Genomic DNA, 111923 nt, shown 5'->3' with positions numbered 1-111923 from the left:
CGCGCCCCGCGACGAGCGCCGCGCCCACCTCCCGGCCGCGCTCGCGACCGAAGTCCCCGTGGACGAGCTCGACCCGCGCCTCCTGCAGCCCCACGGCACGCACGGCGTCGTCGAAGCCGGCGTGCCGGTCGGCGTCGTCGGGCGAGTCGGCGGGACCGCTCACGAACACCACGTGGCGCCCCTCCGGCAGGTCGGCGAGGACGTGCTCCGCGAGCGCCCGCATGCCGGCCCGGTTGTCGACGCTGACGTGGTCGAGCTGGTCGCCGGGCTGGGCGTCGGCGAGCACGACGACGGGGATCCGCCTCGCCACGTGCGCCAGCAGCTCGTCGGGCACGGTGCTGGCGAGCACGGCCAGCCCGTCGACGCGGCCCGCGATGTCGTTCACGAGCACCTCCCGGCTCGGCCCCCGACCGGCGGCGACCATGAGCGCGAAGCCCCGCCGCCACGCCTCGACCTCGGCGCCGCGCAGCACCTCGTCGAAGTAGGGCGAGACCGACGTGCGCGTCGGCCCGTCGCCCCCGCTCGGGCGTGCCCGCCCGGTCTCGTCGACGAGCTCGATGCGGCGGGCGTCGGTGAGGGCGGCCCAGTCGGGCTCGGGCTCCTCGATCGCGTCGTGCCCGGGGAGGAACAGGCCGAGCACGCCCGTGCGACGCCCGGCGAGCCCCCGAGCGGCCCCGCTCGGCACGTAACCCAGCTCGAGCACGGAGGCCCGCACCCGCGAGCGGGTCTCCGGGCGCACGTCGTCGGGGCGGCGCAGCACGCGGGACACCGTGGCGATGGACACGCCCGCGTGCGCGGCCACGTCGTAGACGGTGGGGGCCTTGGTCACGGGGTCCTTCCGGGGCACGGACGCTGCGCCGGAGCGGCCGCACAGGTCCCCACCATCTTAGGTCGCCCGCCGTCGCGCTCCCCCGGGCACGCTCGGAGCCCGACACGGTCGGACGGCCCGGACGCGCCGCCAGGGGCGGGGCGTCCGGGCCGTCCGGAGGTTGTCGTGCGACGCGCGTCAGACCGCGGGCAGCTGCAGGACCTGGCCGACGACGATCTGGTCGGGGTCCGGCACGGTGTCGAGGTTGGCGCCGGCGAGGGTCACCCAGCCGCCCTCGATGTCACGGTCCGTGGCGATGAGGTCGAGCGAGTCGCCCGCCTCGACCGTGTAGGTCTCGCCGCTCGTCGGCACGGCCTCGATGGCAGGAGCCACGGGTGCGGCGGGCGCGGCCGGTGCGGCGGACGACGCCGCGCCTCCTGCGCTCGACCCGGTGCCGGTCGAGGGCGCCGGGGCCTGCTGCTGGGGTGCCGCCGGGGCGGGGGCCGGGGCCGGCGCGGGGGCAGGAGCCGGTGCGGGTGCGGCGCTGCTCGAGCCGCTCAGGCCGAGCTTCGCGGAGCAGGAGGGCCAGGCGCCCCAGCCCTGCCCGGCGAGCACGCGCTCGGCGACGGCGATCTGCTCGCCACGGCTGGCGGCCGCGGGGCTGCCGCTGCCGCCGTAGGCGCTCCACGTGCTCGGGCTGAACTGGAGGCCACCCGAGTAGCCGTTCCCGGTGTCGATGCCCCAGTTCCCCCCGCTCTCGCACTGCGCGAGGGCGTCCCAGGTGGCGCCGTCGGCGGCGCTGGCGGGGGCGGCGGCGAGGCCGACGCCAGCCCCGGTGAGGGCGACGAGGGCGGCGCCACCGACGAGGCTGCGGATGCGGGTGCTACGGGTCATGTCACTGCTCCAGCGGGCACCCGGCACGGCGAGCGTGCCGCTGCCCACCCTGGACGAGTTCGGGGGTCGGCGGCGCTCGCGGGCAGCGGGGGTGTCGAGCGTGCCGTGCGGTCGCCGGCGGGGCCGGCGACCTGCGTCCCTCGCGGGACGACGGCCGACCGTACGCAGGTCACGGGGAGATCACGAACGCGAGGGATCTGTCTGCCCCGGCCCGCGCCTCCTGCGCGGCGATCTGTCCACAGGGCGATCGGCACGGCGGCAGGGGCGGGGCCCCGTTCCTCCGTCCTCGCTGGCAGGTGCCCCGGAACGACCTGACGGCGTGCCCGCTCCGTCGGGAGCACCCTCCGACCCGGAGCGGAGGGCCCCGCCCGTGTTACGTCTCGTTGCCGCTGCCCGCCGAGCGCGCGCGCCCGCTCCCTAGGCTCGGGCGGGTGGCCACGACCGACACGATCTCGAACCTGCTCGACGAGCGGCGGACGTTCCCCGCGCCTCCTGCCCTCGCCGCGACCGCGAACGTCACGGGCGAGGCGCACGCGCGCGCCGCGGCCGACCCGGTCGCGTTCTGGGAGGAGGCCGCCCGCCGCCTGGAGTGGGACGCCCCGTGGCACACCGCGCACACCTGGGAGCCCGTCCGCGAGGGCGCCGACGGCCAGCTGACCGTGCCGCGCACGACCTGGTTCGAGGGCGGCCGGCTCAACGTCGCGGTCAACTGCGTCGACCGGCACGTGGCGGCCGGGCTCGGCGAGAAGGTGGCCCTGCACGTCGAGGGCGAGCGCGGCGACCGGCGCGACGTCAGCTACGCGCAGCTGCGGCGCGAGGTCGTCCAGGCGGCGAACGCCCTGCGCGAGCTCGGCGTCGGGCCCGGCGACCGCGTCGTCGTCTACCTGCCCGTCATCGCCGAGACGATCGTCGTCACGCTCGCGATCGCCCGGCTCGGGGCCGTGCACTCGCTCGTGTTCGGCGGCTTCTCGGCCGAGGCGCTGCGGTTCCGCGTCGAGGACACCGGCGCGAAGCTGCTCGTCACCACCGACGGCCAGTTCAGGAGGGGCGTGGCCGTGCCCGTCAAGGCGGCCGCCGACGCCGCGGTGGCGGGCGTCGAGGCGATCGAGCACGTGCTCGTCGTGCGGCGCACGGGCGACGAGACCCCCGACCTGCCCTGGACGCCCGGCCGCGACGTCTGGTGGCACGACGTCGTCGACCGCCAGCCCGACGTCGACGAGCCCGAGGCGTTCGACAGCGAGCACCCGCTCTTCATCATGTACACGAGCGGCACCACGGGTCGCCCGAAGGGGCTCGTGCACACGAGCGGCGGCTACCTCGTGCAGGCGAGCTGGTCGCACTGGGCCGTGTTCGACGCGAAGGCCGACGACGTGCACTGGTGCACCGCCGACCTCGCCTGGGTGACGGCGCACACCTACGAGATCTACGGCCCGCTCTCGAACGGGCTGACGCAGGTGGTCTACGAGGGCACGCCCGACACCCCGCACCCCGCGCGGCACCTCGAGATCATCGAGCGCTACGGCGTCACGACCTACTACACCGCGCCGACGCTCGTGCGGACGCTCTCGTCGTGGTTCCCCGACGGGCTGCCCGACACGTACGACCTGTCGTCGCTGCGGCTGCTCGGCACCGTGGGCGAGGCCATCAACCCCGAGGCGTGGGTGTGGTTCCACGAGCAGGTCGGCGGCGGACGCTGCCCGATCGTCGACACCTGGTGGCAGTCCGAGACCGGGGCCGCCGTCATGGCGCCGCTGCCCGGCGTCGACACGCTGAAGCCCGGCTCGTCGCTGCGCGCCCTGCCCGGCCTGGCGACGGCCGTCGTCGACGCGGCCGGCGTCCCGGTGCCGCGCGGCAGCGGCGGCTACCTCGTCGTGCAGCGGCCCGGCCCGGCGCTCGCCCGCACCGTGTGGGGCGACCCCGAGCGCTACCGCGACGCGTACTGGACGCAGTTCCGCGAGCAGGGCTGGTTCGCCTCGGGCGACGGCGCCAAGGTCGACGACGACGGCGACACCTGGGTGCTCGGCCGCGTCGACGACGTCATCAACGTCTCGGGGCACCGCCTGTCGACCATCGAGATCGAGTCGTCGCTCGTGGCCCACCCCCTCGTCGCCGAGGCCGCCGTCGTCGGCGTCGCCGACGAGCGCACCGGCCAGGCGATCGCCGCGTTCGTCGTGCCCGCGCAGCGCCCGGCAGGAGGCGCGGTGCGCGACGCCGGGTCCGCCGACGAGCCCGCCGTGTGGTCGGCGCTCACGCCCGAGCTGTCGGCCGCGCTGCGGGCCCACGTCGCCGAGCAGATCGGCCCGATCGCCAGGCCCGCGACCGTGCTCGCCGTGCCCGACCTGCCGAAGACCCGCTCGGGCAAGATCATGCGCCGCCTGCTCGGCGACCTCTCGGAGGGGCGCCCGCTGGGCGACACCACCTCGCTGCAGGACGCGACCGTGCCCGCGCGGATCGCCGCGGTGCGCGCCGCCGCGCTCGGCTGACGCCGCGCCTCCCGCAATGCGGTGACCAGCACTACTTGCCAAGTCTGAGCAGCTACTTGCCAAGTCGGAGCAGCTACTTGCCAAGACCAGCAAGCAGCTTGCTGACTTAGCAGGTGACTTGCTAACCTCGCCACTCAGTAGACGCACCGATGCGCTGGGGGACCCATGGAGTCGAATGAACTACAAGACGTCATCGAGAGCATGCGTCGCATCGGGGGAGAATTCGATGACGTCGAGTTGAAGTCGGCCGCCGGCGGTTATCCGAAGAGTGTCGTCGAGACCATCGTCGCTTTTGCCAACACGCGCGGCGGCACACTGGTCCTCGGCGTCGATGAGGACGCAGGCTTCGACGTCGTCGGCCTGAGCAACGCCGCCGCGACGAGGACGACTCTCGTCGGACAGGCAGCTGATGCGGTCGTACCCGCCATCCCCGTCGAGACCGACTTCGTGGAGATCGAGGGCAAGGTCTGCCTGGTCGCCACCGTCAGTGAACTTCCTGCCCACCTCAAGCCGGCGTACGTCAAGACCAAAGGCCCGTGGGCCGGTGCGTACGTCCGCTCGGGGGACGGCGATCGCAAGATGACGACCGCAGAGGTCGAACTGCTCCATGCCAGCAGGAGCCAGCCCCTCGACGACCGCGAGCCCGTCCTGGACGCCTCGATGGACGACCTCCATCGAACGGCCCTGCTTCGAAGCCTTGAGCGGCTCCGTCGAGACGTGCCCTCTTTCGCCGAGGCGAGTGACGAGGATGTCCTCCGCCGCATCGGCGTCCTCGTCTTCACGCCCGACCGAGAGGCGCTCGTTCCGAGCCTCGCCGGTCTCCTCGCCTTCGGTTCCTTCCCGCAAGAGTTCTTTCCGCAGCTCTTCGTCTCCTTCACGGCGAGAGGAGCCGACATGGCTGACGGCGAGCGCTTCGTCGACAACGTGACCGTCCGAGGCTCCATCCCTGAGATGGTCGCCCAGACGATAGCGGCGGCGAGACGGAACATGTCCGCACGATCCCTGGTGTCGGCGGAAGGCCGCCAGGAGCGCTTCGAGTACTCCCTCGAGGCGGTCCGCGAGGCCGTGGTCAACGCCCTGCTGCATCGCGACTACAGCTCCCTCACCAGAGGCACGCAGGTGCAGATCGAGATCACCCCCGACAGCATCGTCGTCCGCAACCCCGGAGGACTGTACGGCCCTGTCAGCGAGGACGACCTCGGCGAGGAAGGCATCTCGTCGTCGAGGAACGCCACTCTTGCGCAGATCCTCTCGGACACCTACATGCCTGCTTCGGATCGCCTGGTCGCCGAGAATCGAGCTTCTGGCATACCCCGCATCATCAGTGAGGCCCGGGCGTACGGCCAAGGACGTCCTCAGTTCGCGAACAGCATCACACAGTTCCGCGTGACCATGAACGGCTCTGAGCTCCTCAGCGCCGACACCCTTCGGTGGCTCGCCGCCGTCGGGGCCGCGGACCTGGGCCCCAACCATCGACTCGCGCTTGCCATGATGCGTCAGGGACACGTCACGAACGAGGCCCTTCGTGAATGGGGGGCTGATCGCATCGAAGCTGGCGCGGTCCTCCGCGAACTGGTCGAAGCCGGGCTCGCCGTCAAAGAGGGAGGTCGTCGATACGCCCGCTACGTGCTGCCAGCCGACGTGCGGGCGACAGTCGAGGCAGCCCGGTCAAAGGCACAGGTACAGGTACAGGTACACGAGGGCACTCCTGGCGAGGTCCTGCTGGCGACCCTTCAAGGCGGCCAGCCGCTGACGGCTCGTGGTCTCAGCACACGAACGCAGCTGGCGCCGTCTACCGTTCGTTGGTGGCTGAGGAAGTTGATCGACGAAGGGAAGATCGAGGGACTGGGAGCCCTGACGAGCCCCCTGCGCGCCTATAGGACCATATCCAGCGATATCGGGGAGTGAAGGCGAACACGAGACGGTCAGACTGGTGACGCTGGCGCCCGGGGCGCACGTGCGGTTGGCTGGGGGCATGTCGATCTCCACGACGGCCGAGAAGGCCGAACTCCTCCGCTCGCTGCACGTGCCCGGTGACCCGCTGATCGTCACCAACGTCTGGGACTCCATCACGGCGCGCACCGTCGCGTCCGTGCCGGGCGTGAAGGCGCTCGCGACCGCGTCGCACTCGATCAGCGAGGCGCGCGGCGTCGAGGACGGCGAGGGCCTCGAGCTCGACGAGATGCTCGAGGCGGCGCGCATCGTCGTGCGCTCGGTCGACCTGCCCGTCTCGGTCGACTTCGAGAAGGCCTACGCCACCGACGCCTCGGGCGCGTTCGACAACGTCGTGCGGCTCATCGAGCAGGGCGCGGCCGGCCTCAACCTCGAGGACTCCCTCGGCCAGGCCAAGGCGCCCCTCTACGACATCGACACCGCCGTCGCCAAGGTCGCGGCGGCCCGCCGTGCCGGTGAGGCGACCGGCGTGCCGATCGTCATCAACGCCCGCGTCGACGCGCTGGCCGGCGACCCCGACAGCTTCGACGACGCCGTCACCCGGGCGAACGCGTACCTCGACGCCGGGGCCGACTGCGCCTTCGTGCTCGGCCTCGGCACCGAAGAGCTCGTCCAGCGGGCCCTCGAGGCGATCCACGGCAAGGTGAGCGTCATCGCGAACCCGTCGGCCGTGCCGCTCGCCCGCCTCGCCGAGCTGGGCGTCTCGCGCGTCAGCTTCGGCCCCGGCACGCTCGGCCTCACGCTCTCGCACCTGCGCGACGCGACCGAGCGCCTCACGGCCCGCGGCGACTACCCCGGCGAGCTCGGCTACGCGTTCTGACGGCAGGAGGCGCGGGCCGGCCCCGGCACGCGCCTCCTGCCCGCCACGCACGGACGAGGGACGGGACGAGCTGCGCCGCAGCTCGTCCCGTCCCTCTCGTCGTGCGGGGACCGCCGGGGTCAGCCCCGGTCGTGGCGCCGTTCGTCGTCGCGGCGCTGCTGGCTGCTGCCGTCGGAGTCGGCGGCCTCCTTCGCGTCACGGCCGCCCGCGGTCATGCGGTCGGACTGCTCGTGGTCCGACTCGTTCCGGCGGATCGCCGCAGCGGCCTCCTGCCGGAGCTTCATGCCCTGCAACTCGTCCTCGGCGCGCTTCTCGGCCTTCTTGTCGCTCTGCGCGGTGTCGCGGGGCGGCAGGAGGATGTCCCGCTCGGCCTCGAGGCCCGCCTGCAGCTCACGACCGCGCTCCACCTCGGCGTCGAACTCGGCACCGAAGAGCAGCGCGAGGTTGGTGATCCAGAGCCACAGCAGGAACACGATGACGGCACCGAGCGAGCCGTACGTCTTGTTGTAGTTCGAGAAGTTCGCGACGTAGAAGGCGAACCCGACGCTCGCGATCAGCCAGATGACGATGGCCAGCAGCGAGCCCATGCTCATCCAGCGGAACTTGGGCTGCTTGACGTTCGGCGTGAAGTAGAACAGCACCGCGACGATGACCACGACGATGATCGCGAGCACCGGCCACTTGGCGATGCTCCAGACGAAGACCGCGGTCGAGCCGAGGCCGATCACGTCGCCGACGGTCTCGGCCACGTCGCCGCTGAGCACGAGGATCAGCAGCGCGATGACGATCGCGACGACCGTGAACGCCGTGATGGCGAGCATCGCGGGGCGGAGCTTCCAGATCGGGCGCCCCTCGTCGATGCCGTACACGCGGTTGATCGCGCGGCTGAAGGCCGTGACGTAGCCCGAGGCGCTCCACAGCGCACCGAGCACACCGACGACGAGCGCGAAGCCGGCCGCCGGAGAGGTGGTCAACTGCTCGATCGGGCCCTGGAGCAGGTCGGCGACCTGCTCCGACCCGAGGTTGCGCACGATCTCGAGGATCGCGTCGGTCGTGCTGCCCGCCTGCCCGAAGACGCCGAGCAGCGACACGACCGCCAGGAGGCCCGGGAAGATCGCGAGGACCGCGTAGTAGGTGAGCGCCGCGGCCAGGTCGGTGCACTGGTCGCCGCCGAACTCGCGGAGCGTCTTCTTGAGGACGTAGCCCCAGGAGGGCTTGTGCAGGTCGTCCGGACTGTCGGGCTTGCGCTCGTCGTCCGGATCGATCGCCCGTGCCTCGCGCGTGCTGCTCTTCTCGGCCATGCTGATCCGTCTTCCCTGCTGCTGCTCGCGCTAGCGGCGCGTCTTGATGATGCCCGCGACGATCGCGGCGATGCCCGCGACCCCGGCGAGGGCGGGCGCGACGACCTTGGTGGGGTCGTCGGCGAGCCGGCGCTGCACGCCGGCCTTGAGCCGGCGCGCGTGCGCCGGGACGCTGAGCTTGTCCTCGATGGCGTCGAGGGTGCGGGCGAACTCCTCGCGGGTGCGCGCCACCTCGAGCTCGATCTCGGCGGCACTGGCGCCGGAGCGGAGCTCCGGGCGTCCCGTGCCCGGGCCGGTGGGCTCCGGCGCGGGGTGGCTGCCGTGCTGGTCGTCACGATCGGTCATGGACTCCCTGTCCCTTCAGCGCCTGGACGTCGGCCTTCACGTTCGCGACCGTGCGCTCGGGCGTCGGCGGGACGCCCTTCTTGAGCGCCTTGAGGCCCAGGAGGGCGAGCACGCCCGTGATCACGAGGAGCACGGCGGCCACGAGGAGCGCGGACAGCCACGGCGACAGGACCGTCGCGAGGCCGAGCACGCCGGCCGTGATGAGCACGGCGAGCAGGAAGAACCCGAACAGTGCGGCACCGACCAGGAGGCCGATGCCGACGCCCGACTGCTTGAGCTTGGCGGTCAGCTCGGTCTTCGCGAGGGCGATCTCGCCACGGATGAGCCGCGAGATGAGGTCGGGCATGCTGCCGAGCAGCGAGCCCAGCGAGCGCTTGGTGCTGCGCTCCGGGTCCTTCAGGTCACTCACCGGGGTTCACCCCGGGCAGCTTCTCGGTGGCCTTGCCCTTCTCGGCGGCGTCGACGGCCTGGTCGGTCTTCTCCGACACCTTGTCCGCGGCGCCCTTCTCGGCGTCGCTGGCCTTCGAGGCGGCGTCCTGGGCCTTCGAGCCGCCCTTCGACGAGACCTTCGAGGCGGTGTCCGAGACGGCGGCGGCACCGGTGGAGGCGGCCTCCTTGACCTTCTGGCCGACGACGGGCGCGTTCTCCTTGACGAACGACTCGGCCTGCGCGACGCCCTTCTGCACGCTGGGGTTCTCCCAGATGCCCTCGGCGCGGTCCTTGATCTTCACGTACGCACCGCGACCGGCACGGGCTCCGAGGACGTAGCCGACGGCCGCGCCTGCGACGAAGAGGAACTTGCCTTTCATGGGGGACTCCTTTGGTTGGTGCGTTCGGTTCCGGCCCTCCACGCTGGCACGATCCACCGACCGCCGCCCAGATCACCCGCCGAGGGGTGGACGCGCGGGCGCCCGACCCGCTAGGGGGAGGAGCGGAACGGTCCCGCTCAGGGACGCTCGTCGGCCCGCACCACGGGCACGGTCCGGCCGGGGGCCCGTCGCGCCCCGACGAGGCCGGCCAGCGTCCGCCCCTCGAGGCCCAGGGCGGGCAGCACGGCGTCGGCGACGCGCACGACGCTCCAGCCGAACAGCAGCACGACGAGCAGGTTGCGGGCCCCGAGCACGGCGACCGGCAGCACCTCGAGCTCGAGGAGCTGCCGGTAGAGCAGCGGGAACACGAGCGTCGTCAGCCCGGCGGCCCAGGCCGTGAGGACGGCGGGGGTGCGGTGCTCCTCGGGGCGGAGGAACAGCCCGACGGCCACGACGGGCGCGATCCAAAGCATGTACTGCGGGGAGCCCACCTTGTTGAGCACGACGAACGTGCAGGTCAGCGCGAGGGCCCCGCGCAGCACCAGGTCGGTCTCGTCGACCACGGGGCGCGGGCCCCCGGGCACGCCGAACCGCGCGATCGCGAGCAGCCCGACGATCGCGAGGAGCACGCCGAACATGAGCGTCGTGCTCCCGTTCGTCGCCCACCAGTCCCCCGGCCCCATGACCTCGCGCGTGGCCAGCGCGACGTTCTCGTAGATCGCCGCGCCGGGGATCCGCAGCATCGTCATCCAGACCCAGGGCGTCGCGAGCGGCGCCTCGAGCTGCAGGCGACGGTCGGCCTGCATCGTGATGAAGCTGTCGAGGTGGGTCGCACCACCCCCCGCGACGACCACCGCTGCGACGACGCCCGTGACCGCGACGCCCGCCCAGAGCACCGAGGTGCGGCGCGACGCGGCCACTCCGACGGCGGCCACGACGGCGGCCGGCCAGACCTTGATCCAGGTGGCCGCCGCGAGCAGCACGCCGGCGGTGCGCGGGTGCCGGGCGAGCAGCAGGAGCCCCGCGACGACGAGCGGTGCGCTGAAGCCCTCGAGCCGGAGGAACGCGACCGGCGAGAGCAGGAACAGCACGAGCAGCCACCACCACGCGGCCGTCGCGTCCACGGTGCGCCGACCGCGGTCGGTGAGCAGCCAGAGCGACAGGGCGTTCAGGCCGGTGAGCAGCAGCAGCCAGACCAGCTGGTAGAGCGACCCGCCGAGCACGTCCGCGAGGACGATCGGCGCGAGCGCCCCCGCCGGGTAGACCCAGGCGTGGTCGAGGACCGGCCAGGTGCCCTCGCCGAGGGCGGCGGACGCCCAGGTCCGGTAGAGCGGCAGGTCGCCGCTCACCCCGCCGGCGAGCATGAGCGGCGTGAGCGCCAGCAGCACGGCCCCGTGCAGGGCCGCGAAGGCCCACCAGATCGACCGGGGGTGGCGACGCACGCGCTGCCAGCGACGGCGCACGTCGTCGACGAGGCGCGGGGACCGAGGAGCCAGGGACGACACGGCATGCAACGTATCGGTCCGACCTGGCCTCCGGGTGAACGCCCGGCGGCGCTCCGGCGACGGCGTGCCTGCCGCCGCGGGGCGAGGACGGCAGGGCGGGCGCACGTGCCACCTGCCGCACCCTCGGACGAGCGCAGGAGGGTCGGGTCACCCCCGCAGCAGCGACCACCAGATGAGCAGCATGGTCGTCGCAGCGCCCACGACGAAGTTGAGCCAGAGGAAGCGCTTCCAACCCCGGTTGGCGGTCTCGCTGTCGGCGTCGGCGACGTCCCACCACGGGCGGCAGTTGAGCGCGTAGAGCACCGGCAGGACGGCGGCGAGCGGTCCCGGCCAGTCGGTGAAGGTCAGCAGCACGCCCGAGACGAGGTAGCCGACGACGGCGACCCGCACCGTCGCCCGGGCCCCGATGACGGTCGCGACCGAGCCGATGCCGGCCTCGCGGTCGGCGAGGACGTCCTGCACGGCTCCGAAGGCGTGGCTGGCCACGCCCCAGAGGAAGAAGGCGGCGAGCAGCGCCCAGAGCGGCAGGGTGGAGGTGGCCCCGGCCAGCGCGAGGCCGTAGACCGCCGGGCTGACGAAGTGCGTGCTCGACGTGAGCGAGTCGACGAAGGGGCGCTCCTTGAAGCGCAGGCGCGGGGCCGAGTAGGCGACGACCGCGAAGAGGCTCACGGCGAGCACGAGCCAGCTGAGCGGGTCGCCGACCGCGACGAGGAACACCAGGAACGGCACGTTCGTCACGACGACGGCGATCAGCGTCACGCGGTGGAAGGACCGGTCGAGCAGGGCCCCCTCGACGCCGCCTTTGCGCGGGTTGCGCAGGTCGCTCTCGTAGTCGAAGACGTCGTTGATGCCGTACATCGCGAGGTTGTACGGCACCAGGAAGTACAGGGTGCCGACGACGAGCACGAGCCAGTCGACGCCCCCGCCCCCGCCCAGCTGCGTGAGCAGGTACGCGGCCGCGAACGGGAACGCGGTGTTCACCCAGCTCAGCGGCCTCGACGACACGAACAGCGCCTGCAGCGTCCTCACCGGCGGGTCCCTTCCTCCACGGTCGAGCGGCCGCCGAGGAGCGTCCACACGCTGGGCAGCAGCACGAGCGCCGCGATCGAGTAGGCGAAGTCCTCGAGCGGCGCGATGCCCACGAACTGCCCGCTGATCTTCGCCTCGTCGTAGCCGACCAGGCCGATCGCGATCATGACGTTGTCGAAGACCGCGGTCATCAGCAGGAGGACCACGGTCGTGACGAGCGCGCCTCGCGCCACGACGCGCCTCCTGCCCGCGTCGCGCGCGGTGCCGCGGGAGCGCAGGCGCGCGACGAGCAGCGCGAGCAGCCCGACGACCGCCACGACGCCCAGGAACACCGCGTTCACGGCCCAGTAGGTCATCGGGCCTCCTGCCCCTCGTCGACGCGGGCCCCGCGCACCTCGGCGGCGGACGCCCGGCGGGCGAGCACGAGGCGGGCCCCGGCGTGCACGTTCATGGTCAGCCAGCAGAGCAGCACCAGGAAGAAGACCTCCTCGACGGGGAGCTCGGGGTAGAGCTGCCACCCGGTCATGAACGACGTCTCGCCCCGGAAGAAGATGCCCAGGTCGATGCCGACGAGGTCCCAGACCACGAAGAACACGACGCCCACCAGCAACGTCACCGCCCCGCGCGCCGGGTCGCGGAACACGAACAGCGTGAACCGCCGGTCGAGGGTCGCCATGCCGAAGATCGAGAAGAGCAGCGCCGCGAGGTAGACGAAGCCCAGGAGGCCGTGCTCCATCAGGCGGGCTCGGGCAGCGGCTCGGTCGAGGTGTCGCCGCGCAGGTTCTTCACCAGCACCTCGGCGCTGATCAGGCACATCGGCAGGCCGATGCCGGGCCGCACGGAGCCGCCCGCGAACAGCAGCCCCTCGACCGCGGACGACACGTTGCCGTCACGGAACATCGCGCTCTGCGAGAGCGTGTGCGCCGGGCCGAGCATGCTGCCGCTCCACGAGTTGTAGTCGTCGACGAAGTCGCGGGGGCCGCGCGTGCGGCGCACGACGACGCGCTCCGCCAGGTCGGGCACGCCCGCCCAGCTCGCGATCTGCTCGATCACCTGGTCGGCCAGGCGCTCGACGAGCGGGTCGCCCTCACCGTCGAGCCCACCGCGGCCGAGCGCCGGATCGGCCGGGAGCGGCACGAGCACGAAGAGGTTCGTGTGCCCGGCGGGCGCCGTCGACGGGTCGACCGTGCTCGGCTTGCAGACGTACAGCGACGGCGGGTCGGGGATCCGCTTGACGTCGCCGTAGATGCGCTCGAAGTTCTCGTGCCAGTCGTCGGCGAAGAGCAGCGTGTGGTGCTCGAGCTCGGGGACCTCGCCCTCGACGCCGAGGTAGAGCAGCAGCGCGCTGGGCCCCGGGTCGCGGTGCTCCCAGTGGCGCGCGTCGTGCGTGCGCAGCTCGGCGGGCAGGAGGCGCGTCTCGGTGTGGTGCAGGTCGGCCGCGCTCACGACGACGTCGGCCTCGAGCACGTGCTCGGTGCCGGCGGCGTCCGTCCAGCGCACGCCCGTCGCGCGGGCCGCGGGACCGCGGCCCTCGCCGCTCGTCGGCTCGGTCTCGATCGCGGTGACGCGGGCCTCCGTGACCAGCTCGACCCCGGCCTCCTGCGCGACCGCCGCGATGCGCTCGATGACCGTGGTCAGCCCGCCCTGCGGGTAGAGCACGCCGTCGTCGAGGTCGAGCGTCGACATGAGGTGGTACATGCTCGGGGTCGCGAACGGCGACGAGCCGAGGAACACCGCGGGGTAGCCGAGGATCTGCCGCAGGCGGGGCTCCGCCACGATGCGGCCCGCGAACGAGTCGAGCGGCTGCAGCAGCAGGCGCGCGAGCTTCGGCATGCGGACCACGACGTCGCCGCGCAGCAGCGGACCGTACGACTCGAAGCTGGTGTAGAGGAACCGCTCCTTCGCGATGTCGTAGGTGTCGCGCGCCGACCGCAGGTAGCGCCTGAGGCGGTCGCCGCTGCCGGGCTCGACCCGGTCGAACTCGGCGACGACGGCCTCGAGGCCGCGGGGCACGTCGATCGTCTCGCCGCGCTCGAAGACGACGCGGTAGCCCGGGTCGAGCTCGACGAGGTCGAGCTGCTCGTCGCTCGACGTGCCCATGAGCCGGAAGAAGTGGTCGAAGACCTCGGGCATGAGGTACCAGCTCGGGCCCAGGTCGAAGCGGAAGCCCTCGTGCTCCCACGAACCCGCGCGACCGCCCAGGTCGGGCAGCTGCTCGAGCACCGTCACCTCGTGCCCGTCACGGGCCAGCAGCGCCGCCGAGGCCAGGCCGCTGATGCCGCCGCCGATCACGACGACGCGACGGCCGTGGCGCTCGACGCTCGTCGTGCCCTCCGCCCGGGCGAGCCAGCGCGCGGTCACGGGCGGGCCTCCTGCACCGCGGGGGCCGGCACGGGCGCGACGCGACCGAGGGCCGCCGAGGCCGCGATGCGCAGCTTGACCGGGTCGGGCACCCGCACCCGGGCACGGACCAGGGAGGAGGCCGGCGTGGCCTCGAGCCGTCGGTTCAGCTCGGCGAACAGGCCGTGCGCGAGCGCCACCGCGCGTCGCGAGGAGGCCGGCAGCACCGGGATGATCTCGCCGGCCGCCCGCAGGTCGTCGTCGATGTCGGCCACGAGTCTCGCTTTCGTCCGTTCGTCGAACGTCGAGACGTCGACGCCCGGGAAGTAGCTGCGGCCGAGCGCCTCGAAGTCGGCGGCCAGGTCGCGCAGGAAGTTCACCTTCTGGAAGGCCGCGCCCAACGCGCAGGCCCCGTGCTCGAGCTCGGCGAGGGTCGACGCCGGGTAGTGCCGCTCGCGGACGAAGGCCCGCAGGCACATCAGCCCGACCACCTCGGCCGAGCCGTGGACGTAGCGGTCGAAGGACTCCTGGTCGTGCTCGGCGACGTCGAGGTCGCTGCGCATCGACGCGAAGAACGGTGCCGTCAGCTCGGCGCCGAAGCCGCAGGCGCGAGCGGTGCGCGCGAAGGCGTGCACGACGAGGTTCGCGCTGAACCCGTCGCGGACGGCACGCTCCGTCTCGGCCTCTAGGTCGTCGAGCAGCGCGCCCGCCGCGTCGCGGTCGAGCCCCGCCTCCGCCGCCGGCCCGTCGACGATCTCGTCGGCGACGCGCACGAGGGCGTAGACGTTCTCGACGTGCTGGCGCACGTCGGCCCCGAGGAGGCGCGACGCGAGGCCGAAGGAGGTCGAGTAGCGCCGGATCACGCCGGAGGCCGTGGCCTCGGCCGTCGCGTCGTAGAGCGACAGCCCCGTGGTCGCGGTGCTCACCGGACCCGCTCGAGCACGACGTCGACGACGGGGGTCAGGGACGATCGCAGGTCGCCCGGCAGCACGGGATCCGCGAGGAGGTCGAGGGCGCGGCCCGCGTGCTGCCGCACGAGGTCCTCCGCGAAGGCTCGGGCGCCCGAGAGCTCGAGGCGGCCCCGGACGTGCTCGGCCTCGGCCTCGGTGAGGTCGGGCTTGCCGATGAACGGCTTGATCGTGGGCCACTCGGGCGTCGTCGCGGCGTGCGCCACGAGGACCGTGCGCTTGCCCTCGCGCAGGTCGCCCAGCGTCGTCTTGCCCGTGTCGGACTCGGCGCCGAAGACGCCCAGGAGGTCGTCCACCACCTGGTAGGCGGTGCCCACCTCGCGCCCGAACTCGCCCAGCAGGGCCACGACCTCGTCGGAGGCGCCCGCCAGCACGGCACCGGCCTGCAGCGGCGCCTCGAACGAGTAGACGGCCGTCTTGGCCCGCTCCATGTCGAGGATCTCGTCGACGGTCGGCAGCTCGGGGCTCAGCGAGAACTCGACGTCGACCATCTCGCCGCCCGCGCTGGCGAACACGGCCTCGTCGAGGATGTCGAGCAGGCGCGTGCGCAGCCCGGACTCGCACTCGACGGCGAGCAGCATGCGGCTCGCACCGGTGAGCGCCAGGTCGCCCGCGATGACCGCCGCCGAGGTGCCGCGGTGCTCGGCCGCCGGGGTCGGCAGCCCCGCGGTCGTCGCCGTGTCGCGGTAGCTGCCCGACACGTTGGGGATGCCCCGGCGCGAGAAGTCGCGGTCGATGACGTCGTCGTGGACGATCAGCGCCGTGTGCAGCAGCTCGAAGGCCGCGCCCACGCGGGCCGCCGCCTCGCGGTCGGTGCCGCCCAGGGCCTCGTAGGCCGTGAGGACCATGCGCGGCCGGAACCGCTTGCCGCCCGCGCTGTTGCGCTCGAGCACCTGCCAGAGGTCGACGTAGTGCGAGCCGACCTGGGCCGCGCGCTCCTTCGCGAGCTGGAAGAACTCGTCGAGGACCGCCTCGACCCGGTCGTCCTCACGCGTCGTCGCGTGCACCCGGTCCGTCTCCACAGGGGGCAGACTACCGTGCATGACCGAGCAGACCTCCGCCGTTCCCCAGCCGATCGGGAGCCCCTCACCCGGCGACGGCGTCGAGCTCGTGGTACTGCTCGACGACGACGGCCGCCCCGTCGGCACCACGCCGAAGGCGACCGTCCACACCACCGCGACGCCCCTGCACCTGGCCTTCAGCTGCCACGTGCTCGACGACGACGGTCGCGTGCTCGTGACCCGGCGCGCCCTCTCCAAGGCGACCTGGCCCGGTGTGTGGACCAACTCGTTCTGCGGACATCCCGGCCCCGGGGAGTCCCCCGCCGAGGCCGTGCTGCGGCGCGCCGGGCAGGAGCTCGGCATGGCGGTGCGCGACGTGAGGCCCGTGCTGCCGGACTTCCGGTACGTGGCGACCGACGCCTCCGGCATCGTCGAGAACGAGATCTGCCCCGTCTTCACCGCGCGCGCCGTGGGCACCCCCGACCCCTCGCCCGACGAGGTCGCCGAATGGGCCTGGGTCGAGCCCGCCGCCCTGCGCGGGGCCGTCGCCGCCACGCCGTTCGCCTACAGCCCGTGGCTCGGCTGGCAGCTCGCCGCCTGGCCCGAGTCGCTGCCCGCGTAGGCCGGTCGCCGCGGCGGGGCCGCGGCGAGGGTCAGTCCTCGAAGTCCAGCGACACGCGCTCGGAGGCGGGGACGTCGCGGGGCTCGGCGACCGGGGCGGGCGCCAGGGCGACGCGGCGCGCCTCGATGTCGGCCACCAGCACGGGGTCGACGAGCGGGGGCAGGTCGGGGTCGCCCGGGGTCAGCACGAGCTGGCTCGCGGGCCCGATGAGCAGCTGGGACCGGCCGAACCCGCCCTCGTCGAGCAGGATCGGCACCTCGACGGTGTCGGCGGTGCCCGCTCGGGCGAGCGCCCGGGCGTAGCGCACGACGGCGGTGGCGAGCTCGTCGCCGGTCACGAACGAGCCGTCGGCGTAGTGGAGGCGCTGCATCGCCCCATCGTGCTCCGGTCGGGCTGCGCGTGCCCTCGCCCGCGTCCCCCCGGACGCGGCGACGGCCCCGCTCCGGGGAGCGGGGCCGTCGGGACGGGTCGGCAAGGGCGGGCCAGGAGGCCCCGCGCGTTCAGGAGGCGCTGGTCACGGCCGCATCGTGGCCGCGGCGGGGCAGTCGAACGGGTCGCGCGCGGCGAGGCCGACGCGGTTCAGGTACCGGACGACGATGGCGTACGACTGCAGGACGGTCGTCTCCGTGTAGGGGATCTGCTGGGCCTCGCAGTGGCGCTTCACCATGAGGCGTGCGGCGGCGAGGTGCGGGCGGGGCATGCTCGGGAACAGGTGGTGCTCGATCTGGAAGTTGAGGCCGCCCATGAACGGCGTGACCCAGCGGCCGCCGGTGACGTTGCGCGAGGTGAGGACCTGCTTGCGCAGGAAGTCGAGCTTCGAGCCCTCGGGCACGATCGCCATGCCCTTGTGGTTGGGGGCGAACGACGCGCCCATGTAGACGCCGAACACGCCGAGCTGCACGCCGACGAACGCGAAGGCCATGCCGAGCGGCAGGAACGCGAAGACGACGCCGAAGTAGAGGCCGAGCCGCACGACGACGAGCGTGATCTCGGTCCAGCGCCCCTCGACCTCCCCGCGGCGCAGCAACGAGCGGAACGAGGTGACGTGCAGGTTGACGCCCTCGGCGAGGAGCAGGGGGAAGAACAGCCAGCCCTGGCGCTGCGTGAACCAGCGCATGGCGCCGCGCTGCTTCGCGGCGTCCTCCTCGAGGAACGAGATGGTGTCGAAGGCGATGTCCGGGTCCTTGCCGACCGCGTTCGGGTTCGCGTGGTGCCGGCTGTGCTTCGACATCCACCAGTCGTAGCTCATGCCGACCACCCCGGCGGCGAGCACGCGGCCGGCGCGGTCGTTGGTGGCGTTCGAGGCGAAGACCTGGCGGTGCGCGGCCTCGTGGGCGAGGAACGCGTACTGCGTGAAGATGATGCCCAGGCCCGCGGCGATGAGCAGCTGGAACCAGCTGTCGCCGAGCAGGACGAAGCCCGTCCCGGCGGCGGCGAGCAGGACCGTGACGACGACGAACATCATCACGTAGAAGCCGGTGCGCCGCTGCAGGAGGCCCGCCTCGCGCACCTCCTTGAGCAGTGCCGAGTAGGTGCTGGTCGGCTTGGCCGTCGGGCCGGAGGTCGTGCGGCGGAAGCCGGCGGGCAGGGACGCGGGTGCGGTGGTGGTCATGGACCGTCCTCCGGGGTGCGTGCCCACTGTTCCGGAGGGCGACGGGGCGACCTCGGATGAGACTGCTCCCGCCACGCTAGGGCCTCGGGCTGTGAACCGTGGGTGAAGCGCCGACGTCCGTCCCCCTCCGACCACCTCGACGTCGAGCGACCCGTCAGGGGCGGGAGGGGGCCGCGCAGTACACTCCTCGGTGATCCCCACCCCTGGAAGAGGTCTCGTGCCGGCTGCCCCTGACGCCCCCGTGGCGGACGCCGTCGACCCCGCGAGCAGCGGCCGCTACTGGCCGGTCCCGCTCCTCCGCGCCGTGCCCCTCCTCGCGGTCGGGCTCGTGACGACCTTCACGCTCGACCACTCCCCGCGGGTCGGCCTGCTCGGCCTCGGTGCCGCCGCCCTGGGCTCGGGCCTCGTGCTCGCCCTCGGCTCGTGGCGCCGCCTCGACGACCCGTCGAGCCGTTCGCTGCAGGTCGCCCAGGGCGCCGTCGGCGTGGTCGTCGGCGCCGCCGCCCTGCTGCTCGCCGACGGCGGGCTGCCCCTCCTCGTCGGCCTCGTCGTCGCCTGGGCCCTGCTCACGGGCGTCCTCGAGCTCGTCACGGGCCTGCGCCGCCGTCGCCGCACGCCCCTCGCCCGCGACTGGTCCACGGTCGGCGTGCTCACGCTGCTGCTGGCCGTCGTCTTCCTCGTCGTGCCGCCGGACTACTCGCGGCAGCTCGGCGGCATCGAGCAGGTGAGCGGCGTGCTCACCTCGTCGACCGTGCTCGTGGGCGTCCTCGGCGCCTACGGCGTGCTCGTCGGGGTGTTCCTCGTCATCGCCGCCCTCTCGCTCAGATGGCAGCCCGCCCCCGTGGCGGCCGCCGGCACCACCTCGGACGGAGTCCCCACCTCATGACCACACCCAGCCGCCGCGATCGTCTCCGCCCCGCCGAGCTGCTCGGCCTGTCCGCCGGGTTCGGCGTCTTCACGGGCCTCGTCGTCCTCATGACCACGCGCGACCTCGACCTGGGCCTGATCTTCCTCTGCGTGGCCTTCATCGTCGGGCTGGTCGTGCTCGCGATGCTCTCGCTGGCGACCGCGCCGGACGCCGAGGAGCAGAGCGAGCTCGACGAGTCCGACCGGCCGAAGGGGCACTGAGCCCGCCCCGACGTGAGCGACGCCCGGTGCCGTGGGGCACCGGGCGTCGTCCGTCGGGGCAGCCGTCGCGCCGCCGCCCGCCCGGGCTCAGAGCCGGTCGACGAGCTCCGACGCCAGGCCGGTGTAGGTCGAGGGGGTGAGGGCCACGAGCCGGTCCTTCGCCTCGTCGCCGATGTCGAGCCCGCGCACGAAGGCGACGAGCTGGGCCTGGTCGACGCGCTTGCCGCGCGTGAGCTCCTTGAGCATCGCGTAGGGGTCGGCGATGGTCGAGCGGCCCGCGGTCACCTCGGCGCGGACGACCGTCTGGATCGCCTCGCCCAGCACCTCCCAGTTGCCGTCGAGGTCGGCCTCGAGGGCCGCGGCCGACACGGCGATCTCGCCCAGGCCCCGGCGCAGGTTGTCGAGCGCCAGGAGCGAGTGCCCGAAGGCGACCCCGATGTTGCGCTGCGACGACGAGTCGGTGAGGTCGCGCTGCTGGCGCGACGTCACGAGCGTGGCGGCCAGCGAGTCGAGGAGCGCGCTGGAGAGCTCGAGGTTCGCCTCGGCGTTCTCGAAGCGGATCGGGTTGATCTTGTGCGGCATGGTCGACGACCCGGTCGCGCCCGCCTGCGGGATCTGCGTGAACCAGCCCATCGAGATGTAGGTCCACACGTCGGTCGCGAGGTTGTGCAGCACGCGGTTGGCGTGCGACACCCGCGAGTACAGCTCGGCCTGCCAGTCGTGCGACTCGATCTGCGTGGTGAGGGGGTTCCAGCTGAGGCCGAGGGCGTCCTCGACGAACGCGCGCGACGCCTCCTGCCAGTCCAGGTCGGGGTCGGCGACCACGTGCGCCGAGAAGGTGCCCGTGGCTCCGCTGAACTTGCCGAGGAACTCGGTGCCGACGATCTGGGCCCGCAGGCGCTGCAGGCGGTGGGCGAAGACCGCGAACTCCTTGCCGACCGTGGTCGGGGTCGCGGGCTGGCCGTGGGTCCGGGCGAGCATGGGCTGGTCGCGCTGGTCGTGCGCCCACGTGCGCAGCGCGTCGACGACGGCGTCGAAGGCGGGCAGCCACACCTCGAGGAGGGCGGCGCGCACCGTGAGGGCGTACGAGAGGTTGTTGACGTCCTCGCTCGTGCAGGCGAAGTGGGTGAGCTCGGCGAGGCGGTCGAGCCCCAGGGCGGCGAGACGGTCGCGCACGAGGTACTCGACGGCCTTGACGTCGTGGCGGGTGGTGGCCTCGATGGCGGCGAGCTCGTCGATCTCGGCCTGGCCGAAGTCGGTGACGACCGCGCGCAGGGCCGCCTTCTCGGCGTCGGTGAGCGGGGTCGAGCCGAAGGCGCCGCGGTCGGTCTGCGCGATCAGCCACTCGATCTCGACGTGCACGCGGGCCCGGTTGAGGCCGGCCTCGCTGAGGTGGTCGCCGAGGCCGCCGACGGCGGCACGGTAGCGACCGTCGAGCGGGCTGAGGGGCTGGGGGGGCAGCGTCACGGGGGTCCTCCACGGAGAGCAGGTCGGATCTGGTGGTACAGGGCCGTCGTCGCCCGTTCGACCTGCGTGAGCACGGCGTCGAAGGCGGCGGCGTCGGAGTAGTACGGGTCGGCCACGTCGGGCCCGTCCGACGCGGGGTCGAACGACAGCAGCAGGCGGACGCTCGACCGCTCGGCCTCGTCGGCCGCCCACGCCCGGAGGACCCGCTCGTGACCGCGGTCGAACGCCACCACGAGGTCGTGGCGGGCGAAGTCGGCGGCCTCGAACTGCTTCGCCCGGTGCCGCCGCCCATCGTAGCCGCGGGCCCGCAGGGCCTCGGCCGTGCGGGGGTCGGCGGCCTCGCCGACGTGCCAGTCGCCGGTGCCGGCGCTCGTGACGACGAGGCGGTCGCCGAGCCCGTCGCGCTCGGCGAGCGCGCGCAGCACGACCTCGCCCATCGGCGACCGGCAGATGTTGCCCGTGCAGACGAAGCAGACGCTGAAGCCCCCCGCGTCGCTCACCGGCGTCGGTCGCTCGCGCCGACGACGGGGCGCACGACGATGCCGATCAGCCAGGCGACGACGGCCAGCACGAGCGCCCCGAGCACGCCCCACCAGAAGCCGTCGATCTCGAGGCCGAAGCCGGCGACGCTGCTGATCCAGGCGACGATGCCGAGCAGGAGGCCGTTGACGATCAGGGCGAGCAGGCCCAGCGTGAGCACGTAGAAGGGGAAGGCCACGACGCGGATGACGGTGCCGACGACCCCGTTGACGATGCCGAAGACGACGGCGACGAAGAGGTACGACAGGACGACCTCGAGGGTCCCGCCGTCGCCGAACGGGTCGACCCTGACGCCCGTGACGAGCGTGGTCGTGGCCCACAGGGCCAGGGCGTTCACGAGCGCGCGCAGCACGAAGCGGGTCATGCAGCCCATCATGCCGAGGCACGCGCCCCCGCGGAAGTCGGAGGACCCCCGCCTAGGCTGGAGGGGTGACCACCCCCGTGCGCCTGCGTCCCGAGATCGCCGCCCTCCCGCCGTACCGCCAGGGGGCCCAGGCGGCTCCTGACGCCTTCAAGCTCTCGAGCAACGAGAACCCCTTCGACCCGCTGCCGGCCGTGGTCGACGCCCTGCGCGACGCGGTGCAGGTGAACCGCTACCCCGACGCCACGGCCGCCGGGCTCCGGGCCGTGCTCGCCGAGCGCCACGGCGTGACCACCGACGAGGTGCACGTCGCCGCGGGATCGGTCTCGCTGCTGTCGCAGTTCCTCCTCGCCGCGGTGGCCCCCGGCGACGAGGTCGTCTACGCGTGGCGCTCCTTCGAGGCGTACCCGGGCCTGGTCACGGTCGCCGGCGGCACGAGCGTGCAGGTGCCGTTGCGCGAGGACGGCTCGCACGACCTCGTCGCGATGGCCGCCGCGGTCACCGACCGCACGCGCGTCGCGATCGTCTGCTCGCCGAACAACCCGACGGGCACGACCGTGTCGACCGCCGACTTCGAGGCCTTCATGGCCGCCGTGCCCGACGACCTGCTCGTGCTCCTCGACGAGGCGTACGCCGAGTTCGTCACCGACGAGCACGCCGTGCGGGGCGAGTCGCTGACCGAGCGCCACCCCAACCTCGTCGTGCTCCGCACCTTCTCGAAGGCCTACGGCCTGGCTGCCCTGCGGGTCGGCTTCGCGATCGGCGCCGCCCCGCTGCTCGACGCCGCGCGCTCGACGGCGATCGCCCTGTCGGTGACCGACCAGGCGCAGCGCGCGGCGCTCGCCTCGCTCGAGCACGAGCCCGAGCTGCTCGCCCGGGTCGACCGCGTCGTGGCCCTCCGCGACCAGGTCCGGCTCGCGCTCCTCGACCAGGGCTGGGCGGTGCCGGAGGCGCAGGGCAACTTCGTCTGGCTGCCCACCGGCGAGGGCACGGCCGCCGCGGCACGCCTGCTGGCCGAGCGCGGCCTGGTCGTCCGGCCGTTCGCGCCCGAGGGCCTCCGGATCACGATCGGCGAGCCCGCGTCGGTCGACGCGCTCCTGCGGGCCTGCCGCGAGATCGCCCCCGGCGCATCCCGGTAGGGGCATGCACCGGCGACTAGATTGACTGCCATGTCTTCTCCCGAGCAGGTGGGCGCACCGGTGCCCGTGCAACTGGTCACGCCGTCGGGCGAGGTCGCGCAGAACGAGGCGACCGACGAGCTCCTCCCCTACGTCGACGCGCTCCGCGACGAGCAGCTCGAAGCCCTCCACCGCGACATGGTCCTCACCCGGCGCTTCGACGCCGAGGGGGCCGCCCTCGCCCGCCAGGGGCAGCTCGCCCTCTGGGTGCCGAGCCACGGCCAGGAGGGCGCCCAGGTGGGCGTCGCCCACGCCCTGCGCCCGCAGGACCACGTCTTCCCGTCGTACCGCGAGCACGCGGTCGTCATGGCGCGCGGCGTCGACCCCGTCGACGTGCTGCGCCTGCTCCGCGGCCACACGCACGGCGGCTGGGTGCCGGCCGAGCACCAGAACGTGCACGTCTACACGCTCGTGATCGGCTCGCAGACGCTGCACGCGACGGGCCTCGCCATGGGCCTCACCCTCGACGGCAAGACGGGCACGGGCGACGTCGAGCGCGACGAGGCGGTCGTGTCGTTCTTCGGCGACGGCGCCACGAGCCAGGGCGACGTGAGCGAGGCGCTCGTCTTCGCCGCGAGCTTCCAGGCCCCCGAGCTGTTCTTCCTGCAGAACAACCACTGGGCGATCAGCGTGCCCGTGTCGCGCCAGTCGCGCACGCCGCTCGTCGACCGGGCCGGCGGCTTCGGCGTGCCGGGCACGCAGATCGACGGCAACGACGTGCTCGCCAGCTACGCGGTGAGCCGACGCGACCTCGACGCCGCCCGCACGGGAGGCGGCCCCCGCTTCATCGAGGCCCTCACGTACCGCATCGGGGCGCACACCTCGTCGGACGACCCGACGAAGTACCGCACGGACGACGAGCTGCAGGGCTGGATCGCCCGCGACCCGATCACGCGCTTCGAGGCGTACCTGCGGGCCCGCGGGGCGAGCGACGCGTTCTTCACCGGCCTCGCGACCGAGGCCGCCGACCTGGGCAGCGACGTCCGCCGGCGCACCCTGGCGCTCCGCGACCCGGAGGTCGGCCTCGTGTTCGACCACGTCTACTCCGAGCCGCACCCGCTCATGACCGAGCAGAAGCAGTGGCTCGCCAGCTACGAGGCCGGGTTCGGCGACCCGACCGACGCACCCGAGGGAGGCCGTCGATGACCGGCACCGTCCAGCCCGACGCCACGACCGGGGCCGCCACCGACGCGCCCGCGACCACGCCGATGCCGCTCGGCAAGGCCATCGGCGCCGGGCTGCGCGAGGCCATGCGCCGCGACCCGCGCGTGCTGCTCATGGGCGAGGACATCGGCACGCTCGGCGGCGTCTTCCGCGTCACGGAGGGCCTGCAGGCCGAGTTCGGCGAACAGCGCGTCATCGACACGCCCCTCGCCGAGTCGGGCATCGTCGGCACCGCGATCGGCCTCGCCATGGGCGGGTTCCGCCCCGTCGTCGAGATCCAGTTCGACGGCTTCATCTACCCGGGCTTCGACCAGATCACCTCGCAGCTCGCGAAGCTCACCAACCGGCACGAGGGTGCGCTGAGCATGCCCGTCGTCATCCGCGTGCCCTACGGCGGGCACATCGGCGCCGTGGAGCACCACCAGGAGAGCCCCGAGGCCTACTTCGCCCACACCGCGGGCCTGAGGGTCGTGAGCCCGTCCACGCCGCACGACGCGTACTGGATGATCCAAGAGGCGATCGCCTCCGACGACCCGGTCATGTTCTTCGAGCCCAAGAGCCGCTACTGGCCCAAGGGCGAGGTCGACCTGACGCAGCCGGGGGTGCCGCTGCACGCCAGCCGCGTCGTCCGCACCGGGACCGAGGTGACCCTCCTGGGCCACGGCGCCATGGTGAGCGTGCTGCTGCAGGCCGCCGAGATCGCCGCCGCCGAGGGCGTCTCGGTCGAGGTCGTCGACCTGCGCTCGCTCTCGCCCGTCGACTACGGGCCGATCCTCGAGTCGGTCCGCAAGACGGGCCGCCTCGTCGTCGCCCAAGAAGCGCCCGGCTTCGTGAGCGTCGGCTCCGAGATCGCGGCCACCGTGGCCGAGAAGGCCTTCTACACGCTCCAGGCGCCCGTGCTCCGGGTCAGCGGCTTCGACACGCCCTTCCCGCCCGCCAAGCTCGAGACGCTGTACCTGCCCGACGCCGACCGCGTGCTCGAGGCCGTCGACCGCGCCCTCGCCTACTGATCCCCGGCGCACACGAGAGAGAGTCCGACATGACCAGCGAGTTCGCGCTGCCCGACGTGGGCGAGGGCCTGACCGAGGCCGAGATCGTCGAGTGGAAGGTCGCCGTCGGCGACACCGTCGAGATCAACCAGGTGCTCGTCGAGATCGAGACCGCCAAGTCGCTCGTCGAGCTGCCGTCGCCCTACGCGGGCGTCGTCGACCAGCTGCTCGTGGAGCCCGGCAGCACCGTCGACGTCGGCACGCCGATCATCACCATCGGCGAGGGCGACGCGCCCGCGACCCCCTCGACGCGCGCCGCCGAGGCGGACGCCCTCGAGGGCGGCGGCCTCGCCCGCACCGCCCAGGTGATCTCGCAGGCCGAGACCGCGCTCTCGGAGCAGCGCGCCCGCGCCGGCTCCTCCGTGCCCGAGGTGGCGCAGGAGGCCCCGGTCGCCTCCGCCGACGCGGTCGCGGCCGCGGGGGCGGCGGGCAGCGTGGCGTCCTCGACGGCCGCACCCGCGGCTCCTGAGGGCTCCGGCTCGGTCCTCGTCGGCTACGGCTCGGCCGGGGGCGCGAGCTCGACCCGTCGTCGCCGTCGCAGCCAGGACGAGGTCGATGCCCGCCAGCTGCGCGTCGCCGAGCAGGCCCGCCGCCGCCCGACGACGAGCGTGCCCGCCGCGCAGGCGCTGCCGATCATCGCGAAGCCGCCGATCCGCAAGCTCGCGAAGGACCTCGAGGTCGACCTCGCGACCGTGCAGCCCACCGGACTGGCCGGCGAGGTGACGCGCGACGACGTGATCCGCCACGCGCAGCAGGTCAGCGTCTTCCGCAACATCGAGACGCCCGAGTGGAGCGACGAGCGCGTCGAGCGGATCCCGGTGAAGGGCGTCCGCAAGCAGATCGCCAAGGCCATGACGCGGAGCGCCTTCGAGGCACCGCACGTCAGCCTCTTCGTCGACGTCGACGCGACGCGCTCCATGGAGTTCGTCAAGCGGCTCAAGGCGTCGCCGCAGTTCGCGGGCGTCAAGGTCTCGCCGCTGCTCATCATGGCGAAGGCCATCATCTGGGCGGTCCGCCGCAACCCGATGGTCAACTCGGAGTGGACCGACAAGGAGATCCTCGTCCGCCACTTCGTCAACCTCGGCATCGCCGCGGCGACGCCCCGGGGGCTCATCGTGCCCAACGTCAAGGAGGCGCAGGCGATGAGCCTGCTCGAGCTGGCCGAGGCCCTCGAGCAGCTCACGATCACGGCGCGCGACGGGCGCACGACGCCCGCCGACCAGTCCGGCGGCACCATCACGATCACCAACATCGGCGTCTTCGGCATGGACACCGGCACGCCGATCCTCAACCCGGGCGAGGTGGCCATCGTCGCCCTCGGCACGATCAAGCAGAAGCCCTGGGTCGTCGACGGCGAGGTGCGGCCCCGCATGGTGACCACGATCGGGGCGAGCTTCGACCACCGCGTGGTCGACGGCGACGTCGCGAGCCGCTTCGTCGCCGACGTGGCGAGCGTGCTCGAGGAGCCGGCCCTCCTGCTCGACTGAGCCCCGGCCTCCTGCTGCTCGTTTCGACAATCATTATCAACAGGAGTAGCGTGGCGGCATGACCTCGCGCCGCCCCCTCGCCCTGCTCGCCCTCCCCGCGGCCGCCGTGCTCACCCTCGCAGGATGCGCGGGCGGCTCCGGCACGGACGGCGGCTCCGCGGGCGCCGAGGGCGACGGCACGATCAGCGTCGTCGCCTCGACCAACGTCTACGGCGACATCGCCTCCACCGTGGGCGGCGACGCCGTGAGCGTCACGAGCATCATCAGCGACCCCTCGCAGGACCCGCACTCGTTCGAGGCCGACGCCCGCACGCAGCTCGAGGTCTCGCGCGCCGACCTCGTCGTCATGAACGGCGGCGGGTACGACGCCTTCGTCGACACCATGCTCGACGCCAGCGGCACCGACGCGACCGTCCTCGACGCCGTGGAGGTCTCCGGGCTCGCCCCCGAGGACGACCACGCCGACGACGAGCACGACCACGCCGAGGGCGAGGAGCACGCCGACGAGCACGACCACGCCGAGGGCGAGGAGCACGCCGACGAGCACGGCCACCACCACGAGCACGGCGAGTTCAACGAGCACGTCTTCTACAGCCTCCCGTCGATGGCCGCCCTCGCGACGAGCATCGCCGACGCGCTGGGCGAGGCCGACCCCGACCAGGCCAGCACCTTCACGGCGAACGCCGAGGCGTTCGGCGAGCAGATCGCCGACCTCGAGGCGCAGGCCGCCGAGGTCGAGGCGCAGCACGGCGGCGACTCGGTCGCGTACACCGAGCCGGTGCCCGGCTACCTCTTCGACGCGATGGGCCTCGTCAACGTGACCCCCGAGGCCTTCTCGGAGGCCATCGAGGAGGGCGACGACGTCGCGCCCGCCGCGCTCAACGACACGCTCAAGCTCTTCACCGACGGCCAGGTCGACCTGCTCGCCTACAACGAGCAGACCTCGAGCCCCGAGACCGAGCGCGTCGAGGAGGCCGCGACCGATGCCGGCGTGGCGATCGTGCCCGTCACCGAGCTCCTCCCCGAGGGCGAGGACTACGTCTCGTGGCAGCAGGCCAACATCGACGCGATCACGGCGGCGCTCGCCGAGTGACGACCACGCCTCCCCGCCGCGACGACCTCGCCGCCGGTGCCCGTCAGGGTGCCGGCGGCGCCGCCGTGCGCCCCGCACCCGTCCTGAGCCTCCGGGGGGCCGGCATGTCGTTCGGCGACCGCACCCTCTGGTCCGGGCTCGACCTCGACGTCGCGCCCGGCGAGTTCGTCGCGGTGCTCGGACCGAACGGCGCGGGCAAGACCACGCTGCTGCGCGCCGTCCTCGGCCAGCAGGCCCTCACCTCCGGCAGCGTCGAGTTCCTCGGCCGGCCCGTCGGCCGCGGCCACCGCCGCATCGGCTACGTGCCGCAGCAGCGCCTCATGGAGGCCGGCACGCCGCTCCGCGCCCGCGACATGATCGCGCTCGGGGTCACCGGGCACCGCTGGGGGCTGCGCCGCGAGACCGCCGGCGAGCGTCGCGCGATCGACGCCATCGTGGAGGAGGTCGGCGCCACCTCGTTCGCCGACGCCCCCGTGGCCAGCCTCTCCGGCGGCGAGCAGCAGCGTGCCCGCATCGGCCAGGCCCTCGCGGCCGGCCCGGCCCTGCTGCTCTGCGACGAGCCGCTCATCTCCCTCGACCTCCGCCACCAGCGCGGCGTCACCGAGCTGCTCGACGAGCAGCGCCGTCGCCACGACGCGGCGGTCGTCTTCGTGACGCACGACGTCAACCCGATCCTCGACGTCGTCGACCGGATCCTCTACCTCGCGGGCGGCTCGTTCACCGTCGGCACGCCCGACGAGGTCCTGCGGGCCGACGTGCTCAGCGACCTCTACGGCACGCCCGTCGACGTGATCCGCACGATGGGCCGCGTGGTCATCGTCGGCGGGCACGACGACGACGACCACCACGTCGAGCACGGCGACGACGACGAAGGGGCGGTGCACTGATGGACCTCGCGGCGCTGTGGGCCCAGCTCTTCTCGTTCCAGGACTTCGGCGAGCTCGTCGCGCTGGTCCGCAACTCGATCCTGGCGGGTGCCGTCCTGGGTATCGTCGGCGGCCTCATCGGCCCCTTCGTCATCACCCGCAACCTGCCGTTCGCGGTGCACGGGGTCAGCGAGCTCTCCTTCGCGGGGGCCGCGGCGGCCCTCCTGCTGGGCGTCAACGTGGTGACGGGCTCGCTCGTCGGCAGCGTGCTCGCCGCCCTGCTCATCGGGCTGCTGGGCGCACGGGCCAGGGAGCGCAACTCGATCATCGCGGTGCTCATGCCCGCGGGGCTCGGCCTGGGGATCCTCTTCCTCGCCCTCTACCGGGGCCGGTCGGCCAACAAGTTCGGCCTGCTCACCGGGCAGATCGTCTCGGTCGACGACCCGCAGCTGGGCGCCCTGCTCGTCATCTCGGCGATCGTCGTCATCGCCCTCGTGGTCATGTGGCGCCCGCTCACCTTCGCCAGCGTCGACCCCGACGTCGCCGCGGCAGCGGGCGTCCCCGTGCGGACGCTCGGCCTCGTGTTCATGCTCGTGCTCGGCCTCGCGGTCGCCGTGTCGATCCAGATCGTCGGGGCGCTGCTCGTGCTCTCGCTGCTCGTGACGCCCGCCGCGGCCGCCCTGCGCCTCACGGTGCACCCCGTGCTCGTGCCGGTGCTCAGCACCGTGTTCGCGGTGACGTCGGTCGTCGGCGGGATCCTCCTCGCCCTCGGCGGCGGGCTGCCGATCAGCCCCTACGTGACGACGATCTCGTTCCTCACCTGGCTGGCCTGCCGCCTCGTCTCGTGGCGCCGTGATCGCTCAGGGCGCACCCGGCGGGACGCGGTCGCGCAGGAGGCCCGGGTAGCCTCGACGACGACGTGACGGAGGACGCGAGATGGTCGTGAGACGGAACACCTGGCAGCGCGAGGCCGTGCGCGAGGCGCTGAGCACGAGCGAGGGCTTCGTCAGCGCGCAGGCCCTGCACACCGCCCTGCGCGACAGCGGGTCCCCGATCGGACTGGCGACCGTCTACCGTGCCCTCGCCGACCTCGCCACCGAGGGCTCGGCCGACTCCCTGCAGCAGGAGGGCGAGAGCCTCTACCGCGCCTGCACCCCCGGCACGCACCACCACCACCTCATCTGCCGCAACTGCGGCACGACCGTCGAGATCGAGGCCGACGCCGTCGAGACGTGGGCGCAGCAGGTGGCGGCCGAGCACGGCTTCACCCAGCCGCACCACGTCGTCGACGTGTTCGGCTTCTGCCCGGCGTGCACGCGCGAGCTGGCGGCGGGCGCGACCCCCGCCTCCTGACGCGACCCGGGCCTCCTGCGGGTGCCGCGACGCGGTCTTGCCCCGGTGCTGGCCGTCCAGTAGGCTGTCCCCTTGGTTGGGCGCACTCTGCGCCCATGTGCACCGCCACCCCAGCTGTACGGGCCCGACCTCGTCGGGCCGGGGAGGACCGGCGCGCCGACAAGTGACCTTGGGTAGGGGCGTCAGCTCCTACGGTACCTACGGAGGAAACCATGGCAGCAACCTGCCAGGTGACCGGAGCCGTCCCCGGCTTCGGGCACAACATCTCGCACTCGCACCGGCGCACCAAGCGCCGCTTCGACCCGAACATCCAGAAGAAGACCTACTACGTGCCCTCGCTGCGTCGTAACGTCACCCTGCAGCTCAGCACCAAGGGCATCAAGGTGATCGACGCACGGGGCATCGAGTCCGTGGTCAAGGACCTCCTGGCCCGTGGGGAGAAGATCTAGTGGCAAAGCAGCAGGACGTCCGTCCGATCATCAAGCTCCGTTCGACGGCGGGCACCGGTTTCACGTACGTGACCAAGAAGAACCGTCGCAACAACCCCGATCGCCTCGTGCTGAAGAAGTACGACCCGGTGATCCGCAAGCACGTCGAATTCCGCGAGGAGCGCTGAGCATGGCCAAGAAGAGCAAGATCGCCAAGAACGACCAGCGCAAGGTCGTCGTCGCGCGCTACGCCGAGCAGCGCCTGCAGCTCAAGAAGGCCCTCGTCGACCCGAACGGGACCGACGAGAGCCGCGAGGCCGCGCGCCTCGGCCTGCAGAAGCTCCCCCGTGACGCGTCGCCGGTCCGCCTGCGCAACCGCGACGCCATCGACGGCCGCCCCCGCGGTCACATCGGCGAGTTCGGCATCAGCCGCGTGCGCTTCCGTGACATGGCCCACCGCGGCGAGTTGCCCGGTGTGACCAAGTCGTCCTGGTAGGTTCGCACCGTTTCCACGGGGCCCTCGGCCTGGTGGTCTGAACCGCACGGCCTCGGCGCTTCGCCCCGGTCGTCCAACAGCAGAAGTCCGAGGAGGACAACAACATGGCTGACAAGTCACTGAACCGCACCGAGCTCGTCGCCGCCGTCGCCGAAGAGTCTGGCCAGAGCCAGGCCGCGGTCAGCGGTGTCGTCGACGCCTTCTTCTCCGTCGTGTCGAAGACCGTCGCCGAGGGCACGAAGGTCACCATCCCCGGGTGGATCGCCTTCGAGAAGTCGCACCGCGCCGCCCGCACGGGCCGCAACCCCCAGACGGGCGAGGCACTCGAGATCGCGGCCAGCGACAGCGTCAAGGTCAGCGCCGGCAGCAAGCTCAAGGCTGCCGTCAAGTAGTCCTCAGCACCACCTCGAGAGGGGGAGCAGCGACCACGGTCGCTGCTCCCCCTCTCGGCGTCCGGGCGCCGCCGCTCCCCACCGGCTCCCACCTCCCCCGACCTAGGCTGGAGACCGTGCCCAGACTCGTCCGCGTCGCCGGGCCCGCACTGCTCGTGCTGGCCGCCGTCGTCTCCGTCGTCGCCGCCCTCTTCCTGGGCGGTGCCGCGCAGGCGACCCTGCTCGTCGACCCCGGCCCGGTCGTGCGCTTCGGCCTGCCGCTGGCGAAGTCGCTGCTGAACATCTCCGCCGCCGTCACGATCGGCACGCTGTTCCTCACCTGCTTCGCGCTGCAGCGCGAGGAGCCCGCGCACGACCGCGCGATGGACGTCGCTGCCGGTGCCGCCGGCCTGTGGACGGTGCTCGCCGTCACCACGACGTTCCTCACCTTCCTCAGCGTCGCGAACGTGCCCGTCACCTTCGACGACCAGTTCGGCCGCACGCTCGCGTTCTTCCTCACCGACACCGAGCTGGGCCGCGCCTGGCTGGTCATGACGATCATCGCGGCCGTCGTCACCGTGCTCTCGTTCGCGCTGCGCGACCGGTACGCGCTCATCGGCCTCACCCTCCTGGCCGGCGGCGGGCTCATCCCCCTGGCCGAGCAGGGCCACGCCGCCGGTGCCAGCGGGCACGACGCCGCGGTCACGTCGCTCGCCCTGCACCTCGAGGCGGCCTCGGTGTGGCTCGGCGGGCTCGTCGCCCTGGTGCTCCTGCGCGGGGCGCTCGAGGCGAAGGGGCGCGTCGGCGTCGTCCTCGCCCGCTACTCGACCCTCGCGCTCCTCTGCTTCGTCGTCGTGGCCGTCTCCGGCGTCTTCAACGCGGGACTCCGCCTCGGCAGCTGGGACGCCCTCACCACCGGCTACGGCCTGCTCGTACTGCTCAAGACCCTCTCGCTCGTCGCCCTCGGCGTCTTCGGCGTCGTGCAGCGGCGCTGGCTCGTCGGCCGCATGACCTCGCACCCCGAGCGCACGTCTCGGCCGTTCTGGTGGTTCGTCACGGCCGAGCTGGCGTTCATGGGCATCGCGTCAGGAGTCGCCGCCGCCCTGGCGAGGACGGCCACGCCCGTCGAGGAGGTCGTGGCCACGGACCTCGCCGACCCGACGCCCGCCGAGATCCTCACCGGCGACCCGCTGCCCTCCGCGCTCACGCCGCTGAGCTGGCTCACCGAGTGGAACGTCGACCTGCTCTGGGCGCTGGTCTGCGCGTTCCTGCTGTTCTTCTACCTGGCCGGCGTCGTGCGCCTGCACCGTCGTGGCGACTCCTGGCAGGTGGGCCGCACGATCTCGTGGACGGCCGGCGTGCTGCTGCTGGCCTACCTGACCTGCGGCGCCCCGAACGTCTACCAGGAGTACCTCTTCAGCGTGCACATGCTGGCGCACATGGGGCTCGGCATGGCGGTCCCCGTGCTGCTCGTGCCCGGCGCCCCGGTCACCCTGGCGCTGCGCGCGATCCACCGCCGCACCGACGGCACGCGCGGACCCCGCGAGTGGGTGCTCGTGCTCGTGCACAACCCGATCGCGACCGTGCTCACCAACCCGATCGTCGCCGCCGTGATGTTCGCCGGCTCGCTCTGGGTGTTCTACTACACGAGCCTCTTCAGCTGGGCCACGACCACCCACCTCGGGCACTACTGGATGATCGTGCACTTCCTCATCACGGGGTACCTCTTCGTGCTGTCGATGATCGGCATCGACCCGGTCAAGAAGCGCCTCCCGTACCCGATGCGCCTGCTGACGCTCTTCGCCACGATGGGCTTCCACGCCTTCTTCGGCCTCAGCATCATGACCCGCTCGGGGCTGTTCCTCGCCGACTGGTACGGCGCCATGGGCCGCACCTGGGGCGACGCCCCGCTGCAGGACCAGTACGTCGGCGGCGGCATCGCCTGGAGCGTGGGCGAGATCCCGACCCTCGCGCTGGCCCTGACGGTCGCGATCCTGTGGTTCCGCAGCGACACCCGCGAGGCCACGCGCAAGGACCGCCAGGCCGACCGCGACGGCGACGCCGAGCTGGCGGCGTACAACGAGCAGCTCGAGGCCCTCGCCCGCGGCGACCGCGGGGAGCGCGTGCGCTGAGCCGCGTGCGCGGGCCTGAGATATGGCGATCATTGACAAGCTTGACCGTCTTTTACACCGATTGTTAAAGTTGTCAAAAGCTGTCAAGGAGGCCCCGTGGAGCGAGCACGCAATCCGTACACGCCGAATGCAGGCGCCCCTCCTCGATACCTGGCCGGTCGTGCTCAAGAAGTGGACGACTTCCGCGTCCTGCTCCACCGGTTGAGCAACGGTTACACCGAGCAGTCCGTCGTTGTCACGGGCCTCCGCGGAGTGGGCAAGACGGTACTCCTCGGCGAGTACGAACGCATCGCCCGCGAAGAGCAGTGGGTCCCGATCACCGCTGAGGTGTCGAAGTCCACCCCCTTCCAGCCCCAGATCGCGAACCTCGCTCGCAGGGCACTCTTGCAGGTCTCCCCGCGATCCCGGTGGGGAGCTCGCGCCGCCCGCGCTGCTGGGGTCGTGAAGTCCTTCACGATCTCCGTCAAGGCCGACGGAGCAGTGACCGCCGGGCTCGACGTCGAGCCCGAGTTCGGGCTCGGCGACAGCGGCTCCCTCGCAGACGATCTGGCAGACGTCTTCGAGGCCCTCGGCGAAGCAGCTGCCGAGAAGGAACGCGGAGTGGTGTTCCTCTTCGACGAGATCCAGTTCCTCGAGAAGCACGAATTGGAGGCACTCATCGGCGCCGTGCACCGCACCGTGCAGAGACAGCTCCCCGTGACGTTCGCGGGCGCGGGCCTGCCGCAGTTGCCGGGGTTGGCGGGGAACGCCAAGTCGTACGCCGAGCGTCTGTTCAAGTTCCCTGCGATCGGGGAGCTGCCCCGGAGCGCCGCCGTACAAGCCCTCGTCGAACCGGCACGAGGAGAAGACGTCGAGTACTCGGTCGACGCCCTCGACTTCATCATCGGCTACACGGAGGGATACCCGTACTTCCTGCAGGAGTTCGGACGGGCAGCGTGGAACGCAGCGACGCGTCCGACCATCACGCTCGAGGCCGCACGCGACGCTCTGGAGGTAGTCGAAGCCGAGCTCGACAGCAGCTTCTTCCGTGCGAGGGTCCAGCGCGCCACGCCAGAGGAGTTGAGGTACATGCGAGCCATGGCCGAACTCGGCAGTGCGGAGCAGAAAGCGTCCGAGGTCGCTGAGGTCCTGGGCAGGACATCGGAGCAACTGGGCCCGATCCGCGCCCGGTTGATCAACAAGGGGTTGCTGTACACGCCCCGCTACGGTTACGCGCAGTTCACGGTCCCCCAGTTCGACCGCTTCATGCACCGCCACATGCCCTTGGAGACCTGAACGCGGCCGTCGCGAGGGCGTTCTCCCAGCTTTGGCCCGAGCCTCCTGCGCTCCTGTTCGATGAGCACATGGATCCTCGTTCCCTCCCCTACCCCCTCGGCGTGACCCTCCTCGAGGGCGGCGGCGTGCACGTCGCCGTCTCGTCGGAGACCGCCGACTCCGTCGACTTCTGCCTGTTCGACGACGACGGTGCCGAGCACCGCACCCGCCTCACCGACCGCACCGGCCACGTCTTCCACGGGGTCGTCGAGGGCGTCCGCGCCGGGGACCGCTACGGGTTCCGCGTCGCCGGCCCCTGGGACCCCGCCGCGGGCCTCCGCCACAACGAGCACAAGCTGCTGCTCGACCCCTACGCGCGCGCCGTCGACGGCCGCTTCGACTGGGGTCAGGCCGTCTTCGGGCACGACATGGACGAGCCCGAGCAGCGCGACGACACCGACTCGGCCGCCGCGGTGCCCCGCAGCGTCGTCGTCGACCCGGCCTTCGACTGGGGCGACGACGCCCGCCCCGGCACGCGCCTCGAGGACACCGTCGTGTACGAGGTCCACGTCAAGGGCTTCACGCAGCAGCACCCCGACGTGCCCGAGGAGATCCGTGGCAGCTACGCCGGCCTGGGCCACCCCGCCGCCGTGAAGCACCTCACCGACCTCGGCGTGACCGCGGTCGAGCTGCTCCCCACGCACCAGTTCGTGCAGGACAGCCACCTCGAGGAGAAGGGCCTGCGCAACTACTGGGGCTACAACTCGATCGGCTTCTTCGCGCCGCACGACGAGTACGCCTCGGCAGGAGCCGGCACCCGCGGCGGCCAGGTCGCCGAGTTCAAGCAGATGGTCAAGGACCTCCACGCGGCCGGCCTCGAGGTGTGGATGGACGTCGTCTACAACCACACCGCCGAGGGCAACCACATGGGCCCGACGATCTCGTTCAAGGGCCTCGACAACCCGGCGTACTACCGCCTCGTCGAGGGCGAGGAGAGCGCCTACTTCGACACCACGGGCACCGGCAACAGCCTCAACGTCAGCCACCCGACCGCGCTGGCGCTCATCATGGACAGCCTGCGCTACTGGGTGACCGAGATGCACGTCGACGGGTTCCGCTTCGACCTCGCCACGACGCTCACGCGCCAGGGCGGCGAGGCCAGCGAGCACAGCGCGTTCCTCACGCTGATCCACCAGGACCCGGTGCTGCGCAGCGTCAAGATGATCGCCGAGCCGTGGGACACCGCCGGCTACCAGGTGGGCGGGTTCCCCGCCGACTGGTCGGAGTGGAACGGCAAGTTCCGCGACGACGTGCGCGACTACTGGGGCGGCGCCGACGGCGTGCTCTCGACCTTCAGCGAGCGCGTGCTCGGCAGCCCCGACGTGTACGAGGCCAGCCGTCGCTCGCCCCTGTCGAGCGTCAACTTCGTCACCGCCCACGACGGGTTCACGCTGCACGACCTCACCGCCTACGCCGAGAAGCACAACGAGGCCAACGGCGAGGACAACGCCGACGGCGAGAGCGACAACAAGTCGTTCAACGGCGGCGTCGAGGGCGAGACCGACGACGCGGCCGTCACCGACTTCCGCGACCGCCAGCGCCGCAACCTCCTCGGCACGCTGCTGCTCAGCGCGGGCGTGCCCATGCTGCTCGGCGGCGACGAGCTCGGCCGCACCCAGGGCGGCAACAACAACGCCTACTGCCAGGACGACGAGATCTCGTGGTTCGACTGGTCGGCCGTCGACCGCGACCTGCTCGCGTTCACGACCGAGCTCGTGCGCCTGCGCCGCGAGAACGCCGCCCTGCGGCCCGACTGGTTCCGCTACGCGCCCGACGTCGAGAGCGACGACCACGTCGAGGTGCTGCGCGCCGACGGCGCCGGCTTCGAGCCGGAGGACTGGGCGGAGCCGACGAACAAGGCGATCACGTTCGTGCTGACCCACACGGGCAGCGACGCTTTCGCCCTGCTCGTCAACGGCAGCGAGGGCGTCGTCGAGTTCACCGTGCCCGGGGCGCCGGAGGCCGAGTGGGAGCTCGCGATCTCGAGCGACCCCGACCAGCAGGTCGCCGGCGAGGTCACGACCCTCCTGGTGCGCGACTGGAGCTTCACGCTGCTGCGCAGCCGCGCGAGCTGACGTCGGGCCCTGCGCGCAGCAGGGCCGACACGACGAGGGCCGGAGGCCCGGGGACGACCCGGGCCTCCGGCCCTCGTGCGTGGCGTGCGCCCGGCGGGCGCGGCACGTGCGCCCGGCGGGCGCGGCGTCAGGCGGTGACGGTCGCCGCGGCCGGCTCGGGCTCCTCGGCCATGAGCTCGCGCACGAGGGGCGCCACCTTCGTGCCGTAGAGCTCGATGCTCTTCATCATGTGGGCGTGCGGCAGCAGGCCCATGCTGTAGCGCATGTCGAACCGGGTCGCGCCGAGCAGCCGCAGGTTGCGGACGATCTTGCGCGCGACCGTCTCGGGCGAGCCGACGTAGAGGGCCCCCTCGGGGCCGGCGCTGTGCTCGTACTGCGCGCGCGTGTACGCCGGCCAGCCGCGCTCGCGTCCGAGCTGGTTCGTCTGCGCCTCCTGGTACGGGAAGAGGATCTCGAGGGCCTCCTCGTCCGTGTCGGCGACGAAGCCGGGCGAGTGCATCGCGATGGGCTGGTCGGGCTTCTCGAACTGCGCGAGCGCCCGCCGGTAGAGGTCGGCGTAGGGGGCGAACTGGGCGGGCTGGCCGCCGATGATCGCGAGGAACAGCGGCAGGCCGTAGTGCGCGGCCCGGATCACCGACTGCGGCGAACCACCGACCCCGACCCAGGTCTTGAGGGTGCCGCTCTCGGGGCGCGGGTAGACCCACTGGTCCTGCAGGGAGCCGCGCTTCGTTCCCTGCCAGGTGACGGGCTCGTCCTTGAGCAGCTCGGCGAAGAGCTGGATCTTCTCCTCGAAGAGCGCCTCGTAGTCCTGCAGGTCGAGGCCGAACAGGGGGAACGACTCGGTGAACGAGCCTCGGCCCAGGATCACCTCGGCGCGCCCGTGCGACACCGCGTCGACGGTGGCGAAGCGCTGGTACACGCGGACGGGGTCGTCGCTGCTCAGCACCGTCACGGCCGAGCCGAGGCGGATCCGCTCGGTGCGGGCCGCGATCGCCGCGAGGACGACCTCGGGGGCGCTGACGGCGAAGTCGACGCGGTGGTGCTCGCCCACGCCGATGAAGTCGAGGCCGACCTGGTCGGCGAGGACCGCCTGGTCCACCAGGTCGCGGATCGCCTGCGCGTGGCTGACGAGGGTGCCGTCGGCGGTCTCGGTGACGTCGCCGAACGTGTCGAGTCCGAGCTCGAGGGGATGCGTCATGGGGTCCTCCATATTCATGCGTCTGCATGAAGTGTACGCGCAGGAGGTGCGGACCACCAGGGCGCGGACGTCCCGTCCGCCGCGGCCCCCGCCCGCCGGCGCGCCCGGCCGCGCGCCCGGCCGCCCGCGTGCGGAACCAGTCGTCTGCGCGCGAACCAGTCACCTGGCTGGTTCCGCGTCAGATTCCTGGCGCAGGGGCGGGCGCCGGGGTGCCGGACGAACGGGGGCGCAGTCGGGCGCGACCGCAGGGCGCCGACCGGCGACGGCGGCGCGGCCGCGGCGGCGGCGGCGGCGCGGCGCGGCGGCACAGCATCCGCGGGTCAGCGCAGGGCGCCGAGCACCACCTCGGCCGTGCGGGCGACGAGGGCGTCGTCGTACGGGGCCGCGGGGTCGTCGCGCGTCGTGAGGACGACGAGCACGATCGGTGCGCGACCCGGGGGCGTGACCACGGCGACGTCGTTGCGGATCGGGCCCGCGCCTCCTGACTTGTCGGCCACGACCCAGCCCTCGGGGGCGCCCGCGCGCACGAGGGCGTCGCCGGTCGCGTTGCCGGAGGCCCAGTCGAGCAGCGTCGCACGGTCGTCGGGGTCGAGCGCGTCGTCGACCGCCACGGCACGGAGCAGCGAGGCGAAGGCGGCGGGGGTGGTCGTGTCGCGCGGGTCGCCGGCCGTGACGTCGTTGAGCGTCGGCTCGGTGCGGTCGACGCTCGTGACGTCGTCGCCCAGCTCGACGAGGGCGTCGCCCAGCCCCTCCGGCCCGCCGAGGCGCTCGAGCACGAGGTTCATGGCGGTGTTGTCGCTCTGCCGCACCGCGGCCTCGGCGACCTCGCCGAGCGGGAGCCCGTCGGCGACGTGCTCGCCCGTCACCGGCGAGTACCCCGCGGCCTCGACGTCGGCGGTCGTCCAGCGCACGGTCTCGGCGAGCTCGGCGTCGGTGGTCCGGTCGAGCAGCACGGCCGCGGCGGGGAGCTTGAGGGTCGACGCGAACCCGAAGCGCTCGTCGGCCCGGTGCGCGACGACGCGGCCGTCGCCCGTGTCGATCGCCTGCACGCCGACGCGGGCGGCGTGCTCGGCCTCGAGGGCGTCCAGCTCGGCCTCGACCCCGTCGACGAGGGCAGGAGTCGCGCGGACGTCGGGCGCGGACGTCGCGCCGGTCGTCGTCGTCGCCGCCGCGGGCACCGCGAGGTCGGTCACGGTGCAGCCGCCCAGCGCGAGGGGCAGGGCGAGCGCGAGGAGGGCTGCGGCGACGACCGGGGTGGTCTTCGGGGTGGGACGGGGCACGGCGACTCCTCCTGGGTGGGATGGCACCAGTCCACCAGAACGGGACGGCCGGTGGCGTCGCCCCGAGGACGGACCGGCGTCGGCCGAGCGGGGGAGGCGGGCCGACCGCGGGGACGGGGCGGCGCACCGGGGCGGCGGGCGACGGGCGGCGGGCGGCGGGACCGTGCGGGCGGCGGGCGGCGGCGGCGCGACCGTGCGGGCGGGGACGGGGCGTGGGCGGGACCTGCGCACCGGGCGACCCCGCGCCTCCTGCCCCTTGACACGGCTCGCCCCGGTCCCTAGGTTCATTACTCAAGTAATGAACCAACAGGGAGGAGGTCGTCGTGTTCGACGAGAGCACCCCGATCTTCCAGCAGCTGGCGGACCGCATCGCCGACGACGTGCTCGCGGGCACCTACGCCGAGGAGCAGCAGGTCGCGTCCACGAACGAGTTCGCCGCGTTCTACCGCATCAACCCCGCCACGGCCGGCAAGGCGGTCAACCTGCTCGTCGACCGCGGGGTGCTCTACAAGCGCCGGGGCATCGGCATGTTCGTCGCCCCCGGCGCCCGCGACCTGCTCGTCGAGCAGCGTCGCGCCCGCTTCGCCGAGCAGTACGTGCGTCCGCTCGTGCGCGAGGCCGCCGCGCTGGGCATCGACGCCGCAGCGCTCACGCACATGATCGAGCAGGAGGACCAGTCATGAGCACCGCCATCGAGGTCTCCGGGGTGCACCGCACCTACGGGTCGACCACCGCCCTCGCGGGCGTCACCACGAGCGTCCGGGAGGGCTCGATCTGCGGCCTCCTCGGTCGCAACGGCGCCGGCAAGACGACGCTGCTCTCGCTCGTCGCCGGCCAGGAGCGCCCGAGCTCGGGCAGCGTCCGCACCCTCGGGCACGACCCGGTCGAGAGCGTCGAGGTGCTCTCGCGCACCTCGTTCGTGCGCGACAGCCAGCGCTGGCCCGACGACTTCCGCATCGGCCACGTGCTCTCGGTGGCCCCCGCGTTCCACGCCGGCTGGGACGCCGCCCTCGCCCGCGACCTCGTCGCCGACCTGCGGGTGCCCGTGAGGACGCCCATCAAGAAGATGTCCCGCGGCCAGGCGTCGAGCGTCGCCATCGTGCTCGGGCTGGCCTCGCGGGCACCGCTCACGATCTTCGACGAGCCCTACCTGGGCCTCGACGCGACCGCCCGGCAGATCTTCTACGACCGCCTGCTCGCCGACTACGCCGAGCACCCGCGCACCGTGCTGCTGTCGACGCACCTCGTCGACGAGTCGGAGTCGCTGCTCGAGCACGTCGTCGTGCTCGACGAGGGGCGCGTCGTCCTCGACGCCGACGTCGAGACCGCGCGGGCGTCGGCCTGGTCGGTCGCAGGAGCCGCGGGCGCGGTCGAGCGCTTCGTCGGCGCCCGGCGGGTGCTCGCCCGGCACGCCCTCGGCGGTCTCGCGAGCGTCACCGTCGAGGGCCGCCTCGACGACGCGCTCCGCCGCGAGGCGCGCGAGGCCGGGGTCGAGCTCGGCTCGGTGTCGCTGCAGCAGGTCGTCGCGGCGCTCGGCGCCGGCGCGGCCGACGCCCCCGCGGCCCCCGTCGGCACCCCCGGCGCCCCCACCGCGTCCGCCCCCACCGAAGGAGCCCTGTCGTGAACCGCACCGCCGCCGTCGTCCGCCTGCAGCTCGTGCGCCGGACCACCTGGTTCCTCGTGCCGCTCGTGATCATGCTCGTGGCAGCCGTCGCCACGGTCATCATCCAGCTCGCCATCCAGCGGGCCACGGGCCTCACGCCGAGCTCGCCCGAGTACGCCGAGGGCGCCCGGAACAACCCCGCCCTCGCCTGGTCGGTGTCGGGGTACCTCGTGGCCACGGGCGTCGCGAGCGTGTCGTCGATGTTCCCGTTGGCCTCCTCGCTCGGCACGACGCGTCGCGGCTTCGCGGCGGGCACGCTCGCCACGCACCTGATCGTGTCGGCCTACCTCGCCGCCGTGTCGGCCCTCCTGCTCGGCCTCGAGCTGCTCACCGGCCACTGGTTCGTCGGCATCTACGTGTTCGACACCGCCGTGCTGGGCTCGGGGAACGTCGGCGTGCTGCTGCTCGTGGTGCTCCTCGGCTCGCTCGCGGCGTTCACGATCGGCTCGGCCTTCGGGGCCGTGTGGCTGCGCTTCGGCCCGCGGGGGCCGCTCGGCGTCGCGGTCGTCGCGGTGCTCCTGCTGGCGGGCCTCCTGCTGCTCCTCGCGCCGTCGCTCGGCGACATCGCAGGGGCCTTCCGCACCTGGTGGCTGATCGTCGCCGGCGTCGCGCTCGTGCTCGTCGCCTCAGGAGGCACGACCCTGTCGCTGCGCCGGGCGAGCGTCCGGTAGGCGGCCGGGGCGCGCCTCCTGCGCCGCTACTGCGCCTCGATGGTCAGGGCGTCGTCGGTGCCGATGGTGATGAGGTACGACACCGTGTACGGGACGTCGTCGTCGACGGTGTACAGGGTGCCGTCGAAGAGCCGCTGCGCGGGCACCTCGAGGTGCGCCGTGCCGGGGACGGCCGGCACCTGCCACTGGCCCGGCGTGGGTGCGGGCACGATCTCGACGACGGGGTGGGCGGGCATCGTCCACACCGGCTCGTCGAGCAGGCGGTCGTCGACCTGACGGCCGAAGGGGCAGCCCGCGGGCAGCAGGACGCGCTGCGGCAGGCACTCCTCGTCGAGGAACCGGTCGAGGTCGTCCTGGACGGTCTCGACGAAGGACTCCTTCGCCTCCGTCGCCACCGACGCCGCGACCGTCCCGCCGGCGGAGGGCACGACCACGCGCTCGCTCTCGGCGGTGAGCCAGGTGCTCTCGTGGTCGATCTCGAAGGTGGCCGGGGCCAGCACGACGTACCGGGTGGCGACGTCGGCCTGGGCCGCGGTGACCGTGCGGCCGTCGACGCGGAACCGCGGGTCGTGCTGCGGCGTGACGTCGAGCGAGGCCACCGGGGCCTGCGCGAACCGCCAGGCGCGGAACAGCCCGAAGCGGTTCGCCGTCTGCTGCACCACGAACTGCGACTGCGCGGGCTCGCCGTCCACCGTGTAGCCGAGCGTGACGGCGTGCGTGCCGTCGTCGAGGGGGACGTCGTCGATCGCGCGGACGTCGTCGAGGCCCCCGCGCGACGGCACGGTGAGCAGGGCGTCGCCGTCGGCGTCGCTCGGCTCGACGCCCGCGTAGGCGAGCGCGCTCTGCACGTCGCCGCGGTCGACCGCGGCGACGTAGCTGCGGGCGAAGCCGGAGGCGCTGTAGAGCGTCGCGTTGAGGGTCACGACGGTCACGACGAAGGCCACGACGACGAGCAGGGCCGCCGCACCCCAGAACAGCACGACGCGGAGCAGGGCCGGACCCCGCCTCCCCTCCCCCACGGACGACGACATGCCCACAGTGTAGGGAGCGCCCCTCCCGCTCGGCCGAGTGCGGCCGGCTCCCCGGTACGATCGGAGACCTGCGGACGCCCACCTGCCGGGGTCCGCGACGGCCGGGCCGGGTGGCCGCCGTCGACGTGACCGAGCGAGGGGTGGTGCTGCCGTGGCCGTCGCGCTCTCGCCCGAACAGGCCGCCGTGTACGAGGCGATCGAGCACACGCGCGAGCACGTCTTCGTCACGGGGCGCGCGGGCACCGGCAAGTCGACGCTGCTGGCCCACCTGGCGTGGAACACCTCGAAGCAGGTCGTCATCTGCGCCCCCACGGGCGTCGCCGCGCTCAACGTCGGCGGCCAGACGATCCACTCGCTGTTCCGCCTGCCGATCGGCCTCATCGCCGACCACGACATCGACCAGAACGCCGAGCTGCGCAAGCTGCTGAACACGATCGACACGCTCGTCATCGACGAGGTCTCGATGGTGAACGCCGACCTCATGGACGCGATCGACCGCTCGCTGCGGCAGGCCCGCCAGCGGCGGCACGAGCCGTTCGGCGGGGTGCAGGTCGTGCTCTTCGGCGACCCGTACCAGCTGCCACCGGTGCCGGGCGACCTCGAGGAGCGGGAGTACTTCCGCGACAACTACCGCTCGATGTGGTTCTTCGACGCCCACGTGTGGGACGACGCGACGCTGCGCATCTACGAGCTGGCGTTCATCCACCGGCAGACCGAGGGCGACTTCAAGGAGATGCTCAACGCCGTGCGCCACGGCCGCGTCACCGCCGAGATCGCGGGCGCCCTCAACGGCGCCGGCGCCCGCCCGGCCCCCACCGACGGCAGCGCGCTCACGCTCGCCACCCGCAACGACACCGTCACCCGCATCAACAAGGTCGAGCTCGAGCGCCTGCCGGGCCGCGTGCTCACCGCGCGCGCCGAGGTGTCGGGCGAGTTCGGCGGCCGCGCCTACCCGGCCGACGACGCCCTCGAGCTCAAGCCGGGCGCGCGCGTGATGTTCCTGCGCAACGACAGCGACCAGCGCTGGGTGAACGGCAGCACCGGGGTCGTCACGAAGGTCCGCGACACGGTCTTCGTCGAGGTCGACGGCGAGGAGCACGAGGTCGTGCCCGCCGTGTGGGAGAAGTTCGCCTACTCGTACTCCGCCTCGACCAAGCAGCTCAAGAAGGACGTCGTGGCCGAGTTCACGCAGTTCCCCTTGCGCCTGGCCTGGGCCGTCACGATCCACAAGTCGCAGGGCAAGACCTACGACAGCGCGATCGTCGACCTCGGCACGCGCGTGTTCAGCGCCGGTCAGACCTACGTGGCGCTCAGCCGCATCACGGCGCTCGAGGGGCTCTACCTCTCGCGCCCGCTGCGCCCCGCCGACATCATCGTCGACCTCGACGTGCGCCGGTTCATGAGCCAGGCGACGCGCGTGCCCGCGATCCGCGCCGCCGAGGACTCGGGCGCCGCCGCCTCCTGACGCGCCCGGCGGCGCCCGGCGGCGCCCGGCGGCGCCCGCACCCCAGGAAACCGCCTGCACCCCGGATCTCGATCTGGGGTGCAGGCGGCTTCCTGGGGTCGCGTGGCGAGGCGTCAGCCCTGGCCCTCGGCCTGCTGCCCGTCGTGCGCGGTGTCATGGACGCTGCCCCGGCCGACCTCCTCGTCTCCCTTCGGGACGTCCTGGTCGCCCGAGAGCCCCATCGGGTCGACGGCGACGTAGTCGCGCTCGCCCGAGAGGACGCCGCCGAGCGGCTCCGTGGTGTCGCCCGGCGTCGCGCCGTGCTGCCCCTCGGCCCGTCGGGCGTGGTCGGCGAGCTCGGGCTCCCGATCGGCGACCGTGGCGAGCGCGGCCTCCTGTGACCGCTGCTCGGCCTCCGACGGACCGTCGTGCGCCTGCGGGTCGTCGACCTGGCCGTCGTCGATCGGGCCGGTCGTGCCCGTCGTGCCGGTCGAGCCGGTCGGGTCCTGCGGGTCGTGGGCGGGCGTGCTGTCGCTCATGGCGCCTCCTGTCGTCGAGGTCCGACGGTACCCGGGGGCACGAACGCCCGCACCGGCCCCACGAAGGTCCGCACGCGGTGCCCTGCACAGCTGATTTCGGGCGTCCGAACACTTCTGATCAGCACTTTTCACGCGCGGCAGTGTGGCAGGATCGTCAGGTCGTCCGGGCAGCGCTGCCCCTCTCACCTCGGAAAGGCGCTGCTCGCACCATGTCGTCCTGGGCCCTCCTGCTCATCGCCGTCGGCGTCTCCGCCGACGCCTTCGCCGTCGCCCTCGGCAAGGGCCTGCACGTCAAGCGTGCCGTCGGGCGCTCCGCCCTGCTCATCGCCCTCGCCTTCGGGGCGGCCCAGGCGATCATGCCGTTGCTCGGTTGGCTGCTCGGCACGGCCTTCGCGGACGTCATCGCCGAGGTCGACCACTGGGTCGCGTTCGGGCTGCTCGTGCTCGTCGGCGGCAAGATGCTCTGGGAGGCGCGCACGCCCCACGAGGACCGCGACGTCGACACCGACCGGCTCTCGCTGCGAGAGCTGTTCGTGCTCTCGGTCGCGACGAGCATCGACGCGCTGGCCGTCGGGGTGACGCTGGCGTTCCTGCCCGTCCCCATCGGCGGCGCCGTGCTGCTCATCGGGGCGACGACGTTCGTCCTCACGCTCGTCGGGGTGCTCGTCGGCCACCGCGTCGGCGTGCGCTTCGGCCGCCCGGCCGAGATCGCGGGCGGGATCGTGCTGATCCTCATCGGCACGAACATCCTGCTCGAGCACCTCGGCGTGCTCGGCTGACGCCGGGCCCGCCGACCCGCACGCAGGAGGCGTGGTCAGGCCGCCGAGGACCGCCCGGCCTTGGCCGCGGCCAGGTCGGCGAACAGCGCCGTGCAGAGCCGGTAGGCGACGAGCACCTCGTCGATGACGCGCTCGCGCTCGTCGTGCGTCCAGTCGACGGCGTCGAGCTGCTCGCGGTAGGTGGCCTTGAAGGCCTTGGGCTCGGCGACCTCGGCGAAGAGGAAGAAGCCGACGCCGTTGGTGTCGAACCCGAAGCGTCGCTGCAGCACCGAGCGGATGATGTGCCCGCCCGACAGGTCGCCGAGGCAACGCGTGTAGTGGTGCGCGATGAAGCCGCCGGTCCAGGTGGCGGCGACGTCGGAGAGGCGCTGCACGTACTCGCGGGTGGAGGGCAGCGGCTCGATCCGGTCGCGCCAGTCGTCGCCGAGCAGGAACGCCAGGTCGGAGCGGATCGCGGGCAGCCGGGTGAGTGCGGGCGACAGGAACCGGGCGGCGACGGGGTCGGCGGCCCGCTGCTCGCCCGCGGCCTCGAGGGCCTCGTAGACGAAGAAGTGCTGGGCGAGCAGCTGGACGTAGTCGTCGCGGGTGCCGCGGCCGATGAGCAGGTCGGTCATGAAGTCGCAGCCGGCGTCGGCCGGGCGTGACGCGGTGCGCTCGTGCAGGACCTCGCAGAAGGGCAGGACGTTCGACACGGGCACCTCCTGGGTCGCGGGCGACGAGCCGGGCGACCTGCAGGTGAGGTGACCCTAACTCCTGGGCCCACCCTACAGACGAGCGGCCCGGCTGCACCAGGGGTGCAGCCGGGCCACGGCGACGTCGGGGCGGGCTCTCAGGAGCGGCGCGCCACCGTACCGCGGGGGCGGTCGGCGCCGACGGCCGTGAGCAGGAGGAGCGCGCCCGCCGCGATCCACAGCAGCGCGCTGGGGATCGTGAAGGCGAGCAGGTTGAGGTCGGTGCCGCGCACGAAGAGGCCGACGACGCCCAGGACGAGCATGGGCGCGCCGACCCAGGCGTTGATGGTGCGGGCCGAGCCGACGCCCGCCGTGCCGGCGATCACGAGGGCCGCGCCCGAGATGATCCAGAGGAAGACGTGCGCCGGGTTGATGCCCAGCCAGAGCAGCTCGCCGCCCTCGGTGTCGAAGAAGGTGCCGAGCGGGAACACGAAGAAGCCGCACACGCCGAGGGCCACGAAGAGGGCTCCGAACAGCACGCCGATGCCGCGGTTGGGGGAACGGGGGGCGGCGACGGCGGGGCTGCTCACGACGGGGCTGCTCATGGTGGGGCCTTCCTGGGCACGGGCACGCGGGGTGCGGGTCTCGGGGTGGCGCACGGGCGCACCCCCTCATTGTCGTCGCCCTGCCCTCCGAGCGCGAGTCGACGGGCGCCGAGGGTCCGTGCGACACTGGCCGGACCTCTGGTCCGCCGATGTCGTCGCGCATCTTGACAACGTTGTCCCCCTGCCGACCGGAGCCGCATCGACGTCGAGGAGGACGCCCAGCGTGCAGCACCCCACCACCGATCCCCGGAGGCGCCCCCGGCGCTCCGACCCCGCCGCCGCACCGGCTCGCAGGACGACCGCGGGCCTCCTGGCTGTGGCGACGCTCCTCGGGGCGGGCGCGCTCACCGCCGTCGCGCCTCCTGCCCCCGCGTCGGCCGCGACCGCCGTCGACGGCGAGCGCGCCTCGCTCGTGAACCCCTTCGTGGGCACCGAGGACGAGGGCAACGCGTTCCCCGGCGCGACCGCCCCGTTCGGCATGGTGCAGCTCAGCCCCGACAACTCGAACTCGTACCAGTCGACGTCGTACAGCGTCGAGGCGGGCGAGGTCTGGGGCTTCAGCCACCAGCACGTCAACAGCGCCGGCTGCCCGGCCGCGGGCGAGGTCCTCGTCACGCCCAGCAGCTCGGCGGTGCCCGTGACGGAGCGCCGGGCGATCCCCCTGCGCGACCAGGCCAGTACCGAGCAGGCGCACGCCGGCTGGTACACGGCCCAGCTCGAGGACGGCACGACCGCCGAGCTCACCGCCAGCACGCGCGTCGGCGAGCACCGCTACACGTTCCCCGCGGGCGGCACCGGCAACGTGTCGTTCAACGTGGGCCAGACGCTGCGCGACGCGGGCGCGAGCTCCGTCACCTGGGTCGACGACCGCACCCTCGAGGGCTGGGTCGACAACGGCGGCTTCTGCGGCGGCACGGACGAGAGGGTGCGCTACCACTTCAGCGCCGAGTTCGACCGTGACGTCGCCAGCCGCGGCACCTGGGGCGCCGACGGCGCGTACGTCGAGGGCTCCGACGCCAGCGCCGCCGAGACCGGCCTCAACGGGGCCGTCGCCACCTTCGACACGACCGTCGACGACGACGTCGAGATCAGCGTCGGCGTCTCGTTCGTCGACGTCGAGGGCGCCCGCGGCAACCGGCTCGCCGAGACGACGACCGGCGACGAGCGGCTCGGCTTCGACGCCGTGCGCGCCGCCACCGAGGCCGAGTGGGACGACGCTCTCGGGCGCATCGACGTGACCACCGGCACGGAGGAGGAGCTGCGCGTCTTCACCACGCAGCTCTACAAGAGCCTGCTCTCGCCCACCGTGGGCAGCGACGTCGACGGCCGTTACCTCGGCCTCGACCTGCAGGAGCACGTCGCCGACGACTGGACCTACCACCAGCGCTTCTCGCTCTGGGACACCTACCGCACGCAGGCCACCCTGCACGCGCTGTTCGAGCACGACCGCGCCGAGGACATCGTCCGGTCCATGCACGCCGCCCGCGTCGAGGGCGGCTGGCTGCCGCGCTGGTCGCTGGGCGCGCTCGAGACGAACATCATGGCCGGCGACCCGGTGTCGCCGTGGCTCGCCGAGAACTTCGCCCTGGGCACCGTGCCCGACGACATCTCGGACGAGCTCTGGGGCCAGCTGGTCGAGAACGCGACCACCGCGCCTCCTGCCGACGTCGCCTCGGTCGGCCGGCAGAGCGCCGAGTTCTACCTCGAGAACGGGCACGTGCCCTGGTACGCGGAGGACGGCGGCGGCCTCGGCGGCGAGTACGAGGAGTACCGCCACGGCGGCAGCGCGACGATGGAGTTCGCCGTCGCCGACGCCGCGATCGGCGCCGCGGCCCAGCGCCTCGGCAAGGACGACGAGTCGCGGGCGTTCCTCGACCGCGGTCGCAACTGGCGCAACCTGTGGAATCCCGACGTCGAGCTCACGGGCGGTCACACCGGCATCGTGAACGCGGTCGGGCCCGACGGCGCCTTCAACTCCGTGGAGGAGCTCGCTCCCGTGCAGCAGTCCGGGTTCCACGAGGGCACCGCCTGGAACTACCAGTGGATGGCCCCGCAGGACGTCCCCGGCCTCGTCGACGCGATGGGCGGCCGCGACGCGTTCCTCGAACGCCTCGACCAGTACGTCGACATCGACGCGCTGCGCGCGCAGCCGGGCGTCTCGCCCGACTCGTGGGCGACCGGCGGCAGCGACTACTACTCGAGCATCGGCTACAACCCCGGCAACGAGCCCATGCTCGGCACGGCGTGGCTGTACGGCTTCGTGGGCGAGCCCACGAGGACGAGCGACGTGCTCGCCGCGAACCTGGCCCGGTTCCCCGACGCACCGGGCGGGGGCGTCGGCAACGACGACCTCGGCACCCTGTCGTCCTGGTACGTGCTCGCCTCGCTCGGCATGATGCCGGTCGAGCCCGGCTCGGGGATCATGGCGGTCAACGCCCCGCGCGTGCAGTCGGCGCGCATCACGCTCGACGGCGGGGCCGTCGTCACGGTCGACGCCCCGGGCGCGTCCGGTGAGGGCCCGCGATACGTCCGCGGCCTCACGGTCGACGGCGAGGCCCGCTCGCAGACCTGGCTCGACGTCTCGGAGCTGCAGGACGGCGCCGCCCTCGCGTTCGACCTCGTCGAATCGCCCGAGGGCCTCACCTGGGGCACGGGCGCGGGCGACGCCGTGCCGAGCGTCTCGTCGTACGAGGCCGCCGACCTGGACCTCGCGCCGGTCGACGAGCCCGTCGAGGCGACCGTGGGCGAGCCGTTCGTGGCCCGCCTCGCCCGGGCCGCGCTGGCGCCGCGGACCTGGCCGTTCCCGGCGACGTCGCGCGTGACGCCCACCCCGGCCGTGCTGTCGGACGAGGCGCGGTCCCTGGCCGCGACCGTCGACTGGGGCGACGGCGTGCCCGTGCCCGCCACGGTCGTGCCCGACGGCGACGACTGGCTGGTCACGGGGTCGACGACCCCGGCGACGCCGGGCGAGCGCACGGCGACGGTCACGGTGTCGAGCGCGGGCGACCTGCCCGACTTCGCCCCGACGCCGTTCGCTGCGGCCACGCTCGCCGTCGCGGTGTCCGTGGCGGACGTCGCCGCGCCTCCTGCCCCCGGCGACCCGGGTGCGGGCGAGCCGGCTCCCGGCGACCCCGCTCCCGCTCCCGGCGCAGGCGCAGGAGGCGCGGACGCCTCCGCCCCGCCCGTCGCCACCGCGGGCGGCCCGCTCGCCTTCACGGGGAGCACGGGCACCGGGCTGCTGGCCGCGCTGGCCCTCCTGGCGGTCGCGCTCGGCGGGCTCGCCCTCGGCCTGCGCCGCCGTCGGGGCCACCTGGGCTGATCCGCGCCTCCGGGCGGGTGCGTCGGAGGCGGGCGTCCACGACGGCCCGCGGACGACGCACCCGCCCGGCGGTGGCCGGGGCGAGGGGGACGCCCCGCGCCCTCGGCCACCGACCCGGGGCTACAGTCGCAGCATGCCGCCCGCCACCCCGCCGAAGCGCCCGGGCATCGCCGACGTGGCCCGGGCCTCCGGCGTCTCGATCGCGACCGTGTCGCGGGTGCTCAACGGCTCGGACCAGGTGAGCGACCGGAGGCGCGCGGCCGTCCGGCGTGCGGTCGCCGAGCTCGGCTATCGGCCCAACGAGGCCGCGCGGGCCCTGGTGAGCGGGCGCAACCGCATCGTGGGCGTGCTCGCGGCCGACACTCGTCGGACGGGCCACCACTCGACGATCCAGGGCGTGCAGGAGGCGGCGGGCGAGCACGGCCTCATCGCCGCCGTCTCGGTGGTCCGCAGCGAGGACCCGGCCGACGTCACGGCCGCCGTCGAGCTGCTGCTCAAGCAACCGCTCGCGGGCATCGTCGGCATCGAGTTCGACGACCAGGTCACCGCCGCCCTGCAACGCCTGCCGTCGACCCTGCACGCCACGTCGGCGCGCCGCATCGGGTCGCGGGTGTCGCACCTGCCGCACGGGCACATCGACGACGAGCTGGCGGCACGCCTCGCCACCGAGCACCTGCTCGACCTCGGCCACGAGACCGTGCACCACCTCAGCGTCGGCCCCCCGCCCGAGGAGGGCCGCGGCCGGACCGCCGGCTGGCGGCGCACCCTCGAGGAGCACGGTCGCCGCGTGCCCGAGCCGATCCCCGTCTCGTGGGACCCGGCCTCGAGCCTCCTGGCCGCCCGTGACGTGCTGCCTGCCGACGCGACCGCCCTGCTCTGCTTCAACGACGAGACGGCGCTCGGGGCGCTGCGCGGCCTCGCGGAGGCCGGGCGCAGGGTGCCCGACGACCTCAGCGTCGTCGGCTTCGACGACGACCCCGTCTCGCGCCTGCTCACCCCGTCGCTGACGAGCGTGCGCATGGACTGGCACGCGCTCGGCCGACTGGCCCTCGAGCAGCTCGTCGCCCGGATCGAGGGCCGCCCGGCTCCCGACGACGTGGCGCTGCCGCCCGTGCTCGTGCCGCGCGAGTCGAGCGCGCCGCCGCCCGGGCGGGGCTGAGGGGGCGGAGCCCGACCGCGGTGCGCGCCCGCCGCCCCGGGCGGGTGCGTCGGGCGCACGCGCCACCGCTCCCCGCCCACGGGCGGGTGCGTCGCAGGCGGGCGGCCACGGCGGCCCGCGGGAGACGGTCCCGCCCGTGCAGCACGCGGCCCGGCCCGTGCAGCAGGAGGCGCGGCCCGGCCCGTGCGGCAGGAGGCCCGGCCCGGCCGTGCGGACAGGGGCCGCGCCCCGGTCGCGCGAACGGCGCCGGCGGGCAGGATGGTCGCATGCGCCTGCACACGACCACGACCGGTGACGGCGAGCGGCACGTCGGGCTCGTCCACGGCCTGGGCGGGGACGGCGGCACCTGGCAGCCGCTCGTCGACCAGCTGCTCGCGACCGGCTCGTGGACGATCACGACCGTCGACCTGCGAGGGCACGGACGGAGCGACCGGGCGTCGTCGTACCGACTGGACGAGTTCGCCGACGACCTCGCCACCGCCCTGCCGACCGGGCTCGACGGCGTCGTCGGGCACTCGCTGGGCGGCGCGGTGCTCGCCCGTGCGGTCGGGCGGCTGCAGCCCCGGCGGGCGGTCTACCTCGACCCGGGCTTCGCGCTCGCGCTGCCGACGACCGGACTGGCGGGCCGGCTCTTCTGGGCCGTGCCGCTCGTCACGCTCGGCGTCAGCGGGGCCGTCCAGGCCCGGCGCAGCGCCGCCGCGAGGGCGGCCTACGGCCCCGAGGTCCGGGCCGCGCTCGACGGCGCGGGGTCGCGGTTCGACCGACGGATGGCGCTCGGCGTGTTCCGCGACGTGGCCTTCCACCCGGTCGAGGTGGGCCCGCCCGGGGTCCCCTCGGCGATCGTGCTCACGGACGACTCCCCCGCCGTGCTGCCCGACGCCGTCGCGGCGCGCTTCGAGCAGGCCGGCTGGGAGCTGCGCCGCCTGACCGGCGTGCACCACGACCTGCACCTCGAGGCCCCGGACCGGACCGCAGCGGTGCTCGCCGACCTGCTCTGACCCGAGCGGTCGGGCCCGCCGCGACGCGGGCCCGCCCCGCGACGCGCGCCCGCCCCGCGACGCGGGCCCGCCCCGCGACGCGGGCCCGCCCCGCGTCCTACGCGGCGCTCACCCGCCAGACCCGCGCCGCCGCGACCCCCTCGGGCGCCTCGAGCCGGAGGCCGCCGGAGGTGCGGGTCGCCGACCAGGCCGCCCCGACCTCCTGCGCGGGGTAGACCTGCTCGAGGTGCACGTCGCCGTCGCCGAGGTGCGGCAGCGCGAGCTCGACGGTGCCCGTCGCGTGCGCCTGCCTCCAGGCGACGACGACGGTGTCGGCCGAGTCGTGCACGTCGAAGGCGACGGTGACCCAGTCGTCGTCCCAGGTGGGCAACCCGGTCGGGAACCGCGGCGTGGAGCGGGCGAGGTCGAGGCGGAGCTCCTTGTGGACCCGCACGGCGTCGGCGACGAGGTCGAGGCCGTGGTCGTCCATGCGGCTCAGCACGCCCGCCTGGTAGAGGCGCCCGGCGAGGCCGGTGCACTCGGTGAAGACGATCTCCTCGTCGGTCGTGCCCGGCTGCGGGTAGGCCCAGTTGCCGGCCTGCTCGGGCAGCACGTGCGCGAGCGCCCCGACCGCGATGGCCGGGTAGAGCAGCGGGTCCTGCTGGTCGGAGGTCGACTGCAGCTGCAGCACGCCGAGCATGGCGGCGTCGCTGCGCATGGCCCCCGAGCCGCAGTTCTCGAGCACGAGGTCGGGGTGGCGGTCGAGCACGCCGTGCAGCCAGGTGAGCAGCGCACGGTTGTGCTCGAGCAGCCCGGCGCCCACCGACGGGGCGTCGAGATCGGTCCCGGCACCGGGCGTGACGTTGAAGTCCAGCTTGAAGAAGCCGACCCCGAGCTCGCCGACCAGGCGGTCCACGGCCTCGTCGAGGTGCGCCCTGGCCGCGGTCGAGCGCAGGTCGAGCAGGTAGCGGTCGTGCTCGACGATGCGCACGCCGCCGCGCTGCAGGAACGCGTCGTCGGGCAGCGTGCGGGCGGCCTCGCTGGTGACGCCGACCACCTCGGGCTCGAGCCAGAGGCCGGCGACCATGCCGCGCGACCGCACGTGGTCGAGCACCGAGCCGAGCCCGGACGGGAACCGCGCGGTCGAGGGCCGCCAGTCGCCCACGCTCGCCCACCAGCCGGCCGTGTCGTCGTACCAGCCGGCGTCGATGCAGAACACCTCGGCGCCCACGCGGGCGGCGGCGTCGATCAGGGGCAGCAGCTTGCCCTCGGTGGGGTCGCCCTCGAGCGTGTTCATGTAGTCGTTGAAGACGATCGGCAGCACGGCGTCCTGCGGGTGCGGCCGCTTGGTGGCGCGGCGCTGCTCGGCGAGCGCGCCGAAGGCGTCGTCGAGGGCGCCGGCGACCGTGAACGACACGGGCACCGTGGTGAAGGAGTCGTCGCCGCGCAGCGTGACGGACCACTGGTGCAGGGTGTCGGTCGGCCCGAGCACCGAGACGTAGGCGCCGTCGCGCGAGCGGTCGCCCCGGGGCGGGCCGAAGGGCTCCTCGCTGAAGAGGCGTTCCTCGAGCGGCACGCCGCCGAGGCCCCAGGCGGGGCTCTCGCCGAGCTCGAAGGTCCAGGCGCCGTTGTGCTCGACCTGCCAGGCGAGGGTGCGCCCGGTGGAGCGGTCCTGCGCGGCGCCGATCGGGTTGACGACCCCCGACGACCACGAGCCGACGCTCGTCACCGAGATCCGGTTGCGGCTGGTCTCGCCGCGGGCGGTGCGGTCGACGCGCACGAGCCCCGGCGAGCGCAACGGCTGCGATCCCCACCGGTTCTCGGCGCACCAGCCGGTCTCGGCGTGCCAGAGGTCGACGTCGTTGGGCGAGTCCGAGACGACGGCGCCGGTCGCGAACGAGGAGACGGCCCAGAGGGGCAGCGGGTCACTGCCGGGCTCGAGCGAGACGGTGGTCCAGGTCCGCACGGCGGCGACGCCGGGGCGCTGCTCGTAGACGCTGACGGCGACGAGGCCGCTGGCGGCGTGCACCTGCTCGACCTCGAGCCGTTCGGTGCCGTCGGCGCCCGTGCTGGTGCGGGTGCCGCGGTGGCGCAGGCCGACGCCGAGGGCGGTCTCGGCGTAGCGGTAGCTGTTGTTGCTGCGCCCCCAGGCGGGCGAGAGCACCTCGACGACGGGTTGCAGCGGACCGGGGCGGCCGGAGGCGCTGGTCGCCTCCTCGGAGGCGCTCGCCCCCGTCGCGTCCCGGGTCGCCCCCGTGCCGCCCTCCTCGATCGCGACGAGTCGCACGGGCGACCCCGCGTCGTGCTCGAGGACGAGCCGGAGGGCGTCGCCGCCCCAGCGGATCGTCGTGGTCTGGTCGGTGTCGAGAACGGTCACGGGCTGCTCCATCGCGGCTGGTGGGGGACGGTCAGGGCCGACCCTAGCCGGGCCTCCGACGAATTGGAAGCGTTTCCATTTCGTTACCCGCCTGTGACCTCACGGGGTTGTGAGCACCCCGCGGTCGGTGGACACTGGCCGCGGCGGCGCCCCTCGACCGAGGGACGCCCCGGCCACCGTCCGCGACGACGCGGACCAGGACGAAGGAGTCTGATGGCAGTCTCGACGGCACCCCCGAGCACGACGCGAGAGCAGGGCGCACCGGGCACCCGGTCCGCGGCGCTCTCCCGCACACGACGACGACCGGACGACACGAAGCTCGCGCTGCTCTTCGTCCTCCCGGCCACGATCGGCCTCGTCGCCTTCTACTTCTGGCCGCTGCTGCGCGGCATCTGGCTGAGCTTCACCTCGTGGGACCTCCTCTCGCCCGCCGAGTTCGTCGGCCTCGACAACTACCGGCAGCTGGTCGCCGACCCGGTGTTCTGGAACGCCGCCCGCGTGACCGTGTACTACGTGGTGCTCAACATCGGCGCGCAGACCGTCATCGCGCTCGGCATCGCCGTGCTCATGCAGCGGCTGACGAGCTCGTCCGTGCTGCGCGGCATCGTCCTCGCGCCGTTCCTCGTCTCGAACGTCGTCGCCGCCCTGGTGTTCCTGTGGATCCTCGACTTCCAGCTCGGCATCGGCAACCAGCTGCTCGAGTGGATCGGCCTCGACCGGATCGGCTTCTTCACCACCGAGACCTGGGTCGTGCCCACCATCGCGGCCGTGAACGTCTGGCGGCACCTGGGCTACACGGCCCTCCTGCTCTTCGCCGGGCTCATGGCGATCCCCGCCAACTACTACGAGGCGGCCCGCGTCGACGGCGCCAGCGAGTGGCGCATGTTCCGCAGCATCACCATGCCCCTGCTGCGCCCCGTGCTCGGCATCGTGCTCATCATCTCGGTGATCGGCTCGTTCCAGGTCTTCGACACCGTCTCGGTGACGACCGGCGGCGGCCCCGTCGACGCCTCGCGGATGCTGCAGGTCTACATCTACGACAAGGCCTTCGCCCAGTTCGACTTCGGCTACGCGTCGGCGCTGAGCGTCGCGATGCTCGTGATCCTCGTCGTCGTCACCTTCTTCCAGTACCGGCTCACGCGCGCCGGCCAGTCCGACCTGAACTAGGAGCCGACCGTGTCCGATGTGCAAGCCAGCGCCACCCTGCCCGTCGCCGCCGACCGCGCCGACGACGACCGCGCCGCCGGCCGGAGCCCCGGCACCGGCCCAGGAGGCACGGGTCACGACCGCCAGGCCCGCCCGCGTCGCCCGATCCGCTGGGGCAAGGTCCTCGCCTGGGCCGTCATGGGCGTCGTCCTGCTGGTGACGATCTTCCCGTTCTACTGGATCCTCCGCACCGCCCTGTCGAGCAACGGCGCCCTCTACGCCAACGCCACCTCGCTGCTGCCGGTCGACCCCACCTGGAACGGCTTCGCCCGCGTCTTCGGCGCACAGAGCGTCGAGGACGCCATCGCCGACGGCGGCTCGGGCGCGAAGCTCGACTTCTGGCGGTACCTCGGCAACTCGGTGATCGTCGCCACGACCGTCACGGTGTTCCAGGTGTTCTTCTCGGCCATGGCCGCCTACGCGTTCTCACGCCTGCGCTGGAAGGGCCGCGACCTCGTCTTCGGCGCGTTCCTGCTCTCGCTCATGGTGCCGGTGATCTTCACGCTGCTGCCCAACTTCCTGCTCGTGAAGCAGCTGGGGCTCATCGACAACCTGTTCGGCATCATGCTGCCGAGCCTGTTCATGACGCCGTTCGCGATCTTCTTCCTGCGGCAGTTCTTCCTCAACGTGCCCAAGGAGGTCGAGGAGGCCGCCCTCGTCGACGGTGCCAGCAAGATCGCGATCTTCTTCAAGCTCGTGATCCCGATGTCGACGGCGCCGATCGCGACCGTCAGCATCCTCACCTACATGACGCAGTGGAACGACTACTTCTGGCCGCTCATGGTCAGCTACACCGACGACTCGCGGGTGCTCACGGTCGCGCTCGGCGCCTTCCGCGCCCAGAGCCCGTCGGGAGGCCCGGACTGGTCCGGCCTCATGGCCGCGACCCTCGTCGCGGCGCTGCCCATGATCGTGCTCTTCTCGGTCTTCGCCAAGAGGATCGTCGCCAACATCGGCTTCAACGGGATCAAGTGAGGACCGCCATGCCCGCCACCCGCACCCCCTCGTCCCGCGACCGGAGCGCCCGTCGTCGCCGGAGCCTCCGGACGCTCGTCGCCGGCGTCGCCACCGCTGCCGGCGTCGTCGCCCTCGGCGGCTGCTCGGCCGCCGGACTGCCCGGCGCCGACGACCGCGTCGCCGTCGACTACTGGCTCTGGGAGTCGCTGCAGCTGCCCGGCTACCAGAAGTGCGCCGACGCGTTCGAGGCGCAGAACCCCGACGTCGAGATCCGGATCACCCAGTACGGCTGGGCCGACTACTGGCAGAAGCTCACCGCCGGCCTCGTCGCCGGGGCCGGGCCGGACGTCTTCACCGACCACCTCACGAAGTACCCGGAGTTCGTCAACCGGGGCGTGATCCTGCCCCTGGACGACTTCGAGGCCACCGCCGACCTCGACCCCGCCGACTACCAGGAGGGGCTCGCCGAGCTCTGGACCGGCCAGGACGGCAAGCAGTACGGCTCGCCGAAGGACTTCGACACCATCGCCCTGTTCTACGACGAGAACGTGCTCGCCGAGGCCGGGTACGCACCCGAGGACCTGCAGGGCCTCACCTGGGACCCGGAGACCGGCGGGACCTTCGAGGACGTGATCGCCCACCTCAGCGTCGACGCCGCCGGCGTGCGCGGCGACGAGCCCGGCTTCGACCCGACGAACGTCGTCACCTACGGGCTCGGCTCGAACGGCGCCGGCGACACCAACGGCCAGACGCAGTGGTCGTGGCTCGCGGGCGGCACCGGGTGGGAGCTCACGAACGCGCCCGTCTGGGGCGACGAGTACCACTACGACGACCCGCGGTTCCAGGCCTCGATCGGCTGGCTGTTCGGGCTCGTCGAGAAGGGGTACTTCCCGTCGTTCGAGCGGGTCGGCACCGCGCCGAACCTCACGCAGCAGCTCGGCTCGGGGCAGGCGGCGCTCGTCGCGGACGGTTCGTGGACCATCTCGAGCTACCTGCGCCTCGAGGGCGTCGACCTCGGCATCACGAGCGTGCCGACCGGCCCGATCGGCCAGGCGGTCTCGATGTACAACGGCCTCGGCGACTCGATCAGCGCGCAGACGAGCGTGCCCGAGGAGTCGGCCCGCTGGGTGGAGTTCCTCGGCGGCAGCGAGTGCCAGACCATCGTCGGCGAGGAGGGCGTGATCTTCCCGGCGCGGCCCGAGGGCACGGAGGCGGCCATCGCGGCGTTCGCCGAGAAGGGCGTCGACGTGGAGCCGTTCACCGACCTCGTCGACGACGGCGGCACGGTCCTCTACCCGGTGACGGACAACGCGGCCGAGATCCTCTCGATCATGAAGCCCGTCATGGACGCCGTCTACATCGGCAGCCGCCCGGTCGACTCGCTGACGCAGGCGAACGAGCAGGTCAACTCGCTGTTCGAGTGAGGCGCACCGGGGGCGCGCGGCCCCTGCCCCTGCCCCTGCTCCTATGCTCTCCCTGAGGGGGAGTCATGTCTGAGGAGCAGGGGCGGGGTCCGGAGGACCCCTGGGGGCAGGAGCCACGACCGTCGGACGACGACGACCGTCACGACGACGACGGCACGGCCGGGAGCACCCGCGGCCGGGGCCGCACGATCGCGCTCGCCGCGGGCGGCCTGGCGGTCGCGGCCGCGCTCGTCGTCGGCGGGTCCTTCCTCGTGGAGGACTGGATCGCCCCGGTGACCGCCGCGGACCGGCCGACCCCGACCTCCGGCCCCTCCCCCACGCGCAGCGCGACCCGCACGCCGAGGCCCGCCCCGACCCCGACGCCGACCCCCACGGGCGAGCCGACCCCGTCGGCGGCCACGCCCGAGTCCGACGCCGAGGACGCACCGCCCCCGAGCATCACGCCCGTCGCCGCGGGCACGGTCGTCGCCGAGGGCGACGTCACCTCGCCCAAGGGCAGCATCCGGTACCACTACCGGATCGTGGCGGTCGGCGACGACTCGTACGAGACCGAGTACACGGGGTTCACCTCGACCCTGCCCGTGCCGGTCTCGGTGACCCTCATGGAGATCGCGCCCTCGGTCGGCGACGGCCTCACCGCCGTCGGCCCGGGCGACCTGCAGCTCGGTGGTCCGACCACGACGCCCGAGGCGCTCACCACCGGCCTGCCGGGCACGACGGCACCGTCGTACCTGGGCACGCTCGTGACCTACTCGTCGACGGAGTCGACCGACGTGCCCGTCGAGATCGGGCCGCGCAAGGTGCTCGCCGTCGACCCCGTCACCTGGTCGGTGCCGACGAGGGAGACGAACGTCGCACCCGTCGAGTCCGGCCCGCGGGCGGGTGCCACGGGCGCCGTCGGCGAGGCGGCCGCGGACGGCACGCCCCGGAGCTACCTCGTCGCGGCGGACGACACCGTCGCCGGGGTCTCCGCGCGCTTCGGCATCACGACCGCCGCCCTCATCTGGCTCAACGCGGGCCTCGAGGTCGTCGGCGACGACCAGCGACTGTTCATCGGCACCGTGCTCAACCTCGACCCCGAGACCCGCTGAGGCCCGCGTCAGCCGCCGGGCGGGCGCGCGGCGCGGCGCCGCGGCGGGTCGGCACGCTCGACCGTCCAGTCGACGGGGGCGCCGCTCGTGCCCGGCAGGCGCGTGCCCGGGTCGCGGGCGGGCTCGTCGACGACGTGCAGGCCCCGCCCCGAGCTGGCCTCCTCGTAGAGCAGCGCGAGCCAGGTCGGGTTGATGTCGGGGGCCCGGCTGCCAGCGAACTTGAAGCGCAGGCCGATGTCGGGCGACATCCAGACCGTGGCGCGGCCGTCGCCCGTCTCGGGCGGCTCGTGCCAGGAGAAGAGGAACGACTCCCCGCGGCGGAACTTGTTGACGATGACGATCTGGAGGTGGGCGAGGAGGCGGTCCTCGACCTTGAACTCGAGGACCTCCCCGTCGTAGACGATGTACCCCATGGTGGTGCTCCTGACGGCCCGGGTGGACCTCGCCGTCAGCGGGGTCCGGGCTGAGATGGTGTGCGGGGACACCTCGCACGGTGCCGGTGCCTCGTCGGCGCGACCGCGTCTGGCGGCTCGGGTACCGTGCCGGGCGACACGTGCGCTGGGCCCTCCTCGGGGCCGACGGTACCCGGGCGGCACGGAGGGCGCGGAGAAGGGGTACGGCCCGCGTGCGTCGAGCGGCGCGCCCGTGCGGAGCGGGAAGGGGCGGTGGGGCACGCACCCGAAGCGGCCCCACCGCCGGCCTCGCGACCCTGAACCGCCCGCGAAGCACGACGAGCATCCCTCGTGGACGGCCGGCCCGCCCAGATCTCGACACAAGCGCCACCGGCTGCTACGCCGCGCCGACGGCTGCGCCGGCGTCAGCCGCGCGGCACCTCGAGCCGTCGCGGACCGTCGAGCTCGAACGACACCACCGCGGGCGAGCCCTCGCCGTCGCCCGGCTCGAGCGCGTAGCCGCCCGCCGCGGAGGGGTGCCCGGTGGGCTCGCCGGGCGACGACAGCGCGCCTCCTGGGGTCGAGCCGACCCGCACCCGCCAGCCGTCGCGCACGCCGACCGCGACGCGCAGCCCCGTGACCGAGGTCGACTCGCGCACGACGACGCTCCGGCCGTCGACCTCGCCGACGGTGGTCCAGCGGTCGACGCCGGCCACGGAGGCCACGAGCAGGCCCGCGCCGAGGGCGGCCGCCCAGGTGGTCGCGACGACGACCGCGACGCCGAGGCCGAGCACGGCACGGGCCGGCTCGCGCCACCGGCAGGAGGCGCGACGCGCGCCCGCCACGACGAGCACCGTGGCCGCCACCAGGGCCACGAGCACGGCGAGCGCCGCGAGCACGCCCGGTCCCGCGCGACCGACGACGACGGGGTCGCCGGGCAGGGCGAGCAGCACGGCCACCGCGAGCGCGACGAGCAGGAGGACGACGAGCAGGAGGGTCCGCACGGGGTGCGCGGGCGACAGGGGCCGGGCGGGGATCGCGGCAGCGGCAGGGCGTGGCGCCGCGGCGGGGCGGGCCGGTGCACCGGGGCGGGCCTCCGGCCGGGACGTGCTGATCGCGGTCATGGGGCGACGCTACGGAGCGGGGCGCCGTCACCGCGTCGCCCCCGGGTCGTCCCCGGATGGGTCGTGCGCACGATGCCGGGTCCTCCCCCGGACGCAGCGCGAGCGACCCCTCCTCCCCCGTCGCGCCTCCTGCCGGCCACCCCCGGACGAGGGGCAGCCGGTGCGGTCGGCGCGCCGACCAGGCACCATGGACGGATGTCCACCCCGACCTCGTCCCCGTCAACGGTGCCCGCAGGCGCCTCACCGCCCGGTTCCGAGCCCGTCACGACGAGCTCCGGCGTCCACCGATGGGTCTTCTGGCCGGCCGCCGTCGTCGTCCTCGGCTTCGTCGCCTACACGCTCGTCGCCCCCAGCTCGGCGGAGGCCCTCTTCCTCGGCCTGCAGAGCGGCATCGTCCGCAACTTCAGCTGGTACTACGTCCTCGTGGCCGCGTTCTTCGTCGGCTTCTCGATCTTCGTCGGCTTCGGCAGCTTCGGCCGCATCAAGCTCGGCAAGGACGCCGACGAGCCCGAGTTCTCGACCGGTTCGTGGTTCGCCCTCCTCTTCGCCGCGGGCATGGGCATCGGCCTCGTCTTCTACGGCGTCTCCGAGCCGCTCAGCCACTTCGCCTCGCCGCGCCCCGGCGTCACGGGCACCGAGGCGCAGCTCGCACAGCAGGCGCTCACGCAGACGTTCCTGCACTGGGGCCTGCACGCCTGGGCGATCTACGTCGTGCTCGGCCTCGCGCTGGCCTACGCGATCCACCGTCGTGGTCGACCGGTGTCGATCCGTTGGGCCCTCGAGCCCCTGCTCGGCAACCGCGTGCGCGGCGGCTGGGGCAACCTCATCGACGTCATCGCGCTCGTGGGCACGCTGTTCGGCGTCGCGACCTCGCTCGGCCTCGGCGTGATCCAGATCGGTGCCGGCCTCGAGGCCGCGGGCATCGCCGACAGCTCCACCGTGGGCCAGATCGCCATCATCGGCGTCATCACGGCCGTCACCATCGTGTCGCTCGTGACGGGCGTGACCAAGGGCATGAAGATCCTCTCGAACTTCAACCTGATCCTGGCCGCGGCACTGCTGCTGTTCGTGCTCATCGTGGGTCCGACGCAGTTCCTGCTGCGCGACTTCGTGCAGTCGATCGGCGCCTACCTGCAGAACGTGGTCGGCCTCTCGTTCAACGTCACCGCCCAGCAGGGCGCGGCGGGCGAGGAGTGGCAGGGCGCCTGGACCACCTTCTACTGGGGCTGGTGGATGAGCTGGGCCCCCTTCGTCGGCATCTTCATCGCGCGCATCTCGAAGGGCCGTACGGTCCGGCAGTTCGTCGCGGGCGTGCTGCTCGTGCCGACCACCCTCACGTTCCTCTGGTTCGCGGTGCTCGGCGGTGCGGCGATCCACCAGCAGACGGACGGCTCGGGCGGCCTCATCGGCGCCGACGGCTCGGTCGACATCGAGGGCTCGCTGTTCGCCCTGCTCGGCGGCCTGCCCGCCGGCGCGGTGCTCACCGTCGGGGCGATCCTGCTCATCGGCGTGTTCTTCGTCACCTCGTCCGACTCCGGCTCGCTCGTGATGGCGATGATCGCCTCCGGCGGCGACATCGAGCCGAAGAACTGGATGCGCGTGTTCTTCGCCCTCGTCGCGGCGCTCCTCGCCGTGGCCCTGCTGCTCACCGGCGGGCTCGACGCGCTCAAGACGGCGGCCATCACGACGGCCCTGCCGTTCAGCATCGTGCTGCTGCTGACCTGCTGGTCGACGATCATCGCGTTCAACCGCGAGCGCCGCGCCTACGACAAGGCCGAGCGCGACGTGCTGCTCGAGCACGTGGGCCAGTACTACGGCCTCGAGGTCGAGGCGCCCAGCGAGCGCGGCGGGCTCCTCGGCGCGCTGCCGCGGCCGTTCGCGGCGGTCAGGAGGCGCGTCCTCGGCTCCCGGGGCACGCAGGTCGCGGCGCCCTCGACCCCGCCCGCCACGGGCCCGGTCCTGCTCACGTCGCCCGAGGCCGTCTCCACGGACCCGGCCATCGACGACCGGCTCGACGACCTCGACATGACCGTCACGGGCACGACCGGCACGGGCACGGCCGGCACCGACGCGACGGCGACCGACGGGACGGACGGCACCCGGACCTCCTGACCCCTCGTGCGCGCCCTCGCGGCGCACCCCGGAGAGGCACCCCGTCCCGGCGGGGTGCCTCTCGCACGTCCCCGGCCCGTGCACGGGCACGGGCGCGGGACCACCCGGCGCCGTCGTGTCAAGCCCGTGCACGACGTGCAGGACGGGCCTACCGTCGCGTGCCGCAGCGGTGCCGCCGGTGCGCCACCGAAGGGCAGGACCGCATGGACCGCGACACGACCACCCCCGCACCGGGCGGGGCGAGCCCCATGGGGACCACCGCGCCCGGCGGGACCAAGCTCAAGCGGGCCATCACCGGGCCGCTGCTGTTCCTGTTCATCCTCGGCGACGTGCTCGGCGCCGGCATCTACGCCCTCATGGGCACGCTCTCGGCCGAGGTGGGCGGGGCGCTGTGGGCGCCCCTCCTGCTGGCCCTGCTGCTCGCGCTGCTCACGGCGGGCTCCTACGCCGAGCTCGTCACGAAGTACCCGAGGGCCGGAGGCGCCGCCGTCTTCGCCGAGCGCGCGTTCCGCACCCCGGTCGTGTCGTTCCTCGTCGGCTTCTCCATGCTCGCCGCCGGCGTCGTCAGCGCCGCCGGCCTCGCGCTCGCCTTCGGCGGCGACTACCTCGGCGTGTTCCTCGACGTGCCCCAGGTGCTCGCCGCGATCGTGTTCCTCGCCCTCGTCGCGCTGCTCAACGCCCGCGGCATCACCGAGTCGCTGCGCAGCAACGTCGTCATGACCGTCATCGAGGTCAGCGGCCTCGTGATCGTCGTCGTCGTCGTGGCCGTCCTGCTCGGCGGCGGGGGCGGCGACGTCTCGCGCGTCGGCGAGTTCCGGGAGGGCACGTCGCCCGCCCTCGCCACCCTCGGTGCCGCGATCATCGCCTACTACTCGTTCGTCGGCTTCGAGACCAGCGCCAACGTCGCCGAGGAGATCGACCAGCCCAGCAAGGTCTACCCCAAGGCCCTCTTCGGCTCGCTGGCCGCCGCCGGCGTCGTCTACGTGCTCGTCGCGCTCGCCAGCTCGATCGCCCTGCCCGCGGCCGAGCTGTCCGAGAGCAGCGGCCCCCTGCTCGACGTCGTCGCCGCGTCCGGCGTCGGGGTCCCCGGCTGGCTGTTCAGCCTCATCGCCCTCGTCGCCGTCGCGAACGGCGCCCTGCTCACGATGATCATGGCCAGCCGCGTGACGTACGGCATGGCCGAGCAGGGCCTCCTGCCGGCCGTCCTCGGCAGGGTGCTGCCGAACCGCCGCACGCCGTGGGTCGCGATCGCCGTCACGACGCTCGTCGCCATGGTGCTCACGCTGGTCGGCGACCTCGCCACGCTCGCCTCGACCGTCGTGCTCCTGCTGCTCTTCGTGTTCATCAGCACCAACGTCGCCGTGCTCGTGCTGCGCCGCGACCGGGTCGAGCACGACCACTTCAGGGTCTGGACCGCCGTGCCGGTGCTGGGCGTCGCCTCCTGCGTGCTGCTGCTCACCCAGCAGGAGGCGCAGGTGTGGCTGTTCGGCGCGGTGCTGCTCGCCGTGGGCGCACTGCTGTTCCTCGCGACGCGCCTCGGCCGTCGGGGCCGTGCCGGGCACGAGGACGACGCCGCCGTGCCGGAGGACGCCGCGCGCTAGCGTGGTCCCCATGACCGGGGAGACCTCACTGCAGACGCTCGTCGACGGAGCCGCGGTGCTCGGCACCGAGCAGCAGGCGCACGTCGCCCGCCTGCTCGGCCAGCGCTCGTGGCAGTTCGACGCCCTGCGCTCGACGCTGACCTTCTCGGCCCAGGGCCTCGAGCCGATCGTCGCGCGCGCCCACTTCGTCGGCTCGGCCGCGCCCGGCCCGGCGACGTGGCTGTGGGCCTGGCAGAACCTCAACGGCTACCCGGAGGCCACGATCGAGCTGGCCGGGCGGGTCCGCCAGGTGGGCGAGCAGTACGGCGTCGACGAGCTCACCCGCGCCGAGATCCCGCTCGACCCCACGCTGCCCGAACGGCTCGTGCTCGCCGCCGCGTACCTCACCGGCGTCTACCCGTACTGGTCCGGACCCGTCGCGGGCGGCACCCGCGCGCTGCTGCTCATGGAGCACCCGCGCTTCGTCCTGCCCGCGCCCACGCGCGCCAGCGCGCTCGGGGCCGTCGGCGACGCGCTGGCCTCCGGCCTCGTCGTCGACCACCGGCACGCCGTCGCCTCGTACGCCCGGGTGCGCGGCGTCACCACGCACGAGGTCACCCCCGACGTGCTGCAGCTCGCGCTCGCGGACGGCCCCGGCTGGGTGCGCTTCGACCACCTCGGCCGCGTCGTCGGCCTCGACGGCTGAACCGGGCCGGCCGGGCCGGGCCGGGCCGGGCCGGGCCGGGCCGGTCGGCGCGGCCGGGGGCCGGCCGCCTACCGGACCGCCTGCCAGGCTGCCCCTGCCCCTGCCCCTGCCCCTGCCCGGAGGGTGTCCACGACACGCGGGTGGCGCCTCCTGCCGCCCGCCGTTCGTGGACACCGCCGACCGGACGGTGTCCACGAACGGCCGATCCGGCCTCCGTGCACCCACCGTTCGTGGACGTCGTCCGGGACACGCCGGGGCGCTTGCCACCCAGCTCCGGACCGACCTAGACTCGCCTCCACTCGAACACGTGTTCGAACAGGAGGCGACAGGTGATGACCACGACGACGCACGACCCGGTGGCTCTCTGGTTCGACGGCGACCGGCCGGCACGGCTCGTGCACGAGGGCCTGCGCTGGCGCGTGAGCGACATGCCCACACGGCTCGTCGGCGAGTCGGACTGGTCGCACGAGCTGCTCACGCACCCGCCGCGCACGTTCGTGGGCTGGCGGTTCCAGGCGACGTCGAGCGCGGGCACGACCCACATGTTCGAGGTCGTCCGCGACGTCGACGGCCACTGGCGGCTCAGCCGCGTCTACGACTGAGCCGCGTCCGGTCCGGTCGCGCACAGGAGGCTCCGGCACCGACCGTCGGCGGCATGGCACGCCGGAGGGCTCAGGGCACCACGCCCCGCGCGCCAGCGGCCCCGCGAGCCAGCGGCCCCGCGGCCCCGCGCGCCGGTGGTCTCGCACGCCGGCGAGCTCAGGGCAGCCCGAGCATCCGGAGCCCGGCGGCGGCGAGCGCCCCGACCAGCACCACCACGAGGAACGGCGCCCGCAGCCACAGCGCGACCGCGGCGGCCGCGAGCGCGCCCAGGCGCGCGTCGAGCACGAGCTGCTGCCCGGTCGACACGGCGTTCGCGACGGTGAGCGAGGCGAGCAGCCCGATGGTGAGGGTCCCTGCGATCCGGGCCACGCGGGGATCGTCGAGCCACGTCGCGGGCACGAGGTGGCCGAGCAGTTTGGTGGCGTAGCCGACCACGCAGGCGACCGCGACCCAGGCCCAGAGGCTCATCGCGCCTCCTGCCCGTCGTCGCCCTCGGTGCGCCCCGGGGAGTCCGGTCGGAGCTCGTCGACGGCGCCGCTCCGGCGTCCGCCCGGGGCGTCGTCGGGCGCGACGTCCGGCTCGAGGCCGGCCGCGCCTCCTGCGGGCACGACGCCCGCCCGGCGGGCCGCGAGGAGCCCCGCCCCGACGGCGACGACCGCCGCCACGATGACCGGCAGCCCAGGAGGCACGACCGGCACCACGAGGACCGTCGCGAGCGCGCACGCCACCGCCACCGCCCCCGCCTCCCGCGTGCGCAGGCGAGGCCAGAGCAGCCCGAGGAACGCCGCCACGGCCGCCCCGTCGAGCCCCCAGCGCCGCGGGTCCCCGAGGGCGTCGCCGGCGAGGGCACCGACGAGGGTGAAGAGGTTCCAGAGCACGAAGACGCCGATCCCGGCGACCCAGAAGCCGCGGCCCTGCTCGACGGGGTCGACCTGACCGGTGCTCGTGGCGAGGGACTCGTCGATGGTGACGTGGGCGGCCACGAGCCGACGCCAGCCGCGCGGCCGGAGCAGCGCCGCGATCTGCATGCCGTAGACGGCGTTGCGCACGCCGAGCAGGGCGGCGGCGCTGGCGGCGGCCGCCCCGGCGCCCCCGCCCGCGACGACCCCCACGAAGGCGAACTGCGAACCGCCCGAGAAGAGCACGAGGCTCAGCGCACAGGCTTGCCACGGATCGAGGCCGGAGGCGACGGCCAGCGCCCCGAACGAGACGCCGTAGAGACCGGTGGCGACGGCCACCGACGCACCGACGCGGGCGCCGGGCGAACGGAGGAGATCGACGAGCACGACGACCAGGGTAGGGGGAGGATCGAGCCGGGTGCACGACCGGCGGTGGGGTAGGGAACCCACCGCCCAGAGGGCCGTGCACCCGCTCGGACCTGATGCTTCGGGTGCACCAGGTGGCTCGATGGTACAGCTACATACCCGCGAGTATTGACACCCCCGAACGGGGGGCACGGGGCGTGGCTCGCCAGGCGGATAGGGTGACCGGGTGCCACCCCTCCCCGACGCCCCCACCCGGCGTCCGACGCGCGCCGAGGTGTGCGAGCGCCTCCTGCAGGCGGCCGCCCTGCTCTTCGCCGAGCGCGGCGTCCCCGGGACGACCATCGACGACGTCGCTGCCGGCGCCGGGTTCACCAAGGGTGCCGTCTACTCGAACTACGCGTCGAAGACCGACCTCGTCATCGCGGTGCTCGAACGCGAGACCCAGGCGCAGATCGACGCCCTCCGCGCCATGACGCCCGACGGCAGCACGCCCGTGTCGATCCAGGGCACCCTCGACGAGCTGCCCCAGGCCGTGCGCCGCGCCTACGCACCCTACGGCGACGGCACCGCCGACGACTTCGCGCTGATGGCCGAGCTGCGCTCCCGCGCCGTCGCCGACGACCGCGTCATGGCGGTCTTCGCCCGCCAGCGGCGCGCCGTGCTCGACACGCTGCGCGAGCTCGTCGACCTCGTCTTCGACGGGCGCACGCGCGACGTCACCGGGCTCTCCGCGGACTCCCTCGCCCGCGTGCTCATCAGCATCTCGGTCGGCTCCGCCTTCGACGCCCCCGCGACGGGCGACGTGTCCCCGGCCGACCTCATGGGCGACCTCGTCGCCGCCCTCACGCGCCCGGAGCGGTCCGCGGCCTGAGGGGCGGGCTGGCCGGGTCCGGCCGGCCGGGCGGGCGGCCGGGCGGGCGGCCTGGGCCGGGTCCGGCCGGCCGGAGGGGCGGGCGGCCTGGGCCGGGTCCGGCCGGGCCCGACCGGGCACGACCGGGCCCGCCCGGCGGGACAGCGGGCCCGCAGGGCGGCCACCTCCGCCGAACGCGACCACCCCGCGACGACACGCCGCCCGGGACAGCCGACCCGCACCTCCTGCCCGCCCAGCTGTCGCCTTTTCCGACCCGGACCCGCGCGAACTGCGGCGGCAGGCGCAGGAGGCGGGCGATGAGCAGGAGGCACCGGCACGCGAACCGAGCCGGGCCCGCCCGGCGGGACAGCGGGCCCGCAGGGCGGCCACCCCCGCCGAACGCGACCACCCCGCGACGACACGCCGCCCGGGACAGCCGACCCGCACCTCCTGCCCGCCCAGCTGTCGCCTTTTCCAACCTGTGAGCCGGGCCGACCCGGGCCGGGCCCGCCCGGCGGGACAGCGGGCCCGCAGGGCGGCCACCTCCGCCGAACGCGACCGTCTCACGACGACACGCCGCCCGGGAGCGCCGACCCGCACCTCCTGCCCGCCCAGCTGTCGCCTTTTCCGACCCGGACCCGCGCGAACTGCGGCGCTAAGCGCAGGAGGCGGGCGATGAGCAGGAGGCACCGGCACGCGGACCGAGCCGGGCCCGCCCGGCGGGACAGCAGGCCCACAGGGCGGCCACCCCCGCCGAACGCGACCATCTCACGACGACACGCCGCCCAGGAGCGCCGACCCGCACCTCCTGCCCGCCCAGCTGTCGCCTTTTCCGACCTGCGAGCCGGGCCGGCCGACCTGTGAGCCGGGCCGACCCGGCGGGCCGACCCGACCCCGTCCGGGCGCTACGCCTGGAGCCAGGCGGCGGTCCCGGCCGGCAGGGCGCCGGCCTCGTCGAGCGGGCCGCTCGCGACGAGCAGCTCGCCCTCGGGCAGTGGCACGGGACCGGTGCCGAGGTTGAGCACCACGCGCCAGCCGCCGGGGCGCTCGAACGCGAGCACGTCGTCCGCGCCCGGCCCGGTCCCGGCGTCGAGCCAGGTGAGGCGTTCCTCGGCCTGCAGCCGTCGGCGCAGCGCGAGCGCCTGGCGGTAGAGCGAGAGGGTCGACCCGGCGTCGCCCTCCTGCGCCTCGACGGACGAGTCGCCGAACCAGCCCGGCTGAGGCAGGTGCGGGGCGGCCGCGCCGAAGCCGAACGAGGCGCCCTCGCGGGTCCACGGGATCGGTACGCGGCAGCCGTCGCGGCCCATGTCGACGCCGGGGTTGCGGAAGAACGAGGGGTCCTGGCGCTGGTCGGCGGGGATGTCCGCGACCTCCTGCAGGCCGAGCTCCTCGCCCTGGTAGAGGTAGGCGGAGCCGGGCAGCCCGAGCAGGAAGAGCGAGGCCGCCCTGGCCAGGCGCAGGCCGCGCTCCACGTCGACGACGGGCGTCGTGCCGCCGGAGAGCAGCCACGCGGTGCCGGCCTTGACGGGGTCGTCGCCGCGGGGCGGCAGGCCGTAGCGGGTGGCGTGCCGCACGACGTCGTGGTTGGAGAACACCCAGGTGGTCGACGAGCCCGACTCGGCGGCGGCCGCGAGGTTGTACGTGATGATGTCGCGGAAGGACGCGGCGTCGGGGTCGGCCTCGAGCAGGTCGAAGTTGAAGGCCTGGCCCAGGCCGGAGGCGCTGGCGTAGCGGGCGCGCCGGTCCGGGTCGACCCATGCCTCGGCCACGGCCGTGCGCGGCGGCGAGTACGAGTCGAAGACCTCGCGCCACTCGGCGTAGATCTCGTGCACCTCGTCGCGGTCCCAGAGCGGGTGACGGCCGTCGGCCTTCGTCCGGGCGTCGAGCTCGGCCTGCGAGGGCAGCTCGGCCGGGTCGAGCGGCAGGTCCTTCGCGAGGCCGTGCGCGACGTCGACGCGGAACCCGTCGACGCCCCGGTCGCTCCAGAAGCGCAGCGTCGTGAGGAAGTCCTCGCGGACCTCACGGTTCGACCAGTCCAGGTCGGGCTGCTCGGTCGCGAAGAAGTGCATGTACCACTGGCCGTCGCCGACCGGCTCCCACGCGGGCCCGCCGAAGGTCGAGGTCCAGTCGGCGGGCGGCAGCTCGCCGTGCTCGCCCTTGCCGTCGCGGAACAGGTAGCGGGCACGCGCGGCCGAGCCCTTCGGCGAGGCCAGCGCCTCACGGAACCACACGTGCCGGTCCGACGAGTGGTTCGGCACGATGTCGACGATGAGCCGGATCCCGGCGCCGTGGAGCGCCGCGACCATGTCGTCGAAGTCGGCGAGCGTGCCCAGGCGCGGGTCGACGTCGCGGTAGTCGTCGACGTCGTAGCCGCCGTCGGCGAGCGCCGACGGGTAGAACGGGCTCAGCCAGACGGCGTCGACGCCGAGCTCGCGCAGGTAGGGGACCTTGGCGGTGATGCCGGGCAGGTCGCCGATGCCGTCGCCGTCCGAGTCGGCGAAGCTGCGCGGGTAGATCTGGTAGACCGCGGCCTGTCGCCACCAGGTGGGGTCGTCCGTGAGGGTGACGGCGTCGGGGGCGTGGAGCACGTTCGTCATGCGGGGGCGGTGCCTTTCTTCGTGGGGGTGGAGGGGGTCGTGCGGTGTGCGACCGGCAGGAGGCGCGCCTCCTGCCGGTCGCGTCGGCTCACTTGATGGCGCCCTGCGTCACGCCCGCCATGACCCAGCGCTGCGTGAAGAGGTAGACGACGATCGCGGGCGCCATCGCCATGAGGTACGACGAGAAGGCGACGTTGTAGTCGTTGGAGAACTGCGTCTGGAAGATCTGCTGCAGCACCGGCAGCGTCTGCAGCGACGGGTCGGCGGTGATCAGCGAGGGCATCGCGAAGTCGTTCCAGGAGGCGAGGAACGCGAAGATGCCGACCGTCGCGCTCATGGGGGCGAGCAGCGGGAAGACGAGCTTCCAGAACACCTGGCCGGTGCTGGCGCCGTCGAGGCGGGCGCTCTCCTCGAGCTCCTCGGGGAGCGAGCGGAGGAACGCCGTGAACAGAAGCATCGAGAACGACAGCTGGAACATGACGTGCAGCAGGGCGACGCCCGCGGGGTTGTCGAGGCCGACGAGCCCCGTGAGCTTGATCTGCGAGAGCGCGACCACGGGGAACGGCAGGAACATCGCCGCCAGCAGGTAGAAGAACGACCACCGGAAGAGGCGCCGGTCCCAGTTGCGCACGATCGCGTACGACGCGAGCGAGGCCAGGGTCACGGTGCCGACGACCGTCGCCGCGGTGACGAGCACCGACACGGTGAACGCGCGGGGGAAGTCGGTCAGCTGCCACGCGGTGGCGAAGCTCGACAGGTCGAGCGGCGCCGGAAGGCTGAACGCGTTGCCGTCGACCGCCTGCGCGCTCGTCTTCAGCGACATGGTGACGGTGACGTAGAGCGGCACGAGCACGGTGATCGCCGCGATCACGAGCAGCACCGTGGCCACCCAGTTCGTGCGCTCCTGGCCGACCCTGCCGGGCCGGCGGCGGCGCGTGCCGTCGGCGTCCTTCGACGACGACGTGATCGTGCGGGTGACGAGGGCGGGGTTCGCCATCAGAGGGCCGCCTTTCCGCGGGTGAGCCGGAGCTGGACGAGCGAGATCGCGACCGCGATCACGAAGAAGACGGTGGCGTTGGCCATCTGGTAGGCGTAGTCGCCACTGGTGAAGCCCGAGAAGATCGTCATCGCGATGCTGCGCGTCGACGTGCCGGGGCCGCCGTTCGTCAGGCCGACGATGATGTCGTAGCTGTTGAGGAAGTTCTTGAAGCCGATGATCGTGTTGATGACGACGTAGCCGGCCACGAGCGGCAGCGTGATGCTGCGCAGCTGCTTCCAGCCGCCGGCACCGTCGAGCGCGCTCGCCTCGTACACCTCGCCGGGGATCGCCAGCAGCCCCGCGATGTAGATGAGCAGGGCGCTCGGGATCGCCTGCCACGCCGTGACGACGACGATGCCGATCCACGCGGTGCTCGCGTCGGCCAGGATGCTGTCCTGCAGGCCCGGGACGCCGAGCGTCGTGCCCAGGGCGGGCAGCGAGTTCGAGAACAGGAACTGGAAGACGAACGCGATGATGATGCCCGAGACCACCATGGGGATCACGAAGACCGCGCGCAGCGCCGTCTTCGCCCTGATCCGCGAGGTCAGGCCGAGGGCCAGGGCGAACGCGAGCACGTTGACGATGAGCACCGTGACCAGCGCGAAGCCCGTCGTGAAGCCGTACGAGGCGAGGATCGCCGGGTCGCCCACCAGGGCCACGTAGTTCGTCAGGCCCACCATCTCGAAGTCGCCGAAGCCGATCGAGTCCGTGAAGCTGAAGAAGACGCCCATCACCGCCGGCAGGGTGATCGCGAGCGTGAAGATCGCCAGGGTCGGCAGGAGGAACAGGTAGAAGACGGGGTCGACGCGACGTCCGCGCCTCCTGCCCGCAGATCGGGTGCCCGCGGCGGACGCCGGGGCGACCGCCTGCTGGACGCGGGCGACCGGGGTGCCGGTCGCGGTGGTCGGGGCCATGCGGGTCTCCTTCGATCCGGACGGGGAGGCGGTGGCGCTCATGCGCGGAACGCCAGGCGGCGCCAGTCGGCGTCCATGGTGCGGAGGGTGCCCGCCGGGTCGGCGCCCGTGACGATGCCCTGCACGTAGTTCTCGGCGGGGATCGTCAGCGGGATCGCCTTGCTGGCGCCCTGGTAGAAGCGGCCCTCGTCGTAGTAGCGCTGCATGCCGACGATGCGCTCGTCGGTGACGGGCGGCGCGGTCGTCGTCGTGCCGAACGCGAGGAAGTCGCGGTTGTAGGCGTCCTGGATCTCGGGCTGCAGCAGGAACCTCAGGAACTCGCGCGCCGCCTCCTGCTTGCGCGACGACTGCGGGATCCACAGCGCGAGGTCGAGGTTGACGCGCACCTTGCGGTCGGCCGGGTCCTCGGTCATCGGCAGCGGGAACGTGCCGACGCGAGCCCCCGGGGCCGCCTTCTCGATCTCGGCCAGCGCCCACGGCCCCTGCATGAGCATCGCGGCCTGGCCCTGCGCCATCGCGAGGTTGCCGTCGCCGTAGCCGCGCGAGTTGCGGTTCGCGTTGGAGTACTGCGCCAGCTGCAGCATGCGGTCGACGGGCTCGGCGAAGTCGCGCTCGAAGGAGGCACCGGAGCCCCTGCCCACGTCCGTGCCCTGGGCCGACAGCCGCTCGAAGAAGTCGGCGACGTCGAGCATGCCGCCCGAGGTGTAGTCGAAGAGGCCCTGCGCGACGGTCCACGGCTCGCGGAAGGTGCTGTAGATCGGGTCCACGCCGGCCGCACGGAACGTCTCGCACGCGGCGAGGAGCTCGCTCCAGGTCTCGGGCAAGGCGACGCCCGCCTGCTCGAACAGGTCCACGTCGTAGATGACGCTCGCCGCGGTGATCGAATAGGGCAGCACGCTCGTGCGACCCGGGTAGGTCGCGTACTGGTCGACGAGCTGCTGCACCTCGGGCCGGATGCGCGCGGCCTCGGGCAGGTCGCCGAGGTCGCTGAGGGCCCCGCGCTCCATGAAGCGCGCCATCTCGAGGTTGTAGGTGAAGGCCGCGACGTCGGGCGGGTCGCCCCGCACGAAGCCTGCGGCGATGCCGGAGGTCGAGTCGTGCACGACGCGGATGCCCGACTGCGCGTCGTTGAAGCGCGCGACGAGGTCGGCGAAGTAGGGGATCGCCTCGGGCTTGGTCTGGTAGAAGGTGATCTCCGTCACGCGGGACCGGGGGCCCGCGCCGCCGGGAGCGGAGCACCCGGCCAGGGCCAGCGCGGCGCCCAGGCCGCCGAGGCCCGCGAGCATCGTGCGGCGCGAGAGGCCGCCGGAGGGCAGGGGTGGTGTGGGCACGTCGTCGTCTCCCGGGGTGAGGCCCGGCGGCAGTGCCGGGCGACTTGATGTGGAACCTAGATCAAGAACCTAGATCAAATCGAGCCGTGGCACCATGGTCCGAGCCGATCGTGTCGCGATCGGGACGACGAGGGGGTTCCGTGACGATCGACGACGCCCCCGCGCGGCCCGCCGACGGCCGCGCCGTCACCGGGCGCACCGCGGGGGCCACCTCCCCCAGCGTGCTGCGCTCGATGAACGCGGCCGAGGTGCTCCGCGTCGCCTGGCAGCACGACGTCGTCACGGCGAGCGACCTCATCGGCGCGACCGGGCTCAGCCGGTCGACGATCATCGGCGTCTGCGACGAGCTGCTCGACCGCGGCTGGCTGCGGCCCCTCGCCGACGCGCGCTCCACCGACGCCTACCGCAAGGGCAGGCCGGCACGACGCTGGACCCTCGCGCACGACGCGGGCTGCGTCGTCGGCATCGATGCGGGGCAGCACCACGTCACTGTGGACGTGGCCGACCTGCGCGGCGCCCGTCTGGGACGGGCGCAACGGCGGCTCGACCCCGACGCGCTCGGCACGGAGCGCCGCACCGTGGTCGGCCTCGTCGTCGAGGAGGCCCTTGCGGCTGCCGGCGCCACGGCCGACCGGGTGCTCGCGACCGTCGTCGGCGTGCCCGCGCCGGTCGATGCCCGCGGCGCCTCCCCCGCCGAGTCCGCGAGCGACTTCTGGCAGCGGGTCAACCCCGACTACGTCGGAGCCCTGCACGTCGGCTCCTCGACGGTCGTCGTCGAGAACGACGCCAACCTCGCGGCCCTCGCCGAGGGCGCCGCGCCCCACGGCCTCGGCACCGCCAGCTCGGTCACCCTGCTCGCGGGCGAGCGCTTCGGCGCCGGCTTCGTGCTCGACGGGGCGCTCGTGCGCGGTGCGCGCGGCGCCGCCGGCGAGATGCGCCTGCTCGACCTCGTGGAGGGCGTCGGCTCGGCCGACGGGATCGGCGCGGTGCTGCGCGACTGGGCCCGCGACGCCCGCGCCGCCGGGCTCGTGCCCCGCTCCAGCCTCCTGCACGGCACCGCCGTCGACGACCTGGGCGCCCCCGTCGTCCTCGCCGCCGCCGACGCGGGCGACGCCACCGCCCTCGAACTCGTCGAGCGCCTCGCCGAACGGCTCGCCCGCATCGGCACCGTGCTCAGCAGCGTGCTCGACGTCGACCGCATCATCGTCGCCGGGGCCGTGGCCCCGTCGATCGGCCTGCTCGTCGAGCGCACCACGCCGCGGCTCGCCGCCCTCTCGCACCGCGAGCCGCCCGAGGTCCTGGCCTCGCGCCTCGCCGAGCACGTCGTCGTGCTCGGCGCCGTCGCCCACGTGCGGGAGCACGCGCTCGAGCTGACGCTGCCCGCCAGGCCGGACGGGCGGGCGAAATGAATAAGATGAACAGCGTTCTGGGAGGAGCACGATGAGCGGCGACCACGTCACGAGTCCGTTCCGCCCCGGTTACGGCAAGCGCCCCCTCGTCTTCGGCGGCCACGAGCAGGCCATCGAGGAGCTCACCGAGGTGTTCGACACCCTCGATTTCGGGGAGAACCACTCCGTGCTCGTCTCCGGCCTGCGCGGGGCCGGCAAGACCTCCATGCTCTCGCTCCTGCGCAGCGAGGCCGAGGAGCGCGGCTGGCTCGTCATCAGCGACAACGCGAGCTCCGGGCTGATGGAGCGCGTGATGGAGACGACCGTCCCGAAGCTCGTCGACGGGCTCGACACGGAGTCCAAACGGCGGCTCACGAGCCTCGGCGTCTGGCAGTTCACCGCGTCGTGGGAGTACCAGGATCGCCGTCGCGAGGTGCGCCCCCTGCTCCGCGACGACCTGGTGGCGCTGTCGCGGGCCGTCGACGGCCGTGGGATCCTCATCACGATCGACGAGGTCTCCTCGGGCAAGGTCCGGCTCCGAGAGCTCTCCCGCTTCGCGCGGGAGATCGCGCACGCCCTGGAGGACGACGTCGATCTCATGGTCGTCTTCGCCGGGATCAAGGTCGACCTCGACGAGCTGCTGAAGCAAGAGCACACGACGTTCCTCCGCAGGTCGAAGGACCTCGACTTCCGTCGGCTCTCCCCCCGGGAGACGAAGCACGTGCTCGCCGAGACGGCCCGCATCGGAGGGCGGCCCGTCGACCCCGACGCGCTGGACAGGTTGACGGCCATCTCGCAGGGGTACCCCTACCTCGTCCAGCTGGTCGGCGACTACGCGTGGCGCGCCGACCCGACCGGGCGGACGATCACCCTGCGCGACGCCGAAGCCGCCCTGGACCGGGCCGTCTCGGCGGTCCAGAGCCGCGTCATCGACCGCGTCTACCTCGACCTGTCCGAGAGGGACCAGGCGTTCGTCAGGGCCATGGCCCAGGACGACGGTGCCACGAGGATCGGGGACCTCGTCGATCGGCTCGGGGTCTCCGACTCCTACGTCCAGGTCTACAAGAAGCGGCTGATCGACACCGGCTACGTGGTCCAGGCCGGCCACGGGAAGGTCGACTTCTCGCTCCCCTACCTGCGCGAGTACCTCCGCGACCTCGACGGGACGAGCACGGCGGCGCACCGCGACGACCCCTGGAGCGAGTACCCGGCACCGCCCCTCTGAGACCCGGTCGCCCGACGGCCCCACCCCGCACCAACGGTGATCACTACGCCACCGCGCCCCGGCTGTCAAGCCCGAACTGAGGGGACACGGGATCCGACACTGTGGTCGTACGGCGCGCTGGGCGCCGTACCGCACACGGGACCAGGGGAGGGGACCATGAGCACGTACGAGAGGGACTCCGAGGTGCCACCGATGCGCATCACGCCGTACCGGAGGCGCGTCCACCGCATCGAGGTGCGCCTGCCGAAGGTCGCGCCGAGCACGCACGGCGACGCCCGCTACGAGGACTTCTTCGCCGCCTGATCGCGGGCGACACAAGGGAGGGACCATCGTGACCGTCATCGACGACATGCTGCGCAGCCACCCCGGCCGCCCCGGTCACCACGGGGGCGCCGACGAGCGCCTGCTCGCCGCGTGCATCGACGCGGTCGCCGAGTGCGCCACCGCCTGCACGTCGTGCGTCGACGCGTGCCTCGCCGAGCCCGACCCGGCCACGATGCGTGCGACCATCCGGGCCGGCCAGGACTGCGCCGACGTCTGCGCCACCACGGCCCGCGTGCTGTCGCGGCGCACCGACGCCGACCCCGACGTGCTGCGCGCACTCGTCGAGGCGTGCCGGGTCGCCTGCCGGCGCAGCGTCGACGCGTCCCGTGGCCACGCGGACCGCAGCGACCATTGTCGCGTCTGCACCGACACCTGCCGCCGCGCCGAGATGGCCTGCGCGGAGCTGCTGCGACGGCTCTGACCGGCCCGCGGCGGGCGCGGCGCGGCCCGCCGGACCGCGCCGGCCCGCCGGGCCGCGTCGGGCCCGCCCGTCCGTGCCCGAGGGCGCCGGACGCACCGGCCGGCCCGGCCACGTCACTGCGGCCAGGTGTCGGGCTCCGGGTCGTGACGGGCGGCGTACGCCGAGATCTCCGTCTCGCGCTGCAGCATCCAGGCGACGGCCGAGGCCAGCGACTCGGCGGTGTGCAACCACGGTCGGCCCCCGCGGGCGTCGCGGCAGTGGGCGTGGCAGTCGAAGACCCAACGCCCCTCCGACGAGCGTGCCCGGACGTAGCCGATCGGCGACGCGGGCACGCGCCGGACCTGCCACGCACCCCAGCTGTCGGGCAGTTCGGGGACCGCGAGCGGGTGGTGGGGCAGGGGTCGCCGGAGCGCCGCGGCGGCACCGCTCGACGACTCCTGCGCCCTCATGTCGAGGACGGTACGGCCGACCGCCGACAGCGATCCGACCCCGACCGACGTGGGGCTCGGGACCGGTGGGGCGTGACGACGCGGCCGGGGTACAGATGTACCCCTAGCTGTACCCCGAGAGTGCGCTACGACTCCCGCACGCCCTGCAACCACGTGCCATGGAAGGCGCCTGCGGGCCCGCCTGTCCCCCATCCACGGCCCCGACGTGTCCACAATGCGCACGCCTGCACCGATTGGTTAGACGTTCTAGACAACGGGTGACAGTCTCTTCCACGTACCGGTTCACGGCGGTACGGCCCGGTCCCGACCGGGCCTCCAGAGGCCAGTTCCACGGGCACCGCAGGGGTGCCAGAAAAGAGCAGGACATGTCGTCCATCACTGCATCCGCAGCACGCCGCTCGGCTTCGCCCTTCAGCGAGGTCCGTGCCACCGAACGACAGGCGACCTTCGCCGTCGTCGCCACGTCGGCGGTCGCCGCGAGCACCAGCATCGTCGCCGCGCTCCTCGTCAGCCTCGGGGTCATCGCGTGAACGACGTCCACGGCACCGCCACCCTCGAGCTCGCCCCCACCGAGCCCATCGACATCTCGAGCCTCCTGGGGATCGACGCGTGAAGTCGTTCAGCGCCCGCATCCTCGCACCCGCCTCGGTGGACGACTTCGTCCCCTACTTCGACACGGCCGTCGCCGACGACGACCTCGACTGACCCACTGCAAAGGACCCCACCATGGACGCCGAACTCCCCTCGATCGAGACCCTCGTGCACCCCGACCTGCACCGCTACGTGACGAAGCGGTTCCCCTACCTGGTCGCTCCCGGCGACTCCGACCTCTCGTAGGTCGACCGACCCCTCCCGGTCACGGGGCGCCGACGCGCCCCACCCCGATCCGTACCAGGGACCCGCAGCGCGGGACTCCGACGAGGATCACCTGACGAAGGCCTCCCCCCGGGGAGGCCTCTCGTCGTTCCGGGGCGACCCGCCGGAGGCCGAGGGGCCCGCCGGAGGCCGAGGGGCGCCCGGCCGCCGCGGGGCCGACGGGACCAGCGGCCGCACCTCCTGCGGTCAGCGGGTGCGTGCGAGGGTCTGACGCGGGTACTCGCCGAGGTGCTGCACGTACGAGGCCGCGAACCGGCCCAGGTGCGCGAACCCCCAGGCCCGCGCCACGTCGGCGACCATCGTCGTGGACGGCTCGGCGACCAGGAGGGCGTCGCGCACGCGCTCGAGGCGGACCTGGCGCAGGTAGGCCGTCGGCGTGAGGCCGAGGTGCCGCAGGAACGCCTGCTGCAGGGCGCGCACGCCGATCCCGGCCGCGGCGGCGAGGTCGTCCGTGCCGATCGGCAGGTGGGCGTACTCGTGCACGTGCTCGACGGCGGCGCGCAGGTGGGCGTTGCGGGGCAGCAGCAGCTCGGCCGGGAGGCCCGCGCCCACGGCCGGGAAGAGGTCGAGGAACGCCTCGGCGGTCATGCGCACCGCCTCGGCCCGCAGCACGGCGCTCGTGCCGGGCGCACCGACGACGCCCGTGATGAGCGACAGGGTCTTCCACCAGCGCTCGAGCCCGGCCGGGTCGGCGGGGACGTCGCGACGGGCCAGCACCCCGGGGGCGGCGACGCCGCGGACGGCGGCGGCCCGGCGGACGGACTCCTTCGAGAGGTGCACGCAACGCTGGTCGAAGTCGACGTAGCCCATGCGGGTCGGCCGGTCCATGGCGAACAGGGTGGGCGTGCCGAGGCCCGAGCGGATCACGTCGGGGCCCTCGAGGTCCATGGGCCGACCGCTGCGCAGCCAGCTGATGACGTGCTCGGGGCGGGCCAGCGACGTGCCGGCGACCTGGCCGTCGACGCGGATCGCGCTGAGCCCGAGGTCGGCGTCGCCGACGAAGGTCTGCCGCCACGTGAACGGCTCCGCGGTCGGGGCCACCTGCCACCGGGTGCCCTCGAAGCCGAGCTCCATCTGGTCGCGGAACTCGTCCGGGTCCACGCCCGTGCCGGCGTGGTGGACCACGGGCGCGGCCTGCGCGGGGCGGTGGTCGAGGGTCGTCATGGCCTGCCGATGATGCCACGTCGACGGTCCGACCCGGACCCTGTCCAGGAAACGCACGGCGGCAGGACCCCCGACGTAGGGTCGCAGCATGTACCCGCTGCCGCCCGGAGCGCTCCGCCTCGTCCACCTCAGCGATCCCCACCTCACGGGCGACGGCTCCCTGCACCAGGGCGTCGTCGACACGACGGACGCGCTCGACCGCGTGCTCGCGGCCGCCGGCCGGGTCGAGGGGGTGCGGCTGCTCGTGGGGTCGGGCGACCTCTCCGACGACGGCTCCGAGGCCTCGTACCGCCTGCTCCGCGACCGGGTGCTCCCCTGGGCGGCCGACCGTGGCGCTGCCGTGGCGCTCGTGCCCGGCAACCACGACCAGCGCGCCGGGTTCACGGCGGTGCTGGGCGACGGTCACCACCTCGATCGTGCGGTCGCGCAGGAGGCACGGGTCGCGCAGGAGGCCCGGGTCGCGCCCGGCGGGACCGACGTGTCGGGCGCACCCCGCGCCTCCTGCGCCCCCGACCCCGGCGTCGGGGGCCCGGCACCCGTCGGCCCTGGGCCCGTCAGCCCGACACCCGTCGACCCGGCGCCCGTCGACGGCACCTCGGAGGTGGACGGCTGGCGGGTCGTCACCCTCGACACGTCGGTGCCGCGCGCCGGCTACGGGCTCCTGCGGCCCGAGCAGCTCGACCACCTGCGCGAGCTGCTGGCGACGCCCGCCCCGTGCGGCACCGTGCTCGTGCTGCACCACCCGCCCCTGCCCGCCCCGACGACGCTGCACGCGGCGCTGGCCCTGCAACGGCCGGAGGCGCTGGCCGCGGTGATCGAGGGCAGCGACGTCCGCGTCGTCCTGGCCGGGCACTACCACCACCCGATCGTCGGGTCGCTGGCGGGCGTCCCCGTGCTCGTCGCGCCCGGGGTCGCCAACGACACCGACGTCGCCGCGCCGGACGGGACGGAACGCGCCGTGCGCGGCTCCGGCTGCCTCGTGGTCGACGTGCACCCCTCGGGCGAGGTCCGCTCGACGGCGCTGCGGGTGGCCGGCCCCGACGACGGCACCGAGGTGTTCTCGCTCGACGAGGACCGGACGCGCGCCATCGCCGCCGCCGCGGGTGCCGCGCGCCCCTGACCCGGGCCCCCAGGCACCCGGCCACCCCTTCCCGGCGATCGAGGTGACCCGAACGGTCACCTCGAGCCGCGCTGGGCGACACTTCGCGTCACATCGATGCCCAGGGCAGGGCGAGAGGGCGGGCAGGCGACACGGGCAGGCGACACGGCCAGGAGGCGGGCGCGGGTCAGCGCGGGCGGGACCCGCGCTCCATGGCGCGCCACGGGCCTCCTGCGAGGGGCCACAGCGTGACGAGGCCGTAGACGACCGCGACGATCGCGAAGGCGGGGCCGAGGCCGATCCCGTCGGCGGCGACCCCGCCGAGCAGGCCGCCGAGGGGGATCCCCGCCCAGGCCCCGGCGCCGATGAGCCCGAAGACCCGGCCGCGCATCGCCTCGGGCACGCGCTCGAGCTGCACCGCTCCGAGGATCGGGTTGATGGCGCCCGCGGCGAAGCCGGACAGCGCGGCCGAGGCCACCAGCCAGGGCAGGGGCAGGCCCAGGGCGAGCGCCGCGCTCGAGGGGACCCCCGCGAGCGTGAAGCAGACCGCGAACACGACGCGGCGCGGCACCCGGTGGGCGACGAGGCCGAAGAGGACGTTCCCGGCGAGCGCCGCACCGCCCATGACGGCGACGAGCAGGCCGAGGGCCGCCGCTCCCCCGAGCCGGTCGGCGGCGTAGAGCGGCAGCAGCGACGACGTGCGAGCCGCGTCGAGCAGGTTCGTGACGAGCACGAGCGCCACGATCACCCGCATGAGCGGGTCGCGCACGACCCAGCGGAAGCCCTCGGCGAGCTCGGACCAGTACGACGCCCGGGGGGCAGGAGGCGCGGGCTCGGCCCCGGCCGCCGCCTCGCCCCCGGCGGCGGCCCCCGCCCCGGCGTCCGGACCAGCCGCAGCACCCGCGGCAGCTCCGGCCCCGGCACCCGCGGCAGCTCCGGCCCCGGCACCGGCCCCACGGCTCGCGCCCTGCACGAACGCCCAGGTCAGCAGGGCCGACACGGCGAAGGTGCCGGCGTTGACGAAGAGGCTCGCCATCGGGCCGACCGCGGCGACGAGCAGTCCTGCGAGCGAGGCCCCCAGCAGGCGGGCGAGGCGTTCGGACCCGTCGAGGAACCCCACGCTCTGCTCGAGCCGCCCGCCGGCGGCGACGGTGGCGTCGGGCAGCAGCACGCGGCGGGCGGTCTGGCCGGGGGTGTCGAGGAGGCCTCCCGCGAAGACGAGGGCGAGCAGGGCCCCGAAGGGCAGCCCGACGGTGAGCGCCAGCACGGGGATCGCGAGCACGGTGGCCCCGCTGACGACGTCGGCGGCGATCGCGGCCCGGCGGCCGCCGACCCGGTCGACGACGACGCCGCCGAGCGGACCGCCGAGCACCACGGGTGCGGTGGCGGCCGCGGCGGCGATCCCCACCTGGGTGCCCGTGCCCCCGGTGGCGAGGACGGAGAAGGGGATCGCGAAGGCGGTCACGACGTTGCCCGTCTGCGAGATCGCGTGCGCCGACAGCAGGGCGACGAGCGAGCCGCGGGCGCGACGGCGGGAGGGGCGGTCCGCGCCTCCTGCGCTCATGCGGGGGTGCGGTACGCCTGGTACACGAGCGTGACGCTCGCGGTGCCGGGCTCGCCGGCCTGCTGCTGGCTGACCGCCTCCCACTTCTCGGCGAGCGCCTCGAGGTCGCCGCGGAGCTCGCCGAGCTGCTCGGCGGTGAGGTGCACGGCCCGGTCGGAGGAGGCCGACGCGGCCACCCACTCGCGGGCGAACGTGGGCAGGGTGTCCACGTAGCGGCTGAACTGCGCGGCGTAGACCTGCGCGATCGCCTTCTGCAGGGCCGACGAGGCGACCAGCTGCTCGGGGTCGTCGAGCATCGCCGCGGGCTCCCACGAGGTGGAGTCGCTCGTGGCCCGCCACCACCGCTCGCGCCGGTCGGTGCTGTGCCCCTCGGCCTGTTCGATGAGCCCGGTCCCGGCGAGCTTGCCCAGGTGGTAGCTGACCGTGCCGGGCGCCTCGTCGACGGCGTCGCCGAGCATCGCGGCGGTCTGCGGGCCGCGGTCGCGCAGGAGGCCCACGAGCCGCATGCGGGTCGGGTGCGCGAGCGCGCGCATGCTCGCGGGGTCGCGGAGCTCGGTCGTGCGTCCGGTGCGGGGCGGTGGGGTCATGCACCCGACCCTAGATGCACAAGGACCGTTGCACAAGGACCGTTGCGCAAGATCCGTTGTGCAGGGCCCGGCGAGGGGGGCGGGGCTCCGCGCGCCCCCGGGCCTAGGCTCGACCGCGATGCGCGACGACGACGTCCGGCCCGACGACCGCTCCCCCTGGGACGGCCGACGCGGCGCCGTGCTCACCGTCGGCCTGATCGTCGGCATCTCGCCGTTCGCGACCGACCTCTACGTCGCCGGGCTGCCCGCGATCGCCCGCGACCTCGACGCCAGCACGGCGCAGGTGCAGCTCACGCTGACGGCGTTCCTCGTCTCCTTCGCCCTCGGGCAGCTCCTGCTCGGGCCGCTCACCGACGGCACCGGCAGGAGGCGCGCCCTCCTGGGCGGGACGGCCCTGTTCGCCCTCGCCTCGGTCGCCTGCGCCCTCGCCCCCGACGTCGGGACGCTCGTGCTCGCCCGCGTGCTGCAGGGCCTCGGCGGCGCCGCGGGTTCGGTCGCGGCCCGCGGGATGGTCGGCGACACGACGACGGGCGTCGCCCGCAGCCGGCTGTTCGCGACGCTCGCGGCCCTGAACTCGCTCGGCCCGGTCGTCGCGCCGCTCGTCGGCGGGGCCGTGCTCGCCGTGTCGAGCTGGCGGGCGACGTTCGCGCTGCTCGCGCTGCTCGGGGTCGTCCTCACCCTCGCCGCCCTGCGCCTCCTGCCCGAGACGCTCACGGCGCCCGAGCCGGGCGCGGGGTCGCCGCGGGAGTCCCTGCGGCGGATGGCGGACCTCCTGCGCCTGCCGCGGTTCCGCTGGTACCTCGTGACCGGGTGCACGGCCACCATCGGGTTCTTCTCGTACGTCGCCACGTCGTCGTTCGTGTTCCAGCAGCAGTACGGGTTCGGCGAGGGGGCCTACGCGCTCGTGTTCGCCACCAACGCGTCGTGCATGATCGCGTCGACGCTGCTGTTCAGGAGGCTCGTGGGCCGCACCGACGAGGACCTCCTCTACACGGTCGGCCTCGTCACCTGCACCGCCGGGTCGGTCGTGGTGCTGGGCGGGGCGCTCGCGGGAGCCGGCCCGGCGGTGGTCTGGCCGGCGCTCGCGCTCGTCACCGCGGGCTGGGGCTGGGTGATCCCGGGGTCGATCACGCTGACGCAGGCGCTCGGGCACCGGAGCCCCGGCACCGCGGCCGCGCTCGTCGGCGGCCTCCAGTTCGGGCTCGGCGGCCTCGCGACCCCGCTCGCCGGCGCGCTCGGCGGCACCGCGGTCGCGATGGGCGGGCTGATGGCGGGGTTCCTCGCGCTCGGGCTGGGCGTGCAGCTGTGGGCCAGGAGGCACGTGGCCGGGTGAGCCGCGCCCGGCGCCGTGCCGCCGCGCCCGCCGCGTCTGCGGGCGGGTGCGTCGTCCCCGGGCGTGCACGGACGCCCGCCGGCGACGCACCCGCCCGCACTCGGCCCGGCGAGGTGCGGGCCGTGCCCCGACCCAGGTCAGGCCGCGGTCGCGCGCTCCACGTACGCGGCGGCGTAGCGCTCGCTCGCGCCCTCGGCGTCGGGGACGGCCTCGCGCCGGACCACGAGGCGGACCCAGTCCTCGCCGATCACGAGGTCGGTCGTGCACCCCGCGTCGTCGCAGCTGCGGAAGGCCGAGCCGTCGTCCAGACCGGCCACGGTCACGGCCGACCCCTCGTCGACGTGGTCGAACTCGAGGCGCTGGCGCAACGCCCAGGCGCCGCCGACCAGGACGGCCTCGGTCGTGAACCTGGTCCCCCCGTCGGGCGTCGTCGAGCAGTGCGCCGCCTGGGCCCGTGCCCACGCCGAGGCGTAGAGCGACCACCCGCCGGTGGGCAGCCGCAGGGAGGAGCCGGCGACCTCGGGCACGGCCGCCGCCTCGAGCTCGGCACCCGGCACGCACGACCACCCGGGGAGCGGGCCGCCGAGCGACGACGCCTCGTCGGTCACGTCCGCGGACCCGACGGCGGCCGTCACCTCGGCCAGCACGGGGGCCAGCACCTGGCGGCCGTCACCGCCGGCGGGCAGCTCGAAGCCGTTCATCGACAACGCCACCCACGTGTCACCGACCATCTGGTTCGAGCTGCACCTGGTGAACGGACCGTCGACCGCGTCCCCCGAGAAGCAGTTCTCCCGCACCTCGGGCCCCTCCCCGTAGATCTCGACGTAGCGGGCCCAGTCCTCGGTGGCGCGGGGCAGCACCTCGACGCGCAGGCCCGCGTACCCGCTGCCGCCGACCGCGTTGCCCTTGCCGTCGTGCCGCTCGCCGTTGTCCCACTGACAGGCGAGGCCGCCCTCCTGGGCGATCGCGTAGTCGTCGGGCAGCACGTCGGCACGGTCGTAGGCGTCGCGGGGCAGCCACGACGCGTCGACCGCAGCGGCCGTCCCGGCGGAGAGCAGGCTCCCGCAGTCGAGGTCGAGCGCCGCCGTCGGCTCCGTCGCGCCCCAGGGCTCGGGCGTCGCGGTCGGCTCGGGGGTCGACGGTGCCGCGGTCACGGTCGTCGTCGTGGTCGGCGTCGGACCCGCCGCGTCGCCGTCCGCCCCCGTGCACCCCGTGAGCAGCAGCACGGCGGCGGCCCCGCTGGCGGTGATGCTCGTGGACCTGGTGCGCGTCGTCGTCCCCATGTTCTGCACGCTAATCGGCGGTGAGCACGCGCCAGGTGACGATCGAACAACGACTGTCGCGCAGGAGGCCTGGGCCGGGCCCGGCGGACCGCCCGCGCGGGCGGGTGGGCGGGCACGGTCGCCGGACGACGCAGCCCGGGCGGGTGCGCCGTCCGAGCGACCCCGCCGAGGCCGTCCGGTTCGGCGTGCAGCTGGCCGACGGCGAGCGCGCCTTCACCGACCCGACCGAGCCGTGGCCGGGAGGCGACCCCGAGGCGCCGCCGGAGGGGCACGTGCTCACGGTCCTCGACCAGGGCGACGGGTCGTCGTGCACCGCGACCGAGGTGCTCTGGCTCTGGCCGCTGCCCCCGGCGGGACCGCTCACGCTCGTGGTGACCTGGCCCGGGTCCGGGCTCGACGAAGGACGCCTCGAGCTCGACGGCGCGGCTCTCCGGGCGGCGGCCGCCGAGGCTCGGCCCCTCTGGGGCGATCCCGCCTGAGCCGGCGGCCGTCGCGGCGCGCCGCGCGGCCGAGCACGGCCCAGGCGACCACCGTGACCGGCGGCAGCAGCACGAGCAGCAGGCACCACAGCGCGGTCGCCCGGCCCGACAGCGGCGACCGCAGCACCGTCACCAGCGCCCAGGCGACGCCGGTCGCCAGCAGCCCGAGGACCGCGGTCCAGACCAAGTCGTAGGTGGCGGGGAAGGTGACCTGCGCGGCCGCGGCGAGCGCGCCTCCTGCGCTCACGGGGTCGGCCCCTCGGACGCCCGCGTCGCCGACGCGGCTCGGCGGCGTGCGACGGTCGCCCCGACGGCGGTGGCGAGCGCGACCACCGCGGCGGCGAGGCTCACGACCGACGGCGCCACGCCCGTCCACGCCGTGCCGGAGACGGACGCCGCGACGGCGAGGGCGGGTCCTCCCCCGACGAGCACGAGCGCGAACTCGATGACGACCTCGGGCACGCGCACCGACGGTGTCCGCCACGCCGTGACGAGCAGCACGCCGGCGATCACGACGCCGACCACCGCCCACGCGACCACAGCCGCCGGCGACGACGGGTCGCCCCCGAGCAGGAGGCTCGCGCCGCCCACGACGGAGGCCAGCACGGCGAGGGTCCCCAGGAGGGCCGCCAGGCGGGAGCCGCTCACGGGACGAGCCGCTGGGTGATCGAACCGCCCTCGGCGTCGAGGCGGACCTCGGCGAGGGCGCCGTCGACGAGCGGCAGCTGCGGCGGCTGGTGACCGGTGTCGACGTCGAGCACGACCGGCACGCCCAGGCCGCCGAGGGCGCGCTCGACGGCCTCGTCCTGCGTCAGCCCGTCGACGTCGGGCGCGGTCGTGCGCCCGACGAGCACCGCGGTCGCCGCGTCGAACCAGCCCGCCAGCCGCAGCGAGGTCCACAGCCGGAGGGCGGTCGCGGCGTCGGCCCCCGCGACCTCGAGGTGCAGCACGAGCCCTTCGGGGGCGTGCCGGCGTGCGAAGCCGGGCACGTCGCCGAAGCGCGAACCGGCGAGCAGCGACACCGTCTCGAGGCAGCCGCCGAGCAGCCGGCCGGAGGCGCGCACCTCGGCCCGGCCGTCGAGCGTGCGCCAGCGGGTGGGCTCCTCGTACGCCGTTCCGCGGCTCAACGGTTCGTCCGACCACTCGCCCCACGGGCGCGACCGGCGACGGGGCGCCGCGCGCTGCGTGAAGGACGCCCCCTCGGCGAGCGCCGCGACGTCGGTCCAGCGGACGAACTCCTCGGGCAGCTCCCACGGCTCGTCCAGGAGGTTCGCCCCGTGCAGCGTCGCCAGCCCGGTCGTCACCGTGAGGGGCAGCGTCAGCGTCGACAGGTCCGACCAGCCGACGAACCAGGCACCCGCCTCGGCGAGCGCCGCCCAGTCGAGCCGGTCGACGAGCTCGACCGCGAGGTCCCCGCCCCAGGGCGGCAGGACCGCGCCGGGGCGGGCCGCGAAGGCCGCGTGCAGTTCGTCGAGGCGCTCCTCGACCGTGCCCGGCACGAGGCCCCCGCGGCGGGCGAGGTCGCCGACGCGGACGTCGAAGCCCCGGCCACGGAGGTCCGCGACGGCCCGGTCGAGCCTCGCGTGCAATGCCTCGGGCACCCCCGACGAGGGCGCGGGCACCTCGACGCGGGCGCCGCGCACGAGCGGACGGGGGTACCGGATGCCGGCCATGCGCAGGAGCCTAGCGGCGCGCCGGGCGCGGCCACGGCCTCCTGCGCGCCCGCGACGCACACGCCCGACGTCGGCATCAGTCCCCCGAAGAGGGGGCCACCCGAGCGAGGGGGCCCGCCTAGCTTCGGGGCACGGGTGCCGATCAGGGGCGCCCCCTCGTTGCGAAGGAGCAACACATGACGTTCACCACCCATGCCCGCAGGGCGGCGGCGGTCGGAGTGACGGCGGGCGTCGTGCTCGGCGCCACCGTCCTCGTGGCCGGCCCCGCGTCCGCAGCACCGGGCGACGCCAGCGCCACCGGCGTCGGCCTCGCCCTCGACGGCAGCGCCCTGCCGGCCCTCGCCGAGCTCACGGCCGACGCCTCCGTCGGCGCCGTGGCGGTCACCGACGGCGACGCCCCCGCGGAGTCCACCACCGTGGGGGCGACGCTCCTCGCCACCACCGTCGCCGACGCCACGGTCGGCGCCGTCACCACCAGTGCGACGACCGGTGCCACCGGTTCGGCCGGCAGCGCGAGCGTCGCCGACGTCGACCTCTCGCTGTTCGGCCTCGACGTGCTCACCGCCGACGCGGTCACCGCCGACGCCGTGTGCACCCTCGGCACCGCCCCGACGACCGCCACCACCCTCGCCGGGCTCACCCTCTTCGGCACCGCCGTCACCCTCGACGCGGGCACGCCCACGGCGACCGGGACCGCCGAGCTCACCGGCGACCTGCTCGGCCTCGACCTCGACGTCGTCGTGTCGTCCGTCGAGACCACCACCCCCGGGTCCGCGACGGCCACCGCCGTGCTCGCCGACCTCACCGTCTCGGGCGACCTGCTCGGCGCACCCGTCGTCGACCTGCCGGTCGGCCAGCTCGTGCTCGCCACCGCCGCCTGCGAGACGCCCGCCGCGGGCGCCGCCGCCCCCGTGACCGCCCTCGACGTCACGCCCGACAGCGGCCCCGTCGCCGGCGGCCAGCCGGTCACGATCACCGGCACCGGCTTCTCGCCCGACGCCGCCGTCGACTTCGACGGCGCCCCCGCCACCGACGTGGTCGTCGCCGCCGACGGCACCTCGCTCACCGCCACGACGCCCGCCGGCGACCTCGGCCCCGCCGTCGTCACCGTCACCAACCCCGACGGCGGCGCGACCACCCTCGCGTACACGTACCTCGCCGACGCGGCCCCCGGGGCGCCCACCATCACCGGGCTCGACCCGGCCCGAGGACCGGAGGCGGGCGGCACGACCGTCACCGTCAGCGGCACCGGCCTCGAGGGCACCACGGAGGTGACCTTCGACGGCGTCCCCGCCGAGATCGTCTCGATCGCCGCCGACGGCACCTCGGTCGTCGTCACCAGCCCGGCCGGGACCGGCCTCGCCGAGGTCGTCGTCACCGCCCCCGGCGGCGTCACCACGACCGCGGGCGACCCGTTCACCTACGTCGCCGAGGACGCCGAGGCCCCGGACCTCACCGGCGTGACCCCGGACTCCGGCCCCCTCGCCGGCGGGAACACCGTCGTCATCGGCGGCACCGACCTCGACGGCACCACCGACGTCACCTTCGACGGGGTCCCCGCGACCATCGTCGACGCCACCGACACGACCGTGACCGTCGTCGTGCCCGAGGGCGCCGCCGCGGGACCCGTCGACGTGACCGTCACCGGCCCCGCCGGCTCCGCGGACCTCGCGGACGGCTACGCCTACGTCGAGGCACCGACGGCCGACGGCACCGACCCGACCTCCGGCCCGACCACGGGCGGCACCGTCGTCATCGTCGGCGGCACGGGCTTCGTGCCCGGCGGCACGACCGTCACGATCTGCGGCGTGACGATCGACGCGGCCGACGTCGAGGTCTCGGCCGACGGCACCCTGCTCGCCTTCGCGACCCCGCCGTGCGCGGCAGGACCGACCACGATCGTCGTCGAGACGGCCGGGGGCGCGACCGAGCCGCTGCCCTTCACCTACGTCGTGCCCACGGGCTCGGCCGAGGGGCCCGGTGACGGCGACGGCACCGGCGACGGAACTGGTGACGGCACCGGCGACGGTGACGGCACCGGCGGTGGCGCGGGCACCGGCGGCGGCGCGGGCACCGGCGCGGGCGGCACGGGCACGGCCGGCTACGGCTACGGCTCCGGCCGGATCGCCTCGGGCCTCGCCTACACGGGCGCCGACCAGACCGCCGGGATCGCCGCGGGGGCAGCGCTGCTGCTGCTGCTCGGCGGGGCGCTGACGCTCACGCGTCGTCGCCAGCACTGACCCCATCACGGAGGGCCCGGCCGTCACGGCCGGGCCCTCCGTGCTGCGCGGGGCTGCGCCGGGACCGGCCCGCGCCTCCTGCGCCCGCCGCCCCGCGCCTCCTGCCCCCGCCGCGCACCACCGGTCTGCCCGGGAACCAGCCCGCTGACTGGTTCCCGAGCAGACGACCGGTTCGGGGCAGGAGGCCCCGGCACCGGCACCGCGCAGGAGGCGCCGGGCACCGCCCGCCCCGCTGCTACCGTGCGTCCATGGGCTGGGGGAGGGCGTGGTTCGCGGTGCAGGCCGCGGCCGGGGCGGCGTGGTGGCTGCTCGTCGCGCTCGTGCCGGCCGTGCGCACGGCCACGCTCGGCAGCCTCGACCCCGTGCCCGTCGCCGCGCTCGACCTGCCGCTCTTCGTGGGAGCGTCCGCCCTGGCCGCCGCGGGCCTCCGCCCGGCCGCCGTCGTCGCCACGAGCTGGACCACGCTCGTCGCCCTGGGCCTCGCGTGCTGGGCGACCGTGACGCGCGAGGCGGGCGTCGGCGTGCTGCTCATGGCGGGCGCGACCGTCGGATCGGTGCTCGCGCTGTGCCTGGTGCTGTGGGGACGCGTGCCGACGGCGTGGATCGCGAGCGGACCGTTCGCGTTCCGCCCCGCCGACGCCACCGCCCGGGCTCGTCGCCACGTGCTGACGACGGCCGCGCAGATCGTCGTCTTCTGGGGTGCGGCGCTCGTCGTCGTGCCGCTCGTGCTCGCGGCGCTCGAGGACCGTTGGCGCCTGTCGCTGCCGTTCCTCGCGGGTGCGGGCGCTGACGCGGCGGGGGCCGGTGCGGGCTCGGGCGCGGCGGGCACCGCTGCCGTCGCGGGCGGTGCCGGGGTCGCCGGGGCAGCCGGGGTCGCGGGGGCGGCCGTGCTCGTCGCGGCCAGCGCGCTCGGGCTGTGGGCGGCCGCGGTCATGTCGACGCTCGGCGCGGGCACGCCGCTGCCGTCGGCGATGCCGAACCGCTTCGTGCTCGCCGGCCCGTACCGCCTCGTCCGCAACCCGATGGCCGTGGCGGGCATCGCGCAGGGCGTCGGCGTCGGGCTGGTGCTCGGGTCGTGGCTCGTCGTCGCCTACGCCCTCGCGGGCGGGGTCGTCTGGCACGTGGTGATCCGCCCCCTCGAGGAGGCCGATCTCGAGGCCCGCTTCGGCGACGAGTTCCGGCGCTACCGGGCGGCCGTGCGGTGCTGGGTGCCGCGGGCGGTGCCGCTGCGGCGTGCGGCGCTCCGCCCCTGAGCGCAGGAGGCGCGGCTCGCCCCCGCGCGGCCGCCCCGGCGTGCGGGCCCGCGCGGCGGTCACCCGCCCGAGCGGTCAGCTCGGCACCGCGCCCGCGCCCACCACGCCCGCGCCCACCTCGGCACCGCGTCCTTCGCTGGGCACCGCAGGAGTTCGCGGTGCCGAGCGAAGAACGCGGTGCCGAGGCCGGCGGCAGCCGTCAGGAGGCACGCGCCAGTGCCGCCTCGGACCGCACGCGAGCACGACGGTGCCACCGCCGCTCGACCGACACCATCACGACCATGAACGCCGCGCAGGCCACGACGAGCGCGACGAGCCAGGGGCTCGACCCGATCGCGGCCCCGAGCACGGCGAGCCCGGCGACCAGGAGGCTGCGGACCGTGGACCGGTCCCGTCGCGCGGCGAGGTCGAGCTGCGCGAGCACGAGCGGGGCGGCCGGGCCGGGGTCGGCCTCGCGGCCCCGTACGGCGCGGGCGAAGGACCGCCGCTGCTCCGCGTCGAGCGGGGCGAGGTGCGCCTGCGACAGCACGCCCAGGAACGGCACGAGCACGCCGGTCCGGCGGCTCGCCAGCCAGTGGATCAGGCCGAGCACCGTCGCGGCCCCCGTGAGGGCCACCTGGGCGATCTCCTCGGGCCGGACGGAGCCGCCGGAGGTGATCAGCACCGCGAGCAGCGTGAAGAAGGCGGCGATCAGGAGCATCGCGAGCTGCGTCGAGAACCGGACCTCCTCGCCCTCGGCCACGAGCCTCCTGGTGGCGGCCGTCGCCTCGGCCCAGGCGGTCGTGCCCGCTGGCCCCGGCACCCTCGCGTGCGCACCCGCGGTGGTCGGCCCGGCCGCGGGCGTGCGCGCTGGCCCCGGTCCGCCGGCGGGCGTGCCCTCGGCCTGCCCCGTGCGCTCCATGTGGTCCGCCCTCCGTCGTCCTCACCGGAGTCTGGCCGAGCGGAGGCCGTGGTGCGCGCCCGGGGCCGCCGCCCGCCCGCGCGGCCACCCGCCTCGGCCGGGGATCACCCGTCGGCGGGCCCGACGGCACGGCGTCCTTCGCCCGCCACCCCGAGCCACCCGCCTGACGCCGAACCAGGCAGCTGACTGGTTCGCCGTCAGGACAGTGGCGCGAGACCGCTCACCAACCGGCCGAGTTCTGCTCCGCGCCGCCCATCGAGAGGCCGCCAGCCTGGCCGCGGTGGGCCTCCTGCTGGCGGGTGGCGTCGGCGTGCTCGCGCAGGCCCGAGCCGTCGTCGGCGGCGTCGAGCCGGGCGGCGAGCGAGGCCGCGCGGCGCTCACGACGGACCAGGAGCACGACCGCGACGACGGCGAGGGCCACGAGGGCGAGGGCGACGAGGGCGGTGGTCATGATCGGTCTCCCTCGATCGGCGTCCCGCCATCCTACGGCGCGCCCGTCCCGACGTGAAGGCTCGTCAGGTCTGCCGGAGGCTGAGCCACCGCTCCTCCACGAGGTAGCCGAGGCGTGCGTTCGCCGCCAGCGCGGCCGCGTTGACCTGTGCTCCCCCGGTCCCGAAGACGCGGGCGCCCTCGCCGGCCAGCGCCACGACGGACGCGGCCTTGACCGCCGCGGCCAGGCCGCGCCTCCTGTGCTCGCGGCGCACGGACGTCCAGAGCGTCTCGACCCGGTCGGGGCGGCGGCCCACGACGGTGACCGCGGCGAGCGCGTCCCGGGCGTCGAGGGCACCGAAGGCGCGGTGCCCCTCGGCGCGCAGCTCCTGGAGACCCTCCGCCGTGACCACGTCGGGCTCGGTCGCCGGGGTGACCGGGTAGTCGTCGCGCGTGGCAGCTTCGTGGGCGACGACGGCCGGGTCGTCCGCCGCCTCGAGCTCGCGCACCGACCAGCCCGCCTCGACCGCCCGGGCGACGAGCGCCCGCAGCGGCGCCAGCTCAGGAGGCTCGCCCAGCCGGAGGCGCGCACCCCACGACTCGCCGACGGGCCGCCAGCCGGCGTCGACGAGGCGCCGCGCCTCCGGGTCGTCGCTCCGCACCACGCGCACCTCGGGGCTCACGTCGTCGTCCATGCCCTCCATGCTGCCGCAGGCCGGGCCTCCGCCCTGCGAAGGCGAGCGGGTCCGTCGCACCCGGGCCACCACGGACGCCCGCCGACGACGCACCCGCCCGCCGAGCCGCACCAGCCGCGCCAGCCGCGCCAGCCGCGCGGCCGGCGCCAGCCGCGCGAGCCGCACCACCCGCGCGAGACCGGCCACCCGCCCCCGCCCCTCAGCCGCGCGCCCGCCAGAGCAGCCAGACGAAGTACGGGGTGCCGACGACGGCGGTGAGCAGTCCGGCGCCGAGCTGGGCGGGGGCGATCACGGTGCGCCCGAGCACGTCGGCCAGGCAGACGAGCGACGCTCCGAGCAGCATCGCCACGGGGACGACGCGGGCGTGCCTCCTGCCCACGAGGGCGCGGGCCGCGTGCGGTGCGACGAGGCCGACGAACGCGACGACGCCGACGGCCGTCACCGACGCGGCGGCGAGCACCACGGCGACGACGAGCAGCCCGAGCCGTTGGGCGGGCAGCGCCAGCCCGAGCAGCCGCGGGGTGTCGTCGTCGAGGGCGACGAGGTCGAGGCGACGGGTCGACGCGGCGGCCACGAGGGTCCCGGCGACGAGGGCGACGACGACGGGCAGGAGGTCCGGGAACGTCCGCCCGTACGTCGAGCCCGACAGCCAGGTCAGCGCCTTCGCGCCGTTGAACGGGTCGGTGAGCACGATGAGCAGGCTCACCAGGGCCGTCGCCGCCGTGGACGTGCCGATGCCGATGAGCACGAGGCGGTTCTGCGCGAAGCCGCCCCTCGCTGCGAGCCCGAACACCAGCAACGACGCCACGGCCGCGCCCGCGAAGGCCGCCGCCGCGATGCCCCAGCCGGAGGCGAGCGGCACCGTGGTGACGAGCACGACGGCCCCCAGCCCGGCGCCCCCGGTGACGCCGACGATGCCGGGCTCGGCGAGCGGGTTGCGCGTCACGGCCTGCACGAGCGTGCCCGACAGCGCGAGCGCCGCCCCCGCGAGCACCGCTGCCGCGACCCGTGGCACGCGCGTGTCGAGCACGTAGCTGACGACGCGGCCCGAGCGACCGGTGAGGTGGTTGACGACGTCGCCGAGCAGCAGCTTCGCGTCGCCCAGCAGCACCGAGGCGACCACCAGGCCGACCAGCACCGCCACGAGCACGGCCGTGACCGCGAGCGCCCGCCCCCGCCCGACGACGGGGTGGCGCTCGGTGGGGGCCGCGGCAGCCCGGTCGCGGGCCCGGAACGCGAGCACCACGAGCACGAACGCACCGACGAGCGACGTCACGATGCCGGTCGGCACCTGCACCGACGTCTGCGCGCCGACCGTGGCCCGCAGCGCCACGTCGGCGCCCAGCACGAGCGCGGCGCCCACGAGGCCGGCCACGGGCACGGCCGCGACCGTGCGCACCAGGGCCGGGGCGAACCTCCTGAGCCCCCGGACGATCGCGGGCGCGACGAGGCCGACGAACCCGACCGGCCCGGCGACCGTCACGGCCGCGGCCGACAGCAGCACGGCGGCGAGCAGGGTCAGCACGCGGGTCGAGCGCACGCGCACGCCCACGCTGCGGGCGGCGTCGTCGCCGAGGCCGAGCGCGTCGAGCCGACGCGACAGCAGCAGCAGCGCGACGAGGGCGACGACCGCGACCGGTGCCATCTGCGCCACGGCCGTGAGCCCGTTCTGCGAGATGCTGCCCTGGCCCCACTGGTACAGCCCCTCGGTCTGCCGCGGGAAGAGCAGCAGCAGAGCGCTCGTCACCGAGGCGAGCCCCAGCGCGAGGGCGCTGCCGGCGAGCACGAGGCGGATGGTGCCGGCTCCGGCGTCCGCGCCTCCCGACCGGCTGGTCCGGCCCAGCCCCGAGAGCGCGAGCACCACCGCGGCCGCTGCGAGGCCGCCGACGAACGCGACCGCGCCCGAGGCGAGCACCGGCAGCACGAGGCCCGTCACCGAGGCGACGGCCAGCGCCGCGTACGCGCCCGCGTTGACGGCGAGGGTGTCGGGCGAGGCGAGCACGTTGCGGCTCACCGTCTGCAGCGCGGCACCGGAGGCTCCCAGCGCCACCCCGACGAGCAGGCCCGCGAGCATGCGCGGCAGGCGCGACGCCACGACGACCGACGAGTCGCCCGCGCTCGCCTGCCCGAGCAGGGCCCTCCACACCTCGGCCGGCCCGACGTCGGCGGTGCCCTGCGTGACGTCGACGACGGCGAGCAGGGCGACGGCGACCGCGAGCGCGACCGCCACCGCGAGCACGGGTCCGGAGGCACGGGTCGGCCCCGGCGGGGCGACGCGCGTCTCGGGGCGTGCGGCGGTGGCGGTCACGCGGCGGCTACTTCGTGAGGGCGGGGACGAGGGCCTCGACGTACGCCGTCATCGAGGCGGGGCCGCCGAACATCCAGATGCCGTCGGTGATGCGGACGACGTGGTCGTCCTGCACGAACGGCAGCGACGTCCACACGGCGTTGTCGGCGAGCGTGTCGGCGAAGGGGTCGCCGAGCACGTCGTTCGCGGCGTACACGAGGCGCGTGTCGTCGGGCAGCGCGGTCAGCCCCTCGACGTCGGTCGAGGCGAGGCCGTAGGCGGCGTCGCCCTCGAGGTCCCATGGGTCGACGAGGCCGAGCTCCGTGTTCACGTCGCCGACGAGCGAGCCCGCCACGTAGGGCCGGACGCTCACCTGGCCGGCGTCGTCGTAGGCGTCCGCGAAGGCCACGGGGGTGCCGCCCAGGCCGGCCTCCTCGAGCTGCGCCTTGCCGTCCTCGACGGTGTCGCGGAACTCCTGCACGACCTGCTCGGCCTCGTCCTCGGTGCCGGTCGCCTGCGCGATGAGCTCGAGGTTGCCGATCATGCGGTCGATCTGCGCCGAGGCGTCGGCCGACTCGACCTGGAGCACCGGGGCGATGTCGCGCAGCTGCGCGACGGCGTCGGCCGGCAGGTCGGTGGTCGCGACGATGAGGTCGGGGGCGAGCGAGGCGACCGTGTCGAGGCTGGGCTCGCCGCGCGTGCCGATGTCGGTCGGCTCGCCCGTGAGCGGCACCGCCGCGGACCAGGCCTGGTAGCCCTCGACGTCGGCGACGCCCACGGGCTCCACGCCGAGGGAGACGAGGTCGCCGACGACGTTCCACTCGGTGCCGACGACGGTCGTGGCCGGGCCGTCGAGGGTGAGCTCGGCGCCCGCGCCGTCGGTGAGGGTGATCGAGCCGCCGGCGGAGCCGGAGCCGCCGGTCGCGGAGGCGTCGTCGGGGGCCTCGGTGGTGCCGCAGGCCGCGAGGCCGAGCGCGGTCGCCGCGGCGAGGGCCGCGACGGCGAGGGTGCGCGTCTTCGTCATGGGTGGTGCCTTTCGGTGGTGGTGGGGGCGTCTGGGGGCGAGTGGTCGTGGGAGCGGTCCCGGGGCGGGGTGCGGCGCGCCGGGCGGGGTGCTGGGCACCGGGTGAGGTGCGGCGCGCCGGGTGAGGTGCGGCGCGCCGGGTGGCGCGCTGGGCGGGTCAGGAGGCGCGGCACGGACCCGACGATTCGTCCGGCGTGGCGAGGTGGCGGTGGTCGTGGCGGCGGGTGCGCTGGCGGTCAGGGGCGGGGCGCGGCCTGCGTGCCGGCTGCCGCACCCTGCCGTCTGCCGGCTGCTGGCTGCCGCGCGGGCCTCCTCGCCCGCACCGCCCCCGGCTAGGCGTGCAGGGGTTGCGGCAGCTGCCCGCGGGCGTGGTGGCGTCCGACGGCGCGGGTGCGGACGGACCCGGTCCACGGGTCGACGTCGACCTCGACGCGGATGCCCCACACCTCGCTGAGCAGCTCGGTGGTGAGCACGTCGGCCGGGCGGCCCGCGGCGACGACCCGGCCGGCGTCGAGCACGACGACGTCGTCGGCGATGGCCGCGGCCTGGTCGAGGTCGTGCAGCACGACGCCGACGGCGATGCCGCCCTGGTCGGCGAGGTCGCGCACCAGGTCGAGCAGCTCGACCTGGTAGCGGAGGTCGAGGTAGGTGGTGGGCTCGTCGAGCAGCAGCACGCCCGTGGCCTGCGCGAGGCAGCTGGCGAGCCAGGCGCGCTGCAGCTGGCCGCCGGAGAGCTGGTCGACGCCGCGGTCGGCGAAGCCGGCGACGCCGGTGAGCTCGAGGGCACGGTCGACGGCGGCGGCCCCGTCGGGGTCGGTGCGGCCCCAGCGCCCGCGGTGCGGGTAGCGGCCGAACTCGACGACGTCGCGCACGCTGAGCCCGCCCGGAGTGGGGCGGCCCTGGGTGAGCAGGGCGACGCGGCGGGCGAAGTCGCGCGGGGACAGGTCGGCGCAGTCGAGCACCTCGCCGCCCTCGGTGAGCTGCACGGACCCGCTACGGACCGCCTGCAGCCGGGCGACGGAGCGCAGGAGGGTCGACTTGCCCGAGCCGTTCGGGCCCACCAGGGCGGTCACGCGGCCGGGGCGGAGGGCGAGATCGGCGGCGTGGACGACGTCGGTGCCGTCGTACGCGACCGTGACGCCGACGGCGTCGAGCGACGCGGGTCGGGGCTGATCGGGGGTGCTCACGGAACTGAGGTTAGCCTGTCCTTACCCGGTAGCGCGACCCCCGGGCGGGGCCTCGTTGCGCGACCGTGACCTGGCGGGCGCCCCGTCGCGCGACCGGGACCCGGCGGGGCGCCCCGTGCCTCCTGCCCCCGTGGGTGCAGCATCGGGGCATGACGCTCCCCCGCCCCCGCCGCTTCGCCCAGGTCGACGTGTTCTCGACCGAGCCGCTCGGCGGCAACCCGGTCGCCGTCGTGCTCGACGCCGAGGGCCTCACCGACGAGACGATGGCGGCGTTCGCGCGCTGGACGAACCTCTCGGAGACCACCTTCGTGCTGCCGCCCACGCACCCCGACGCCGACTACCGGCTGCGCATCTTCACGCCCGGCGGCGAGCTGCCGTTCGCGGGGCACCCCACGCTGGGCTCCGCCCACGCGTGGCTCGGGGCAGGAGGCGCGCCCCGCGACCCCGCCGCACCCGTGCAGGAGTGCGCGGCCGGCCTCGTCGGCCTCCGCCGCAGCGAGGGGCAGGAGGCGCGCCTCGCCTTCGCCGCGCCGCCCACCGTCCGCAGCGGCCCCCTCGACGACGACCTCCTCGCCCGCGCCGTCACGGCGCTCGGGGTGCCGGCCTCGGCCGTCGTCGGGCACCAGTGGGTCGACAACGGGCCCGGCTGGGCCGCCGTCGAGCTGGCGTCGGCCGAGGAGGTCCTCGCCCTCGAGCCCGACTTCGCGGGCTCAGGGGCCGGCGACCTGCGCCTCGGCGTCGTCGGACGGCACGCGGCCGGCTCGCCGCACCACGTCGAGGTGCGCGCCTTCGTGCCCGGGATCGGCGTGCCCGAGGACCCGGTCACCGGCAGCCTCAACGCGTCCGTCGCGCAGTGGCTGCTGCGCGAGGGGCGGGCGCCCGAGCGGTACACCGCGACGCAGGGCAGCCGCGTCGGGCGCGCGGGCGTGGTCGAGGTACGGCGCGAGGCCGACGGGACGGTCTGGGTGGGAGGGGCGACCACGACGGTCGTCGCGGGCTCCGTGACCCTCTGAGCGCGCCTCGGGGCCCGGTGGTCGCACGGAACGTGCAGAGGGTGAAGGATGTCGTGGTGACCCACGACCTGATGACCAACGAACAGAACCTCCAGCGCATCATGTGGACCGGGACCCTCTGGTTCATGGCCGCCGTCGGGTCCGTGGCCGTGACCACGGGGCTGCTGCTGTCGTCGGGGTGGCGGCCCGCGCTTCTCTCGACCGGGCTCGCCTGGCTGTTCTGGGTGGGAGCGGGGATCGTCGCGCTGAGCGTGGGGCTCATCGGCTGGTCGGGCTGCCCGATCCTCGAGGTGAGCGTGCCCGTCGCCGACAAGAACAAGACCCTCACCATGCAGTTCGGCACCGCCGCCTTCATCGTCGGCGGTGCGGCCTGCCTGCTCGCCGTGCTGCTCGGCCCCGCCGCCTGACGCGCGGGGCGCGGCCCGCCCGTGCGGCCTCCCCGCGCACGAGGTGACCCGAACTGCGGCCTCCACGCCCACGAGACCGCACTTCGAGTCACCTCGATCACCAGGCCCCTCGCCCAGAGCACGCACGCACGCACGCACGCACGCACGCACGATGTGACCTGAACTGCTGCCTCCCGGCCCGGGGGACCGCACTTCGCGTCACCTCGATGCTTCGGGCGTACGGACGCGCGGGCGGCACGGGCACGGGCGGGCGGACGCGACGACGCCCCCGAGCACGAGGGCTCGGGGGCGTCGGGGTGGCGCAGGAGGTGCGGCGTCAGTCGCGACCGCCCCGGCCGAGCGCGCGCCAGGCGAGGGGGAGCACTCCGGCGGCGATGAGCGCCTTGATGAGGCCGCCCACGACGAACGGGTAGAGCCCGGCCTGCAGGACCGCACCGAGGTCGTTCGGGGCGCCCAGCTGGCCGAGCACCACGGCGAGCCAGGGCAGGCCCACCACGAAGGGCAGCGCCGTCGCGGCCAGGGAGGCCAGGGCCGCGAGGCCGAAGCGGCGGTCCCAGCGACGCTCGGCGAGCCAGCCGACGAGGGCGGCGGAGCCGATGAAGCCGACGACGTAGCCGAAGCTCGGCGTCGCGAGGGTGGCGAGGCCGCCCTGGCCCCCCGAGAAGACGGGAGCGCCCAGGAGGCCGACCACCGCGTAGAGGACCATCGACAGGGCACCGCGGCGCAGGCCGAGGGTGGCGCCGACGAGCACGACGGCCAGGGTCTGCCCCGTGATCGGCACGGGCCAGAGCGGCACCTCGACCTGGGCGAGCACGGCGGTGAGGGCCGCGCCGGCGGTGATCCAGGCGACGTCGGCGGCGACGCCGGTGCGGGCGATCCGGTCGGCGAGGACGACGGGGGCCGCGGGAGCGGTCGAGGAAACGGTCATGGGTACCACTGTGCAGCACGGCGCGGGTCGCACCGTGCAGCGGCGCCGACATCGGGACGACGGATCCGTTGTGGAGGAGCGACAACGCGAGGTGCGGCCTCCTGCCGTCCCGCGCCTCCTGCGCTGCTGCCTCCTGCGCTGCCCGGTGCACCCCGGCCGGGCGGACCGCAGCGTCGGTGGTCCCGGGTAGACAGGGAGCATGCTCCGCACCGCCCCGCGCCCCCTGCTGCAGGTGCGGCGCATCTACGCCGAGCCGGCGGCGCTCGAGCTGCCGCGCGGGGCCGAGGTCGTCGCGCGCTGGCCCGAGGCCGAGATCGTGCCGATCGAGTCCCACTGGCTCGTGCCCGAGGTGCACGGCGACGAGGCCAACGTGCCGCGCTGGGTGCGCATCAAGACCGAGGCGCTCGTGCTCGGCGTCAAGAAGTCCCTGGTCACGCGGCCCAACGGGCGCTCGGCCGACTTCATCGCCCCGTCGACGGCCAACGGCTGCGCCATGGCCTGCTCGTACTGCTACGTGCCGCGCCGCAAGGGCTACAGCAACCCGGTCACGGTGTTCGCCAACATCGACCAGATCGGCCGGCACGTCGCCCGGCACGTGCAGAAGCGCGGGCCGAAGACCGAGCCGAACCAGTGCGATCCCGAGGCGTGGGTCTACGACATCGGCGAGAACAGCGACTGCTCGGTCGACGCGACGATCAGCGACAACGTGCGCGACCTCTGCGACCTGTTCCGCATGACGCCGACCGCGAAGGCGTCGTTCGCGACGAAGTGGGTCAACCGCGACCTGCTCGACTGGGACCCCCTGGGCCGCACGCGCATCCGCTTCTCGCTCATGCCCGCCGAGACGGCGAAGGTCACCGACATCCGCACCTCGCCGATGGCCGAACGGATCGCGGCGATCGACGACTTCGTCGAGGCCGGGTACGAGGTGCACGTGAACTTCTCGCCGGTCGTGCTCACGCCGACGTGGGTCGACGACTGGCGCGAGCTGTTCAGCCAGCTCGACGACGTCCTCGGCGAGCGCGCCAAGGCGCAGATGGCCGCCGAGGTGATCTTCCTCACGCACAACGAGCGCCTGCACGAGGTCAACACCGGGTGGCACCCCAAGGCGGAGGAGCTCCTCTGGCGGCCCGAGCTGCAAGAGCAGAAGGTGAGCGAGAACGGCGCCGTCAACGTGCGGTACCGCCGCGACCTCAAGGCGCAGGCGGTCGACCGCTTCCGGGCTCTCGTCGCGGAGGAGATCCCGTGGTGCCGGATCCGCTACGCGTTCTGACCAGAGGGTCCCGCGGCTAGGCTGCGCTGGTCCGGCGACCGCACCGGCCCACGACGGGGGACCTCATGATCATCTTCGGCACCAAGGGCACGGCGAAGGTGCTCGGCGTCCTCGCCTACGTCTGCGGCATCTGCGGTCACGAGGCCGCCCAGCGCCTCGTCGAGCGCAAGCGCTGGTTCACGCTGTTCTTCCTGCCCCTCTTCCCGTTCTCGACGAAGCACGTCATCACCTGCGCGTACTGCGGCGGGGGCACCGAGATCGACACCGCGACGGTGCAGCGCTTCGTCGCCGACGCCGAGCACGCCGCGGCCGCCCGTGGCGGGCAGGGCGGCCAGGGCGCCTGATCGGCGCCGGGCCCCGGCTCGCGCTCCCGCCGCAGCGGCCCGCGCGTGACAGCAGGACGCGAACCACCCCTCGGCCGAGGAACCCCGCCCAGGCAACGGGCCCACCACCGATGCGCGGTTCCTGCGACTCGGCTCCAGGAGGCTGACCCCGCGTCAGCACACGGACCCCACGGAGGCGAGGTACCGACGCCGCGGCGAGCTCCGGCTACCCCGGCGTCCGGGCCGGGCGTCGAGGCCGAGCACCCGGGCCGGGCGAGGCGTCGGGGTCGAGCACCCGGGCCGGGCCAGGCGTCGGGGTCGAGCACCCGAGCCGGGCCAGGCGTCGGGGTCGAGCACCCGAGCCGGGCCAGGCGTCGGGGTCGAGCACCCGGGCAGACGCAGCCGGAGCCCCAGCCCCAGCCGCGGTGGATCAGAGCGTGGCGAGCAGCGCCTCGCAGGCGGTGACGCAACGCTCGCAGGCCTCGGCGCACACGCGGCAGTGCTCGTGCATCTCGGCGTGGCCGCGGCACTCCTCGGCACAGCTGCGGCAGATCGCGAGGCAGGCCTCGACGAGCGTGCGGAGGACCTCGGTCGTGTGCCCGGTGCGGCGCGAGAGCACCTGACCGGTGGCGAGGCAGACGGCGGCGCAGTCGAGGTCGGTGCGGATGCAGTGGCGCAGCTCCGCGACCATGTCCTCGCCGAGGCACGCGTCGGCGCAGGCGGTGCAGGTCTGGGCACAGTCGAAGCAGGCCTCGATCGCCGCTGCGAGTGCGTCGGCGTCGGTGCCCGTGAGGTCCTCGGGGTGGGTGCGGATCATGTCGGCTGCGTGGCTCATGGGTTCTCCCGTCGCTCGTGCCCGCCCGGCCGGCGGGGCTGGCCCCCCACGGTAGGCACACGGGGCCGGACACGTCCGGCAGCCAGCGCCGAGCGGCCAGCCCGCCGACCTGGTGCCGGTCTCCGGTGAGCGGCCGCCGGCCGCCGGGTGCGCGGGCGCTGGGTGCGAGGGCACTGGGCACTGGGCGCTGGCCGCCGGGTGTCCACGACATGCGGGTCGGAGGACGCGGCACCCGCCGGTCGTGGACACCGTCAGAGCGAGACCGTCCACGTTCGGCACGTCGGAGGCCGCACCCTCCGCGTGTCGTGGACACCGTCAGGGCGGGTCCGGTGCCCGGCTGGACGGTCCCCTCGTGTCAGCGCCCGGGTCGGAAGGCCCGCAGCCGCAGGCTGTTCGTGACGACGAAGACGCTCGACGCCGCCATGGCGACGCCCGCGAGCACGGGGTTCAGCAAGCCGAGCACCGCGACCGGCAGGGCGACGACGTTGTAGGCGAACGCCCAGAAGAGGTTGCCCTTGATCGTGCCGAGCGTCGCTCGGGAGAGCCGTACCGCGTCGACGACGCCGCGGAGGTCGCCGCTCACCACGGTGAGGTCGCTCGCCGCGAGGGCGGCGTCGGTCCCGGTGCCGAGCGCGATGCCGAGATCGGCCGCGGCCAGGGCGGCCGCGTCGTTGACCCCGTCGCCGACCATGGCGACGACCCGCCCCTCGGCCTGGAGCCGCCGCACGGTCTCGAGCTTTCCGGCGGGCGTGACACCGGCATGGACGGTGTCGATGCCCACGAGGCCGGCGATGTGACGTGCTGCACCCTCGGCATCGCCGGTCAGCAGTACGGGCTCGAGCCCGAGTCGCCGCAGCCGCGCGACGGCGTCCGCGGCCTCCGGCTTGACCGTGTCGGCGACCACGACGACCCCGAGGGCTGCTCCGTCGCGAGCGACGACGACCGCCGTCTCACCGACCCGGGCGGTCGCACCGACGGCGTCGACCAGGGCAGGAGGCACGTCGACCGACCACGAGGACGTCACCCAGGCGGGCTTGCCGACGACGACCAGGCCACCGTCGACGAGCGCCTCGACACCGTCTCCGGCGTGCGCACGGAAGGAGGTGGCGTCGGGTACGGCGACGCCGGCCTCTCGGGCGCCGGCCACGACGGCGCGGCCGACGGGGTGCTCGGACCCGGACTCGGCGGCTGCCGCGAGGGCGAGCAGGGCGTCGCGTGCGGCCGGCCGGTCGGCGCCCGCGACGACTCCGCCGCTCTCGGCGGGAGCCGCGGAACCGCTCGCGGCGGGAGCGGCGGGAGCCGTGGAACCACCGGCGGACAGTACCGCCGAGCCACGGTCGGCCAGAGCCGCCGAGCCACCGTCGGCCAGAGCCGCCGGGCCACCGACGGCCAGTGCCGTCGAACCGGCGCCGCCCGGGGCCGTCGGCGCGGTCCCGTCGGCCAGGACCACGCGCTGCAGCGTCATGTGCCCGGTGGTCACGGTGCCGGTCTTGTCGAGGACGACGGTGTCGACGGTGCGGGTGCGCTCGAGCACCTCCGGTCCCTTGATCAGGATGCCGAGCTGCGACCCGCGACCGGTCCCGACGAGCAGCGCGGTCGGGGTGGCGAGGCCGAGGGCGCACGGGCAGGCGATGATCAGCGTCGCAACCGCAGCGGTGAAGGCCTGCTCGACGGTGCCGCCGACGAGCAGCCACCCGACGAGCGTCGCCAGGGCGAGCACGAGCACGACGGGCACGAACACGGCCGAGACGCGGTCGGCCAGGCGCTGCACGTCGGCCTTGCCGGTCTGCGCCTCGTCGACGAGCCGTGCCAGCCGGGCCAGCTCGGTGTCGTGGCCCACCTTCGTGATCTCGACCACGAGCCGGCCCCCGACGACGAGCGTCGCACCGGTGACCCGGTCGCCGACGCCCACCTCGACGGGCACCGACTCGCCCGTGAAGGCGCTGAGGTCGACGGCCGACGCGCCGTCGCGCACGAGCCCATCGCTCGGGATCGCCTCGCCCGGGCGCACGACGACGAGGTCGCCGGGCACGAGGGCGCTCGTCGGGACGCGGGTCTCGGTGCCGTCGCGCAGCACCGAGGCGTCCTTCGCGCCGAGCTCGAGCAGGGCCCGCAGGGCGGCGCCCGACCGGCGCTTGGCGCGGTGCTCGGCGACACGGCCGCCGAGCACGGCGACGGTGACGGCGGCCGCCACCTCGAGGTAGAGCTCGTGGCCGTCGCCGGTGGCGAACCAGGAGAAGGTCATGTGCAGGCCAGGCCGGCCGGCGTCACCGAGGAACAGCGCCCAGAGCGACCAGCCGAAGGCCGCGGCCACGCCGACGCTGATGAGGGTGTCCATGCTGGCGGAGCCGTGACGCGCGGCGACCGCCGCCGCCCGGTGGAACGGCCACGCCCCCCACACGGCCACCGGGGCCGCGAGCGTGAGCGTCAGCCACTGCCAGTTCTCGAACTGCAGCGGGGGCACCATCGAGAGCAGCACGACGGGCAGTCCGAGCAGGGCCGACACGACGAAGCGTTGCACGAGCGGGTCGAGGCCGGAGGCGCCCCCCGACCCCGCCCCGTCGCCCGCGTCGTCGGGTGCCGTCACGGGCACCTCCGGCGCGGGCAGCCGCGCGGAGTACCCCGCGGCCGCGACGGCGGCGAGCAACTGCTCGTCGTCGACCTCGGCCGGGGCGACGACCCGGGCCTTCTCGGTGGCGTAGTTGACGGTCGCGCTGACGTCGGGCAGCTTGCCGAGCTTGCGCTCGACGCGCATCGCACACGAGGCGCAGGTCATGCCCTCGACGTCGAGCAGCACCGTGCGCGAGCCGACGCCGGGGTCGTCGGAGGCGACGTCCCCGCCGGGTCGGCCCGACCCTCCTGCTGCGGCCGAGCCGCGTGTCGGAGCGGGGGTCACGACGCCACGTCGTAGCCCGCCTCGCGGACGGCGCCCTGCAGGGCGTCGGCGTCGAGCGGGCCATCGCTCGTGACGGTGACGGTCGAGGTGCCGCCCGCGACGAGGTCGACCGAGACGTCGGAGACGCCGGACAGCTCGGTGACCTCTTCGGTGACGCTGGCGACGCAGTGCTCGCAGGTCATGCCGGTGACGGGGAGGGTCGTGGTGGTCATGCTGGCTCCTTCACGAGGGGGGACGGACGCGGCGTGGTGGTGTCGGTGCTCAGGACTTCACGAGTCGGGAGATGGCGGCGCTCGCCTCGCGGATCTTCTCGTCGAGGTGCTCGCCGTCGCCCTGGGCCGCCTGCGAGACGCAGTGGTGCAGGTGGTCGGTCAGCAGCGTCAGGGCGACCGACTCGAGCGCTCGCGTGGCAGCCGAGACCTGGGTGAGGACGTCGATGCAGTAGGTGTCCTCCTCCACCATCCGCGCGATGCCGCGCACCTGCCCCTCGGTGCGCTTGAGGCGCGCGAGCAGGGCCTTCTTGTCGTCGACGTAGCCGACACTGGCGGGGGTGGAGGTCTCGGTCACGCGTCCACCATACCCCCCGGGGGTATCCCTGGCAAGGGGCCCGCGCCCCCGAACCGCGCCCCCTGCACCCGCCGACCCGCGCCTCCTGCCCCGCGCCCGACCCGCGCCTCCTGCCCCAGCCCGACCCGCGCCTCCTGCCCTCACGCCCGCCGTTGTCGCGAAAAGGCGACCGTCCGCGGCCGACACGCCGCTCACCCCGCAGGAGGAGCGCGCACGTCGGCCGGGACGGTCGCCTTTTCGGATCACGGGCAGCACCGGCAGGACCGGCAGGGCCGACCCGGCAGGGCCGACCCGCCAGGGCCCACCCGACAGGGCCCGCCCCGCCAGGGCCGACCCGCCAGGGCCCGCCCCGCCAGGGCTGGCCCGCCAGGCCTCAGCCCGTGACCACCGCGATCTCGTTCGAGGCCGCGGGCAGCTCGGCCGTGGTGACGACGTCGCCGGTGGCGAGGTCGACCGCGTGGATCGAGCTCGTCGCGGGCTCGGTCACGTAGGCGGTGCCGTCGAGGACGGTGAGCGCCGGGTGGGCGTCCTGCCACTCGATCGGCGGGGTCCACGCCTCGATGACCGGGTAGGTGTCGGTGATCTCGCCGGTCTCGACGTCCATCACGTGGAGCGAGCCGTCGGTGCCGAGGACGACCGCGTCGTCGTCGGCGGTGCGGGCGACGTCGCGCCAGGTGTAGCCGACGCCGTCGGGCAGCGGGGCGACGACCGTGGTCATGGCCTCGGTGTCGGTGAGCACGAGGGAGTTCCGCTCGACGCCCTCGGCGTCGGGGTCGGTCTCGTAGTCGCCGACCGCGATCGGGGACGTCTCGGTGACGTACTCGTTGCCGGTGCGGCCGTACTCGTCCTCGGCCTGGATCTTGGTGAACTCGCCGTCCGCGTAGACGAGCACGCCGTCGCTGCAGCCGAAGACCGCGACCTCGCCCTTCGTGGTGCCCTCGCCGTGCACGGACGGGCACTCCTCGCTGCGGGCGATCTCCTCGCGGTCGGCGTCGAGCGCCCGCACGCCGGAGCGGCCCTCGGCGTCACCGATGGTCGTGAGCAGGGTGTCGTCCTCGAGCACGATCGAGACGCCGTGGTGCGCGTCGGGCGCCCCGACGACCTCGTGCTCGGGCAGCTCGCCCGACCCGAGCGAGTCGAGCAGGTCGTCCGTCTCGTAGACGGTGGTGTCGCCCGTGCCGTCGGCGAAGAGGATCGTCTTGTCGCCGTGGCGGACGACGTGGCCGGGGGTGGGTGCGTCGAAGACGAGGTCGGTGAGCACGGGCTCGGCGACGTACGACTGGCCGTCGGCGGTCCAGGCGCCGGTGTCGAGCACCTGGAAGCCCTCCTCGGTCGACACCATGACGGTGCGGCCGTCGCCGGACGGGTTGACGCGGTTGAAGCCCGCGAGCTCGATGTCGCCGACCACGTCGAGGGTGTCGGCGTCGAGCACGAGCAGGCCGCCGTCGTAGGTGAGGGCGATGCGGGCCTGGGCCGCGTCGACCTGCTCGGCGGCCGAGGCGCTCGACGCGCCCGAGCCGCCGGACGAGCCGGACGCGTCGGAGTCGCGGGACGCGCCTCCCGAGCAGGCGGTGAGGGCGAGCGTGGCGGCGGCCGTCAGTGCGGCGCCGGCGAGCAGGCGGTGGTGTCGCTGGATCATGGGTTCCTTCCGGGGGTGGTGCGGGTGGTGGTGGTCAGGGGGAGAGGCCGGTCGTAATGAGGCGCTCGTTGGCGCGCAGCATCTCGAGGTAGGTCTCGGCGCCGCCGCCGGGGGCGGTGAGCGACTCGGTGTAGAGGGCGACGACATCGACGTCGACGTCGGCCTCGTCGGCGAGCACCTGCACGAGGCGGTCGGGCTGCGACGAGTCGGCGAAGATCGTCGGCACCCCGGCCTGCTCGATGGCGGCGGTGAGGTCGGCGAGGTCCGAGGCGCTCGGCGAGGCGAGCGTGGTGCCGCCGGGCACGACGGCGCCGATGATCCTGAAGTCGTACCGGTCGGCGAGGTAGCCGAACACGTGGTGGTTGGTGACGAGGGCGCGGCGCTCGGCCGGGATCTCCGCGAACGCCTCCGCCATCTCGGCGTCGACCGCCTCGACCTCGCCACGGTAGGCGTCGGCCGCTTCGGCGAGCCGGTCGAGGTCGAGCCCGTCGACGGTGGCCGCGAGCTCCTGCTCGAGGCCGTCGACGACGTCGAGCATCCGGGCGGGGTCGGTCCACCAGTGCGGGTCGACGTCGCCCTCGGCGTCGCCGGTCACGTAGGCGAGCGGCTCGACCAGGTCGCCCGCGGCGACGCCCGGCACGCCCTCGGCGAGGGCCGCGTCGACGTGGTGCTGCAGCCCCTCCTCGAGGCCGAGGCCGTTCGACACGAGCAGGTCGGCGTCCTGCATCCGGGCCGCGTCCTGCGCGGAGATCTCGAACGAGTGCGGGTCGGCGTCGGGCGGCATGAGGGTGGTGACCTCGGCCTGGTCGCCGACGAGCTCGTCGACGACGTCGCCGAGGATGTTCGTCGTGACGACGACCGACGGGCCGTCCGCGCCGGCGCCCGTCGAGCATCCGGCCGTCGTCACGCCGAGCCCGAGCGCGACCGTGGCCGCGACGACGGAGCGCAGGAGGCCCCGGCCGGGCCCGCCAGGACCGCCGCGGCGGGCAGCGCGGCCGGCGAGCACGCAGCCGGCCAGCGCGTCGACGCGGCTCATCGGCCCGTCTCCACGAAGCGCGCGGCGTCGCCCTCGACGTCGAGCGTGCGGGCGACCCGGGCGGCGTCGCCGTGGTCGATCTCGTGCACGACGCCGGCGGACGGCGAGTTGACGTAGCTGCGCGACACGTCGATCTCGAGCTCGACGCCGTCGGGCAGGGCACCGTCGACGAGGTCGTCGGCGAGCAGCGGCTCGGTCTGCGCGACGACGCCGGTGGGGTCGAGCACGACGACGCGACCGGAGGCGTCGACGCCGACGACGGTGCCGTCGGAGTCGCCGACCGCGCTGGCCCGCAGCAGCGGCTCGGGGGTCGTGATCAGCGTCCACTCGCGGGCGCGGGCGTCGAACAGCCAGGCGCCCGTGCTGCCGGCGACGGCGGCCGCGGTGGGCCGGCCGGGGCGCCCCTCGAACGCCGTGGCGACGTCAGCGGCGGCCGTGCCGGCGGGGTACGGGACCTGCTCGAACGACACCTCGCCGGAGTCGTCCTGCGTCGCCAGCACGGCGCCGTCGGAGCAGCCGACGACGATGCCGACCCGGGTCGAGGCCGCGCCGCGCAGGTCGGGGCAGGAGGCCGTGGCCCCGTCGACGACGTCGCCCTCGGCCGTGAGCACCCGCAGCCCGTCGGCCGCGCCACCGCCGGTCGCGTCGCTCGCGACGACGAGGTCGCCCAGGGGCGCGAGCACGCCCGCGCCCTCCGGCCCCTCGACGCGGCCGAGCTCGGCGACCTCGCCGTCGGCGAGCGCCTCGGCGTCGAGCAGCACGCCCGTGCCGGACCCCGGGAACCAGGCGGCGGTCACGGTCGCGCTCGAGGCGACCTCGGCGGGGCCCGCGCCCGAGCCGCCGTCGACCTCGCCGACCTCGCGCGCGTCGGCCAGGTAGTAGTGGTTGTGGTCGCCGTGCGGCACCGTCCAGGCGCCGCCGTCGACGATGCGCAGCACGCCGTCCTCCGACGAGGCGAAGAGGTACCGGCCGTCGGTGGCGAGGCGGCTCACGTCGTCGCCCGCCAGGTCGGCGAGCTCGCGCGACTCCTCGGCGACGGGGTCGAAGGCGTGCAGCGCGCCCGAGTCGTCGAGGGTGACGAGGCGCAGCTGGGGCTCCTGCTGCTCGGAGGCGCCCTCGACGTAGCCGTGCGGCACGGCGGTCTCGGAGGCGGCCGGGTCGGCGTCGCCGGCGGGCCCGGAGGCGCACCCGGCGAGGGCGAGGACGGCGGCCGCGGCGGGCAGCAGCAGGGTGGGACGGGACTTCACGGGTGGGACAGCTCCCTCGGGTCGGTAGCGGGGTGGGGGTGGTGCGGGTGGCGCGGGTGGTGCGGGTGGTGCGGGTCCGCGGGTGCGGGTGCGGCGCCGTGCTCGGCGTCGCGCGAGGGCACGGCGTCGCGCGAGGGTGCGGCCGACGCCACGGCGGGCCGGGCGGGCGGGGCGGGGGCGGGACGCGCCTCCTGCGCTCGTCGCCCGGGTCGGAGGCGCACGACCGCCGCACGGGCGATGCCCGACAGCGCGGCGAGGGCCACGGCCGACGCAGCGATGGTCGCGCCGGCGGCGGTGCCGGCGTGCCAGGAGACGAGCAGGCCGACCACGACGGCGACCGCGCCGAGCGCGGCGGCGAGCGCCATGGTGCTGGGCACGCGGCGCATCCAGTGCCCCGCAGCGACGGCGGGGGCGAGCAGGAGGCCGAGCACCAGGAGGCTGCCCACGGCCTGGTACGACGCCACGACGACGAGCGTGACGAGCGCCACGAGCACCACCTGGGCGAGCCGGGGCCGGAGGCCGAGCGTGCGGGCGACGCGCGGGTCGAAGGCGAGCGCGACGAACGAGCGGTGGAACGCCGTGACGACGACGAGCACCACGGCGAGCGCGACGACGAGGAACGTCAGGTCGGACGCCTGGATCGCCAGCACGTCGCCGAAGAGGATCGCCGTGAGGTCGGTGGCGAACGACCGCGACCGCGACACGACGACGACGCCGACCGCGAGCATGCCGACGTAGAGCAGGCCGATGACGGTGTCCTGCGAGAGGCGCACGCGGCGCTGCACGAGGCTCAGGCCGGCCGTCATCACGGCGGCACTGGCGGCGGCGCCGGCCACGGGGGGCAGTCCGAGCAGGGTGGCGATCGCGACGCCGGGCAGGAGGCCGTGGGCCATCGCCTCGCCGAGGAACGCCGTGCCGCGCACGACCACCCAGGTGCCGACGACGCCGCAGAGCGCCGCGACGAGCACGCCGCCGAGCAGGGCTCGGAGCATGAACGCGGTGCTGAACGGGTCGAGGAGGTCGGTCACGGTCGTCGACCCTACATGAGAACGACTATCGTTATGACCATGCGCACCGCTCCGTCCTCCGCCCCGCCGCCCGTCGCCACGTCAGCGACACCCGTCGTGCAACTACGCGGCGTTGAGGCGAGCCACGACGGCCACGTCGCCCTGCACGCCCTCGACCTGTCCCTGCAGCCCGGGCAGCACACCGTGCTCGTGGGGCCCAACGGCTCGGGCAAGTCGACGCTGCTCGCCGTGCTCGCCGGCACCCACGACGCCGTCCGTGGCCAGGTGCAGCGCACCCCCGGCCTGCGCGTCGGCCTCGTGGTGCAGCGCAGCGCCGTCACCGATCGACTACCGCTGACGGTGCGCGAGACCGTCGCGATGGGGCGCTGGGGCGCCGGCAGGAGGCACGCCCGGGCCGACGACCGCGCCGCCGTCGACGAGGCCCTCGACGCGCTCGACATCACCGACCTCGCCGGGCGCTCGCTCTCGGCGCTCTCGGGCGGGCAGCGTCAGCGCGCCCTCGTCGCCCAGGGGCTCGCCCGGCGCGCCGACCTCCTGCTGCTCGACGAGCCCACCGCCGGGGTGGACGCCGCCGCGCAGCGGCTCATCCGCCGCGCCGTCGACGGCGAGCTCGCGCGGGGCGCGACGGTCGTCGAGGCGACCCACGACGCCGAGCTGCGCGGCCCGGGCGTCGCGCTCGTGCACCTCGTCGACGGACGTCGCGTCGCCTGACCCGGCGGGCAGGAGGTCGTGGCCGGGCGGGCGGGCAGGAGGTCGCGGCCGGGCGGGCGGGACGCCCCGCGGGGTCAGGGGGTGACGGCCTCGCCGGAGTGCTCGATGGCGTCGGCGACGATGTGCGACACGTGCCGATCGGCCACGGAGTAGCGGGCCTCGCGGCCGGTGCGCTCGACCTGCACGAGCCCGATGCTCCGGAGCACGCGGAGGTGCTGCGACACGAGCGGCTGGGAGAGCCCG

At 74.3% G+C, this 111923-nt stretch carries 110 protein-coding genes (2 of these 110 only partly in view); 53 read left to right on the top strand and 57 right to left on the bottom strand.

The genetic code is table 11. The features are described from left to right. Together ACYVHQ_RS07500 and ACYVHQ_RS07495 are read right to left on the bottom strand one after the other, a co-directional pair. Positions 1-829, bottom strand: the 5' portion of a protein-coding gene (locus ACYVHQ_RS07500; RefSeq protein ID WP_460511662.1) for a LacI family DNA-binding transcriptional regulator. The gene continues 314 nt to the left of window position 1, outside the view; only the first 829 of its 1143 coding nucleotides appear in the window; the start codon lies at positions 827-829; its stop codon lies beyond the left edge, outside the window. A gap of 177 nt (positions 830-1006) precedes the next feature. After that, the gene (locus ACYVHQ_RS07495) at positions 1007-1702 is read right to left on the bottom strand and encodes a transglycosylase family protein (protein WP_460511660.1); all 696 of its coding nucleotides are present in this window, start codon (positions 1700-1702) and stop codon (positions 1007-1009) included. Between the two features lie 431 nt (positions 1703-2133). On the opposite strand from ACYVHQ_RS07495, the gene acs reads away from it, so the two are divergent. From acs to ACYVHQ_RS07480, 3 genes are all read left to right on the top strand, one after another. Further along, positions 2134-4185, top strand: coding sequence for an acetate--CoA ligase (gene acs, locus ACYVHQ_RS07490; protein WP_460511658.1), 2052 nt, complete (start codon positions 2134-2136; stop codon positions 4183-4185). A 165-nt stretch (positions 4186-4350) separates the two neighbouring features. Then, the gene (locus ACYVHQ_RS07485) at positions 4351-6093 is read left to right on the top strand and encodes an ATP-binding protein (RefSeq protein WP_460511656.1); all 1743 of its coding nucleotides are present in this window, start codon (positions 4351-4353) and stop codon (positions 6091-6093) included. Positions 6094-6160: 67 nt separating this feature from the next. Continuing rightward, positions 6161-6958 (top strand): isocitrate lyase/PEP mutase family protein, encoded by a 798-nt coding sequence (locus ACYVHQ_RS07480; RefSeq protein WP_460511654.1) that lies wholly within the window; start codon positions 6161-6163, stop codon positions 6956-6958. Between the two features lie 119 nt (positions 6959-7077). On the opposite strand, the gene ACYVHQ_RS07475 is transcribed toward ACYVHQ_RS07480, so the two are convergent. The 11 genes from ACYVHQ_RS07475 to ACYVHQ_RS07425 all read right to left on the bottom strand — a co-directional run bounded on the left by ACYVHQ_RS07475 (position 7078) and on the right by ACYVHQ_RS07425 (position 16277). Continuing rightward, on the bottom strand, positions 7078-8259 hold the full coding sequence (locus tag ACYVHQ_RS07475) for a YihY/virulence factor BrkB family protein (protein WP_460511652.1): 1182 nt from the start codon (positions 8257-8259) through the stop codon (positions 7078-7080). A 30-nt stretch (positions 8260-8289) separates the two neighbouring features. Then, a complete protein-coding gene (locus ACYVHQ_RS07470; RefSeq protein ID WP_460511650.1) occupies positions 8290-8604 on the bottom strand; it encodes a DUF3618 domain-containing protein in 315 nt (104 codons plus the stop codon). Continuing rightward, positions 8591-9013 carry a phage holin family protein gene (locus ACYVHQ_RS07465; protein ID WP_460511648.1) on the bottom strand — a complete coding sequence of 141 codons (423 nt, stop codon included), beginning with the start codon at positions 9011-9013 and terminating at the stop codon, positions 8591-8593. Before ACYVHQ_RS07465 ends, ACYVHQ_RS07470 begins: the two co-directional genes overlap by 14 nt. Beyond that, positions 9006-9413: a YtxH domain-containing protein gene (locus ACYVHQ_RS07460; RefSeq protein WP_460511646.1), complete on the bottom strand. Its 408-nt coding sequence runs from the start codon at positions 9411-9413 to the stop codon at positions 9006-9008. Before ACYVHQ_RS07460 ends, ACYVHQ_RS07465 begins: the two co-directional genes overlap by 8 nt. Positions 9414-9550: 137 nt before the next feature. Beyond that, positions 9551-10918 carry a hypothetical protein gene (locus ACYVHQ_RS07455; RefSeq protein WP_460511644.1) on the bottom strand — a complete coding sequence of 456 codons (1368 nt, stop codon included), beginning with the start codon at positions 10916-10918 and terminating at the stop codon, positions 9551-9553. Positions 10919-11065: 147 nt separating this feature from the next. Continuing rightward, entirely contained in the window at positions 11066-11947 is an 882-nt protein-coding gene (locus ACYVHQ_RS07450; RefSeq protein WP_460511642.1) for a prenyltransferase, read from the bottom strand. Beyond that, on the bottom strand, positions 11944-12303 hold the full coding sequence (locus tag ACYVHQ_RS07445) for a lycopene cyclase domain-containing protein (RefSeq protein ID WP_460511640.1): 360 nt from the start codon (positions 12301-12303) through the stop codon (positions 11944-11946). The genes ACYVHQ_RS07450 and ACYVHQ_RS07445 overlap by 4 nt, the downstream gene beginning before the upstream one ends. Next, positions 12300-12683, bottom strand: a complete 384-nt coding sequence (locus ACYVHQ_RS07440; protein WP_460511639.1) for a lycopene cyclase domain-containing protein — start codon at positions 12681-12683, stop codon at positions 12300-12302. The genes ACYVHQ_RS07445 and ACYVHQ_RS07440 overlap by 4 nt, the downstream gene beginning before the upstream one ends. Then, a complete protein-coding gene (crtI, locus tag ACYVHQ_RS07435; protein WP_460511637.1) occupies positions 12683-14308 on the bottom strand; it encodes a phytoene desaturase family protein in 1626 nt (541 codons plus the stop codon). Before crtI ends, ACYVHQ_RS07440 begins: the two co-directional genes overlap by 1 nt. Continuing rightward, positions 14305-15213 carry a phytoene/squalene synthase family protein gene (locus ACYVHQ_RS07430; RefSeq protein WP_460511635.1) on the bottom strand — a complete coding sequence of 303 codons (909 nt, stop codon included), beginning with the start codon at positions 15211-15213 and terminating at the stop codon, positions 14305-14307. The genes crtI and ACYVHQ_RS07430 overlap by 4 nt, the downstream gene beginning before the upstream one ends. Continuing rightward, positions 15210-16277, bottom strand: coding sequence for a polyprenyl synthetase family protein (locus ACYVHQ_RS07425; protein WP_460511634.1), 1068 nt, complete (start codon positions 16275-16277; stop codon positions 15210-15212). The genes ACYVHQ_RS07430 and ACYVHQ_RS07425 overlap by 4 nt, the downstream gene beginning before the upstream one ends. Positions 16278-16296: 19 nt before the next feature. Between ACYVHQ_RS07425 and idi the strand changes: the two genes are divergently transcribed. Then, positions 16297-16878: an isopentenyl-diphosphate Delta-isomerase gene (gene idi / locus ACYVHQ_RS07420; RefSeq protein WP_460511632.1), complete on the top strand. Its 582-nt coding sequence runs from the start codon at positions 16297-16299 to the stop codon at positions 16876-16878. Positions 16879-16909: 31 nt separating this feature from the next. Here the strand turns inward: idi and ACYVHQ_RS07415 are convergent, their stop codons facing one another. Both ACYVHQ_RS07415 and ACYVHQ_RS07410 read right to left on the bottom strand, forming a co-directional pair. Further along, positions 16910-17248 (bottom strand): hypothetical protein, encoded by a 339-nt coding sequence (locus ACYVHQ_RS07415; RefSeq protein WP_460511630.1) that lies wholly within the window; start codon positions 17246-17248, stop codon positions 16910-16912. A 144-nt stretch (positions 17249-17392) separates the two neighbouring features. Then, positions 17393-18490, bottom strand: a complete 1098-nt coding sequence (locus ACYVHQ_RS07410) for a fatty acid desaturase family protein (RefSeq protein WP_460511629.1) — start codon at positions 18488-18490, stop codon at positions 17393-17395. A 217-nt stretch (positions 18491-18707) separates the two neighbouring features. Between ACYVHQ_RS07410 and ACYVHQ_RS07405 the strand changes: the two genes are divergently transcribed. Beyond that, positions 18708-19376 (top strand): DUF308 domain-containing protein, encoded by a 669-nt coding sequence (locus ACYVHQ_RS07405; protein ID WP_460511627.1) that lies wholly within the window; start codon positions 18708-18710, stop codon positions 19374-19376. Then, complete coding sequence (locus ACYVHQ_RS07400; RefSeq protein WP_460511625.1) at positions 19373-19618, top strand: hypothetical protein; 246 nt, start codon at positions 19373-19375, stop codon at positions 19616-19618. The genes ACYVHQ_RS07405 and ACYVHQ_RS07400 overlap by 4 nt, the downstream gene beginning before the upstream one ends. Before the next feature lie 87 nt (positions 19619-19705). Here the strand turns inward: ACYVHQ_RS07400 and purB are convergent, their stop codons facing one another. The 3 genes from purB to ACYVHQ_RS07385 are packed head-to-tail and all read right to left on the bottom strand — an operon-like array spanning position 19706 to position 21989. Then, positions 19706-21079 (bottom strand): adenylosuccinate lyase, encoded by a 1374-nt coding sequence (purB, locus tag ACYVHQ_RS07395; protein WP_460511884.1) that lies wholly within the window; start codon positions 21077-21079, stop codon positions 19706-19708. A gap of 2 nt (positions 21080-21081) precedes the next feature. Further along, positions 21082-21522, bottom strand: a complete 441-nt coding sequence (locus tag ACYVHQ_RS07390) for a low molecular weight protein-tyrosine-phosphatase (protein WP_460511882.1) — start codon at positions 21520-21522, stop codon at positions 21082-21084. Positions 21523-21581: 59 nt separating this feature from the next. Then, positions 21582-21989 carry a phage holin family protein gene (locus ACYVHQ_RS07385; protein ID WP_460511623.1) on the bottom strand — a complete coding sequence of 136 codons (408 nt, stop codon included), beginning with the start codon at positions 21987-21989 and terminating at the stop codon, positions 21582-21584. 65 nt (positions 21990-22054) lie between these two features. Between ACYVHQ_RS07385 and ACYVHQ_RS07380 the strand changes: the two genes are divergently transcribed. From ACYVHQ_RS07380 to glgX, 15 genes are all read left to right on the top strand, one after another. Further along, positions 22055-23125, top strand: coding sequence for a histidinol-phosphate transaminase (locus ACYVHQ_RS07380; RefSeq protein ID WP_460511621.1), 1071 nt, complete (start codon positions 22055-22057; stop codon positions 23123-23125). Positions 23126-23155: 30 nt separating this feature from the next. Continuing rightward, the gene (locus tag ACYVHQ_RS07375; protein ID WP_460511620.1) at positions 23156-24310 is read left to right on the top strand and encodes a thiamine pyrophosphate-dependent dehydrogenase E1 component subunit alpha; all 1155 of its coding nucleotides are present in this window, start codon (positions 23156-23158) and stop codon (positions 24308-24310) included. Between the two features lie 62 nt (positions 24311-24372). Beyond that, on the top strand, positions 24373-25338 hold the full coding sequence (locus ACYVHQ_RS07370) for an alpha-ketoacid dehydrogenase subunit beta (RefSeq protein WP_460511881.1): 966 nt from the start codon (positions 24373-24375) through the stop codon (positions 25336-25338). A 29-nt stretch (positions 25339-25367) separates the two neighbouring features. Further along, complete coding sequence (locus ACYVHQ_RS07365; protein WP_460511618.1) at positions 25368-26864, top strand: dihydrolipoamide acetyltransferase family protein; 1497 nt, start codon at positions 25368-25370, stop codon at positions 26862-26864. 58 nt (positions 26865-26922) lie between these two features. Next, on the top strand, positions 26923-27957 hold the full coding sequence (locus tag ACYVHQ_RS07360; protein ID WP_460511616.1) for a metal ABC transporter solute-binding protein, Zn/Mn family: 1035 nt from the start codon (positions 26923-26925) through the stop codon (positions 27955-27957). A 104-nt stretch (positions 27958-28061) separates the two neighbouring features. Further along, on the top strand, positions 28062-28844 hold the full coding sequence (locus ACYVHQ_RS07355; RefSeq protein WP_460511879.1) for a metal ABC transporter ATP-binding protein: 783 nt from the start codon (positions 28062-28064) through the stop codon (positions 28842-28844). Next, positions 28844-29746 carry a metal ABC transporter permease gene (locus ACYVHQ_RS07350; RefSeq protein WP_460511615.1) on the top strand — a complete coding sequence of 301 codons (903 nt, stop codon included), beginning with the start codon at positions 28844-28846 and terminating at the stop codon, positions 29744-29746. The genes ACYVHQ_RS07355 and ACYVHQ_RS07350 overlap by 1 nt, the downstream gene beginning before the upstream one ends. Positions 29747-29759: 13 nt before the next feature. Next, positions 29760-30176 (top strand): Fur family transcriptional regulator, encoded by a 417-nt coding sequence (locus ACYVHQ_RS07345; protein WP_460511613.1) that lies wholly within the window; start codon positions 29760-29762, stop codon positions 30174-30176. A gap of 212 nt (positions 30177-30388) precedes the next feature. Beyond that, positions 30389-30625 (top strand): 50S ribosomal protein L28, encoded by a 237-nt coding sequence (rpmB, locus tag ACYVHQ_RS07340; protein WP_349938072.1) that lies wholly within the window; start codon positions 30389-30391, stop codon positions 30623-30625. Further along, complete coding sequence (rpmG, locus tag ACYVHQ_RS07335; protein WP_121370945.1) at positions 30625-30792, top strand: 50S ribosomal protein L33; 168 nt, start codon at positions 30625-30627, stop codon at positions 30790-30792. The genes rpmB and rpmG overlap by 1 nt, the downstream gene beginning before the upstream one ends. Before the next feature lie 2 nt (positions 30793-30794). Next, positions 30795-31100 carry a 30S ribosomal protein S14 gene (rpsN, locus tag ACYVHQ_RS07330; RefSeq protein ID WP_460511610.1) on the top strand — a complete coding sequence of 102 codons (306 nt, stop codon included), beginning with the start codon at positions 30795-30797 and terminating at the stop codon, positions 31098-31100. Between the two features lie 104 nt (positions 31101-31204). Further along, positions 31205-31492, top strand: coding sequence for an HU family DNA-binding protein (locus tag ACYVHQ_RS07325; protein WP_460511608.1), 288 nt, complete (start codon positions 31205-31207; stop codon positions 31490-31492). Positions 31493-31608: 116 nt separating this feature from the next. After that, positions 31609-33603, top strand: coding sequence for a cytochrome c oxidase assembly protein (locus ACYVHQ_RS07320; protein ID WP_460511606.1), 1995 nt, complete (start codon positions 31609-31611; stop codon positions 33601-33603). 96 nt (positions 33604-33699) lie between these two features. Further along, positions 33700-34878 carry an AAA family ATPase gene (locus tag ACYVHQ_RS07315; protein ID WP_460511604.1) on the top strand — a complete coding sequence of 393 codons (1179 nt, stop codon included), beginning with the start codon at positions 33700-33702 and terminating at the stop codon, positions 34876-34878. Positions 34879-34946: 68 nt separating this feature from the next. Next, complete coding sequence (gene glgX, locus ACYVHQ_RS07310) at positions 34947-36992, top strand: glycogen debranching protein GlgX (RefSeq protein ID WP_460511602.1); 2046 nt, start codon at positions 34947-34949, stop codon at positions 36990-36992. Between the two features lie 127 nt (positions 36993-37119). On the opposite strand, the gene ACYVHQ_RS07305 is transcribed toward glgX, so the two are convergent. Both ACYVHQ_RS07305 and bla read right to left on the bottom strand, forming a co-directional pair. Further along, the gene (locus tag ACYVHQ_RS07305; RefSeq protein ID WP_460511600.1) at positions 37120-38190 is read right to left on the bottom strand and encodes an LLM class flavin-dependent oxidoreductase; all 1071 of its coding nucleotides are present in this window, start codon (positions 38188-38190) and stop codon (positions 37120-37122) included. Positions 38191-38510: 320 nt separating this feature from the next. Then, positions 38511-39470 carry a class A beta-lactamase gene (gene bla / locus ACYVHQ_RS07300; protein WP_460511599.1) on the bottom strand — a complete coding sequence of 320 codons (960 nt, stop codon included), beginning with the start codon at positions 39468-39470 and terminating at the stop codon, positions 38511-38513. Between the two features lie 323 nt (positions 39471-39793). Here bla and ACYVHQ_RS07295 point away from each other — a divergent pair, with 323 nt between their 5' ends. From ACYVHQ_RS07295 to ACYVHQ_RS07285, 3 genes are read left to right on the top strand one after another with little or no spacing between them, the layout of a single operon-like run. Then, positions 39794-40153: a GntR family transcriptional regulator gene (locus ACYVHQ_RS07295; RefSeq protein ID WP_460511597.1), complete on the top strand. Its 360-nt coding sequence runs from the start codon at positions 39794-39796 to the stop codon at positions 40151-40153. Continuing rightward, positions 40150-41094 (top strand): ATP-binding cassette domain-containing protein, encoded by a 945-nt coding sequence (locus tag ACYVHQ_RS07290; protein WP_460511595.1) that lies wholly within the window; start codon positions 40150-40152, stop codon positions 41092-41094. The genes ACYVHQ_RS07295 and ACYVHQ_RS07290 overlap by 4 nt, the downstream gene beginning before the upstream one ends. Beyond that, positions 41091-41804, top strand: a complete 714-nt coding sequence (locus tag ACYVHQ_RS07285; RefSeq protein ID WP_460511593.1) for a hypothetical protein — start codon at positions 41091-41093, stop codon at positions 41802-41804. Before ACYVHQ_RS07290 ends, ACYVHQ_RS07285 begins: the two co-directional genes overlap by 4 nt. Before the next feature lie 26 nt (positions 41805-41830). On the opposite strand, the gene ACYVHQ_RS07280 is transcribed toward ACYVHQ_RS07285, so the two are convergent. Further along, positions 41831-42835, bottom strand: coding sequence for a hypothetical protein (locus ACYVHQ_RS07280; protein ID WP_460511591.1), 1005 nt, complete (start codon positions 42833-42835; stop codon positions 41831-41833). 151 nt (positions 42836-42986) lie between these two features. Here ACYVHQ_RS07280 and ACYVHQ_RS07275 point away from each other — a divergent pair, with 151 nt between their 5' ends. Beyond that, complete coding sequence (locus ACYVHQ_RS07275; protein WP_460511589.1) at positions 42987-44300, top strand: ATP-dependent DNA helicase; 1314 nt, start codon at positions 42987-42989, stop codon at positions 44298-44300. 113 nt (positions 44301-44413) lie between these two features. On the opposite strand, the gene ACYVHQ_RS07270 is transcribed toward ACYVHQ_RS07275, so the two are convergent. Next, positions 44414-44818, bottom strand: a complete 405-nt coding sequence (locus ACYVHQ_RS07270; RefSeq protein ID WP_460511587.1) for a hypothetical protein — start codon at positions 44816-44818, stop codon at positions 44414-44416. Between the two features lie 209 nt (positions 44819-45027). Between ACYVHQ_RS07270 and ACYVHQ_RS07265 the strand changes: the two genes are divergently transcribed. Continuing rightward, positions 45028-45597 carry a manganese efflux pump MntP gene (locus ACYVHQ_RS07265; RefSeq protein WP_460511585.1) on the top strand — a complete coding sequence of 190 codons (570 nt, stop codon included), beginning with the start codon at positions 45028-45030 and terminating at the stop codon, positions 45595-45597. A gap of 35 nt (positions 45598-45632) precedes the next feature. Here the strand turns inward: ACYVHQ_RS07265 and ACYVHQ_RS07260 are convergent, their stop codons facing one another. Together ACYVHQ_RS07260 and ACYVHQ_RS07255 are read right to left on the bottom strand one after the other, a co-directional pair. Next, entirely contained in the window at positions 45633-46289 is a 657-nt protein-coding gene (locus ACYVHQ_RS07260; protein ID WP_460511583.1) for a biliverdin-producing heme oxygenase, read from the bottom strand. 137 nt (positions 46290-46426) lie between these two features. Beyond that, a complete protein-coding gene (locus tag ACYVHQ_RS07255) occupies positions 46427-46873 on the bottom strand; it encodes a DUF4383 domain-containing protein (RefSeq protein WP_460511582.1) in 447 nt (148 codons plus the stop codon). A 223-nt stretch (positions 46874-47096) separates the two neighbouring features. Between ACYVHQ_RS07255 and ACYVHQ_RS07250 the strand changes: the two genes are divergently transcribed. The 3 genes from ACYVHQ_RS07250 (at position 47097) to ACYVHQ_RS07240 (ending at position 52349) form a co-directional block, all read left to right on the top strand. Next, positions 47097-50192: a GH92 family glycosyl hydrolase gene (locus ACYVHQ_RS07250; protein ID WP_460511580.1), complete on the top strand. Its 3096-nt coding sequence runs from the start codon at positions 47097-47099 to the stop codon at positions 50190-50192. A gap of 133 nt (positions 50193-50325) precedes the next feature. Next, positions 50326-51351 (top strand): LacI family DNA-binding transcriptional regulator, encoded by a 1026-nt coding sequence (locus tag ACYVHQ_RS07245; RefSeq protein WP_460511578.1) that lies wholly within the window; start codon positions 50326-50328, stop codon positions 51349-51351. Positions 51352-51617: 266 nt separating this feature from the next. Further along, complete coding sequence (locus ACYVHQ_RS07240) at positions 51618-52349, top strand: alpha/beta fold hydrolase (protein WP_460511577.1); 732 nt, start codon at positions 51618-51620, stop codon at positions 52347-52349. A 97-nt stretch (positions 52350-52446) separates the two neighbouring features. On the opposite strand, the gene ACYVHQ_RS07235 is transcribed toward ACYVHQ_RS07240, so the two are convergent. After that, positions 52447-54705, bottom strand: coding sequence for a glycoside hydrolase family 36 protein (locus ACYVHQ_RS07235; protein WP_460511575.1), 2259 nt, complete (start codon positions 54703-54705; stop codon positions 52447-52449). A gap of 213 nt (positions 54706-54918) precedes the next feature. Here ACYVHQ_RS07235 and ACYVHQ_RS07230 point away from each other — a divergent pair, with 213 nt between their 5' ends. From ACYVHQ_RS07230 to ACYVHQ_RS07215, 4 genes are all read left to right on the top strand, one after another. Continuing rightward, entirely contained in the window at positions 54919-55872 is a 954-nt protein-coding gene (locus ACYVHQ_RS07230) for a carbohydrate ABC transporter permease (protein ID WP_460511573.1), read from the top strand. Positions 55873-56016: 144 nt separating this feature from the next. Continuing rightward, positions 56017-56886 (top strand): carbohydrate ABC transporter permease, encoded by an 870-nt coding sequence (locus tag ACYVHQ_RS07225; protein ID WP_460511877.1) that lies wholly within the window; start codon positions 56017-56019, stop codon positions 56884-56886. Between the two features lie 8 nt (positions 56887-56894). Beyond that, the gene (locus tag ACYVHQ_RS07220) at positions 56895-58292 is read left to right on the top strand and encodes an ABC transporter substrate-binding protein (RefSeq protein ID WP_460511571.1); all 1398 of its coding nucleotides are present in this window, start codon (positions 56895-56897) and stop codon (positions 58290-58292) included. Between the two features lie 65 nt (positions 58293-58357). Further along, positions 58358-59383 carry a LysM peptidoglycan-binding domain-containing protein gene (locus ACYVHQ_RS07215; protein ID WP_460511569.1) on the top strand — a complete coding sequence of 342 codons (1026 nt, stop codon included), beginning with the start codon at positions 58358-58360 and terminating at the stop codon, positions 59381-59383. An 8-nt stretch (positions 59384-59391) separates the two neighbouring features. Here the strand turns inward: ACYVHQ_RS07215 and ACYVHQ_RS07210 are convergent, their stop codons facing one another. Both ACYVHQ_RS07210 and ACYVHQ_RS07205 read right to left on the bottom strand, forming a co-directional pair. Further along, the gene (locus ACYVHQ_RS07210; RefSeq protein WP_460511567.1) at positions 59392-59796 is read right to left on the bottom strand and encodes a DUF7882 family protein; all 405 of its coding nucleotides are present in this window, start codon (positions 59794-59796) and stop codon (positions 59392-59394) included. Positions 59797-60200: 404 nt separating this feature from the next. Beyond that, a complete protein-coding gene (locus tag ACYVHQ_RS07205) occupies positions 60201-60899 on the bottom strand; it encodes a hypothetical protein (RefSeq protein WP_460511565.1) in 699 nt (232 codons plus the stop codon). Between the two features lie 195 nt (positions 60900-61094). Between ACYVHQ_RS07205 and ACYVHQ_RS07200 the strand changes: the two genes are divergently transcribed. The 4 genes from ACYVHQ_RS07200 to ACYVHQ_RS07185 all read left to right on the top strand — a co-directional run bounded on the left by ACYVHQ_RS07200 (position 61095) and on the right by ACYVHQ_RS07185 (position 65899). Then, entirely contained in the window at positions 61095-63011 is a 1917-nt protein-coding gene (locus ACYVHQ_RS07200; protein WP_460511564.1) for a BCCT family transporter, read from the top strand. Positions 63012-63214: 203 nt separating this feature from the next. Beyond that, positions 63215-64612: an APC family permease gene (locus ACYVHQ_RS07195; RefSeq protein WP_460511562.1), complete on the top strand. Its 1398-nt coding sequence runs from the start codon at positions 63215-63217 to the stop codon at positions 64610-64612. Positions 64613-64622: 10 nt separating this feature from the next. Then, complete coding sequence (locus ACYVHQ_RS07190; protein WP_460511560.1) at positions 64623-65297, top strand: DUF6882 domain-containing protein; 675 nt, start codon at positions 64623-64625, stop codon at positions 65295-65297. A 332-nt stretch (positions 65298-65629) separates the two neighbouring features. Beyond that, positions 65630-65899: a hypothetical protein gene (locus ACYVHQ_RS07185; RefSeq protein ID WP_460511558.1), complete on the top strand. Its 270-nt coding sequence runs from the start codon at positions 65630-65632 to the stop codon at positions 65897-65899. Positions 65900-66056: 157 nt separating this feature from the next. On the opposite strand, the gene ACYVHQ_RS07180 is transcribed toward ACYVHQ_RS07185, so the two are convergent. Then, positions 66057-66368: an AzlD domain-containing protein gene (locus ACYVHQ_RS07180; RefSeq protein ID WP_460511557.1), complete on the bottom strand. Its 312-nt coding sequence runs from the start codon at positions 66366-66368 to the stop codon at positions 66057-66059. After that, positions 66365-67186 carry an AzlC family ABC transporter permease gene (locus ACYVHQ_RS07175; RefSeq protein WP_460511555.1) on the bottom strand — a complete coding sequence of 274 codons (822 nt, stop codon included), beginning with the start codon at positions 67184-67186 and terminating at the stop codon, positions 66365-66367. The genes ACYVHQ_RS07180 and ACYVHQ_RS07175 overlap by 4 nt, the downstream gene beginning before the upstream one ends. Before the next feature lie 205 nt (positions 67187-67391). On the opposite strand from ACYVHQ_RS07175, the gene ACYVHQ_RS07170 reads away from it, so the two are divergent. Then, positions 67392-68036, top strand: a complete 645-nt coding sequence (locus tag ACYVHQ_RS07170; protein ID WP_460511553.1) for a TetR/AcrR family transcriptional regulator — start codon at positions 67392-67394, stop codon at positions 68034-68036. Positions 68037-68920: 884 nt separating this feature from the next. Here the strand turns inward: ACYVHQ_RS07170 and ACYVHQ_RS07165 are convergent. From ACYVHQ_RS07165 to ACYVHQ_RS07150, 4 genes are all read right to left on the bottom strand, one after another. After that, entirely contained in the window at positions 68921-70612 is a 1692-nt protein-coding gene (locus ACYVHQ_RS07165) for a glycoside hydrolase family 13 protein (RefSeq protein WP_460511551.1), read from the bottom strand. A gap of 88 nt (positions 70613-70700) precedes the next feature. After that, complete coding sequence (locus tag ACYVHQ_RS07160) at positions 70701-71609, bottom strand: carbohydrate ABC transporter permease (RefSeq protein WP_460511550.1); 909 nt, start codon at positions 71607-71609, stop codon at positions 70701-70703. Further along, the gene (locus ACYVHQ_RS07155; protein ID WP_460511548.1) at positions 71609-72565 is read right to left on the bottom strand and encodes a carbohydrate ABC transporter permease; all 957 of its coding nucleotides are present in this window, start codon (positions 72563-72565) and stop codon (positions 71609-71611) included. The genes ACYVHQ_RS07160 and ACYVHQ_RS07155 overlap by 1 nt, the downstream gene beginning before the upstream one ends. A 38-nt stretch (positions 72566-72603) precedes the next feature. After that, positions 72604-73896, bottom strand: a complete 1293-nt coding sequence (locus ACYVHQ_RS07150) for an ABC transporter substrate-binding protein (protein WP_460511546.1) — start codon at positions 73894-73896, stop codon at positions 72604-72606. A gap of 140 nt (positions 73897-74036) precedes the next feature. Here ACYVHQ_RS07150 and ACYVHQ_RS07145 point away from each other — a divergent pair, with 140 nt between their 5' ends. From ACYVHQ_RS07145 to ACYVHQ_RS07130, 4 genes are all read left to right on the top strand, one after another. Then, positions 74037-75305 carry an ROK family transcriptional regulator gene (locus ACYVHQ_RS07145; protein ID WP_460511544.1) on the top strand — a complete coding sequence of 423 codons (1269 nt, stop codon included), beginning with the start codon at positions 74037-74039 and terminating at the stop codon, positions 75303-75305. Positions 75306-75336: 31 nt separating this feature from the next. Next, positions 75337-76509 carry an ATP-binding protein gene (locus ACYVHQ_RS07140; RefSeq protein ID WP_460511542.1) on the top strand — a complete coding sequence of 391 codons (1173 nt, stop codon included), beginning with the start codon at positions 75337-75339 and terminating at the stop codon, positions 76507-76509. A gap of 156 nt (positions 76510-76665) precedes the next feature. Then, positions 76666-76812 (top strand): hypothetical protein, encoded by a 147-nt coding sequence (locus tag ACYVHQ_RS07135; RefSeq protein ID WP_460511540.1) that lies wholly within the window; start codon positions 76666-76668, stop codon positions 76810-76812. A 28-nt stretch (positions 76813-76840) separates the two neighbouring features. Continuing rightward, positions 76841-77254, top strand: coding sequence for a four-helix bundle copper-binding protein (locus ACYVHQ_RS07130; RefSeq protein WP_460511538.1), 414 nt, complete (start codon positions 76841-76843; stop codon positions 77252-77254). A gap of 113 nt (positions 77255-77367) precedes the next feature. Here the strand turns inward: ACYVHQ_RS07130 and ACYVHQ_RS07125 are convergent, their stop codons facing one another. Further along, positions 77368-77703 carry a hypothetical protein gene (locus ACYVHQ_RS07125; protein WP_460511536.1) on the bottom strand — a complete coding sequence of 112 codons (336 nt, stop codon included), beginning with the start codon at positions 77701-77703 and terminating at the stop codon, positions 77368-77370. Positions 77704-78068: 365 nt separating this feature from the next. Here ACYVHQ_RS07125 and ACYVHQ_RS07120 point away from each other — a divergent pair, with 365 nt between their 5' ends. Next, complete coding sequence (locus ACYVHQ_RS07120) at positions 78069-78233, top strand: hypothetical protein (protein WP_460511535.1); 165 nt, start codon at positions 78069-78071, stop codon at positions 78231-78233. Between the two features lie 532 nt (positions 78234-78765). On the opposite strand, the gene ACYVHQ_RS07115 is transcribed toward ACYVHQ_RS07120, so the two are convergent. After that, positions 78766-79743 (bottom strand): AraC family transcriptional regulator, encoded by a 978-nt coding sequence (locus tag ACYVHQ_RS07115; protein WP_460511532.1) that lies wholly within the window; start codon positions 79741-79743, stop codon positions 78766-78768. Positions 79744-79831: 88 nt separating this feature from the next. Here ACYVHQ_RS07115 and ACYVHQ_RS07110 point away from each other — a divergent pair, with 88 nt between their 5' ends. After that, complete coding sequence (locus ACYVHQ_RS07110; RefSeq protein WP_460511530.1) at positions 79832-80863, top strand: metallophosphoesterase; 1032 nt, start codon at positions 79832-79834, stop codon at positions 80861-80863. Between the two features lie 166 nt (positions 80864-81029). On the opposite strand, the gene ACYVHQ_RS07105 is transcribed toward ACYVHQ_RS07110, so the two are convergent. Both ACYVHQ_RS07105 and ACYVHQ_RS07100 read right to left on the bottom strand, forming a co-directional pair. After that, complete coding sequence (locus ACYVHQ_RS07105) at positions 81030-82406, bottom strand: MFS transporter (RefSeq protein WP_460511528.1); 1377 nt, start codon at positions 82404-82406, stop codon at positions 81030-81032. After that, positions 82403-82993 carry a helix-turn-helix domain-containing protein gene (locus ACYVHQ_RS07100; protein WP_460511527.1) on the bottom strand — a complete coding sequence of 197 codons (591 nt, stop codon included), beginning with the start codon at positions 82991-82993 and terminating at the stop codon, positions 82403-82405. Before ACYVHQ_RS07100 ends, ACYVHQ_RS07105 begins: the two co-directional genes overlap by 4 nt. A gap of 118 nt (positions 82994-83111) precedes the next feature. Between ACYVHQ_RS07100 and ACYVHQ_RS07095 the strand changes: the two genes are divergently transcribed. Next, complete coding sequence (locus ACYVHQ_RS07095) at positions 83112-84326, top strand: Bcr/CflA family efflux MFS transporter (protein WP_460511525.1); 1215 nt, start codon at positions 83112-83114, stop codon at positions 84324-84326. Between the two features lie 137 nt (positions 84327-84463). Here the strand turns inward: ACYVHQ_RS07095 and ACYVHQ_RS07090 are convergent, their stop codons facing one another. Then, positions 84464-85609, bottom strand: a complete 1146-nt coding sequence (locus ACYVHQ_RS07090; RefSeq protein WP_460511523.1) for a hypothetical protein — start codon at positions 85607-85609, stop codon at positions 84464-84466. Between the two features lie 143 nt (positions 85610-85752). On the opposite strand from ACYVHQ_RS07090, the gene ACYVHQ_RS07085 reads away from it, so the two are divergent. Beyond that, the gene (locus ACYVHQ_RS07085; protein ID WP_460511890.1) at positions 85753-86088 is read left to right on the top strand and encodes a hypothetical protein; all 336 of its coding nucleotides are present in this window, start codon (positions 85753-85755) and stop codon (positions 86086-86088) included. On the opposite strand, the gene ACYVHQ_RS07080 is transcribed toward ACYVHQ_RS07085, so the two are convergent. From ACYVHQ_RS07080 to ACYVHQ_RS07070, 3 genes are all read right to left on the bottom strand, one after another. Beyond that, on the bottom strand, positions 85970-86215 hold the full coding sequence (locus tag ACYVHQ_RS07080; RefSeq protein ID WP_460511875.1) for a PLDc N-terminal domain-containing protein: 246 nt from the start codon (positions 86213-86215) through the stop codon (positions 85970-85972). The genes ACYVHQ_RS07085 and ACYVHQ_RS07080 overlap by 119 nt on opposite strands. A gap of 116 nt (positions 86216-86331) precedes the next feature. Continuing rightward, positions 86332-86736 (bottom strand): hypothetical protein, encoded by a 405-nt coding sequence (locus tag ACYVHQ_RS07075; protein ID WP_460511520.1) that lies wholly within the window; start codon positions 86734-86736, stop codon positions 86332-86334. Then, positions 86733-87761: a S66 family peptidase gene (locus tag ACYVHQ_RS07070; RefSeq protein WP_460511518.1), complete on the bottom strand. Its 1029-nt coding sequence runs from the start codon at positions 87759-87761 to the stop codon at positions 86733-86735. The genes ACYVHQ_RS07075 and ACYVHQ_RS07070 overlap by 4 nt, the downstream gene beginning before the upstream one ends. Before the next feature lie 176 nt (positions 87762-87937). Between ACYVHQ_RS07070 and ACYVHQ_RS07065 the strand changes: the two genes are divergently transcribed. Both ACYVHQ_RS07065 and ACYVHQ_RS07060 read left to right on the top strand, forming a co-directional pair. After that, positions 87938-90001, top strand: a complete 2064-nt coding sequence (locus tag ACYVHQ_RS07065; RefSeq protein WP_460511516.1) for an IPT/TIG domain-containing protein — start codon at positions 87938-87940, stop codon at positions 89999-90001. A gap of 248 nt (positions 90002-90249) precedes the next feature. Further along, positions 90250-91254 (top strand): methyltransferase family protein, encoded by a 1005-nt coding sequence (locus ACYVHQ_RS07060; RefSeq protein ID WP_460511514.1) that lies wholly within the window; start codon positions 90250-90252, stop codon positions 91252-91254. A gap of 199 nt (positions 91255-91453) precedes the next feature. Here ACYVHQ_RS07060 and ACYVHQ_RS07055 read toward each other — a convergent pair whose 3' ends face one another. The 6 genes from ACYVHQ_RS07055 to ACYVHQ_RS07030 all read right to left on the bottom strand — a co-directional run bounded on the left by ACYVHQ_RS07055 (position 91454) and on the right by ACYVHQ_RS07030 (position 97777). Then, positions 91454-92155, bottom strand: a complete 702-nt coding sequence (locus tag ACYVHQ_RS07055) for a hypothetical protein (RefSeq protein ID WP_460511512.1) — start codon at positions 92153-92155, stop codon at positions 91454-91456. Positions 92156-92375: 220 nt separating this feature from the next. Beyond that, the gene (locus ACYVHQ_RS07050) at positions 92376-92606 is read right to left on the bottom strand and encodes a hypothetical protein (RefSeq protein WP_460511510.1); all 231 of its coding nucleotides are present in this window, start codon (positions 92604-92606) and stop codon (positions 92376-92378) included. Positions 92607-92670: 64 nt separating this feature from the next. Beyond that, complete coding sequence (locus tag ACYVHQ_RS07045; protein WP_460511508.1) at positions 92671-93279, bottom strand: acetyltransferase; 609 nt, start codon at positions 93277-93279, stop codon at positions 92671-92673. 199 nt (positions 93280-93478) lie between these two features. Continuing rightward, the gene (locus ACYVHQ_RS07040; RefSeq protein WP_460511506.1) at positions 93479-95587 is read right to left on the bottom strand and encodes an iron ABC transporter permease; all 2109 of its coding nucleotides are present in this window, start codon (positions 95585-95587) and stop codon (positions 93479-93481) included. Positions 95588-95594: 7 nt separating this feature from the next. Continuing rightward, positions 95595-96590 carry an iron-siderophore ABC transporter substrate-binding protein gene (locus ACYVHQ_RS07035; protein ID WP_460511504.1) on the bottom strand — a complete coding sequence of 332 codons (996 nt, stop codon included), beginning with the start codon at positions 96588-96590 and terminating at the stop codon, positions 95595-95597. A gap of 332 nt (positions 96591-96922) precedes the next feature. After that, the gene (locus ACYVHQ_RS07030; protein ID WP_460511502.1) at positions 96923-97777 is read right to left on the bottom strand and encodes an ABC transporter ATP-binding protein; all 855 of its coding nucleotides are present in this window, start codon (positions 97775-97777) and stop codon (positions 96923-96925) included. 149 nt (positions 97778-97926) lie between these two features. On the opposite strand from ACYVHQ_RS07030, the gene ACYVHQ_RS07025 reads away from it, so the two are divergent. Then, positions 97927-98790 (top strand): PhzF family phenazine biosynthesis protein, encoded by an 864-nt coding sequence (locus tag ACYVHQ_RS07025; protein WP_460511500.1) that lies wholly within the window; start codon positions 97927-97929, stop codon positions 98788-98790. Positions 98791-98846: 56 nt separating this feature from the next. Beyond that, positions 98847-99197, top strand: a complete 351-nt coding sequence (locus ACYVHQ_RS07020; protein WP_460511498.1) for a hypothetical protein — start codon at positions 98847-98849, stop codon at positions 99195-99197. Positions 99198-99513: 316 nt separating this feature from the next. Here ACYVHQ_RS07020 and ACYVHQ_RS07015 read toward each other — a convergent pair whose 3' ends face one another. Continuing rightward, complete coding sequence (locus ACYVHQ_RS07015) at positions 99514-100125, bottom strand: biotin transporter BioY (RefSeq protein ID WP_460511496.1); 612 nt, start codon at positions 100123-100125, stop codon at positions 99514-99516. Positions 100126-100324: 199 nt separating this feature from the next. Between ACYVHQ_RS07015 and ACYVHQ_RS07010 the strand changes: the two genes are divergently transcribed. Together ACYVHQ_RS07010 and ACYVHQ_RS07005 are read left to right on the top strand one after the other, a co-directional pair. Continuing rightward, entirely contained in the window at positions 100325-101398 is a 1074-nt protein-coding gene (locus ACYVHQ_RS07010; protein WP_460511494.1) for a spore photoproduct lyase family protein, read from the top strand. 65 nt (positions 101399-101463) lie between these two features. Next, positions 101464-101742, top strand: a complete 279-nt coding sequence (locus ACYVHQ_RS07005) for a zinc-ribbon domain-containing protein (RefSeq protein ID WP_460511492.1) — start codon at positions 101464-101466, stop codon at positions 101740-101742. Positions 101743-102151: 409 nt separating this feature from the next. Here the strand turns inward: ACYVHQ_RS07005 and ACYVHQ_RS07000 are convergent, their stop codons facing one another. From ACYVHQ_RS07000 to aztB, 8 genes are all read right to left on the bottom strand, one after another. Further along, the gene (locus ACYVHQ_RS07000; RefSeq protein ID WP_460511490.1) at positions 102152-102556 is read right to left on the bottom strand and encodes a four-helix bundle copper-binding protein; all 405 of its coding nucleotides are present in this window, start codon (positions 102554-102556) and stop codon (positions 102152-102154) included. Between the two features lie 355 nt (positions 102557-102911). After that, positions 102912-105332 (bottom strand): heavy metal translocating P-type ATPase, encoded by a 2421-nt coding sequence (locus ACYVHQ_RS06995; protein WP_460511873.1) that lies wholly within the window; start codon positions 105330-105332, stop codon positions 102912-102914. A 116-nt stretch (positions 105333-105448) separates the two neighbouring features. Further along, a complete protein-coding gene (locus tag ACYVHQ_RS06990; RefSeq protein ID WP_460511488.1) occupies positions 105449-105664 on the bottom strand; it encodes a heavy-metal-associated domain-containing protein in 216 nt (71 codons plus the stop codon). 49 nt (positions 105665-105713) lie between these two features. Then, a complete protein-coding gene (locus ACYVHQ_RS06985) occupies positions 105714-106019 on the bottom strand; it encodes a metal-sensitive transcriptional regulator (RefSeq protein WP_460511486.1) in 306 nt (101 codons plus the stop codon). A 373-nt stretch (positions 106020-106392) separates the two neighbouring features. After that, positions 106393-107658 carry a zinc metallochaperone AztD gene (gene aztD / locus ACYVHQ_RS06980; RefSeq protein WP_460511484.1) on the bottom strand — a complete coding sequence of 422 codons (1266 nt, stop codon included), beginning with the start codon at positions 107656-107658 and terminating at the stop codon, positions 106393-106395. 34 nt (positions 107659-107692) lie between these two features. Next, positions 107693-108607, bottom strand: coding sequence for a zinc ABC transporter substrate-binding protein AztC (gene aztC, locus ACYVHQ_RS06975; RefSeq protein WP_460511871.1), 915 nt, complete (start codon positions 108605-108607; stop codon positions 107693-107695). Positions 108608-108690: 83 nt separating this feature from the next. Beyond that, positions 108691-109941, bottom strand: a complete 1251-nt coding sequence (locus ACYVHQ_RS06970) for an ABC transporter (RefSeq protein WP_460511482.1) — start codon at positions 109939-109941, stop codon at positions 108691-108693. Next, positions 109938-110969, bottom strand: a complete 1032-nt coding sequence (gene aztB / locus ACYVHQ_RS06965; protein ID WP_460511480.1) for a zinc ABC transporter permease AztB — start codon at positions 110967-110969, stop codon at positions 109938-109940. Before aztB ends, ACYVHQ_RS06970 begins: the two co-directional genes overlap by 4 nt. Positions 110970-111008: 39 nt before the next feature. Here aztB and aztA point away from each other — a divergent pair, with 39 nt between their 5' ends. Then, positions 111009-111680 carry a zinc ABC transporter ATP-binding protein AztA gene (gene aztA / locus ACYVHQ_RS06960; protein ID WP_460511479.1) on the top strand — a complete coding sequence of 224 codons (672 nt, stop codon included), beginning with the start codon at positions 111009-111011 and terminating at the stop codon, positions 111678-111680. A 74-nt stretch (positions 111681-111754) separates the two neighbouring features. Here aztA and ACYVHQ_RS06955 read toward each other — a convergent pair whose 3' ends face one another. Further along, positions 111755-111923, bottom strand: partial view of an ArsR/SmtB family transcription factor gene (locus ACYVHQ_RS06955; protein WP_460511478.1) — the 3' portion only. Its footprint extends 128 nt past the window's final position; only the last 169 of its 297 coding nucleotides appear in the window; the start codon falls outside the window, past its right edge — the gene reads right to left on this strand; its stop codon occupies positions 111755-111757.

It is taken from the genome of Frigoribacterium salinisoli, from assembly GCF_054781095.1.
This window is presented reverse-complemented; position numbering and strand designations above follow the sequence as displayed.

Bases quoted from the DNA above. Each gene is read 5' to 3' on its own strand.
- ACYVHQ_RS07495 (WP_460511660.1), bottom strand. From the start codon at position 1,702: ATGACCCGTAGCACCCGCATCCGCAGCCTCGTCGGTGGCGCCGCCCTC.
- ACYVHQ_RS07485 (WP_460511656.1), top strand. From the start codon at position 4,351: ATGGAGTCGAATGAACTACAAGACGTCATCGAGAGCATGCGTCGCATC.
- ACYVHQ_RS07480 (WP_460511654.1), top strand. From the start codon at position 6,161: ATGTCGATCTCCACGACGGCCGAGAAGGCCGAACTCCTCCGCTCGCTG.
- ACYVHQ_RS07475 (WP_460511652.1), bottom strand. From the start codon at position 8,259: ATGGCCGAGAAGAGCAGCACGCGCGAGGCACGGGCGATCGATCCGGAC.
- ACYVHQ_RS07470 (WP_460511650.1), bottom strand. From the start codon at position 8,604: ATGACCGATCGTGACGACCAGCACGGCAGCCACCCCGCGCCGGAGCCC.
- ACYVHQ_RS07460 (WP_460511646.1), bottom strand. From the start codon at position 9,413: ATGAAAGGCAAGTTCCTCTTCGTCGCAGGCGCGGCCGTCGGCTACGTC.
- ACYVHQ_RS07445 (WP_460511640.1), bottom strand. From the start codon at position 12,303: ATGACCTACTGGGCCGTGAACGCGGTGTTCCTGGGCGTCGTGGCGGTC.
- ACYVHQ_RS07440 (WP_460511639.1), bottom strand. From the start codon at position 12,683: ATGGAGCACGGCCTCCTGGGCTTCGTCTACCTCGCGGCGCTGCTCTTC.
- idi (WP_460511632.1), top strand. From the start codon at position 16,297: ATGACCGAGCAGACCTCCGCCGTTCCCCAGCCGATCGGGAGCCCCTCA.
- ACYVHQ_RS07415 (WP_460511630.1), bottom strand. From the start codon at position 17,248: ATGCAGCGCCTCCACTACGCCGACGGCTCGTTCGTGACCGGCGACGAG.
- ACYVHQ_RS07410 (WP_460511629.1), bottom strand. From the start codon at position 18,490: ATGACCACCACCGCACCCGCGTCCCTGCCCGCCGGCTTCCGCCGCACG.
- ACYVHQ_RS07400 (WP_460511625.1), top strand. From the start codon at position 19,373: ATGACCACACCCAGCCGCCGCGATCGTCTCCGCCCCGCCGAGCTGCTC.
- ACYVHQ_RS07390 (WP_460511882.1), bottom strand. From the start codon at position 21,522: ATGGGCGAGGTCGTGCTGCGCGCGCTCGCCGAGCGCGACGGGCTCGGC.
- ACYVHQ_RS07385 (WP_460511623.1), bottom strand. From the start codon at position 21,989: ATGACCCGCTTCGTGCTGCGCGCGCTCGTGAACGCCCTGGCCCTGTGG.
- ACYVHQ_RS07375 (WP_460511620.1), top strand. From the start codon at position 23,156: ATGTCTTCTCCCGAGCAGGTGGGCGCACCGGTGCCCGTGCAACTGGTC.
- ACYVHQ_RS07370 (WP_460511881.1), top strand. From the start codon at position 24,373: ATGCCGCTCGGCAAGGCCATCGGCGCCGGGCTGCGCGAGGCCATGCGC.
- ACYVHQ_RS07365 (WP_460511618.1), top strand. From the start codon at position 25,368: ATGACCAGCGAGTTCGCGCTGCCCGACGTGGGCGAGGGCCTGACCGAG.
- ACYVHQ_RS07360 (WP_460511616.1), top strand. From the start codon at position 26,923: ATGACCTCGCGCCGCCCCCTCGCCCTGCTCGCCCTCCCCGCGGCCGCC.
- ACYVHQ_RS07355 (WP_460511879.1), top strand. From the start codon at position 28,062: ATGTCGTTCGGCGACCGCACCCTCTGGTCCGGGCTCGACCTCGACGTC.
- ACYVHQ_RS07350 (WP_460511615.1), top strand. From the start codon at position 28,844: ATGGACCTCGCGGCGCTGTGGGCCCAGCTCTTCTCGTTCCAGGACTTC.
- ACYVHQ_RS07345 (WP_460511613.1), top strand. From the start codon at position 29,760: ATGGTCGTGAGACGGAACACCTGGCAGCGCGAGGCCGTGCGCGAGGCG.
- rpmB (WP_349938072.1), top strand. From the start codon at position 30,389: ATGGCAGCAACCTGCCAGGTGACCGGAGCCGTCCCCGGCTTCGGGCAC.
- rpsN (WP_460511610.1), top strand. From the start codon at position 30,795: ATGGCCAAGAAGAGCAAGATCGCCAAGAACGACCAGCGCAAGGTCGTC.
- ACYVHQ_RS07325 (WP_460511608.1), top strand. From the start codon at position 31,205: ATGGCTGACAAGTCACTGAACCGCACCGAGCTCGTCGCCGCCGTCGCC.
- glgX (WP_460511602.1), top strand. From the start codon at position 34,947: ATGGATCCTCGTTCCCTCCCCTACCCCCTCGGCGTGACCCTCCTCGAG.
- ACYVHQ_RS07305 (WP_460511600.1), bottom strand. From the start codon at position 38,190: ATGACGCATCCCCTCGAGCTCGGACTCGACACGTTCGGCGACGTCACC.
- ACYVHQ_RS07290 (WP_460511595.1), top strand. From the start codon at position 40,150: ATGAGCACCGCCATCGAGGTCTCCGGGGTGCACCGCACCTACGGGTCG.
- ACYVHQ_RS07280 (WP_460511591.1), bottom strand. From the start codon at position 42,835: ATGTCGTCGTCCGTGGGGGAGGGGAGGCGGGGTCCGGCCCTGCTCCGC.
- ACYVHQ_RS07270 (WP_460511587.1), bottom strand. From the start codon at position 44,818: ATGAGCGACAGCACGCCCGCCCACGACCCGCAGGACCCGACCGGCTCG.
- ACYVHQ_RS07265 (WP_460511585.1), top strand. From the start codon at position 45,028: ATGTCGTCCTGGGCCCTCCTGCTCATCGCCGTCGGCGTCTCCGCCGAC.
- ACYVHQ_RS07255 (WP_460511582.1), bottom strand. From the start codon at position 46,873: ATGAGCAGCCCCGTCGTGAGCAGCCCCGCCGTCGCCGCCCCCCGTTCC.
- ACYVHQ_RS07245 (WP_460511578.1), top strand. From the start codon at position 50,326: ATGCCGCCCGCCACCCCGCCGAAGCGCCCGGGCATCGCCGACGTGGCC.
- ACYVHQ_RS07240 (WP_460511577.1), top strand. From the start codon at position 51,618: ATGCGCCTGCACACGACCACGACCGGTGACGGCGAGCGGCACGTCGGG.
- ACYVHQ_RS07230 (WP_460511573.1), top strand. From the start codon at position 54,919: ATGGCAGTCTCGACGGCACCCCCGAGCACGACGCGAGAGCAGGGCGCA.
- ACYVHQ_RS07220 (WP_460511571.1), top strand. From the start codon at position 56,895: ATGCCCGCCACCCGCACCCCCTCGTCCCGCGACCGGAGCGCCCGTCGT.
- ACYVHQ_RS07215 (WP_460511569.1), top strand. From the start codon at position 58,358: ATGTCTGAGGAGCAGGGGCGGGGTCCGGAGGACCCCTGGGGGCAGGAG.
- ACYVHQ_RS07210 (WP_460511567.1), bottom strand. From the start codon at position 59,796: ATGGGGTACATCGTCTACGACGGGGAGGTCCTCGAGTTCAAGGTCGAG.
- ACYVHQ_RS07205 (WP_460511565.1), bottom strand. From the start codon at position 60,899: ATGACCGCGATCAGCACGTCCCGGCCGGAGGCCCGCCCCGGTGCACCG.
- ACYVHQ_RS07200 (WP_460511564.1), top strand. From the start codon at position 61,095: ATGTCCACCCCGACCTCGTCCCCGTCAACGGTGCCCGCAGGCGCCTCA.
- ACYVHQ_RS07195 (WP_460511562.1), top strand. From the start codon at position 63,215: ATGGACCGCGACACGACCACCCCCGCACCGGGCGGGGCGAGCCCCATG.
- ACYVHQ_RS07190 (WP_460511560.1), top strand. From the start codon at position 64,623: ATGACCGGGGAGACCTCACTGCAGACGCTCGTCGACGGAGCCGCGGTG.
- ACYVHQ_RS07185 (WP_460511558.1), top strand. From the start codon at position 65,630: ATGACCACGACGACGCACGACCCGGTGGCTCTCTGGTTCGACGGCGAC.
- ACYVHQ_RS07180 (WP_460511557.1), bottom strand. From the start codon at position 66,368: ATGAGCCTCTGGGCCTGGGTCGCGGTCGCCTGCGTGGTCGGCTACGCC.
- ACYVHQ_RS07165 (WP_460511551.1), bottom strand. From the start codon at position 70,612: ATGACGAACGTGCTCCACGCCCCCGACGCCGTCACCCTCACGGACGAC.
- ACYVHQ_RS07160 (WP_460511550.1), bottom strand. From the start codon at position 71,609: ATGGCGAACCCCGCCCTCGTCACCCGCACGATCACGTCGTCGTCGAAG.
- ACYVHQ_RS07155 (WP_460511548.1), bottom strand. From the start codon at position 72,565: ATGGCCCCGACCACCGCGACCGGCACCCCGGTCGCCCGCGTCCAGCAG.
- ACYVHQ_RS07140 (WP_460511542.1), top strand. From the start codon at position 75,337: ATGAGCGGCGACCACGTCACGAGTCCGTTCCGCCCCGGTTACGGCAAG.
- ACYVHQ_RS07135 (WP_460511540.1), top strand. From the start codon at position 76,666: ATGAGCACGTACGAGAGGGACTCCGAGGTGCCACCGATGCGCATCACG.
- ACYVHQ_RS07125 (WP_460511536.1), bottom strand. From the start codon at position 77,703: ATGAGGGCGCAGGAGTCGTCGAGCGGTGCCGCCGCGGCGCTCCGGCGA.
- ACYVHQ_RS07120 (WP_460511535.1), top strand. From the start codon at position 78,069: ATGTCGTCCATCACTGCATCCGCAGCACGCCGCTCGGCTTCGCCCTTC.
- ACYVHQ_RS07115 (WP_460511532.1), bottom strand. From the start codon at position 79,743: ATGACGACCCTCGACCACCGCCCCGCGCAGGCCGCGCCCGTGGTCCAC.
- ACYVHQ_RS07110 (WP_460511530.1), top strand. From the start codon at position 79,832: ATGTACCCGCTGCCGCCCGGAGCGCTCCGCCTCGTCCACCTCAGCGAT.
- ACYVHQ_RS07105 (WP_460511528.1), bottom strand. From the start codon at position 82,406: ATGAGCGCAGGAGGCGCGGACCGCCCCTCCCGCCGTCGCGCCCGCGGC.
- ACYVHQ_RS07100 (WP_460511527.1), bottom strand. From the start codon at position 82,993: ATGACCCCACCGCCCCGCACCGGACGCACGACCGAGCTCCGCGACCCC.
- ACYVHQ_RS07095 (WP_460511525.1), top strand. From the start codon at position 83,112: ATGCGCGACGACGACGTCCGGCCCGACGACCGCTCCCCCTGGGACGGC.
- ACYVHQ_RS07090 (WP_460511523.1), bottom strand. From the start codon at position 85,609: ATGGGGACGACGACGCGCACCAGGTCCACGAGCATCACCGCCAGCGGG.
- ACYVHQ_RS07070 (WP_460511518.1), bottom strand. From the start codon at position 87,761: ATGGCCGGCATCCGGTACCCCCGTCCGCTCGTGCGCGGCGCCCGCGTC.
- ACYVHQ_RS07065 (WP_460511516.1), top strand. From the start codon at position 87,938: ATGACGTTCACCACCCATGCCCGCAGGGCGGCGGCGGTCGGAGTGACG.
- ACYVHQ_RS07060 (WP_460511514.1), top strand. From the start codon at position 90,250: ATGGGCTGGGGGAGGGCGTGGTTCGCGGTGCAGGCCGCGGCCGGGGCG.
- ACYVHQ_RS07055 (WP_460511512.1), bottom strand. From the start codon at position 92,155: ATGGAGCGCACGGGGCAGGCCGAGGGCACGCCCGCCGGCGGACCGGGG.
- ACYVHQ_RS07050 (WP_460511510.1), bottom strand. From the start codon at position 92,606: ATGACCACCGCCCTCGTCGCCCTCGCCCTCGTGGCCCTCGCCGTCGTC.
- ACYVHQ_RS07045 (WP_460511508.1), bottom strand. From the start codon at position 93,279: ATGGACGACGACGTGAGCCCCGAGGTGCGCGTGGTGCGGAGCGACGAC.
- ACYVHQ_RS07035 (WP_460511504.1), bottom strand. From the start codon at position 96,590: ATGACGAAGACGCGCACCCTCGCCGTCGCGGCCCTCGCCGCGGCGACC.
- ACYVHQ_RS07025 (WP_460511500.1), top strand. From the start codon at position 97,927: ATGACGCTCCCCCGCCCCCGCCGCTTCGCCCAGGTCGACGTGTTCTCG.
- ACYVHQ_RS07015 (WP_460511496.1), bottom strand. From the start codon at position 100,125: ATGACCGTTTCCTCGACCGCTCCCGCGGCCCCCGTCGTCCTCGCCGAC.
- ACYVHQ_RS07010 (WP_460511494.1), top strand. From the start codon at position 100,325: ATGCTCCGCACCGCCCCGCGCCCCCTGCTGCAGGTGCGGCGCATCTAC.
- ACYVHQ_RS07005 (WP_460511492.1), top strand. From the start codon at position 101,464: ATGATCATCTTCGGCACCAAGGGCACGGCGAAGGTGCTCGGCGTCCTC.
- ACYVHQ_RS07000 (WP_460511490.1), bottom strand. From the start codon at position 102,556: ATGAGCCACGCAGCCGACATGATCCGCACCCACCCCGAGGACCTCACG.
- ACYVHQ_RS06995 (WP_460511873.1), bottom strand. From the start codon at position 105,332: ATGACCTGCGCCTCGTGTGCGATGCGCGTCGAGCGCAAGCTCGGCAAG.
- ACYVHQ_RS06990 (WP_460511488.1), bottom strand. From the start codon at position 105,664: ATGACCACCACGACCCTCCCCGTCACCGGCATGACCTGCGAGCACTGC.
- aztD (WP_460511484.1), bottom strand. From the start codon at position 107,658: ATGATCCAGCGACACCACCGCCTGCTCGCCGGCGCCGCACTGACGGCC.
- aztA (WP_460511479.1), top strand. From the start codon at position 111,009: ATGCGCACCGCTCCGTCCTCCGCCCCGCCGCCCGTCGCCACGTCAGCG.